Origin of the sequence: Bradyrhizobium sp. 172 (assembly GCF_023101065.1) — a bacterium.
Classification (GTDB): Bacteria; Pseudomonadota; Alphaproteobacteria; order Rhizobiales; family Xanthobacteraceae; genus Bradyrhizobium; species Bradyrhizobium canariense_D.
Window position 1 is genome coordinate 2,097,626 of record NZ_CP064701.1, and the last position, 113,662, is coordinate 2,211,287.

Annotated in this window: 107 protein-coding genes, 1 other RNA gene and 1 pseudogene (1 of these 109 only partly in view); 66 read left to right on the top strand and 43 right to left on the bottom strand. The window is 64.2% G+C overall.

Translation table 11 applies throughout. The annotated features are described in order from the left end of the window. Positions 1 to 221 precede the first annotated feature (221 nt). The 4 genes from IVB07_RS09935 to IVB07_RS09950 all read right to left on the bottom strand — a co-directional run bounded on the left by IVB07_RS09935 (position 222) and on the right by IVB07_RS09950 (position 2,651). Entirely contained in the window at positions 222 to 461 is a 240-nt protein-coding gene (locus tag IVB07_RS09935) for a hypothetical protein (RefSeq protein ID WP_018454273.1), read from the bottom strand. Positions 462 to 487: 26 nt separating this feature from the next. Beyond that, a complete protein-coding gene (locus tag IVB07_RS09940; protein ID WP_018454274.1) occupies positions 488 to 805 on the bottom strand; it encodes a hypothetical protein in 318 nt (105 codons plus the stop codon). Between the two features lie 117 nt (positions 806 to 922). Continuing rightward, positions 923 to 1,378: an Hsp20 family protein gene (locus IVB07_RS09945; RefSeq protein ID WP_247295145.1), complete on the bottom strand. Its 456-nt coding sequence runs from the start codon at positions 1,376 to 1,378 to the stop codon at positions 923 to 925. A 199-nt stretch (positions 1,379 to 1,577) separates the two neighbouring features. Beyond that, complete coding sequence (locus IVB07_RS09950) at positions 1,578 to 2,651, bottom strand: tartrate dehydrogenase (protein ID WP_247294829.1); 1,074 nt, start codon at positions 2,649 to 2,651, stop codon at positions 1,578 to 1,580. Positions 2,652 to 2,784: 133 nt separating this feature from the next. Here IVB07_RS09950 and IVB07_RS09955 point away from each other — a divergent pair, with 133 nt between their 5' ends. Beyond that, positions 2,785 to 3,702 (top strand): LysR family transcriptional regulator, encoded by a 918-nt coding sequence (locus tag IVB07_RS09955; protein ID WP_018454277.1) that lies wholly within the window; start codon positions 2,785 to 2,787, stop codon positions 3,700 to 3,702. Between the two features lie 37 nt (positions 3,703 to 3,739). Next, positions 3,740 to 4,564: an aspartate dehydrogenase gene (locus IVB07_RS09960; RefSeq protein WP_247294827.1), complete on the top strand. Its 825-nt coding sequence runs from the start codon at positions 3,740 to 3,742 to the stop codon at positions 4,562 to 4,564. 3 nt (positions 4,565 to 4,567) lie between these two features. Here the strand turns inward: IVB07_RS09960 and IVB07_RS09965 are convergent, their stop codons facing one another. From IVB07_RS09965 to IVB07_RS10005, 9 genes are all read right to left on the bottom strand, one after another. Beyond that, entirely contained in the window at positions 4,568 to 5,872 is a 1,305-nt protein-coding gene (locus tag IVB07_RS09965; protein ID WP_018454279.1) for a sorbosone dehydrogenase family protein, read from the bottom strand. A gap of 142 nt (positions 5,873 to 6,014) precedes the next feature. Further along, positions 6,015 to 6,224: a hypothetical protein gene (locus tag IVB07_RS09970; RefSeq protein WP_018454280.1), complete on the bottom strand. Its 210-nt coding sequence runs from the start codon at positions 6,222 to 6,224 to the stop codon at positions 6,015 to 6,017. A 124-nt stretch (positions 6,225 to 6,348) separates the two neighbouring features. Next, positions 6,349 to 6,975 (bottom strand): isoprenylcysteine carboxylmethyltransferase family protein, encoded by a 627-nt coding sequence (locus tag IVB07_RS09975; RefSeq protein WP_007600907.1) that lies wholly within the window; start codon positions 6,973 to 6,975, stop codon positions 6,349 to 6,351. Positions 6,976 to 7,005: 30 nt separating this feature from the next. Further along, positions 7,006 to 8,037, bottom strand: coding sequence for an NAD-dependent epimerase/dehydratase family protein (locus tag IVB07_RS09980; protein ID WP_018454281.1), 1,032 nt, complete (start codon positions 8,035 to 8,037; stop codon positions 7,006 to 7,008). 29 nt (positions 8,038 to 8,066) lie between these two features. Further along, positions 8,067 to 8,603, bottom strand: coding sequence for an Mpo1-like protein (locus IVB07_RS09985; RefSeq protein WP_018454282.1), 537 nt, complete (start codon positions 8,601 to 8,603; stop codon positions 8,067 to 8,069). A 154-nt stretch (positions 8,604 to 8,757) separates the two neighbouring features. Continuing rightward, a complete protein-coding gene (locus tag IVB07_RS09990) occupies positions 8,758 to 9,429 on the bottom strand; it encodes an OmpA family protein (protein ID WP_018454283.1) in 672 nt (223 codons plus the stop codon). Then, complete coding sequence (locus IVB07_RS09995; RefSeq protein ID WP_018454284.1) at positions 9,429 to 9,845, bottom strand: hypothetical protein; 417 nt, start codon at positions 9,843 to 9,845, stop codon at positions 9,429 to 9,431. Before IVB07_RS09995 ends, IVB07_RS09990 begins: the two co-directional genes overlap by 1 nt. An 88-nt stretch (positions 9,846 to 9,933) precedes the next feature. Further along, positions 9,934 to 10,224 (bottom strand): type II toxin-antitoxin system HicB family antitoxin, encoded by a 291-nt coding sequence (locus IVB07_RS10000; RefSeq protein ID WP_018454285.1) that lies wholly within the window; start codon positions 10,222 to 10,224, stop codon positions 9,934 to 9,936. A 7-nt stretch (positions 10,225 to 10,231) separates the two neighbouring features. Next, positions 10,232 to 12,871 (bottom strand): UvrD-helicase domain-containing protein, encoded by a 2,640-nt coding sequence (locus IVB07_RS10005; RefSeq protein ID WP_085385100.1) that lies wholly within the window; start codon positions 12,869 to 12,871, stop codon positions 10,232 to 10,234. Positions 12,872 to 13,112: 241 nt separating this feature from the next. Here IVB07_RS10005 and IVB07_RS10010 point away from each other — a divergent pair, with 241 nt between their 5' ends. Next, complete coding sequence (locus IVB07_RS10010; RefSeq protein WP_007600914.1) at positions 13,113 to 13,286, top strand: DUF1328 domain-containing protein; 174 nt, start codon at positions 13,113 to 13,115, stop codon at positions 13,284 to 13,286. 5 nt (positions 13,287 to 13,291) lie between these two features. On the opposite strand, the gene IVB07_RS10015 is transcribed toward IVB07_RS10010, so the two are convergent. Continuing rightward, a complete protein-coding gene (locus IVB07_RS10015; protein ID WP_085385101.1) occupies positions 13,292 to 13,798 on the bottom strand; it encodes a thioesterase family protein in 507 nt (168 codons plus the stop codon). Positions 13,799 to 13,885: 87 nt separating this feature from the next. Here IVB07_RS10015 and IVB07_RS10020 point away from each other — a divergent pair, with 87 nt between their 5' ends. Continuing rightward, positions 13,886 to 15,310: an FAD-linked oxidase C-terminal domain-containing protein gene (locus IVB07_RS10020; RefSeq protein ID WP_085350292.1), complete on the top strand. Its 1,425-nt coding sequence runs from the start codon at positions 13,886 to 13,888 to the stop codon at positions 15,308 to 15,310. Positions 15,311 to 15,360: 50 nt separating this feature from the next. Then, complete coding sequence (locus IVB07_RS10025; RefSeq protein WP_026232706.1) at positions 15,361 to 15,723, top strand: hypothetical protein; 363 nt, start codon at positions 15,361 to 15,363, stop codon at positions 15,721 to 15,723. Between the two features lie 6 nt (positions 15,724 to 15,729). Here the strand turns inward: IVB07_RS10025 and IVB07_RS10030 are convergent, their stop codons facing one another. From IVB07_RS10030 to IVB07_RS10045, 4 genes are all read right to left on the bottom strand, one after another. Further along, on the bottom strand, positions 15,730 to 17,397 hold the full coding sequence (locus IVB07_RS10030; protein WP_018454290.1) for a SulP family inorganic anion transporter: 1,668 nt from the start codon (positions 17,395 to 17,397) through the stop codon (positions 15,730 to 15,732). Between the two features lie 162 nt (positions 17,398 to 17,559). Beyond that, positions 17,560 to 17,826: a hypothetical protein gene (locus tag IVB07_RS10035; RefSeq protein ID WP_018454291.1), complete on the bottom strand. Its 267-nt coding sequence runs from the start codon at positions 17,824 to 17,826 to the stop codon at positions 17,560 to 17,562. Further along, entirely contained in the window at positions 17,820 to 18,101 is a 282-nt protein-coding gene (locus IVB07_RS10040) for a hypothetical protein (RefSeq protein WP_143273231.1), read from the bottom strand. The genes IVB07_RS10035 and IVB07_RS10040 overlap by 7 nt, the downstream gene beginning before the upstream one ends. A 90-nt stretch (positions 18,102 to 18,191) precedes the next feature. Beyond that, complete coding sequence (locus IVB07_RS10045) at positions 18,192 to 18,521, bottom strand: hypothetical protein (RefSeq protein WP_018454292.1); 330 nt, start codon at positions 18,519 to 18,521, stop codon at positions 18,192 to 18,194. A gap of 171 nt (positions 18,522 to 18,692) precedes the next feature. On the opposite strand from IVB07_RS10045, the gene IVB07_RS10050 reads away from it, so the two are divergent. Together IVB07_RS10050 and IVB07_RS10055 are read left to right on the top strand one after the other, a co-directional pair. Then, positions 18,693 to 19,403, top strand: a complete 711-nt coding sequence (locus IVB07_RS10050) for a response regulator (protein WP_018454293.1) — start codon at positions 18,693 to 18,695, stop codon at positions 19,401 to 19,403. A gap of 18 nt (positions 19,404 to 19,421) precedes the next feature. Continuing rightward, positions 19,422 to 20,768 carry an ATP-binding protein gene (locus IVB07_RS10055; protein ID WP_018454294.1) on the top strand — a complete coding sequence of 449 codons (1,347 nt, stop codon included), beginning with the start codon at positions 19,422 to 19,424 and terminating at the stop codon, positions 20,766 to 20,768. Here IVB07_RS10055 and IVB07_RS10060 read toward each other — a convergent pair. Together IVB07_RS10060 and IVB07_RS10065 are read right to left on the bottom strand one after the other, a co-directional pair. After that, positions 20,762 to 22,258 (bottom strand): caspase family protein, encoded by a 1,497-nt coding sequence (locus tag IVB07_RS10060; RefSeq protein ID WP_018454295.1) that lies wholly within the window; start codon positions 22,256 to 22,258, stop codon positions 20,762 to 20,764. The two genes, IVB07_RS10055 and IVB07_RS10060, sit on opposite strands and share 7 nt — an antisense overlap. 43 nt (positions 22,259 to 22,301) lie before the next feature. Continuing rightward, entirely contained in the window at positions 22,302 to 22,616 is a 315-nt protein-coding gene (locus IVB07_RS10065; RefSeq protein ID WP_026232707.1) for a hypothetical protein, read from the bottom strand. A 68-nt stretch (positions 22,617 to 22,684) separates the two neighbouring features. On the opposite strand from IVB07_RS10065, the gene IVB07_RS10070 reads away from it, so the two are divergent. From IVB07_RS10070 to IVB07_RS10080, 3 genes are read left to right on the top strand one after another with little or no spacing between them, the layout of a single operon-like run. Then, positions 22,685 to 23,716 (top strand): TRAP transporter substrate-binding protein, encoded by a 1,032-nt coding sequence (locus IVB07_RS10070; RefSeq protein WP_085350285.1) that lies wholly within the window; start codon positions 22,685 to 22,687, stop codon positions 23,714 to 23,716. A 7-nt stretch (positions 23,717 to 23,723) separates the two neighbouring features. Then, positions 23,724 to 25,601, top strand: a complete 1,878-nt coding sequence (locus IVB07_RS10075; RefSeq protein ID WP_018454298.1) for a TRAP transporter large permease subunit — start codon at positions 23,724 to 23,726, stop codon at positions 25,599 to 25,601. Between the two features lie 12 nt (positions 25,602 to 25,613). After that, positions 25,614 to 26,591: a hydroxyacid dehydrogenase gene (locus tag IVB07_RS10080; protein WP_018454299.1), complete on the top strand. Its 978-nt coding sequence runs from the start codon at positions 25,614 to 25,616 to the stop codon at positions 26,589 to 26,591. A gap of 6 nt (positions 26,592 to 26,597) precedes the next feature. On the opposite strand, the gene IVB07_RS10085 is transcribed toward IVB07_RS10080, so the two are convergent. Next, positions 26,598 to 27,731 (bottom strand): ABC transporter substrate-binding protein, encoded by a 1,134-nt coding sequence (locus IVB07_RS10085; RefSeq protein WP_018454300.1) that lies wholly within the window; start codon positions 27,729 to 27,731, stop codon positions 26,598 to 26,600. Positions 27,732 to 28,080: 349 nt separating this feature from the next. Here IVB07_RS10085 and IVB07_RS10090 point away from each other — a divergent pair, with 349 nt between their 5' ends. From IVB07_RS10090 to IVB07_RS10100, 3 genes and pseudogenes are all read left to right on the top strand, one after another. Next, a complete protein-coding gene (locus tag IVB07_RS10090; protein ID WP_247376513.1) occupies positions 28,081 to 30,471 on the top strand; it encodes an EAL domain-containing protein in 2,391 nt (796 codons plus the stop codon). 100 nt (positions 30,472 to 30,571) lie between these two features. After that, positions 30,572 to 31,864, top strand: coding sequence for an MFS transporter (locus tag IVB07_RS10095; protein WP_018454302.1), 1,293 nt, complete (start codon positions 30,572 to 30,574; stop codon positions 31,862 to 31,864). A gap of 151 nt (positions 31,865 to 32,015) precedes the next feature. Next, positions 32,016 to 34,600 (top strand): annotated as a pseudogene (locus tag IVB07_RS10100) (EAL domain-containing protein). Between the two features lie 65 nt (positions 34,601 to 34,665). Here the strand turns inward: IVB07_RS10100 and IVB07_RS10105 are convergent. Then, complete coding sequence (locus IVB07_RS10105; RefSeq protein WP_143273233.1) at positions 34,666 to 34,950, bottom strand: hypothetical protein; 285 nt, start codon at positions 34,948 to 34,950, stop codon at positions 34,666 to 34,668. 417 nt (positions 34,951 to 35,367) lie between these two features. On the opposite strand from IVB07_RS10105, the gene IVB07_RS10110 reads away from it, so the two are divergent. The 4 genes from IVB07_RS10110 to IVB07_RS10125 are packed head-to-tail and all read left to right on the top strand — an operon-like array spanning position 35,368 to position 40,162. Beyond that, positions 35,368 to 35,559 (top strand): hypothetical protein, encoded by a 192-nt coding sequence (locus IVB07_RS10110; protein WP_018454304.1) that lies wholly within the window; start codon positions 35,368 to 35,370, stop codon positions 35,557 to 35,559. A gap of 24 nt (positions 35,560 to 35,583) precedes the next feature. Further along, positions 35,584 to 36,549 carry a class I mannose-6-phosphate isomerase gene (locus IVB07_RS10115; protein ID WP_018454305.1) on the top strand — a complete coding sequence of 322 codons (966 nt, stop codon included), beginning with the start codon at positions 35,584 to 35,586 and terminating at the stop codon, positions 36,547 to 36,549. Continuing rightward, positions 36,537 to 38,813: a glycosyltransferase family 4 protein gene (locus IVB07_RS10120; protein WP_247767799.1), complete on the top strand. Its 2,277-nt coding sequence runs from the start codon at positions 36,537 to 36,539 to the stop codon at positions 38,811 to 38,813. The genes IVB07_RS10115 and IVB07_RS10120 overlap by 13 nt, the downstream gene beginning before the upstream one ends. A 44-nt stretch (positions 38,814 to 38,857) precedes the next feature. After that, positions 38,858 to 40,162, top strand: coding sequence for a glycoside hydrolase family 130 protein (locus tag IVB07_RS10125; protein ID WP_026232711.1), 1,305 nt, complete (start codon positions 38,858 to 38,860; stop codon positions 40,160 to 40,162). A 95-nt stretch (positions 40,163 to 40,257) separates the two neighbouring features. Here IVB07_RS10125 and IVB07_RS10130 read toward each other — a convergent pair whose 3' ends face one another. Further along, positions 40,258 to 41,061 carry an isocitrate lyase/phosphoenolpyruvate mutase family protein gene (locus tag IVB07_RS10130; RefSeq protein ID WP_018454308.1) on the bottom strand — a complete coding sequence of 268 codons (804 nt, stop codon included), beginning with the start codon at positions 41,059 to 41,061 and terminating at the stop codon, positions 40,258 to 40,260. 56 nt (positions 41,062 to 41,117) lie between these two features. After that, entirely contained in the window at positions 41,118 to 42,026 is a 909-nt protein-coding gene (locus IVB07_RS10135; RefSeq protein WP_026232712.1) for an alpha/beta hydrolase, read from the bottom strand. Between the two features lie 120 nt (positions 42,027 to 42,146). On the opposite strand from IVB07_RS10135, the gene IVB07_RS10140 reads away from it, so the two are divergent. After that, the gene (locus tag IVB07_RS10140; protein ID WP_231190451.1) at positions 42,147 to 42,635 is read left to right on the top strand and encodes a MarR family winged helix-turn-helix transcriptional regulator; all 489 of its coding nucleotides are present in this window, start codon (positions 42,147 to 42,149) and stop codon (positions 42,633 to 42,635) included. Positions 42,636 to 42,749: 114 nt separating this feature from the next. Further along, positions 42,750 to 43,205 (top strand): hypothetical protein, encoded by a 456-nt coding sequence (locus tag IVB07_RS10145; protein WP_026232713.1) that lies wholly within the window; start codon positions 42,750 to 42,752, stop codon positions 43,203 to 43,205. A gap of 76 nt (positions 43,206 to 43,281) precedes the next feature. Here IVB07_RS10145 and IVB07_RS10150 read toward each other — a convergent pair whose 3' ends face one another. From IVB07_RS10150 to IVB07_RS10165, 4 genes are all read right to left on the bottom strand, one after another. After that, positions 43,282 to 43,704, bottom strand: coding sequence for a hypothetical protein (locus tag IVB07_RS10150; protein WP_018454312.1), 423 nt, complete (start codon positions 43,702 to 43,704; stop codon positions 43,282 to 43,284). A gap of 22 nt (positions 43,705 to 43,726) precedes the next feature. Beyond that, a complete protein-coding gene (locus IVB07_RS10155) occupies positions 43,727 to 44,080 on the bottom strand; it encodes a hypothetical protein (protein WP_026232714.1) in 354 nt (117 codons plus the stop codon). 59 nt (positions 44,081 to 44,139) lie between these two features. After that, positions 44,140 to 44,676: a hypothetical protein gene (locus IVB07_RS10160; RefSeq protein ID WP_018454314.1), complete on the bottom strand. Its 537-nt coding sequence runs from the start codon at positions 44,674 to 44,676 to the stop codon at positions 44,140 to 44,142. 187 nt (positions 44,677 to 44,863) lie between these two features. Then, a complete protein-coding gene (locus IVB07_RS10165) occupies positions 44,864 to 45,475 on the bottom strand; it encodes a TetR/AcrR family transcriptional regulator (RefSeq protein ID WP_018454315.1) in 612 nt (203 codons plus the stop codon). 127 nt (positions 45,476 to 45,602) lie between these two features. Between IVB07_RS10165 and IVB07_RS10170 the strand changes: the two genes are divergently transcribed. From IVB07_RS10170 to IVB07_RS10190, 5 genes are all read left to right on the top strand, one after another. After that, the gene (locus IVB07_RS10170) at positions 45,603 to 46,832 is read left to right on the top strand and encodes a cytochrome P450 (protein ID WP_018454316.1); all 1,230 of its coding nucleotides are present in this window, start codon (positions 45,603 to 45,605) and stop codon (positions 46,830 to 46,832) included. Positions 46,833 to 46,971: 139 nt separating this feature from the next. Next, on the top strand, positions 46,972 to 50,595 hold the full coding sequence (locus IVB07_RS10175) for an AsmA-like C-terminal region-containing protein (RefSeq protein WP_018454317.1): 3,624 nt from the start codon (positions 46,972 to 46,974) through the stop codon (positions 50,593 to 50,595). A gap of 326 nt (positions 50,596 to 50,921) precedes the next feature. Continuing rightward, positions 50,922 to 52,040, top strand: a complete 1,119-nt coding sequence (locus IVB07_RS10180; RefSeq protein WP_018454318.1) for a DUF2336 domain-containing protein — start codon at positions 50,922 to 50,924, stop codon at positions 52,038 to 52,040. Positions 52,041 to 52,098: 58 nt separating this feature from the next. Further along, positions 52,099 to 52,341 carry a hypothetical protein gene (locus tag IVB07_RS10185; protein WP_018454319.1) on the top strand — a complete coding sequence of 81 codons (243 nt, stop codon included), beginning with the start codon at positions 52,099 to 52,101 and terminating at the stop codon, positions 52,339 to 52,341. A 269-nt stretch (positions 52,342 to 52,610) separates the two neighbouring features. After that, the gene (locus IVB07_RS10190) at positions 52,611 to 53,096 is read left to right on the top strand and encodes a DUF417 family protein (RefSeq protein ID WP_085360657.1); all 486 of its coding nucleotides are present in this window, start codon (positions 52,611 to 52,613) and stop codon (positions 53,094 to 53,096) included. Positions 53,097 to 53,111: 15 nt separating this feature from the next. Here IVB07_RS10190 and IVB07_RS10195 read toward each other — a convergent pair whose 3' ends face one another. Further along, positions 53,112 to 53,609, bottom strand: coding sequence for a GNAT family N-acetyltransferase (locus tag IVB07_RS10195; protein ID WP_018454321.1), 498 nt, complete (start codon positions 53,607 to 53,609; stop codon positions 53,112 to 53,114). Positions 53,610 to 53,752: 143 nt separating this feature from the next. Between IVB07_RS10195 and IVB07_RS10200 the strand changes: the two genes are divergently transcribed. Both IVB07_RS10200 and IVB07_RS10205 read left to right on the top strand, forming a co-directional pair. Continuing rightward, entirely contained in the window at positions 53,753 to 54,928 is a 1,176-nt protein-coding gene (locus IVB07_RS10200; protein WP_247376521.1) for a GAF domain-containing sensor histidine kinase, read from the top strand. Positions 54,929 to 55,247: 319 nt separating this feature from the next. After that, complete coding sequence (locus IVB07_RS10205) at positions 55,248 to 56,909, top strand: hypothetical protein (protein ID WP_018454323.1); 1,662 nt, start codon at positions 55,248 to 55,250, stop codon at positions 56,907 to 56,909. Between the two features lie 169 nt (positions 56,910 to 57,078). Here IVB07_RS10205 and IVB07_RS10210 read toward each other — a convergent pair whose 3' ends face one another. The 7 genes from IVB07_RS10210 to ssrA all read right to left on the bottom strand — a co-directional run bounded on the left by IVB07_RS10210 (position 57,079) and on the right by ssrA (position 62,644). Beyond that, entirely contained in the window at positions 57,079 to 58,950 is a 1,872-nt protein-coding gene (locus tag IVB07_RS10210) for a ferrous iron transporter B (RefSeq protein WP_018454324.1), read from the bottom strand. A gap of 20 nt (positions 58,951 to 58,970) precedes the next feature. Further along, a complete protein-coding gene (locus IVB07_RS10215; RefSeq protein ID WP_018454325.1) occupies positions 58,971 to 59,246 on the bottom strand; it encodes a FeoA family protein in 276 nt (91 codons plus the stop codon). Between the two features lie 140 nt (positions 59,247 to 59,386). Further along, positions 59,387 to 59,641, bottom strand: coding sequence for a ribbon-helix-helix domain-containing protein (locus IVB07_RS10220; protein ID WP_018454326.1), 255 nt, complete (start codon positions 59,639 to 59,641; stop codon positions 59,387 to 59,389). Then, positions 59,638 to 59,826 (bottom strand): DUF4169 family protein, encoded by a 189-nt coding sequence (locus IVB07_RS10225; RefSeq protein ID WP_018454327.1) that lies wholly within the window; start codon positions 59,824 to 59,826, stop codon positions 59,638 to 59,640. Before IVB07_RS10225 ends, IVB07_RS10220 begins: the two co-directional genes overlap by 4 nt. A 276-nt stretch (positions 59,827 to 60,102) precedes the next feature. Continuing rightward, the gene (fumC, locus tag IVB07_RS10230) at positions 60,103 to 61,548 is read right to left on the bottom strand and encodes a class II fumarate hydratase (protein ID WP_244561280.1); all 1,446 of its coding nucleotides are present in this window, start codon (positions 61,546 to 61,548) and stop codon (positions 60,103 to 60,105) included. A gap of 99 nt (positions 61,549 to 61,647) precedes the next feature. Then, positions 61,648 to 62,163 (bottom strand): ClpXP protease specificity-enhancing factor SspB, encoded by a 516-nt coding sequence (locus tag IVB07_RS10235; RefSeq protein ID WP_018454329.1) that lies wholly within the window; start codon positions 62,161 to 62,163, stop codon positions 61,648 to 61,650. A 114-nt stretch (positions 62,164 to 62,277) separates the two neighbouring features. Next, positions 62,278 to 62,644, bottom strand: a transfer-messenger RNA (tmRNA) gene (gene ssrA, locus IVB07_RS10240). An 84-nt stretch (positions 62,645 to 62,728) separates the two neighbouring features. On the opposite strand from ssrA, the gene IVB07_RS10245 reads away from it, so the two are divergent. The 11 genes from IVB07_RS10245 to IVB07_RS10295 all read left to right on the top strand — a co-directional run bounded on the left by IVB07_RS10245 (position 62,729) and on the right by IVB07_RS10295 (position 72,427). Then, on the top strand, positions 62,729 to 63,346 hold the full coding sequence (locus IVB07_RS10245; RefSeq protein WP_018454330.1) for a chromate transporter: 618 nt from the start codon (positions 62,729 to 62,731) through the stop codon (positions 63,344 to 63,346). Beyond that, a complete protein-coding gene (locus tag IVB07_RS10250) occupies positions 63,343 to 63,873 on the top strand; it encodes a chromate transporter (protein WP_018454331.1) in 531 nt (176 codons plus the stop codon). The genes IVB07_RS10245 and IVB07_RS10250 overlap by 4 nt, the downstream gene beginning before the upstream one ends. A 95-nt stretch (positions 63,874 to 63,968) precedes the next feature. Beyond that, positions 63,969 to 64,730: a tripartite tricarboxylate transporter TctB family protein gene (locus tag IVB07_RS10255; protein WP_018454332.1), complete on the top strand. Its 762-nt coding sequence runs from the start codon at positions 63,969 to 63,971 to the stop codon at positions 64,728 to 64,730. Positions 64,731 to 64,737: 7 nt separating this feature from the next. Next, positions 64,738 to 66,303: a tripartite tricarboxylate transporter permease gene (locus IVB07_RS10260; RefSeq protein WP_018454333.1), complete on the top strand. Its 1,566-nt coding sequence runs from the start codon at positions 64,738 to 64,740 to the stop codon at positions 66,301 to 66,303. Positions 66,304 to 66,524: 221 nt separating this feature from the next. After that, positions 66,525 to 67,319 carry a thymidylate synthase gene (locus IVB07_RS10265; protein WP_007613362.1) on the top strand — a complete coding sequence of 265 codons (795 nt, stop codon included), beginning with the start codon at positions 66,525 to 66,527 and terminating at the stop codon, positions 67,317 to 67,319. Positions 67,320 to 67,324: 5 nt separating this feature from the next. After that, on the top strand, positions 67,325 to 67,810 hold the full coding sequence (locus IVB07_RS10270) for a GNAT family N-acetyltransferase (RefSeq protein WP_018454334.1): 486 nt from the start codon (positions 67,325 to 67,327) through the stop codon (positions 67,808 to 67,810). Continuing rightward, positions 67,810 to 68,319, top strand: a complete 510-nt coding sequence (locus IVB07_RS10275; RefSeq protein ID WP_018454335.1) for a dihydrofolate reductase — start codon at positions 67,810 to 67,812, stop codon at positions 68,317 to 68,319. Before IVB07_RS10270 ends, IVB07_RS10275 begins: the two co-directional genes overlap by 1 nt. A gap of 153 nt (positions 68,320 to 68,472) precedes the next feature. Next, positions 68,473 to 69,609, top strand: a complete 1,137-nt coding sequence (hflK, locus tag IVB07_RS10280) for an FtsH protease activity modulator HflK (RefSeq protein WP_007600977.1) — start codon at positions 68,473 to 68,475, stop codon at positions 69,607 to 69,609. Then, on the top strand, positions 69,606 to 70,502 hold the full coding sequence (locus IVB07_RS10285) for a protease modulator HflC (protein WP_018454336.1): 897 nt from the start codon (positions 69,606 to 69,608) through the stop codon (positions 70,500 to 70,502). The genes hflK and IVB07_RS10285 overlap by 4 nt, the downstream gene beginning before the upstream one ends. Positions 70,503 to 70,573: 71 nt before the next feature. Further along, positions 70,574 to 70,780 carry a DUF2065 domain-containing protein gene (locus IVB07_RS10290; RefSeq protein ID WP_018454337.1) on the top strand — a complete coding sequence of 69 codons (207 nt, stop codon included), beginning with the start codon at positions 70,574 to 70,576 and terminating at the stop codon, positions 70,778 to 70,780. A 144-nt stretch (positions 70,781 to 70,924) separates the two neighbouring features. After that, positions 70,925 to 72,427 (top strand): Do family serine endopeptidase, encoded by a 1,503-nt coding sequence (locus IVB07_RS10295; RefSeq protein ID WP_018454338.1) that lies wholly within the window; start codon positions 70,925 to 70,927, stop codon positions 72,425 to 72,427. Positions 72,428 to 72,549: 122 nt separating this feature from the next. On the opposite strand, the gene serB is transcribed toward IVB07_RS10295, so the two are convergent. Then, positions 72,550 to 73,455 (bottom strand): phosphoserine phosphatase SerB, encoded by a 906-nt coding sequence (serB, locus tag IVB07_RS10300; protein ID WP_018454339.1) that lies wholly within the window; start codon positions 73,453 to 73,455, stop codon positions 72,550 to 72,552. Between the two features lie 11 nt (positions 73,456 to 73,466). Between serB and miaA the strand changes: the two genes are divergently transcribed. The 11 genes from miaA to IVB07_RS10355 all read left to right on the top strand — a co-directional run bounded on the left by miaA (position 73,467) and on the right by IVB07_RS10355 (position 85,121). Then, the gene (gene miaA, locus IVB07_RS10305) at positions 73,467 to 74,423 is read left to right on the top strand and encodes a tRNA (adenosine(37)-N6)-dimethylallyltransferase MiaA (RefSeq protein WP_018454340.1); all 957 of its coding nucleotides are present in this window, start codon (positions 73,467 to 73,469) and stop codon (positions 74,421 to 74,423) included. A gap of 330 nt (positions 74,424 to 74,753) precedes the next feature. Next, a complete protein-coding gene (locus IVB07_RS10310; protein WP_018454341.1) occupies positions 74,754 to 76,529 on the top strand; it encodes an acetolactate synthase 3 large subunit in 1,776 nt (591 codons plus the stop codon). 5 nt (positions 76,530 to 76,534) lie between these two features. Continuing rightward, positions 76,535 to 77,518, top strand: a complete 984-nt coding sequence (locus IVB07_RS10315) for a threonine dehydratase (protein WP_026232715.1) — start codon at positions 76,535 to 76,537, stop codon at positions 77,516 to 77,518. A gap of 23 nt (positions 77,519 to 77,541) precedes the next feature. Beyond that, on the top strand, positions 77,542 to 78,084 hold the full coding sequence (ilvN, locus tag IVB07_RS10320) for an acetolactate synthase small subunit (protein ID WP_007613340.1): 543 nt from the start codon (positions 77,542 to 77,544) through the stop codon (positions 78,082 to 78,084). 3 nt (positions 78,085 to 78,087) lie between these two features. Further along, a complete protein-coding gene (locus IVB07_RS10325) occupies positions 78,088 to 78,777 on the top strand; it encodes a class I SAM-dependent methyltransferase (protein WP_007613338.1) in 690 nt (229 codons plus the stop codon). 69 nt (positions 78,778 to 78,846) lie between these two features. Beyond that, positions 78,847 to 79,722 carry an EamA family transporter gene (locus tag IVB07_RS10330; RefSeq protein WP_018454343.1) on the top strand — a complete coding sequence of 292 codons (876 nt, stop codon included), beginning with the start codon at positions 78,847 to 78,849 and terminating at the stop codon, positions 79,720 to 79,722. A 7-nt stretch (positions 79,723 to 79,729) separates the two neighbouring features. Continuing rightward, complete coding sequence (locus IVB07_RS10335) at positions 79,730 to 80,332, top strand: LysE family translocator (RefSeq protein WP_018454344.1); 603 nt, start codon at positions 79,730 to 79,732, stop codon at positions 80,330 to 80,332. A 147-nt stretch (positions 80,333 to 80,479) separates the two neighbouring features. Then, positions 80,480 to 81,499 (top strand): ketol-acid reductoisomerase, encoded by a 1,020-nt coding sequence (gene ilvC / locus IVB07_RS10340; RefSeq protein ID WP_007600992.1) that lies wholly within the window; start codon positions 80,480 to 80,482, stop codon positions 81,497 to 81,499. 472 nt (positions 81,500 to 81,971) lie between these two features. After that, positions 81,972 to 82,823, top strand: coding sequence for an SDR family oxidoreductase (locus IVB07_RS10345; RefSeq protein ID WP_018454345.1), 852 nt, complete (start codon positions 81,972 to 81,974; stop codon positions 82,821 to 82,823). Between the two features lie 62 nt (positions 82,824 to 82,885). Then, on the top strand, positions 82,886 to 83,176 hold the full coding sequence (locus IVB07_RS10350; RefSeq protein WP_018454346.1) for a DUF1330 domain-containing protein: 291 nt from the start codon (positions 82,886 to 82,888) through the stop codon (positions 83,174 to 83,176). Positions 83,177 to 83,408: 232 nt separating this feature from the next. Then, entirely contained in the window at positions 83,409 to 85,121 is a 1,713-nt protein-coding gene (locus tag IVB07_RS10355; protein ID WP_018454347.1) for a sulfatase-like hydrolase/transferase, read from the top strand. 56 nt (positions 85,122 to 85,177) lie between these two features. Here IVB07_RS10355 and IVB07_RS10360 read toward each other — a convergent pair whose 3' ends face one another. Further along, positions 85,178 to 86,737, bottom strand: a complete 1,560-nt coding sequence (locus IVB07_RS10360; RefSeq protein WP_018454348.1) for a glycine betaine ABC transporter substrate-binding protein — start codon at positions 86,735 to 86,737, stop codon at positions 85,178 to 85,180. Continuing rightward, positions 86,734 to 87,516 carry an ABC transporter ATP-binding protein gene (locus IVB07_RS10365; protein ID WP_018454349.1) on the bottom strand — a complete coding sequence of 261 codons (783 nt, stop codon included), beginning with the start codon at positions 87,514 to 87,516 and terminating at the stop codon, positions 86,734 to 86,736. The genes IVB07_RS10360 and IVB07_RS10365 overlap by 4 nt, the downstream gene beginning before the upstream one ends. 146 nt (positions 87,517 to 87,662) lie before the next feature. Here IVB07_RS10365 and IVB07_RS10370 point away from each other — a divergent pair, with 146 nt between their 5' ends. Both IVB07_RS10370 and IVB07_RS10375 read left to right on the top strand, forming a co-directional pair. Continuing rightward, the gene (locus IVB07_RS10370; RefSeq protein ID WP_026232716.1) at positions 87,663 to 88,481 is read left to right on the top strand and encodes an ABC transporter ATP-binding protein; all 819 of its coding nucleotides are present in this window, start codon (positions 87,663 to 87,665) and stop codon (positions 88,479 to 88,481) included. Then, on the top strand, positions 88,481 to 89,266 hold the full coding sequence (locus tag IVB07_RS10375; RefSeq protein WP_018454351.1) for an ABC transporter permease: 786 nt from the start codon (positions 88,481 to 88,483) through the stop codon (positions 89,264 to 89,266). The genes IVB07_RS10370 and IVB07_RS10375 overlap by 1 nt, the downstream gene beginning before the upstream one ends. A 45-nt stretch (positions 89,267 to 89,311) precedes the next feature. On the opposite strand, the gene IVB07_RS10380 is transcribed toward IVB07_RS10375, so the two are convergent. Further along, the gene (locus IVB07_RS10380; protein WP_018454352.1) at positions 89,312 to 89,761 is read right to left on the bottom strand and encodes a cupin domain-containing protein; all 450 of its coding nucleotides are present in this window, start codon (positions 89,759 to 89,761) and stop codon (positions 89,312 to 89,314) included. 138 nt (positions 89,762 to 89,899) lie between these two features. On the opposite strand from IVB07_RS10380, the gene IVB07_RS10385 reads away from it, so the two are divergent. From IVB07_RS10385 to IVB07_RS10425, 9 genes are all read left to right on the top strand, one after another. Continuing rightward, entirely contained in the window at positions 89,900 to 90,925 is a 1,026-nt protein-coding gene (locus tag IVB07_RS10385; protein WP_018454353.1) for an ABC transporter substrate-binding protein, read from the top strand. Between the two features lie 29 nt (positions 90,926 to 90,954). After that, complete coding sequence (locus IVB07_RS10390) at positions 90,955 to 91,659, top strand: hypothetical protein (protein WP_018454354.1); 705 nt, start codon at positions 90,955 to 90,957, stop codon at positions 91,657 to 91,659. Between the two features lie 95 nt (positions 91,660 to 91,754). Next, a complete protein-coding gene (locus IVB07_RS10395) occupies positions 91,755 to 93,077 on the top strand; it encodes an ABC transporter substrate-binding protein (RefSeq protein ID WP_247294813.1) in 1,323 nt (440 codons plus the stop codon). Positions 93,078 to 93,108: 31 nt separating this feature from the next. After that, the gene (locus IVB07_RS10400) at positions 93,109 to 93,879 is read left to right on the top strand and encodes an ABC transporter ATP-binding protein (RefSeq protein ID WP_018454356.1); all 771 of its coding nucleotides are present in this window, start codon (positions 93,109 to 93,111) and stop codon (positions 93,877 to 93,879) included. Then, positions 93,879 to 94,583 (top strand): ABC transporter ATP-binding protein, encoded by a 705-nt coding sequence (locus IVB07_RS10405; RefSeq protein WP_018454357.1) that lies wholly within the window; start codon positions 93,879 to 93,881, stop codon positions 94,581 to 94,583. The genes IVB07_RS10400 and IVB07_RS10405 overlap by 1 nt, the downstream gene beginning before the upstream one ends. Positions 94,584 to 94,596: 13 nt before the next feature. Then, complete coding sequence (locus tag IVB07_RS10410) at positions 94,597 to 95,478, top strand: branched-chain amino acid ABC transporter permease (protein WP_018454358.1); 882 nt, start codon at positions 94,597 to 94,599, stop codon at positions 95,476 to 95,478. Next, positions 95,475 to 96,494: a branched-chain amino acid ABC transporter permease gene (locus IVB07_RS10415; RefSeq protein ID WP_026232717.1), complete on the top strand. Its 1,020-nt coding sequence runs from the start codon at positions 95,475 to 95,477 to the stop codon at positions 96,492 to 96,494. The genes IVB07_RS10410 and IVB07_RS10415 overlap by 4 nt, the downstream gene beginning before the upstream one ends. Further along, the gene (locus tag IVB07_RS10420) at positions 96,454 to 97,413 is read left to right on the top strand and encodes a polyphosphate kinase 2 family protein (RefSeq protein ID WP_018454360.1); all 960 of its coding nucleotides are present in this window, start codon (positions 96,454 to 96,456) and stop codon (positions 97,411 to 97,413) included. Before IVB07_RS10415 ends, IVB07_RS10420 begins: the two co-directional genes overlap by 41 nt. Positions 97,414 to 98,453: 1,040 nt before the next feature. Continuing rightward, the gene (locus tag IVB07_RS10425; protein ID WP_018454361.1) at positions 98,454 to 100,775 is read left to right on the top strand and encodes a mechanosensitive ion channel domain-containing protein; all 2,322 of its coding nucleotides are present in this window, start codon (positions 98,454 to 98,456) and stop codon (positions 100,773 to 100,775) included. A gap of 334 nt (positions 100,776 to 101,109) precedes the next feature. Here IVB07_RS10425 and IVB07_RS10430 read toward each other — a convergent pair whose 3' ends face one another. Further along, a complete protein-coding gene (locus IVB07_RS10430; protein WP_018454362.1) occupies positions 101,110 to 101,829 on the bottom strand; it encodes a hypothetical protein in 720 nt (239 codons plus the stop codon). A gap of 106 nt (positions 101,830 to 101,935) precedes the next feature. Continuing rightward, positions 101,936 to 102,910: a zinc-dependent alcohol dehydrogenase family protein gene (locus IVB07_RS10435; RefSeq protein ID WP_247361229.1), complete on the bottom strand. Its 975-nt coding sequence runs from the start codon at positions 102,908 to 102,910 to the stop codon at positions 101,936 to 101,938. 126 nt (positions 102,911 to 103,036) lie between these two features. On the opposite strand from IVB07_RS10435, the gene IVB07_RS10440 reads away from it, so the two are divergent. After that, a complete protein-coding gene (locus IVB07_RS10440) occupies positions 103,037 to 103,510 on the top strand; it encodes a helix-turn-helix domain-containing protein (RefSeq protein ID WP_018454364.1) in 474 nt (157 codons plus the stop codon). A gap of 316 nt (positions 103,511 to 103,826) precedes the next feature. Here IVB07_RS10440 and IVB07_RS10445 read toward each other — a convergent pair whose 3' ends face one another. After that, entirely contained in the window at positions 103,827 to 105,176 is a 1,350-nt protein-coding gene (locus tag IVB07_RS10445; RefSeq protein WP_247284244.1) for an IS701 family transposase, read from the bottom strand. A gap of 170 nt (positions 105,177 to 105,346) precedes the next feature. Here IVB07_RS10445 and IVB07_RS10450 point away from each other — a divergent pair, with 170 nt between their 5' ends. From IVB07_RS10450 to IVB07_RS10475, 6 genes are all read left to right on the top strand, one after another. After that, entirely contained in the window at positions 105,347 to 106,342 is a 996-nt protein-coding gene (locus tag IVB07_RS10450; protein WP_085350245.1) for a tripartite tricarboxylate transporter substrate-binding protein, read from the top strand. 313 nt (positions 106,343 to 106,655) lie between these two features. Beyond that, positions 106,656 to 108,308, top strand: a complete 1,653-nt coding sequence (locus IVB07_RS10455) for an NAD-dependent malic enzyme (RefSeq protein ID WP_083926483.1) — start codon at positions 106,656 to 106,658, stop codon at positions 108,306 to 108,308. A gap of 261 nt (positions 108,309 to 108,569) precedes the next feature. Then, the gene (locus tag IVB07_RS10460; RefSeq protein ID WP_018457458.1) at positions 108,570 to 108,962 is read left to right on the top strand and encodes a BlaI/MecI/CopY family transcriptional regulator; all 393 of its coding nucleotides are present in this window, start codon (positions 108,570 to 108,572) and stop codon (positions 108,960 to 108,962) included. Continuing rightward, positions 108,959 to 111,475 (top strand): M56 family metallopeptidase, encoded by a 2,517-nt coding sequence (locus IVB07_RS10465; protein ID WP_018457459.1) that lies wholly within the window; start codon positions 108,959 to 108,961, stop codon positions 111,473 to 111,475. Before IVB07_RS10460 ends, IVB07_RS10465 begins: the two co-directional genes overlap by 4 nt. Positions 111,476 to 111,646: 171 nt before the next feature. Beyond that, positions 111,647 to 113,098: a DUF1800 family protein gene (locus IVB07_RS10470; protein WP_018457460.1), complete on the top strand. Its 1,452-nt coding sequence runs from the start codon at positions 111,647 to 111,649 to the stop codon at positions 113,096 to 113,098. A gap of 2 nt (positions 113,099 to 113,100) precedes the next feature. Next, positions 113,101 to 113,662: the 5' end (the start) of a DUF1501 domain-containing protein gene (locus IVB07_RS10475; protein WP_247767629.1), read on the top strand. Its footprint extends 689 nt past the window's final position; 562 of the gene's 1,251 nt are visible here — the first part of the coding sequence; it begins with the start codon at positions 113,101 to 113,103; the stop codon falls past the right edge of the window.

The window sequence follows — 113,662 nt, forward strand, 5'->3', positions numbered from 1 at the left end:
GGAGCGAGCCGTGGCGGAAGCCCGGCCCGCCGGGCGATAGGGCGCGGCGAGAAGCATCATAAACAAGGCCCTGTCAGCCGCATATTTGGCAGCGGGTCGGCCATTTTCGAAGCCGTGCATGACCAGGCGTCCTTCCGTCGTGCAGACACGCCATCGCCATGTCCTTCGACCGCACTTCTTCAGGAACACTTCGAATGTCGGGAGGTGTTCGGGCATGTCGATCACCCGTGCCGGCTTGCCGTCAGGCGCGTGGTGGCGTTCCCCATCGCCCGGCTCGGAGCCTGAAAGGTGAGCGGAAAGGCGGAGACGGCGAGCTTCTCGATCGCCGAGCGCTCCTCGGACACACGTCTCTCGATGAACCGCCGTTCGAACTCGGTCAGCTCGGTCTTGAGCAACCGCTGATAGCGGCTGATGTTGCTGCGGTGGCCGCGCAACAAGGCCAGCTCTTCATCAAGCATCATCGCAATCCCCGTTGAGCTGTCGTTGCCTAGGCTGCGAGGCCGGTTCGTTCGACGGATCGCGTGCGGACCGGCTTGCCGCCCGGAGGGCCCTTCGGATGGTGGTCGAGGCTCGCGAGCGCTTCCAGAATTTCGTCGATGGTGACGGCTTTGTCCGAGCCGGGCAGCTCCCGCAATGTCGGGCTCGAGGCGACACTGGCTGCGTCCGAAGCCCAGGACGCTAGGATCGCGCGCTTCTCGCCGATCGACAAAGTTGGATCGGCTATGACGTCGCGGGGATGATCATAGACGGAGCCAGGGTGCAATATCGCGTTCAGATCGATGATGTTGTCGGCATGATCGAGCATGAGAGGTCCTCCTCCTTTCTCTAAAACCTCTGACTTGCATTCGGGTACGCGATCGAAGGCCATGGCCCATCCCGCCCGACGATCGGGCGGGATCACCGGGCCTCCGACAGACCGAATTCAGGCGGCTTTGCCCTCGAGTTGATGCACGTTGCCGGACGGCGCGGCATTGATCGCAATCCGCCGCGGCTTCATGGCTTCAGGGATTTCCCGGACCAGTTCGATCTTGAGCAGGCCGTTTTCGAACGAGGCGCTGTGCACCTGAACATATTCGGCCAGGTTAAACTGCCGCTTGAACGGCCGCGCGGAAATGCCCCGGTAGAGATACTCGCGTTCAGTTCTGTCCGGCTTGTTTCCCTCGACGGTCACCGCGTTCTGCTCGGCCGTCACCGCGACCTCGTTGGGTGAGAAGCCCGCAATCGCAAGCGAAATCTGGTAGCGATCCTCGCCGAGACGTTCGATGTTGTAGGGAGGATAGTTGTCCTCGCCGGCACGCTGTGCCGTTTCAACGAGGTCGAAAAGGCGGTCGAAACCAACGGTCGAACGCCACAAGGGAGAGAAGTCGTAAGCGCGCATAGCCAGATCCTCCAAGGAGCAAAATGGATACGAACGACACCGGACACGACCGGTGCCCGTCTCAGCTTCCCGACCCACCAGGCGTCGGGAACGCCACCTCTCGGCGGCAGCGGAAAAATAAAAAAAGCCCGTTTTGGTTTCAAGAGGGGGGCTCAAAATTTTTCGGAAACCCTGGCGCCTCCCGCTGACGTAGCTCGGATTACACGTTCGATCCGTGGATCGCTTCGATCACGGCATCGGTCACGTCCTTCGTCCTCGCCTTGCCGCCGACATCGGGCGTCAGCACGCCGGCCGCGCAGACGCGCTCCACCGCGGCCATCAACCGCACCGCCGCGTCCTTCTCGCCCAGATGCTCCAGCATCTGTGCGCCGGTCCAGAACGTCGCGACCGGATTGGCGATGCCCTTGCCGGTGATGTCGAAGGCCGAGCCGTGGATCGGCTCGAACATCGAGGGGAAGCGGCGCTGCGGGTCGATATTGGCGGTTGGCGCGACGCCGAGGCTGCCCGCCAGCGCCCCGGCGAGGTCGGAGAGGACGTCGGCGTGCAAATTGGTCGCGACAATGGTGTCGAGGCTCTTCGGATGCAGCGTCATGCGCACCGTCATGGCGTCGACCAGCATCTTGTCCCAGGTCACATCGGGGAATTCGGCCGCGACTTCGGCTGCGATCTCGTCCCACATCACCATGCCATGGCGCTGCGCGTTCGACTTGGTCACCACGGTCAGGAACTTGCGCGGGCGCGACCGCGCCAGCTCGAATGCATAGCGCATGATCCGCGTCACGCCGACGCGGGTGAACACCGCGACCTCGGTGCCGACCTCTTCGGGGAGACCCCTGTGGGCGCGGCCGCCCATGCCGGCATATTCGCCCTCGGAATTCTCGCGCACGATCACCCAGTCGAGGTCGCCGACGCCGACATTGCGCAGCGGCGAGGCGACGCCCGGCAAGATCTTGGTCGGCCGCACATTGGCGTATTGGTCAAAGCCCTGGCAGATCGGCAGCCGCAGGCCCCACAGCGTGATGTGATCGGGCACGTCGGGCGCACCGACCGCGCCGAAATAGATCGCATCGAATTTCTTGAGCTCCGCGAGACCGTCGGCCGGCATCATCACGCCGTGCTTCTTGTAATAGTCCGAACCCCAGTCGAAGGTCTTGATGTTGAAGGCGAGGTCACCGCTGCGGTTGGCCAGCGCCTCCAGCACGCGGACGCCGGCGGAGATGACCTCGGGGCCGATGCCGTCCGCGGGGATCGCTGCAATCGAATGGGTGCGCATGAAGGGCTCCGTCCAGATGTCGGTGGGGTTGCGTGACACGAGCGAACCTAGGCGGGGAGGGGCAGGGACTCAATCGGCGCTGGTTTATACAAAAAAATGATATAATCCCGTCACGGGATCAGAGGACAGCGAGATGGAATTGCATCAGTTGCGATGCTTCGTGGCGGCGGCCGAGCAGCTGCATTTCGGCCGCGCAGCGCAGCATCTCCAGATGCTGCCCTCCGCACTCGGCCGCCAGATCAGGCTGCTGGAGCAGGATCTGGGCACGCGGCTGTTCGCGCGGACGACGCGTGCGGTGTCGCTGACGGAAGATGGCGTGACGCTGCTGCGTGATGCCCGTGCCATCCTCGCCCGCGTCGAGGCGGTCGAGACCAACCTGCGCAATCGCGCGCGCGCGGGGGCTGCTCGAAAACTCCGGGTCGGCGCCATCGACAGTGCCGCGGCGGGGCTGTTACCGGCGCTGCTGCGCGATTTTCGCGCAAAGCATCCCGATATCGCAGTGCAGCTCCTGGAAGAGAAGACCGTCCGGCTGCTGCCAAAGATCCTGACCGGCGCGCTCGATCTTGCCTTCGTGCGTCCACCGGCTCAGCGGGACAAGCGGCTCGAATTCCGCGATCTGCTGCAGGAAACAGCCATCGTGGCCTTCCCGCAGCGCCACGCGCTGGCCAAACGCAAGTCGATCACGCCGGCGGAGATCGCCGAGGAGGCGATGCTGGTGCCGGATCGTCGCTCGCGGCCGCACAGCCACGACCTCACGATAAGACTATTCGAGCAGGCAGGCCTCACGCCGCGCGTCGTGCAGGTCGCCGACGAGAAGCAGACCATCATCAATCTCGTCGCAACCAGGCTCGGGGTCGCGATCGTGCCGCGCTGGACCATGCGGATGGCGGTGTCAGGCGTGCGCTTCGTGCCGCTGCGGCCAAAGCAGATCGGGCCCGTCGGCCGGCTGCCGCTCGCTGCCGCATGGCTGCGCGGCTCGCGCGACCCCGCCCGCGACGCAATGCTCTCCGTGCTCGAGACGCGCCTGCGCAGCTATGCGCGCGACGCCTGAGGCGCTATGACATCGACTTGGCGAGAGGGGTGATGCGATGGCTGAACGGACAGCTTCGAACGAATTGCGGGTTGCCGTCGCGGGGCTCGGCTCGATCGGCACCAAGATCGCCGCCGCGCTCGATCAGGGCATCGAGGGATTGACGCTCTCCGCCGTGGCGGTGCGCGATCCTGCAAAGCATCAGAAATTGCTCGGCAGCCTGCGTCGTCCGCCATCCCTACTGCCGCTCGACCAGCTCGGCGACGCCGCCGATATCGTGGTGGAGTGCGCGCCGAGCAGCCAACTCCGCGCGATCGTCGAGCCCGCGGTGAAACGCGGCAGGGCCGCGGTCGTTGTCAGCGTCGGTGGGCTGCTCGACAATTTTGATCTCGTCGATCTCGCCCGGGCCAATGGCGGCCGCATCCTCGTGCCGACCGGCGCGCTGATCGGGCTCGACGCCGTCAACGCCGCCGCGATCGGCACAATTCACTCGGTGAAGATGGTGACGCGCAAGCCGATCGACGGCTTGAAGGGCGCGCCGTTCATCGTCCAGAACAACATCGATATCGACAATCTGCGCGAGCCGCTCAAGCTGTTCGAGGGGACCGCGCGAGAGGCAGCGAAAGGCTTTCCGGCCAATCTCAACGTCGCGGTCGCGCTGTCGCTCGCGGGCGTCGGGCCGGATCGCACCCAGGTGCAAATCTGGGCCGACCCGACCGTGACGCGCAATGTTCATCGCATCGAGGTCGAGTCGGATTCCGCGCGCTTCTCGATGTCAATCGAGAACGTCCCCTCCGAGAATCCCAAGACCGGGTTGATCACGGCACTGTCGGTGATCGCGCTGCTCCGCAAGCAGCGCACCACGCTTAGCGTTGGAACATAACCTTCAAGCGCCCGTCACGCGCCAGATCACGTTGCCGACGTCGTCGGCCATCAGCAGCGATTTCTTGTCGGGACCGATCACGACGCCGACCGGACGGCCGTAGGATTCTTTCTCGTCCGGCGCGAGGAAGCCGGACAGGATGTCGCGTGCTGGACCCGAAGGCTTTCCGTTCTCGAACGGGATGAACACCAGCTTGTAGCCGGACAGCGTGCTGCGATTCCACGAGCCGTGCTGGCCGATCGCCATGCCGTCGGGGAAGCCCGGCAGCGTGCCCGCGGGCATCCAGCACAGGCCGAGCGAGGCGGTGTGGCCGCCGAGCGCGTAGTCAGGCGTGAGTGCCTTGGCGACCATCGCCGGATCCTGCGGCACGCGGTCATCCACCGTCTTGCCCCAGTAGCAATAGGGCCAGCCGTAGAAACCGCCGTCGCGCACCGAGGTCAGATAGTCCGGCGGCGTTTCGTCGCCGAGGCCGTCGCGCTCGTTGACGACGGTCCAGAGCACACCGGTCGTCGGCTCCCAGGCGAGACCAACCGGGTTGCGCAGGCCGGCGGCGAAGATGCGGTGCGTACCGGCGACGAGGTCGAGCTCGTAGACCGCGGCGCGGCCTTCCTCGACCTCCATGCCCATCTCGCCGATGTTGCTGAGCGAGCCGACGCCGGCATAGAGTTTCTTGCCGTCGGGGCTTGCGAGCAGGCTGCGGGTCCAGTGGCCGCTCGGCTTGAAAGTGGTGAGGCGCTTGCCCGGCGCGGTGATGCGATCGGCATTCGCCACGTACGGGAAGGCCATCACGCCGTCGGTGTTGCCGACATAGAAGGTGTCGCCGACCAGCGCCATGCCGAACGGCTGGCTGAGGTTTTCCATGAACGCGCCGCGATACTCCGCGACGCCGTCGCCATCCTTGTCGCGCAGCAGCGTGATGCGGTTGGCGCTGACGCCGAGCGCGGCGGCGCGCCGCATCGTCGCTTGCATTGCGTAGTGAAACACGGACCGCGGCGCCCCCGCGATCTGCGTCGCCTCCGCGATCAGCACGTCGCCATTGGGCAGCACCTCGATCCAGCGCGGATGGTCGAGGCCGGTCGCGAACGCATTGACCTTGAGCCCGGGTGCGACCGTCGGCTTCTGTCCTTCGCTCCAGCCCCGCGCCGTCGGCATCTTCAGTGTCGGAATGGCGCCTTGCGGTTTTGCTTCGGGAATCGCGGGCGACTGGCCCCAGGCCGGCGCAGGCACGGTGCCTGACAGCTTCCGCCATTGCAGCGCGATGCCGCCGAGAAGCGCAACGAACTGCGCAAAGATGCTGGAAAACGTCATGAGAAGCCCCTGTTTGCGGGCGCATCCAACGGGCTGGCGGGGCAGACGTCAACCTGTGCGATGGGCCGCGGGGCTCTATTCCCGTGGAATGGCAGCCGTTCGAATTTGCATGGGACGAATGCCGGCAAGCGGGGCCCGGAGATCAGTGGCCGATCTGCCGCTCTGCCCGGCGCGCCGCGCGAAAATCATCCAGATGATGGATGTTCGGCGCGAGCGCGGCCTCCCTGGACAGGAGATGATAGACACGCGCCACGGTGCGCTGCTTCTGCTTCGGCCGCCCCGGCGGCAGCGCCCGCGCCTTGCGGACGGCGGCGATCGCGTGCTCGCGAAAATAATCGTAGGCGTCGGACATGGCTCGATGCTCTGCGGTCAGTGGCAGGTATCGAGAGGCTAACGGGCTGGAGGGAAGGCAGTTCCTCTCGCTGTCGTCCGGCGAAGGCCGGGACGACAGCGAATGTGGGGCGCGTCCGCCGCTCTCAGCGCGGCGACAGGAACGGGATGATCATCGGCACGCGGCGGCAATAGGCGCCGTAGGCGTCTTCGCCGAGCTCCTTGGACAGGAACACTTCTTCCATCCGGCCCTTCTGCCACATGCCGAGCGAGATCAGGATCGCGCCGAGCATCGCGGTCACCGTGCCGACCGCGATGCCCGTCACCAGCATGCCGAGGATCAGGCCGGTGTAGATCGGATGGCGTACGATGCCGTACGGGCCGGTGTCGATGACGCGGTGGTCTTGCTTGTGGGTGATGGTGTTGGACCAGAATTGTCCGAGATGCAGCCGTCCCCACCAGGTGAAGGAGATCCCGGCCAGCACGATCAGCGCCACCACGTAGACAGCTGTATTGCTGAACACCCAGAGCGGCTTCTCGCCGAGCACTTCCGCGGTCCATGGCGTGAACAGGATGCCGCCGACCAGGATCGGGATGCGATAGCGGCCGGACTCCAGCGTCATTACCTGCTTCTGGGTGCGGCCCTGCCAGAACGAGGCGCCGACCCAGCTTGCGAGCCAGGCGAGCCAGATCAGGGCGAGCAGTTGCGTCGGCCAAGTCGTGGTCCAACCACCCCAGGCGACAGAGAGAAGCTTGCTGAAATCGAAGGACATGCGGAAAGGTTCTTTGGGTTGGGCGGCAGCTCAGCTGGCGCGCGAGGAGAGCGCGTGATGCTCGATGGCGCCGGAGGCAAGCGCGCCGCCGCGGGCGAGAAGATGGGTGATGGTTTCGCGCAGGACCGGCTCGATCGGGCGCGGCGCGTAGCCGAGTTCGGTGCGCGCCTTGCTGATCGAGAGGTCGCTCGCGGCGAGCGCAATGCGCACGCCCTCGGCGGTGCCGTTGGGCGGCCTGCGCGTGATGCGGTCAGAGAGATATTCAAGCATGATGCCGGACAGCTCGGCCATCTTGCCGGGAACGACGACCGGGAATTGCCGGCGGCCGCTCATCGCGGACATCATCCGCAGAATCTGGCCGAGCCTGACGCAGTCGCCGCCGAGGATGTAGCGCTGGCCGTTACGCCCGCGTTCCATGGTCAGCACGAGGCCCATGGCAACGTCGCGAACGTCGACGAGATTGACCGGGAAGTCGAGATGCGGCTGCACTTTCTTCTGCAGGAAGTACCACAGCATCGCAGTCGGCGGCGTCAGATTGTGGTCGGCAGCACCGATCGGCATGGTCGGGGTGCCGATCACCAGCGGAAAACCTTCAGCTGCGGCCTTCGCGGCGCAATGCTCGGCCAGCGATTTCGACCGCGTGTAGGCGCCCGGCATCGCATCGGCCGGCTGCAGCGCCTCTTCGGCGGGAACACCGTTGAGGTCGGAATAGGGGAATAGGATCGATTCCGTCGAGCAGTGCAGAAAGCGCGAGACCCCGCGCTTCATCGCGGCCGCGAGCACGATCTCGGTGCCGCGGCAATTGACGTCGTGAAAGGCCTGCTTGTCGGCGACCCACATGCCGGGCAGGCCCGCGAGGTGATAGACCTGATCGACCCCAGCAATCGCGGCATCGACCGCGGCACCGTCGAGCACCGAGCCTTGGGCATATTCAACGTCGGCATACGGCGCGGCAGGCGCACGGACGTCGAGAACACGCACCCGCTGCCCACGGGCGCGGAGCGCTTCTACAAGATGATGTCCGATGAAGCCGCTGCCACCGGTAACCAGTACGAGAGCCATGCAGTAGGTTTGCTGTTTCGCGTCTAGAACTATCGGGTTGAAAGGGAATTGGTCGGAGCAGGCGCCAGAATCGCGGCAAGGTCGCGACGGAAGCCCAATGCAATGAATAATTTTGCCATGACAAACATCGGTCCAAGCAGAAAATGCGTGGGGTGGTCGACCATCGACGGCTGCCGCTCCTCGAAAACCTTGTGACCGACGATTTGCGACGCGACGCCGAGCCCGATCAGCACCACAAAAATCGACCACATCATGACGATCGAGACCTGATTGCCAATCGCGGTTGCGACCGAAAGCAGCACGATCATCGAGGCGAGGATGCCGAGCCCGATCCCGGCGTCCAGCATCAGCCAGTAGGCCAGCACCGGCAGGGCAAGAACCATGGCCAGGCTGACCTCGATCCCGAACACCGGGAAATGGACCAGCGTCAGCGGCAGCACGGCGCCGGTGAAGAGCAGGAGGATGCCGACCACGTGCATCGCGCAGTTCCAGGGATCGCGATGATATTCGACGTAGTCGGCCAGCTGACGTTGAAAATAACTGGCCATCTCGGTCTCGTGCAGCATGGGGTCGGGCAGGGCGAAAAAAGCCTATAGCACCTGATAGGGCGGTGCACAAACCGGCGTAATTGTCGCGCGAAACCGCGCTGTTGCGCTGTGAGACAGGTCACAAAAGAAACGTGACTTCAAAGGGTTGCGTCAGACGCCGTGGCGCGTCCGCTCAGCGCTTCTTGGCGGGCTTTTTCGCTGCAGGCGCAGGTGTCGCAGCCGGATGCGCAGGCGCTTCCTCCGGTACCTTGGCGTAGGTCAGGATTTGCAACTGGGCGTTGGCGGCTGAGGTCGGCCTGGCCCGGTCGAGAAACTGCTCCTCGCCGAGGCCGATCGGATGCAGCCGCTTGGTCGAGATCTTGAACGTGTTCACCAGCACGTCGCGTATCGCGTCCGCCCGGCGCTGGCTCAGGATCGCGTTGGCCTCGCGCGTCTTCGCGTTGGATTCGACATGGCCGACGATCAGGAACGTGTAGGGCAGCAGCGAGGCATGGACCAGCGCATCGGCGAGGCGGCCGACGGTCTGGTAGGACGCCGGCTGGATGATCGGCGTGTCGGCGTCGAACTGGATCTGCGCAGTGAAGGTCGGCAGATTGACCAGATCAGGCGCGATCAGCGGCCGGTTCACCGGACCGGGATCGTTCTTGATCCTGGCCTTGGCCCGCTCCATCACCTGCAGCTTCAGCGCGGGGAGATCGATCTCGGCGGCTTGTTCGAAATGGTTGAGCTTGCCGACGATGTCGTCGCGGGTTGGCGGCGCCGTCTGCGCTTCCGCTGTGCCCGCGAGCAAAGCGAGGCCGAGCGCGATGCATATTCCGGCGGTGGAAAGCCTCGTCGCTGGCATCACCGATACCCCGCGTCGTCAACGGCCTTCAGGCAATTGTTGCTGATGCCCTTGGGCGTCGAGACCAGGCAGGGGACCGCCTTGCTGGTCTCCTTGGTCGAGCCGCCGCAGACCTTGACGATCTCGCGCTGGCAGACGTTCGCCACGGTGACACGGGCTGCGACGCGCTTCTGGATGGCGTCGAAGGCACCGAGATAATCGCTCTGGCACTGCTGCGAGAGCACGTCGCGGTTGCGCGAGAGGCACTCCTTCAGGCGGGTCGAATCCGGGTTGACGCCGCGGCAATTGGCGACGATTTCCGCGCCGCAACTTTTCGCCAGCAGCCCGATCGCATCGCCAAAGCTCATGGTCTCCGCCGCCGCAAGCGACGGCATACCCAATGCCAGCAAGATCAGTGTGATGGAGCCCCGGACCATGGCCGCATCTGATACGGGGAAGTTCACGGTGGTCAAGGGCTGTTCGGACCTGAACTGTCGAGAGTCCGACCAGTGCGGCGAACAGTCCTCACTCCGTGGCCTCAGTGAGGGGTGGCCATTCGATCAGGGCGACCGTGTGCTTCCCGAGCTCGTCGGCGACATCAGGGTCGGCCTTGAGCTCGTCCAATGTCCGCGGCGGGGGAAGCTGGCGGCCGTCCGCGGTCAGTTCCTGTGCATAGAACGCGAGTGCCTCGGGCGCATTCTCCAGGGCCTCATCGACGTCGTCGCCGCCGGAAATGCAGCCGGGCAGGTCCGGAAACCACACGCCGACGGCTTCGTCCGGGCCGGCGTCCTCGATGATGGCGATGTAGTGCGGCATGCAGGCCTCACGCCCGCTGCACAAAACTGTCCACGACCTTCTTCTCCCCCGCCTTGTCGAAGGCGATGGTGAGCTTGTTGCCGTCGATCTTGGTGACGCGGCCATAGCCGAATTTCTGGTGGAAGACGCGGTCGGAGAGGGAGAATTCCGAGGTCGTGCCGGTGGATTTGGCCACCAGCTCGCCCTCGATCGTCAGCGGCCCGCGGCGGCGCGAGGAGAAGCTGCCGAAATCGGGCGAGGACGACTGGGACGAAAACGACGAGGCCTGTTCCTCGAAACTGCCGCGGCCGCCATTGCCGCCGCCACCGCCGCCGCGATTGCGATTGGCCTGGGCGCGCTGCCAGCCCGGGGTCGAATAGGTGGAGCCGAACGCTTCCATGTCGTCGAAGCGGGAGGCGCCGTAGCCGCCGGTGCCGCCCCAGGCCGAGCCGCCCTTGGATTCCGTGATCTCGACATTGGCCGCGGGCAGTTCGTCGAGAAAGCGCGAGGGGATCGTGGTCGACCAGGTGCCGTGGATCCGGCGGTTGGTGGCAAAATAGATTTTGGCGCGGCGGCGGGCCCGGGTCAGGCCGACATGACCGAGCCGGCGCTCTTCCTCGAGGCCGGCGCGGCCCTGTTCGTCCAACGTGCGCTGGCTCGGAAACAGGCCTTCCTCCCAGCCGGGCAGGAACACGTTGTCGAATTCCAGCCCCTTGGCCGAATGCAGCGTCATCAGCGACACCGCGTCCTCGTCGGCGCCGCTGTCGCGGTCCATCACCAGTGAGATGTGCTCCAAAAACCCTTGCAGGTTCTCGAACTCCTCCATCGAGCGCACCAGCTCCTTGAGGTTTTCGAGCCGACCCGCGGCGTCCGCCGAACGGTCCTTCTGCCACATCTCGGTGTAGCCGCTCTCGTCGAGCACGATCTCGGCGAGCTCGGTGTGCGAGGTGACCTCGCGCTGGGCGCGCCAGCGGTCGAACTGGGCGACGACGTCGCGCAAGGAGCCGCGCGCCTTCGGCTTCAGCTCATCGGTCTCGACCACCGCGCGCGCCGCCTCGAACAGCGGGATGCGGCGCTTGCGGGCGTGATCGTGCAGCATCTGCACGGTGGCATCGCCCAGGCCGCGCTTGGGCGTGTTGACGATGCGCTCGAAGGCGAGATCGTCGGCCGGTGAATTGATGACGCGGAGATAAGCCAGTGCATCGCGGATCTCGGCGCGCTCGTAGAAGCGCGGGCCGCCGATGACGCGATAGGGCAGGCCGAGCGTGACGAAGCGGTCCTCGAACTCGCGCATCTGGTAGGAAGCGCGCACCAGAATCGCGATCTCGTTGAGCTTGTCGCCCTGGCGCTGGATCTGCTCGATCTCCTCGCCGATGCCGCGGGCTTCCTCTTCCGAATCCCAAGAGCCTGTTACCGTGACCTTCTCGCCGTCCTGGTCCTCGGTGCGCAGCGTCTTGCCGAGCCGGCCCTCGTTGTGGGCGATCAGGTGCGAGGCGGCGGCGAGGATGTGGCCCGTCGAGCGGTAGTTGCGCTCGAGGCGGATGACCTTGGCGCCGGGGAAATCATGGTCGAAGCGCAGGATGTTGTCGACCTCCGCGCCGCGCCAGCCATAGATCGACTGGTCGTCGTCGCCGACGCAGCAGATGTTTTTGACGTGGCGCGTCTGCTCCTTCTCCCCGCTTGCGGGGTCGCGACGAGCTTCGCTCACGCTGAGAAGGTCAGGATGAGGGGCTGCCTCCACGAGCTCAGCTTGCTGAGAGTCCCCCTCACCCGGATCGCTCGGGCGCGCAATTGCGCTGCCGGGCGATCCGACCTCTCCCCGCACGCGGGGAGAGGCAAAAGAAGTCGGCGCTTGGGACAGCAGCCGCAGCCACAGATATTGAGCGACGTTGGTGTCTTGATACTCATCGACCAGGATGAATTTGAAGCGCTGCTGGTACTGCCGCAGGATATCCGGGTGCTCGCGGAAGATGCGGATGTCCTCGAGCAGCAGATCGCCGAAATCGGCGGCGTTCAGGATCTTCAGCCGCTCCTGGTAGCTCGCATAGAGCTTGCCGCCCTTGCCGTTGGCGAACACGGCGGCTTCGCCCGACGGCACCTGCGACGGCGTCAGGCCGCGGTTCTTCCAGCCGTCGATCAGCCCGGCCAGCATGCGCGCCGGCCAGCGCTTGTCGTCGATATTGTCGGCTTGCAGAAGCTGCTTGAGCAGTCGGACCTGATCGTCGACGTCGAGCACGGTGAAGTTCGACTTGAGCTGCGCCAGCTCGGCGTGGGTGCGCAGGATGCGCCCGCCGATGGAGTGGAAGGTGCCGAGCCACGGCATGCCTTCGACGGCATGGCCGAGCATCTGACCGAGCCGATGTTTCATTTCGCGCGCGGCCTTGTTGGTGAAGGTCACCGACAGGATTTCGGATGGGCGGGCGCGGCCCTGGCTCAGGATGTGGGCGATGCGCGTGGTCAGCACGCGGGTCTTGCCGGTGCCGGCGCCGGCCAGCACCAGAACCGGCCCGTCCAGCGTCTCCACAGCCTCGCGCTGCTCCGGATTGAGCCCGGACAGGTATTGCGGGCCTACCGAGGCGCGCGCACGCGCGGCGATGCCGCCGGCTGCGGGCTGGTGGTCGGGGACGCTCTGGGACGTGATCTTGCTCGGCTCGGTCATGCGAATCATTTGCCCCACGTTGGCACCGCGGGGTGGTGAAAGGGGAGCCTTCTTAACAGGGATTGGTCCCTATATGGGGCCGCGGACAGGGGTTTTCCACGTGCGCCGAAAGCCAATTTGTTCCTGTCGGTCAGGCGAATTTCCGGCTTCAGCGGCCCGGAACCATTGTTCCGAGTTGGCCATTGGTTCTGCAAGTGAGGCGCGTCAGCCGCGCCGATCGCAGACAGACATCGAAACAGAGGTTCGGATCATGCTTAGCTGGGTAGTTACGTTTCTGGTTATCGCCCTGATCGCCGGTATCCTGGGCTTTGGCGGCCTCGCCGGCGCGTCGATCGAAATCGCCAAGATCATCTTCTTCATCGCAGTCGTGTTGTTCCTGGTCTCGGCCGTTGTCGGACTGGCACGGGGTCGTAACAGGGTTTAGCGCGCTTACCGCTTCGAGGGCATCGCCACGTTCCGGCCGATGCCCTCGGGCCGCGGGACGGCGCTGTGGGCCTTGACCACCGCTGCGATGCGCTCACGGATGTCTGGGGGAAAAGCCGCCACCTTTCGTGAGCCCATGTCGATGTGAAGCGACATGTTTTCCGATGTGGCGGACAGCCATCCTTCGGTCGCGTGCCGCAGCTCCTGGAAGGTGTGCAGCCGCTTGTCGTCGGCTTCCAGCAGCCAGACCGAGACCTGCACGAGATCGTCGAGGTGGATTTCGCGCAAATACCGCACGTGGCATTCGGCGGTGAAGGTCGAGCCGCCGCGCTCCTTCATGTAGCCCGGTCCGATCCCGAGCGTCAGCCACATCTGGTCGATCGCGCGGTCGAACATCACGTTGTAATAGGCCATGTTGAGGTGGCCGTTGTAGTCGATCCATTGCGGCTCGATCTGCATGATTGACGAGCGGAACGGCACGCCCTCGATCGTTGTGGCAGCAGTCTCCGGCATGTGTCCTTCCCCAGCTATGCGTCCGGTCGCTTGACTTGACCGGTGAGATGTCCTTTGCCACGGTTCGTCTCGTCGGGAGGAACGTCCGTGGGTACGACCATCACCAATAATCCGCCGCGGCCGGCGCCGAAAGCCCTCGCGAGCGCGCTGGAGCAACTTGCCGCGCGGTTCGGCAACCGCCTCATCACCTCGCAAGCCGTCCGCGAGCAGCACGGCCATACCACCACATGGATCGTGAACCAGCCGCCGGACGGCGTGGTGATGGCGCAGGAGACTGCCGACATCCAGGACGTGGTGCGGATCTGCGCGAAAAACGGCGTGCCTGTCATCGCCTTCGGCACCGGCACCTCGCTCGAGGGCCAGGTCAACGCACCCGCCGGCGGAATTTGCATCGACCTGCGCGACATGAACAAGGTGCTCGCGGTGCATGCCGAGGACCTCGACTGCGTGATCCAGCCCGGGGTGACCCGCAAGGCGCTCAACGAGCATCTGCGCGACCAGGGCCTGTTCTTCCCGATCGACCCCGGCGCGGACGCTTCCCTCGGTGGCATGGCCTCGACCCGCGCTTCCGGCACCAATGCGGTGCGCTACGGCACCATGCGCGACAGTGTGCTGGCGCTGAAAGTGGTCCGCGGCGACGGCGAGATCATCACGACCGGCACGCGTGCGAAGAAATCATCCGCCGGCTACGACCTGACGCATCTGTTCGTCGGCGCCGAGGGCACGCTCGGCATCATCTCGGAGCTGACCATCCGCCTGCGCGGCATCCCCGATACGATCGCGGCCGGAGCGGTGTCGTTCGAGACCGTGCACGGGGCGTGTCAGGCCGTGATCCTGGCGATCCAGACCGGCATTCCCGTGGCGCGCATCGAGCTGCTCAACGCCGCGCAGGTGCGGGCCTGCAACGCCTATTCGAAGTTGACCCTGCCCGAAACGCCGCTGCTGCTGATGGAATTCCACGGCAGCGAGATCGAGGTCGCCGAACAGTCCAAGGCCTTCGGCGAGATCGCCAGGGATTGCGGCGGCGGCGACTTCTCCTGGACCACCAAGCCGGAGGATCGCACAAAGCTGTGGCAGGCGCGGCACGACGCCTATTGGTCGGTGAAAGCGCTGCGGCCCGGCGACAGCATCGGGGTGGTCGCGACCGACGTCTGCGTGCCGATCTCGCGGCTTGCCGAATGCGTCGGCGAGACCGAGGAAGATCTCAAGCGCCTCAACCTGTTGTCGCCGATCGTCGGCCATGTCGGCGACGGCAATTTCCACTGCTCGCTGGTCTGCGACACCAACGATGCCGACGAGATGGCGCGCGGCGAGGAGTTCATGCATCGGCTGGTCGAGCGCGCGCAGGCGATGGACGGCACCTGCACCGGCGAGCACGGCATCGGTCAGGGCAAGCAGAAATACCTCAAGGCGGAGCTCGGCCCCGAGGCGATCGACGCGATGCGGGCGCTGAAAAAGGCGCTCGATCCGCAGAACATCTTCAATCCCGGGAAGATCGTACCGGAGGCGTAGCGCGCGGCGTGGCCGCCGTTTATGCTCGCTCCCTCACCACGGAGCAGGCAATGCAGTGGTTCGCGCGCAAGACGCGTCAGGACGTCTGGGACGAAGCGATCGAACGGCCGCTCGGCGACATCGAGGCCGCCGAGCGCATCCGTGCGATCTGTGACGCCGCTGCGGCGAGCGCGGCAGGTAGCGCGCGCAGCGACAAGCGCGACAGCGAGCGCTACGAGCGCGCGGCGAAAGTCGCGATGGAAATCGCGATGAAGATCTCGGATGGACTGATGCGCGACGACGCAGTCCGTCGCATCGTCGATCTCTGCATGAAGGCGAACGACCTCAAGACGGCGCAAATCCTGTTTCGCGCGATCCATGCCAGCTGGATCCGCGAAACGATCCAGCGCGATCACCCGCCATTGGCGCAGTGAGCCCAGTTATCGCGCCAACTTCCGCACGGCCTCGTCGACGCTGTGGAAGACACGCTCTCTCGGCAGGGCGTCGAACAATCTAAACCGCTCGAACGCGTCCTGCGCGCGCACTGATTCCAGCCGGGCCAGCGCGACGGTGACGCCCTGTTCGCTGCACGCCCTGAACACGTCCAGCAGGATCTGCGCGGCGGTGAAGTCGATCTCGACCATGCCGCTCGCCTCCAGCACCAGCAGCTGTGGCGGCATCGTGCCGAGCACCTTGATCACGTCGCTGCGAAAGCCGGGCGCGTTGAGGAAGGACAGCGGCGCCTGCAGCCCGAGCACGGCGACGCCGGCGATGCGCTCGCCGGCGATGTGCGGATGTGCCGGCCACCAGATCGTGGTGCCCGGCACGCGCTCGAACTCGACCAGCCGCGCGCGCGTCGTGCTCCAGATGCCGTGCAGCAGCGACAGCACGATGCCGAGGAACGCGCCTTGCTGGATCGGCAGCACGATGATCAGCGCGGCGGTGGCGGCGATCAGCAGGAATTCGCTGGGGGATTGGCGATAGATCGTGACGATCTGCTTCACGCGGATGATGCGCAGCGCGACGAACAGCAGGATGCCGCCGAGGGCTGCGTCTGGAACGTGCTGCAGCAATCCCGTTCCAAACGCGAGCAGCGCCAGCACGATCGCAGCGGCGGCGAGACCCGCGAGCTGCGATTGTCCGCCGGTCTCGGCGACAATGCCCGTCCGCGGCGGGCTGGCGTTGACCGGAAACGCGCCGAACAGGCCCGACAGTACGCAGCCTACGCCCGCGCCGAGAAAATCGCGATCGACATCGGCCGGCTTGTCGGGATCGGACGGGAATGAGCGCGTCGTCGCCGCGGTCTGCACCATCACCACGACCGTGATGACAAAGGCGAGCGGCACGAGGCGGACCCATTGCTCCGGTGCAAGCTCGGGGAAGGTCGGCCGCGGCAGCGTCCCCGGCACGAGGCCTACGACATTGACGCCCTTGCTCTCGAGGCCGAGCGCGATCGTGGCCAGGGTCGCGGCGACGAGCCCGATCAGCGCGCCCGGAATTTTTGCGCTGATCTTCTCGGCGACGAAGACCACGGCCAGCACACCGAAGCCGATGCATAGCGTGAAGGGATTGGTGCGGCCGAGCTCGCTTGCGAGCACACCGATGCGATCGAGCGTCGGCCCGTTCGGCGAGTCCAGGCCCAGCACGCCCGGTAATTGCGACACGATGATGTGGACGGAGATGCCGGCGAGGAAACCGACCATGACGGGCACGGACAAGAGATTGGCGATGCCGCCGAGGCGGAAGGCGCCGCCGGCCAGCATCATTGCGCCGACCATCAGTGCCAGCGCGATCGCGAGGCCCTGATACTCAGGCGAGCCGGCGGCGGCCAGCGCCGCCAGCCCGCCGGCGAAGATCGGCGTGATCGTGGAATCGGCGCCGCAGGACAGGAAGCGGTTTCCGCCGAGCATCGCAAAGCCGAGCGATCCCGCCATGAAGGCGAAGAAGCCGATCTGCGGCGCGAAGCCGCCGAGCCGCGCCGTGGCCATCTGCTCTGGGATCGCGATTGCCGCGAGCGTCAGGCCGGCCATCAAATCGCCCGGCAGCGAATAGGACGCGAGTGAGCGAAACAGCGGCCATGATGTTGCGGTGTGAGCGTCCTGCGCCATCAGCAGCGAATCCCCGAAGTGTTCCGTTGGTCGACCAGACCACAGCTGCCGGTCGTCGGCAAACATGGGGTTGCCGGCCTCGCCTGTATATCGTGCGACACCGCAGGGCTCGCGGCACTTATCGCGTCTGCGAGCCCCACGCGCACTCCCGCGAGGCACGCCCTATGGCTTCGACGCCTGCGCCTGCTTCAGCGCGCTCTTGCAGCCATCCGACAGCTGGTTGAAATGCTCGATCATGCACTGCTTGACGCGGCCGCCTCCCGGCATGATGCCGGAGCACAGCGCGCGCATGTCCGCGGTGCACGCTTGGCGTATCTCCTGTCGCGGTTGCTGGGCGGACGCGGCGCCCGCGGACGATATCGCGACCAACGCGGCGATGATGGCCGCGATCGCGCGTCGCAGCTCCCGTAGCTGTACAGGTCTCACCATGCGCAGACCCTCCGCACGCCGAATGGCGTGCTGGTCCACCAACAGGCCCCAGGATAGGGAGGCGCCGCATAGGCATAGGGTGGATGGGCGTAGGGCACGATGGTCCGCCGGCACAGGCCGTTGGCCGTCAGGTGCCAGCCGGGTCCGCAGCCGCCGCTGACTTCGGTGAGGCCGTCGGACATGCCGGGGTGAGGGCTGGGGGTGAAGGCTAGCGCGGTCGAACCTGCGGCCAGTGCGGCTGCCGCGGCCGACGCCAAGATCGTCAATCGTCGCATTCGAGATATCCATGCTTGCAAGTTGGAGGAAGGCAGTCCGCGGCCAGTGTTCTGACCCCGGCCGGAATTCACGGTCGTGCGGCGCGAGGGTCAGTACCGGTATCCGTAATAGGGATGAGTCCCGACCGTGCCGCTGCGCGTCACGCTGTTGCCGTTCGGACCCGTCGTGGTGCGCGTGTAGTCGAATGCATGCGGAGCGACGCGCGTGATGCTGCCGCTGCGTGCGATCGTGCCGCCATAAGGTCCCGTCACCGAAGCCGAACGCGAGCAGGTTCCGCCGGCGCATCCGCCGCTGGCGCTGCCGTAGTAGGTACCTCGCCAAGTCGTGACGCCGCCGCTGCGAACCCAGGCGTTTGCACCGGAGGCTCCCGTGAGGGCCAGCACCGTTGCGAGTGATAGCGAAGCCAGAATGGGTTTCATCGGATACTCCTGTTTGTGAGGACGCGCCGGAACGAGACCGGTCGCCGCATGGGGCCAATCTCGCCTCGATCTTTTGCCGTGATATTGCCGGCGAGGCCGGAAGTGTAACGTTTTGTAACGAGTGACGGGGTCGCCACATTCCTGCCAGCGGGCTGCTCGATAGAGGCCGCGATGGACACTCGGACGATCATGATCGTGGAGGACGACCGCGAGATCCGCGCGCTCTTGGCGGACCTGCTGACGCGGGAGGGCTATGCGCCGGTTTGCGTCGAGAACGGCGCGGCGATGGACCGGGCGCTGATGCAGGCATGCCCGGATCTCATCGTGCTTGACATCATGCTGCCGGGCGAGGACGGACTGTCGATCTGCCAGCGCCTGCGCAGCAAGAGCCGCACGCCGATCCTGATGCTGACGGCCAAGGCCGACGATGTCGACCGCATCATCGGCCTGGAGCTCGGCGCCGACGATTATCTGCCGAAGCCTTTCAATCCTCGGGAATTGCTGGCGCGCATCAAGGCCGTCTTGCGGCGTGTGGACGGCCCGCTGCAGATGCCGCCGCCGCGGCGAATTGCTTTCGGCAGGCTGGTGGCCGATCTCGACGGGCGCAGCCTGACCAACGACCAGAACCGTGTCGTCGAGTTGACGGCAGCGGAGTTTGATCTGCTGGCATGTTTCCTCGAACGGCCCAAGCGGGTGCTGTCCCGCGACCAGTTGCTCGACTGGACACGCGGCCGGACCGCGGATCCGTTCGACCGCGTCATTGACGTGTCGGTTAGCCGGCTGCGCCGCAAGCTCGTCGCCGCGGATCCCAAGGCTGCGTTCTCGATCAGGACCGTGCGCAATGGCGGCTATCTCTTCAGTGCTGACGTTCGCCCGCTCTGAGCACGGAGCCTGTGCGGAATGAGCAGGCTTCACATCGCCGCCCGCCTCGGCCTTATCGTCGTCGGCGCCATCATTCTCGTGCAGTTGCTGTCGGTCGCCATCTATTTGGTGGAGCAGCGCGGCCGCGGCGAGCCGTCCGGATTTGCCGCTTTGCTCGCGCAGGTCGCCGCCTTGGCGGAGGCGATCGACAGGGTCCCGCGCGACGATCGCGACCTGGTGCTGCGCGCGGCCACGACGGCGCGATTTAAGCCCGTCGTGCGTCAGGACGTGCCGCCCAACCCGTTGCATGGCCGTTTCCTGGGCAGCGCGGAGCAACGGTTGCGCGCGCTGAGCGGTGTGCCAGCGGAGCGGCTGGTCGCACTGTCCTTCGTCAACGTCAGGGACGGCCAACAGGTGGCCCGCTTGCGTGATCTCGTCACCTCGCGCCTGCAAGCTGTCATTGAACTTGCTGGCGGCGGCTATCTGGTGATCGAGACCGCAGGTGAGCTCAGCCTTCGCCTGCTCGGCATTCCTGTCGGCCTGCTGGCCGGAATTCTCGGCTTCGTCGTCGCTTTGGCGGCCTTGCTCGCGGTCCGCCACGAGACCAGGCCGCTGTCCGAGTTGACCGTCGCCATCGAGCGCTTCGGCGCTGCCATGGAGACCATGCCGGTCAGCGAGCGGGGTGCTCCCGACGTCCGGGCGCTGATCCGCGCCGTCAACGCCATGCAGGCGAACATCGCCGAACTGCTGCGCAGCCGCACCCTCGTGCTCGGCGCGATCAGCCATGATCTGCGCACTTATGTCACGCGGCTGCGGCTACGTCTCGAGCTGCTGCCCGAAAGCGTGCAGCGGGACAAGGCAACCGTCGATCTCGACGACATGCAATCGCTGATGGATGATGCGCTCGCCTTTGTCCGCGCCTCGTTCGCAGGCCCGTCGGCGGAAACCGTCGATCTTGCCCGCGTCGCGCGGACCGAGTACGAAGCGCGCAAGGGCGCCTGCGCAGCGCTGACGCTCACCTGCGAAGATCCGGCTCTCCTCATCCGCGGCTCGGCTGCGGGCATGGCTCGGGTCGTTGCCAATCTCGTCAACAACGCGATCCTCTATGGTGGCGCCGCGGACATCTCGTTGTACGCCGAGACCGATGTGATCGAACTCCTGGTCGAGGACCGCGGGCCGGGAATCCCGGTTGACGAACGCACCCGCGTATTCGATCCATTCTACCGGCTGGAGACCTCGCGCAGCCGCGAGAGCGGCGGCGCAGGATTGGGACTCACAATCGTGAGGCAAGTTGTCGAAAGCAACGGCGGCACGGTCGCCATTGAGGATCGTCCCGGTGGCGGCACCCGTGTCCGCGTCCGGCTGCCGCGCGAGCGGTCTCAGTAACGGCTGCGGTAGCCATCGCCGTGTCCCGGGCCGCCGTAGTTGCCGCCTCGACCGCCCATGCCCATGCCAATTCCGATGCCTATTCCGACACCTAAGGCTTCTGGCGGCGGGCCGCGATCCGGTGGCGGCGCGCGCTCGTAGATCACCTCATCAGGCGGCGGCCGGCGCGGCCTGGGCGGCGTGTCGACCACCTTGCGCTTCGGCGGTGTGTCGTCGACGCGCTTCTTGATCACAGGCGCGATCGTCGGGTTGATCGGCGAAGCCGGTGGTGTGGGCGTCGAGCACGGGCAGGTCGGGGCCATCGCGACGGCGACCGGGGCAGGAGCGGCCGCGACCGCGGCAGGCAAGACGTAGTTGCGGTTCTGCACGCGGAGCAGCAGCCGGCGTGCGGTCGCGGCCAGATCGCTGTTGTCCCAGTTCGCCAGATACGCCTCGAACGAGGCGCGGGTGTTGATCGCGGTGGCGCGCTCCCACGCCAGCATCTGGCGCCGGCGCTCCACAATCGTGCGCAGCCGCGGCGTACGGGTATCCTGAGCGTACAACTCGATATAGGCCTGATACGCCGGCACGGTGTCGTCGGTGATCACTATCTCATAGGCGACCATGGCCGGCTTGCCCTGCAAATCCTTGCGCCAGTCCTCGAGGCTGCGCGTGCCGCTCGCAAGTGCCATGGAGGATGCGCCAGGAAGCGCAGTCTGACTGCCGCTGCTGTCGCCGCCGAAGAACTTGAAGTCAGTCGTCAGCGACGAGCTTTCCCAGGGGATCTGGCGTCCGTCGGTCGATTGCGCCACGGCGACGCGAATGCGCTTGAACACTTCCTCGATCGGCAGATTGGGCTGCTTGGCGACGGTCAGCGCCGCGGTGGTATAGGGGCTGTCGATGCCGGAGCCATCCTCGGCTTCGGAGCCCGGCGAGGTCGAATAGGAAATGAAGGAGCCCGGCGCGCCGGCCTTGGTGTCGACGATCGCAAGCCCGTGTCCGGCGCCGCTGAGCGCAGGGAAGGGATTGTTGCGGCAGGCATCGAGCATGAAGATGCGCGCCCGCGTCGGCAGTGCGCCGAGCGTGTTGAGCAAATCGTTCAGTCGCACACCCTGCAGCGGAATGTCGGCTTCGCGCTTGGGGTCGAGATCGACGGGAACGAGATAGTTCTCGCCGTCGATCTGGAGGCCGTGGCCGGCATAGAACACCAGCGCGACGGTGTCGGCGCCGCTGGCGCTGACCTTGCCGGCGAAATCCGAGATCGCCTGACGCATATCGTTTTGCGCCAGATTGGATGCCGTGGTGACGGTGAAGCCGGCATTGCCGAGCAGCTCCGTCATGCCCTTGGCGTCGTTGGCTGCGTTGGGGAGTTCCGGCACGGTGCGATAGGCCGATTGGCCGATCACCAGTGCGAGCCGCGCTTCGGCCGCGGCCCCCGTCGGCATCGTCAATTGCGTGAGCGCGAGAAGAGCGGATGCAAGAAACAAATTGCGAAAGACTGGACGGCGCATGGTGTCACCTCCATCGGCAATGCGCGCGATGATGTCACCTTTTCTAGGTGGCCGCCATGCGTCTGTCTGTGCACTGGATCACGTTGAGCTGCGGCAAAATGGGGCAGAAGGTCTGCCAGAGCTGGTGCGGCATCGTTCTGGCGCCATCCATGTGAATTGCGCATTGATCCATGCGCCAATTGGATCGATGCCCAACGCTGCGCGAAAGCATCTTCTCGCGCATCGGCCCCATGCCGATCTGATCGAGAATCCCGCAAAAACATGGCTGTTTTGCCGCGCGCTGATGCCGTTGATCCTCGCGACACGCCGCTTTGCAACGGCCGGCCGCAAGCCTTGCCTGCGCCGTCGCTTTGGCCATACAGTCCGCGCAACGGGCTGCGGCAACGACCGTTGCTCGAAAAACAATAATTGGGGAGAAACCGCATTATGTCCATCGTGCCCGTGAACCGTCGCGCGTTCATCAAGTCGTCGACGGGACTTGCTGCCGGCCTCGTGCTTTCCCCCGCACTCATCGGCCGCGCCGAAGCCGCGACGCTGAAGCTGAAATGCTCCTCGTCGCTGCCGAACGATCCCAAATTCGCCAACGGCCGGGTCTACTACGACAATCTGGTGAAGAACCTGAAGGCGAACGGCCTCGGTGAGCAGGTCGAGGTCGCGTTCTTTCCCGACAACCAATTGGGTCAGGAAATCGACGTCATCAACTCAGTGAAGCTCGGCGTCATCGACCTCATGGTGTCGGGCTCCTCGATCTCGGCGAATCTGGTGCCGCTGGTCGGCACCTACGACCTCGGCTTTCTGTTCTCGAGCTTTCCGCAGCAGACCAAGGCGTTCGACGCTGGCGCGGCCAAGCCGATCGAGGACGCGCTGCTCAAGGGCAGCAACATCCGCATCATCGCCTGGGCCTATAATTTCGGTTCACGCAGCGTACTTGCGAGGAAGCCGGTGAAGACGCCGGAAGATCTCGCCGGTCTCAAGATCCGCACGCTGCCAAATCCCGTCATCACGGAATGCCTGCGCCTGATGGGAGCCGCCGCGACGCCGCTGGCGTTCGGCGAAATCTACACGGCATTGCAGGCCGGCGTGCTGGACGGGCTAGAGCACGACCCGCCGACCATCCTGGCCAGCAAGTTCTTCGAAACGGCGAAATTCTATGCATTGACGCAGCACAATTTCTCGCCGCTCGCGATCTATTTCAGCGACACGACCTACAATCGCATGGATCCGAAGCTGCGCGAGGGATTTCTCGATGCCGCGAAGAAGGCTGCGGCCGACACGCGGACCCACGGGCTCGCCGTCGAGAAGGAAGCGCTGTCGGCCTTGACCGAAAAGGGCGTGACGGTGGCCGAATGCGACCGCGAGGCGTTCAAAAAGCGCGTCGCGCCGCAGATCGAGAACTTCATGAAGGCGCGGCCGGAATCCAAGGCCGTGATCGACATCATCCGCGCCACGCAGGCCTGACGTGGCAATGACAGCTGCCGTACCTCTCTCGGGCGGCCGCCACGGGAGCATCGCCCTGCTGCTTCGCTTCAGCGACGCGATCGCGGCCATCCTGCTGGCCACGGATCTCGTCGTCGTCTGCGGTTCCGTGCTGCTGCGCTTCTGCTTCAACGCGCCGGTGGAGTGGTCCGACGACGTCGCGCGCGGACTGATGGTCGGATCGGCCTTCTTCGGCGCGGCGAGCGCGCTCGCGCGCGGCGAGAATGTCGGCGTCTCTTTCTTCCGCGATCTGGCTCCGGTACGGCTGCGCGCGCTGGTCGACGCCGCGAGCGCGCTGCTGGTGGTGCTGATTTCGGGCTACGTCGCCTACAACGCCATCAAGCTCGGCTCGCTGACGGCGGGCCAGACCACCGGATCCGGCCTGCCGCTGGAGCTGACCTTCTACCCGATGGGCGCCGGCGCGCTGTTCATGACGGTGTTTGCGATCGACCAGCTCTGCGCCAGGCCGCTCCCTGACATCGTCAGAGGCCTCGTCGCGATTGCCGTCGTGACCGGCCTTTATCTCGCCTGGGATTATCTGTCGCCCGCCACGGTGCCGTCGGCGGGCACGCTGATGCTGATCGGTTTCTTTGCGACGTTGGTCGGTGGCTTGCCGATCGGCTTTGCACTGGCGCTGGCCGCGCTGATCTTCATCTGGGTCGAGGGCGCGCTGCCCGGCGTGATCTTCGCCCAGCAGATGGCGCGCGGCATCGACAATTTCGTGCTGCTCGCGATTCCGTTCTTCATTCTCGTCGGCTACCTCATGGAAGCCAACGGCATGTCGGTGCGGCTGATCGAGCTGTTGCAGCGCGGGGTCGGCCGCATGCGCGGCGGTTTGAACGTCGTGATGGTGGCCTCGATGGTGCTGTTCTCCGGCATTTCCGGCTCGAAGATGGCCGACGTCGCCGCGGTCGGCTCCGTGCTGATTCCGGCCGCGCGCCGCTCCAAGCAGAATCCGGGCGGCGCCGTGGCGCTGCTCGCAGCCTCCGCGGTGATGGCGGAGACTATTCCGCCCTGCATCAACCTGATCATCCTGGGCTTCGTCGCGAACCTGTCGATCGGTGGTCTGTTCGTCGCAGGGCTGTTGCCCGCGGCGCTGATGGCGCTGGCCTTGATCGCCGTCTCCATCATCTTCGGCAAGACTCCAATTGAGACTCCAACTGAGTCTCCAGCTGATGCCGAGGTCATCGCGCCGCAGATGCCGGTGTCGGGCCTGTGGAGCGGCGCGATCGCCTCGTTCGGCCTGATCTTCATGATCTTCTTCGGCTTCAAGAGCGGCTTTGCCACCGCCACGGAAATCTCGGCCTTCGCCGTGGCTTATGCACTCGTCGTCGGCAGCGTGGTGTTCCGCGAACTCAGCTTCACATCGGCTGCGCACAGCTTCGTCCAGGGAGCGACGCGCGCGGGGCTCGTGCTGTTCATCGTTGCCGCAGCGCAATCGCTGGCGTTCACGCTGACCCTGCAGCAGGTGCCGCATGCGGTCGGCGATTTCATGCTGGGATTGTCCAAGACCAGCGGCACCTGGCTGTTCATCCTGCTCGCGATCGGCGTGCTGATCGTGATGGGCTCGGTGCTGGAGGGGGCGGCCGCGCTGATCATCTTCGGGCCGCTGCTGCTGCCGGTGGCCGTGCAGCTCGGCATCGATCCCCTGCATTTCGGGGTGGTGCTTGTGATCGCGATGGGCATCGGCCTGTTCGCGCCGCCGCTCGGGCTCGGGCTTTACGGCGCCTGCCTGATCGGCAATGTGCCGATCGAGCAGACGGTGAAGCCGATCATGGGCTATCTCGGCCTGTTGTTCCTTTGCCTGCTCGTGATCGCGTTCGTGCCATGGCTCAGCACGGCATTGCCGCGCGCGTTCGGCTATTGAGGGAGTATCGCCGTGAAAGTCCTGCTGGCCCACACGCCGGAGATGCGCCGCAATTACTACGGCGATCGCAGCCTGAACGGCTTGCGCGCGACCGCCGAGGTGATCCTGCACGAGAGCGATGAGACGCTGGTCTCAGCCAGCCTCGTGCGCGCTGCGCAAGATGTCGACATCATCGTGGCCGATCGCATGACCGAGGGACGCGGCGAGATCTTTGCGCAACTGCCGCGCCTGCGCGCCTTCGTCCGCTGCGCCGTCGACATCCGCAACGTCGATGTCGAGGCGGCCTCGAACGCCGGCGTGCTCGTGACCCGCGCCGGGCCTGGCTTCGTGCAAGCCGTTGCCGAGCTCGCGGTTGGCTTCATGGTCGATCTCTCCCGCGGCGTATCGCGAGCGACGGCCGATTATCACGCCGGCCGCAAGCCGGAAGCGCGGATGGGCCGTCAACTCGCCGGCAGCAAGATCGGCATCATTGGCTATGGCAGCATCGGGCGCTATCTCGGGGAAATCGCCAAGGTGATGCGCATGGAAGTGCTGGTCGCAGATCCCTTTGCGACCGTGACCGACGGTGCCATCCGGCAGGTCAGCCTCGACGAGCTCCTCGCCGCGTCCGACTATGTCGTCTGCCTTGCCATCGCCAACGAGCAGACCGAAAATCTGATCGGCGAGGCGGCGCTGGCGCGGATGCAGAAGCATGCGGTCTTCATCAATCTCTCCCGCGGCAACCTGGTCGACGAAGCGGCGCTGGCGAAGGCGTTGCTTGAAAATCGAATCGCGGGTGCCGCGATGGATGTGGGCCGCGCGCCCGACCAGATGCCAAGCCCGGAGCTTGCGAAGCTTCCCAACGTCATCGCCACGCCCCATGTCGGCGGCCTGACGCCGCAGGCGATCGAATATCAGTCGCTGGAAACCGTGCGGCAGGTCGAAGCGATCGTCAAAGGCGAGATCCCGCAAGGCGCCGTCAACGCCGACCGCTGGACGCGGCGGCCGTGATCTGCTCTATAGCCGGTCCACAGCTTTGAACGTCCCGTCCTTCTGGATCACCGTCAAAAACACCTTCGGCGGCGCGTCGAGCATGCGCATGCCGACGGTGATGGTGCTGCCGCTGATGTCGAAGCGGCCGACATCGTTGATGGTGCGCAGCAGGCTCGCGCGCGTCGGTTGCGGTCCGGCTTGTTCCAGCGCCGCGGCCGCGAGACGGCCGGCGATATAGCCTTCGAGCGCCACGAAATTCGGTGTCAGCGCCGGGTCGAACGCCGTCTGCGCCGCCTGGTAGTCGGCGACCAGCTTAAGCGAGCGGTCCCAGGGAAACGGCACGACCTGCGTGACGACGACGCCTTCGCCCTCGGGGCCGAGCTCCTTGGCGAGCGCAACGGCGCCGACAAAGGAGATGTTGACGAAGGTCGGATTGGCGCCGCTGCGGTGCGCGAGCTTGATGAACTCGGCGCAGGGACCGTAGGTCCCGACCATGACGATCGCCTCGGGTTCGACGCGCTTGATCGTGCGCCAGGCCGACGCGACGGCGCGGGTGTTGCGCTCGAAGGTGCCTTCGGCGGCGAGCTCGAGGCCGCGCCTGGCAAGCGCGCGCTTCACGCCGGAAAGACCGTCGCGCCCGAACGAGTCGTCCTGGTAGAAAATGGCGATGCGGGTGAAATGGCGATCCTCGGTGAGATGCTTGACCCACGCCTCGGCCTCGGCGCCATAGCTTGCACGGATGTTGACCACGTTCGCAAGCTCGAAGTCGCGCAAGAATTCAGCGCCGCTGAAGGGACCGATGAAGGGCACGTTCCTGGCGCTGGTGATCGGTATCGTCGCCACCGCGGTCGGCGTGCCCACCGCGCCGATCAGCGCGAACACCTTCTCGTCCTCGATCAGCCGCAGCGTCTGCGCCAGCGAGCGGTCGGGGTCGTAGCCGTCGTCACGGCTGATGAGCTGGAGCTTGCGGCCGTGGACGCCGCCTTTGGCGTTGATCTCGGTGAAGGCTGCGACAATGCCCTGCCGCATGCGCTGTCCGAGTGTGGAGGAGGGACCCTCGAGCGCTGCGGCTTGGCCGAACAGGATCGCATCCTCGCTGACGCCGATCTCGTCGGCTTTCGCCGGCAGCATGATTGCTGCCAGGACGGCGACGGTCATGACGATGCATGTCGCAGATCGAGATCGATACATCAGAAAAGTCTTGCTGGGTGCGGTGAGTAGCTTCGTGAAAGCTATCGCCACGGGATGAATCGGCGATGTATCGACGGCTCCGTACTACTCCGGGGAAAACCGGCAACTTGCTTCGACAGAGCCCGCATCATCCTGCACTTCATTAACTAAACCGGGTAATGCGGAAAAGCCGGGTTCCGAAATTGTGCAGTTCTTAACCGCGGTCCTGTTCCGATAGTGGCTCCGGCGGCTCAACCAGAGGTTCGGTTGAGCGGGACAGGGGACGGCGGTTTTTGGAATGGGCGGTCGGGATCAGAACGATCAGGATCGGGGGCGTATGACCGGATGGTGGCGTGCCGCGCCGCTGCTCGGGCTCTATCGCCCTGCGCTCGTCGCAGTCGGCGTCGGTCTTCTGTTCTCGGTCGTGGCTGCAGCCGCCGTGGCGCGATGGGAAGGCCGCGTCAACAAGATCGAGTTCGAGAACGCGGCCGAGACCGAAGTGATCGTCATGCAGAACGGCATGAGCGAGTACATCTCCAGGCTCGTCGCGCTGCGCACGCTGTTCGAATCGACCAATCAGGAGATCACCCGCAGCGAATTCGAGACCTTCAGCGCCCGCCTGTTCGAGCGCCATCCCGGCATGCTGCGCATCTCCTGGGTGCCGCGGGTGAACCGCAAGGAGCGCGCCGAATACGAGGCCGCGGCGATCACGGACGGCGTGTCCGGCTATCGCATCAAGTCGCTCCAGGGCGATGCGTTCGCGACCGCGCCGCAGAGCGACGAATATTTTCCGGTGTTCTACTCGACCCAGCCGAAGACGTCTCCAGTCTACGGAATGGACTACGCGACCGTTCCGGAGCGCCGCGCGGTCCTCGAGCGCGCGCGCGACACCGACCGGATAGGGGCCATTCGCACCCGCCTCTACGAGCCGAAGGAGGGCGGCCGGTTGCCCGACGTCCTCGTCGCCATTCCCGTCTACGCCAAGGGAACGTCGCGCGACGCGGTCGTGGACCGGCGCCGCAATCTCGCCGGCTTCGTCGTCGGCGTCTTCGACCTGCCGCTGCTGATCCAGTCCATTCGCGTGACCACCGGGGCAAGCCCCGCGGTCAGCGTCAACGTCTATCCGCCGTTCGCGGGTCAGATCGTCGGCCTGGAGCAAATGCTGCCGGATTACTCGTCGGCCGCGACGGCGCCGCAGACGATGCGGGACGTCGCGCTAGCCCTGCACTGGTCGGGCAATCTCAAGATCGGCGACACCGATTGGCAGGTGCGGGCGGTTCCGGCTGCCGGCGGTCCGCTGGAGACGACTTACGATCGCGCGGGTGCGGTGCTGATCGTCGGCATGCTGCTGACGCTGTCGCTTTCGACCTATCTCATGCTCGCAACCCGCAATTCGCAGCGGCTGTCACTGGCGAACCGGCGGGTGCTCGAACTCGCCCAGACCGACATCCTGACCGGATTGCCGAACCGCGCTTTCTTCCTGGCCCGGCTCGACGAGCTCAAGGGCCGTTTGAAGGACGCCGGTCCGACCTTCTCGATCCTGATGCTCGACCTCGACCGCTTCAAGAACGTCAACGACTCGCTCGGTCACGGTGCCGGCGATGCGCTGCTGCGTCAGGTCGCACAGCGGCTGAAATCCGCTTTGCGCACCAGCGACGTGCTGGCCCGGCTCGGCGGCGACGAATTCGCCATCATCCAGGAAGCTTGCGAGGATCAGCGCGTCTGCTCGACCGAACTGGCGGGGCGGATCGCCAAGCTCGTGGCCGAGCCGTTCCTTCTTCCCGGACACCGCGTCGAGATCGGTACCAGCATCGGCATTGCGATCGCGCCCGATCATGGCAGCGATCAGGAGCAGCTGCTGAAGAAGGCGGACCTGGCGCTCTACCGCTCGAAATCGTCGGGCCGCAACTGCTTCACCATCTACGACAAGGCGATGTCGGCCGAGCTCGAGGCGCGCAGCACGCTGGAAGGCGATCTGCGCGACGCCATCGCGCGGTGCCAGCTCGAGGTGCACTACCAGCCGTTCGTCGACGCCCTCAGCGGCACGCGGCGCGGCTTCGAGGCGTTGGTGCGCTGGCGGCATCCGACGCGCGGCTTGATTGCGCCGGACCAGTTCATCCCGCTTGCGGAGGAGACCGGGCTGATCGTGCCGCTCGGCGAGTTTGTGCTGCGGCGCGCCTGCGCGGACGCGGCCGGCTGGCCGTCCGATCTTGCGGTCGCCGTCAACCTGTCGCCGATCCAGTTCAAGGAGGCCGAGCTGTTCGAGATGATCAGCGCGGCGCTCGCCGATTCCGGATTGCCGCCGCCGCGGCTGGAGATCGAGATCACGGAATCCGTGCTGCTGGAGCGTGGCGTCGAGAACCACGCCTTCATGGAGCGGCTGAAGAGCATCGGCATCGCGCTCGCACTCGACGATTTCGGCACCGGCTATTCGTCGCTCAGCTATCTGACCGCTTTCCCGTTCGACAAGATCAAGATCGACAAATCGTTCATCCGGAACCTCACGCATCAGCCGCGCAGCTCCGCCATCATCTCCTCGATCGTGACGTTGGCGCGCGGGCTGGACATGTCGGTCACCGCCGAGGGCGTCGAGACCCGCGAGGAGTACGAGCGGCTGAAGGCGCTCGGCGTCAATTTCGCGCAAGGCTATCTGTTCGGCCGCCCGCAGCCGATCGAACGGATCCTGTTCGACGCGCCCGCCAAATCGTCGCAACGCGACGCGGCCTGAGGGCGGCCGCCCAAGGATCGCTCAATGAGGCATGCGCGAAAAGCGCTTGACCCGGGCAGTCCTGGATGGTCGGAAGGACCGTCCAGGGATGAAACACACAATGCGGCTTCCGTTCTTCTACGGCTGGGTCGTGGTCGCGGTGACCTTCGTCACCATGGCCATCGGCGTCAACGCGCGCACCGCCTTCTCGCTGTTCTTCCCTCCCATCATCTCCGAATTCGGCTGGGAGCGCGGCGTCACCGCGGGCGCCTTCTCCTTCGGCTTCGTGGTGTCGGGCATGGTCAGCCCGCTGATCGGCCGGCTGATGGACCGCGCCGGCCCGCGCGCGGTGATGGAGCTCGGCGTCGTTCTGATGGGCGGCGGATTGCTGCTCGCGCCGCTCACGAGCCAGCCATGGCATCTCTATGTCACCATCGGCGTCATGGTCGGCGCCGGTTCGGTGTGTCTCGGCTATTCCGGGCAGTCGTTGTTCCTGCCGAACTGGTTTATCCGCACGCGCGGCCTCGCCATCGGCATCGCCTTCGCCGGGGTCGGCATCGGCTCGGTCACGCTGCTGCCATGGGTGCAACACATGATCGAAGGGACCGGCTGGCGCACCGCCTGCACGGCGATGGGCCTGATGATCCTGATCGTGCTGGCGCCGATCAATCTGTTCCTGCATCGACGTCCCGAGGATATCGGCCTTCGGCCTGACGGCGATGCGGCCCCGGCCGCAGGCGCCGCAAAACCCGCCTCCAACGTCGTCGATCCCGTCTGGGCCGGGACCGAATGGACACTCCGGAAAGCGGTCGCCACGACACGGTTCTGGTGGATCGCGCTCGGCTATTTCTGCGGCCTCTACATCTGGTACGCGGTGCAGGTGCACCAGACCAAATTCCTGCTCGACATCGGCTTCAGCCCGGGTGTCGCGGTGTGGGCACTCGGCATCGTCAGCCTGCTCGGCATTCCCGGCCAGATCCTGCTCGGCCATGTCTCCGACCGGATCGGGCGGGAATGGGTGTGGGCGATCAGCTGCGCGGGTTTTGCGATCTCTTTCGCGGCGCTGATGGCCCTGAAATTCCAGCCGTCATTGTGGCTGGTCTACCTCATGGTGTTCACGCAAGGCGCGCTCGGTTACGGCCTGACCTCGATCATGGGCGCAGTGGTGTTCGAGATTTTTCAGGGCAAGCACCAGGGCAGCATTTTCGGCACGATCATGCTGGCGGCATTGGCCGGCGGCGCTGCCGGTCCCTGGGTCACCGGCTTGCTTTACGATCGGGTCGGCGACTACACGCTGGCCTTTGGCGTCGCCATCATCGTGAGCGGATTGTCGGCGCTCTCGATCTGGCAAGCTGCGCCCCGCAAGGTGCGCGCCGTTGCCGGCAAGCTTCAGGTGGAAACCGGCGCCGAATAGGTTCCGTGCGCGCCCAATTACCTTCGTTTCTTTCGCGGAATGTTAATCATGTCGCGTCTTGGCGCGGTGCGAGGGGACTGCAAAAAGGACTTGGACACCATGGTGGCGCTAGCGTCGGTTGCATATTTTCCCGATGCCTCCGGGTCTAGCGATGTCCGCCTCCGATTGTGCCATGACAGAAACTCCGGAAGTGCTGTTGGCCGCGCTCGAACGCGCCGACGAGGGCATCGTCATCGTCGACAGCGCGCATCGCATCACGCATTTCAATGCCGGTGCGGAGCGGATTTGGAAACTCGCACGCGCTGATGTGCTCGGTCACGACGCCGAAATTCTCACCCTCAAATGCCTTCAGGCCGATCCGGTTGCAGAATTCCGTGACGAGATCAGCCTCGTGCGAAACGACGGCAGCCGCATCCGGGCGGCCATCTCGCTTTCATCCATTGCAAGTGAAGGCATCACCTATCGCATCGTGTTCGCGCGCGACGTCACCGCGAATGCCGAACGCCGCGCCAGGATCGGGCTTCTCCACGCCGTCTCCGACCAGACCAACCGCGCGGTGCTCATCACCGACACCGACCAGAGCATCGTCTACGTCAATGCCGCCTTCACGACGCTGTTCGGCTACACCAGCGAGGAAGCCGAGGGCCGCCGTGCCAGGGGCCTGCTCGCCGGCCGCCACACCGATCGCAAGGCCGTTGCGAAGCTCGTCAAGCGCCTGATGGAGGGTGGCCACCGCGGCGAGGTCGAGATGCTCGCCTATGACAAGGACGGCGAGGAGATCTGGGTCTGCGCCCGCATCGATGCCTTCCGCGACAGGAGGGCCAGGTCAAGCACATCTTCGCGCTGCTCGAGGATATCACCGAGACCAAGCAGCTGCGCTCGCTGCAGCAGCTCATCATGGGCGCGCTCGCCGACGAGGTTCCGATCGGCGAGATTGCCGACCGGCTGTGCCGCCGTGTCGAGCAGATCGCGCCCGACGTCGTCTGTTCGCTGCTTCATATCGATGCCGCGGGCCTGATCCATCCGCTCGGCGGCCCAAGTCTGCCCGAGGACTATTCCCGCGCACTGGACGGCGTTGCCATCGGCCCCAATGTCGGCTCGTGCGGAACCGCGGCCTTCTACGGCGAGCCGGTGCTGGCGACGGATCTGGAGACCGATCCGCGCTGGCGGCCGTACAAGGCGATGCCGCTCGCGATTGGCCTGCGCGCATGCTGGTCGACGCCGGTCAAGGCCAAGGACGGACGGGTCATCGCCACGTTCGCCTTCTACTACCGGGAGCCGCGCGCGCCGAGCAATTGGCATCGGCGCATCGTCGAGGCCTGCGTCAATCTCGGCGCTTTCGCGATCGAGCGCAAGGAAGCGCGCGCCGAGATCGCGCGGCTCGCCTATCACGATATCCTCACGGGCCTGCCGAACCGCGCGCAATTGCGGCGCCTGATCACCACCGCCATCGATGCCTGCCCGACCGGCAGCCACGTCGCGCTGGCCTTCCTCGACGTCGATCATTTCAAGGACGTCAACGACACACTCGGTCATGCCGCCGGCGACGAGCTCCTGATCCAGCTCGCGCAGCGCCTGCGCGAGCAGATCGGGCCCGAGGACATGCTGGGGCGACTCGGCGGCGACGAGTTCGTGATCCTGCTGCCGCAGCGCAACGCCGAGGGTGCCGAGCGCGTCGCGGCCGGAATCACCGAAGCGCTGGCCGCGCCGCTGCGGCTCGGCTCCAGGCAACTGCAGATGTCGGCGAGCATCGGCGTCAGCCTCTATCCCGATCACGCCACCGACATCGACACCCTGATGCAGCAGGCGGACGCGGCCATGTACATGGCCAAGCAGGCCGGCCGCTCGACCCATCGCCTGTTCAGCGCCGAGATGAACGGGCTCACCGAGCAGCGGCTGGCCTTGATTGCGGCGCTGCGCCGCGCCATCGCCGAGGGCACGCTGACCCTCCGCTATCAGCCGCAGATCCGCAGCTGCGACGGCGCGATCCATGGCGTCGAGGCGCTGGCGCGCTGGCACGATGCCGAGCTTGGCGACGTCTCGCCGGCAAAATTCATCCCACTCGCCGAAGAGTGCGGCCTGATCGAGCAGATCGGCCTGTGGTCCGTGCGCGAGGCCTGCCGGCAGATGGCGAGCTGGCGCCGCGCTGGGCTGAACATTCCATCCGTGTCGGTGAACCTGTCGCCGATCAATTTCCGCAACGTCACGCTGGCCGCGCGGCTCAAGGATATCCTCGCCGAATACGATCTGGCGGCGGATGCGCTGATGCTCGAGATCACCGAGGGCGCGTTCATGCAGGACAGCGTCGCCGCGCTCGAGACGATGAACGCGATCCGGGAGCTCGGCGTCGGGCTTTCCGTGGACGATTTCGGCACCGGCTATTCCAGCCTCAGCCGGCTCGCCCATCTGCCGATCCGCGAGCTCAAGATCGACCGCAGCTTCATGCGCGACATCGAGCGTGACGCTGGCGCGCTCGCGATCGCCACCGCTGTGGTGCGCGTCGGGCAGGGCCTCGGCATGACTGTCGTCGGGGAAGGAGTTGAGACCGAGGCGCAGCGCAAGGTGCTGGCCGAGCTCGGCTGCGACGTCGTGCAAGGCTTCCTCTACGCGCCCGCGCTCGCGCCCCTAGCGTTCGAGCGCTGGCTGATCGAGCACTGCGCCGAGCAGGCGCGGGCGATGCTCGCTCGTCTCGACATTGCACCGGCCGGCGCGACCGCGGTGAAGCGGTCGGCGTAGGGCGTCTACTCTCGGAGCCGCCACGGCAGCAACGACCGGCTAGTCATCGAAATCAACGAAACGCGTTACTTCGATCGTGTCTGGTTTGATTTTGCTCGGCATTGACGCGGCAATGCATAGTGAACGGTCAGCAGGCTTTCGTTCCTGTCATCGAAAATCAAATGATCGGTCAAGGCCATTTCCGCGCGCATCGCGTTGCAGCAGAAGATCATCCATCGATTGAACGTGGGCAGCTGGCTCATGGAGCGGTAAAGCTCGCCACACTCGATGGTCAGGTTCGGCCGGCCTTGCGCGTTCGCCAATTCGAGCCGGGATCGAATCTCTTGCCGGAAACGATCCGTTGAAACCATGCGACATCCGATTGCCGAAAACCCTTCTGAGAGGGGGATCAGCCGGCCAATAATGAAATCGAGCGAGGAACCCCGTCAACTCAGACGCCAGGCCGCGTGACCATAGAGCAATGCCAACACAAAGATACAGCTAATAAAGCCGATCGGATTGATGCGCTCGTCTCGCTATTGGGTGACGGCGTTCCTATATGCTCGAGATCACCGCCCGCCCTTGGCAGTTATCGGTGACTGAGAGCATTTCGCTCCCGCCTCAACCACGCAGGCGGTCGCATGTCCGATATCCCAAAATACAAATCTCCTGGACCGATTGGTATCTCGGGTGCCGGTGCGGGTCGCTGCGTCGGCCTGCATGCAGCGGAATCCATTTTCAATTGATCTGCGGCAGCGATCTCGCACGCAGATCGTCAGGAGGTTTACGTGGCAAACACAGCAACGATCCGAAATTCGAACGGACTTCCGGCCACATTCACGGGATCGAAGACCGGGCAGGACGACGCTCCGTTTGTCTTCGTCAAGGTCGGCGATGAAGAGCGCCGCATGCGAAGGGCCGAATGGGATGCGCTTCCGCCCTGGACCGGTCCGCGCCCGGCACGAACAGCCAACGACTGATCGCACAGCCTTGGGGAGGCCCGCTTGACGGTCGAACATGCCATCGTGCGAACCAAGCCGAAGCCCTGGGGCAGTCTCGATCTGCGGCCCTGGAGTGAGACGTCGACGAGCGACGGGCCGATCGGGGAATTGTGGTTCGAGCGCCCGGGTCTTGCTGCGCCCAAGACGACGTTGCTGCTCAAAATGCTCTTCACCACCGAGCCGCTGTCGATTCAAGTTCATCCGGATGATGCGTTCGCGCGTTCGATCGGGCTTGCCAATGGCAAGACCGAAGCCTGGTATATCGTCTCCGCGATCCCCGGCGCCCGGGTCGCGGTGGGATTGAACCATTTGCGCTCCGCCGCGGAGTTGCGAACCGCGATCACTGATGGCTCGATCGCCGATATCGTGGATTGGCAGCCGGTTCATCCAGGCGACGTCATTCTCATTCCTGCTGGAACGATCCACGCGATCGGCGCCGGCATCGTGCTCGTGGAAATCCAGCAGCACAGCGACGCCACGTTCCGGCTGTTCGACTATGGACGAGCGCGCGAACTGCACATCGACCATGCCGTCGCGGTGGCGACGGCAGGCCCACGCCAGATTCAATCGCCGTCCGAACGCCTGAGCGGCGCGCGAACGGTCCTCACGGTCAATTCCTATTTTGCGCTGGAGCAGACGGACCTTGCTCCTGGCTCCGTTTGGATGCTCGACGCACCGAAAGAGACCTGGCTGCTGGCGATAGAAGGCCAGGCCCAACTCGGCTCGACGAGGCTGGCGCCGGGGGACGCGATCTTCCTGGAAGCCGACCATGCGGAAATCGAGGTCGGTGCGAGCGGCTTGAAAGCGCTGCTGGCCTATCCCGGCCCGAAGATAAACCCTGCTGCGCTAACAGAGCGCAGTGCCGCGAGCGCCAGTCTCGCACCGCACGCCTTTCCCGGCACCCTGGTCCCGTCTCCCTTCGAGACCGCCACGCTCAAACAATCGGAGACGCCAAATTGGCTGCCGTAAATCGTATCGCATTCATCGGCAATTCGCTTCCCCGCCGCTGCGGCATCGCGACCTTCACTACTGACTTGCAGAGCGCCGTTGCGGCGTCCCGGAGTGATCTGGAGACGGTCATCGTCGCGATGACCGATCACGGCCAGGTCTACGATTATCCTACCGCCGTGGGCCTGGAGATCGACGACGACAGGCAAGATGATTATGTCCGTGCGGCTGCCTATCTGAACAGCGGCGGCTTCGAGGCCGTTTCGCTGCAACACGAATTCGGAATTTTCGGCGGCGAAGCCGGAGGCCAGATCATGGCGCTTCTGTCGCGCCTGACCATACCGATCGTGACAACCCTGCATACGGTCTTGTCCGAGCCGACAGAGGCTCAGCGCGACGTCATCACGCGCATCGTCGAGTGCTCGTCCAAGATCGTCGTGATGGCTGAAAAAGGTCGGGAATTGTTGCGCTCCGTCTATCACATGGCTGACGAGAAGATCGAGATCATCCCGCATGGCATCCCGGAATTTGCGTTCGTCGAACCCGACGCGGCCAAGGCTGCGCTCGGATTCAGCAACAAGTCGGTCATCCTGACCTTCGGATTGCTGTCGCCGAACAAGGGTATCGAAGTCATGATCGATGCGATGCCTTCGATTCTGAAGACCCGACCCGACGCCGTTTACGTCGTCCTCGGTGCGACGCATCCCAACCTCGTGCGCGACCGTGGCGAAGCTTATCGTGAGTCCCTGATGGCGCACGCGCGCCAGGCTGGCGTCGAGGATCACGTCGTGTTCCTCGATCAGTTCGTCGACAAGAAAACGCTGCTCGATTTCATCTCGATGTCTGACGTCTACGTGACGCCGTACCTCAGTGAGGCCCAGATGACCTCGGGCACGCTGGCCTACAGTTTTGGCCTCGGTAAAGCCGTGGTGTCCACCCCGTATTGGCATGCCCGTGAACTATTGGCCGAGGGCCGCGGCATCCTGGTTCCGTTTGGCGACGCGGCAGCGCTCGGCATTGAAATCGCCAAGTTGCTCACCAACGACGTGCTTCGGCAGGCGATGCGCAAGCGCGCCTATTCGAGCAGCCGCGCGATGACATGGGAAAGAACCGCCGAGCGCTATATGTCGGTCTTCGAGAACGCCGGCCGCCGGCATCGGCTCAAGACCATCGCGCGTATGGATACTGGCACGCTGCTGCGCGACAGCCGCGCCCCGCCGGAAATGCAGCTCGGCCATTTCCTGTCGATGTGCGACGACACGGGACTGTTTCAGCATGCCGTTCATAGCGTGCCGGATCGTGCCCACGGCTATTGCGTCGACGACAACGCCCGGGCGCTGCTCGTGGCCTGTGCGCTCAACAATCCGGGTGAAGAGCGGCTGCCGGATGCGCTGACGGCACGATTTGCCGCTTTCGTCCAGCACGCCTGGAATCCGGATACACGACGATTTCGCAATTTCATGGGCTTCAACCGCTGCTGGTTGGAGGACAAGGGGTCGGAGGACAGTCACGGACGTACGCTCTGGGCCTTGGGGGTGTGCGCGTTGACCGACGCCAGCTCGTCGCGGCGCTCATGGGCCGGGGCCTTGTTTTCCGAAGCAATGGCGACAGTGGAAGATTTTCGTTCGCCCCGTGCGTGGGCGTTCGTATTGCTGGGCCTCGATGCTTACTGCTCGGCTGTCCCGGGCGATGTCCAGGCGACCCGCCTGCGTGCCGTGCTTGCCGATCGCTTGATCTTGATCTTCGACACCGTGGCAACCGGCGATTGGGTCTGGTTCGAGGACGGGTTGGCCTATGATAACGCGCGCTTGCCCCAGGCGCTGATCATAACCGGTCTTGCCAGCAAGACATCGCGCTATGTCAATATCGGGCTGGAGTCGTTGCGCTGGCTTGTGAAGCGGCAAACCTCAGCGAAAGGCCAATTCCGCCCGATCGGCACGGCGGGGTTTGGCGATCGACGCCAGCCGTCGCAAGCCTTCGACCAGCAGCCGCTGGAGGCCGCGGCGACCATCGCGGCATGCCTCGCCGCGTGGCGGGCCGATCACGATGTCGAGTGGAAAGCCGAAGCCGCGCGGGTCTTCGCGTGGTTTCTGGGCAGCAACGACCTGTCGGCCTCGCTGGTCGATCTGGAGACCGGAAGCTGCCGGGATGGCCTGCATCCCGATCGTCCCAATGAGAACCGGGGAGGGGAATCCGTGGTGTCTTATTTGCTTGGGCTTTCCGAGATTCGGCAAATTGCCCGCCTGAGCGAAAGCCGGGCCAAGCCTGCTCCTCTCGTCGCTTGACGGAGCAGGATTACGATTTCCTCCTTCAACCCATCGAGGCCGTCTTGTCGCAATCTCCCTTCCTCAAACGTCAAGCCCTTCAGCTGCGGCCTGATCCGACCCGTGTCATCGTTCGGCCTTTCAAGCCGGCAACAGAGCCGCGCGACCTCAATCCGACGGACAAGACCCGCGCCAACCATATCGTCGAACGGGTCCTCGCGCTCGATGCCGAGACGGCTGACCGGCAATTGGCCGACGTTCTGGAGAATTTCCTCGGCCGTCACCGCAACCTGTTGCAGATATTCGAGACACGCGCCGCGGAAATGGAAGAGGCGCTGGCCGACCATGCTGTATTCACGCAGGTGCAGCGCCAACTCGCGGGCGCCTATTTTCTCAACGAATATTCGTTCGAGGCCTCGGCATTGTTCAATCCGAGTATCGTGCCGCATCCCGATCAATCCGGAACGCCGGAAGGCAGCCTTCGCTTCATCCTAAGTCTTCGTGCCGTCGGCGAGGGTCACGTGTCGTCCCTGACATTTCGCTCGGGGCTTATTGCGGCAGACGGGACCGTGACCATCGACCCGACGGCGCGCCTTGCATCCAGCCCCGATCTCGTCAAGCTGACATCGGGCGCCGGCGGCGACGAGATTGATGTTACATTTGCGGCCGGCCAGGATCTGAGCGAGCGGGTGATTTTCCCGGTCACTGAAGCGCAGTCGAACGGGATCGAGGACGCCCGCTTTGTGCATTTCAGCAACGCCGGCGAGACGATCTACTACGCGACCTACACCGCTTATAGCGGACGGGCGATCCGGTCGGAGCTGATCGAGACGTCCGACTTTGTATCGTTCCGGCTATCGACCCTGAAGGGCAGTGCCGCGCGCAACAAGGGCATGGCGTTATTCCCGCGCAAGATCGGGGGCAGATATGCAATGATCGCGCGCCAGGATAACGAGAACCTCTATCTGATCTTTTCCGACGATCTCCAGACGTGGGATGGCGGCCAGCCGATTCTGAAGCCGCGATACCCCTGGGAATTCGTGCAGATCGGCAATTGCGGATCACCCATCGAGCTCGACGTCGGGTGGCTGCTGCTGACGCACGGCGTCGGACCTTTGCGAAAATATTCGATCGGGGCCGCGCTGCTGGACAAGAACGACCCTTCGAAGGTGCTCGGCCGCCTGCGCGAGCCACTATTGCGCCCGGACCCTTCCGAACGCGAAGGATATGTTCCAAACGTCGTCTACACTTGCGGCGCGATGCGCCACCACGACAAGATCATCTTCCCCTACGCGGTCTCCGACAGCTACTGCAATGTCGCGACAATCGAGATCGGATCCTTGATCGCGGCCATGGACAGGAGCGCATAGGAACTGCGCTGACCGTTCTCGACATCCATCCGGTGGATTGGAAAAGCGTGAAGCGGTCGGCGCAGAACACTGCGTCGAGCTGGTGATATCCGGGCTCAGGCATCCGGTTGCAGGAACGTGCCGTACTGCTTGGTCGCGGCGACCGCGGCCGCGGCCTGTCCGATCATCCGCATCGCGGCCATCATCGGCCACGGCCCGAGGCTGACCCGCCGAACGCCGACGCGAGCCAGATCCGGAAGTGCGGGAACGCCTTGTGTCACCATGATGTTGACCGGCAGAGGCGTGAGCTGAACCAACTTTTCAATGAGAGCGAGATCGGTGAGGCCGGGGACGAAAATTCCGTCGGCGCCGGCCTCGGCATAGACCTTCGCCCGCCTTGCCGCTTCGTTCATGCACTCGTCCGGCGATCCGAATTTCAGCAGGAACGGATCTGTTCTCGCATTGATGAACAGCTGAACTCCAAGATCTTTCGCGGCGTCGCGCACGGCCTTGATCTTGGCGGCATGGAGTTCGGGATTGACCAGTTGCCGCTTTCCCCCCGATAGCCCGTCCTCGATATTGATGCCGACGGCGCCGGCTTTCAAAATCTCGGTCGCCGATCTGGCGGCGGCCTCCGGGGTGTCGCCATATCCTGCCTCCAGATCGATTGAGACTGGAACTGACACGGCCGCAGTCATCCGCGATACGAGGCCGGTCACCATGTCGAACGGGACATTTTCTCCGTCGGCGTATCCAAGTGCGGAGGCGACCGCGCCGCTGCTGGTCGCGATGGCCGGAGCGGTCTTCGCGATGGCTTTGGCGGTGGCGGCGTCCCAGGCGTTGAACAGGACGAGCGGATCGCCCTTCCTGTGAAGGGCATGAAAGGTCTCGGCATATTGATGTTGTGTCTTGGCGTCCATTGCGCGCACTCCAGATTAGAAAATCGAAGGATGTTGTGGGCCACCGCCCTCTGCGTTCAGTCAGGCGCGTGCGTCTTGAACCAGTCCATGATCAGGCCGGTGACTTCTTCCTCACGCTCGAGGTGCGGGAAGTGCCCGACATCGGGCAGGACAATCCGCTTGTGCGGCCCCTTGAACAGCGGCTCCTCCTTGACCGAGTACCTCGCTGTCGGATCGTTGCTGCCATAGATCGTCAGCGTCGGCGTGTGCATGTCATTGATCGGCAGCCGGCCCGTGAGCCCCGCATCGGTCAGGCCTCCGTAATATTTCAGCGCCGCGGCCATCGTGCCGGGCGAGCTGAGTGTCTCCTTGATCGAACGGATGTGCTCGGCATTGTTGAATGTCGGTGACCACAGCTTCCAGAGATAGTCGACAAAGGGGAGGCCCTCGGTATTGACCGCGGATTCGGCGCCGGGCAGCTGGAAAAAATAGACGTGGAAGACGGCTCGAACGAGCTCCGGATCCCGTCTGATGCTCGAAATTGTAATCGGGTGCGCGGTGTTCATGACCACGGCGGCCTTGATTGCCGATGGCGCCGTGGCCAGCGCCTGAAAGGTCGAGGTGCCGCCCCAATCCATGCCGACGACGCGTGCCTGTCCGTCGTCGCTCAGCGCCGCGATGAGGGCTTCGAGATCCTTGCCCAGTGCGATCGGATCGAAAATGCCGTCCGCCGGAATCTCGGTCGGCGCATAGCCACGCAGGAACGGCGCGACGGCACGATACCCGGCATCCGCGAAGACCTGCAGCTGCTTTCGATACGACCAGGCATTGTCGGGAAAGCCGTGCAGGAACATGACCAGGGGGCCATCGCCCTGTTCGAGATAGGCGAAGCGCACGCCGTTGGCCTGCACGTATTTCAAGGCGGGTTCGGTGCCCCTGGTATCCGCTTGGGCATTCGCTTGTCGTGCCGCGCTCCGAGTATTCATCGTCATTCTCCATGTGATCGAGCCCCGCGATCCAAATTATGTGCGGAGCGCACATATCGTCAAGTTGTTTTTTGTGCGCTCCGCACATATTGTCGGTGTATGGAAATTGGAATCGCAAATTTGCTGGGGGCGCTTTCGCTCGCCGTCATGGATCGGATCGAGCAGGGCGCGCGCGAGGTCATCGGCCGCGGTGGCGAGACCCCTGCGGCACTGGTCGTCATCGGCTATGGCCAGGGCATGACCAACGACAAGCTGCGGCGGATCCTTGGCCTGTCGCATTCAGGAACGGTCCGGCTGGTGGACCGTCTGGTGTCGGATCGGCTGGTCGAACGTCGGCCCGGACAGGACGGCCGCGAGGTTGCCTTGCACCTGACGGCGAAGGGCGCCGCAACCCGCAACGATTTGATGACTTCGCGGATTTCGGCCGTCGCGTCGCTTCTGGATGTACTGTCGCCGGCTGAAACGAAGCGCCTTGAAACGCTGCTCCATGAGTTGTTGGCTCGGCAGGATACCTCCGAGATGGATCGCTTCACGATCTGCCGCATGTGCGACGACAGCGCTTGTACGAATTGCCCCTTGCCCACGGACAAGGGCAAACGCGCTCGCTAGCGGGCGCGCTCGAGACTATCATCCGGCTTGGGCGCAACGCGCGTTCACATCGCGGAAAGGAACGTCCGGCGTTTCCCCACGTTGTCGGCCCACCAGCACAAGCCGGTCCATACGATGAAGAAGATCGCCACCATCCTTGTCATGCTCTGTGCCTTTCCGGCGGCCGCCCGCGCGGACAGCTGGAGTGGCTATCGCATTCCCGAGACCGGGACCAGCGTCGATATCCCTTCGTCCATCTTCACCGAGCAAGCCGGCCGGCCCGACGGCTATGGCATGCAGTACCGGACCAGCGACGGCCGTGCGGATTTGACGGTGCAGGCCGTTCCCAATGACGGCAGCTCACCGGCCGCTTTCCTGGCGCGGAAGAATCCGCCGCCCGGCATCACCTACAAGCGCATCACGCCGCGCTTCTTCGTGGTCTCCAGCACCCGGGGCGGCAAGATCTGGTACGACCGCTGCAACTTTGGCCGCCGCTACGTGCATTGCGTGCTGATCAACTATCCGGCCGCCGAGAAGCGGCAGTGGGATGCACTCGTGACCCGCGTCAGCCGCACGCTGAGCGGCGGTTGATCCGTTCACCAACGAAAAACCTGCTCACAAAGAAAAACTGCCCGCAGGTTGCGGGCAGCAGTCTCGTGAGGATGGTTCAGCGCACGTTGGTCGATGTCGTCGACATGGTCGGCTTGGAGCCCGGCACGTGCGACATGGTCTTGGTGGTCGACCCGACCTCCTCGCCCGCCTTGACTTTCGTGCGGGTGTGGGAGCGGCTGAACGTACCACCCTCATGCGCCTGCGCGCGCGCATTGGAATTGAGCACCGGACCGTTGCCCTTGTTCATGCTGGTGCCGGACTGCGCCTTGCCGTTGGCAGACGCGGCGCTGCCGCCCGCTGCAATCGACGAGCCGGTCTGTCCGGAGCCCGACGTCGACGTGCCGCCGGTGCCGAGCGTGCTGGCCGAGGTGCCGCCGGCCGCGGCCGAGCCCCCGGTGCCGCCGGTCATGCTGGTTTGCGCCGACAACGGCGAGGCGGCGGCGAGCAGAAGTGCGACCGACGAGGTCGCGATCAACATTCTCATCTGTGAAATCCTTTTGCTAGGGCGACGATGTCGAGATGGTGCAGCCGTTGACCGTGACGGTGCTCGCGCTGGTCGAACCCGGGCCGCCGGCCGTCGAGGACGAACTCGACACGTTGCCGCCACCGGCCTGGACGTGCACCGACGATCCGCCGGCCGAGCTAGAGCTCGACAGCGAGCCGCTCGATGAGGTCGAGCCGGTGGTGCCCGAACCCGATGACCCCAGCGCGGTAATGCTGCCGTCGGGATGTTTTTCCACCGTGACCCGGCAGGTCTCGCCGGACGCGGTCTTGCCGGTTTTCTGCATGGTTTCCCCCGCAGCGGCGCTGCTCATCAAAGTCAAAACTGCGATCGCAACGATTGGTCTGTTCATGCCAGTCCTCCTCAGGAAGGACGAAGGAGCGGCATTGCTGCCGCTCCGCCGGCCGGATGTCAGTCCTTGTCCTTCTTCATCTCGTCCTTGTGGTGGCCTTTGCCCTTTTCCATGCCCATGTCGCTGGCATGTCCCGCGGAGGAGCCGGCCGCTCCCACGGTCGAGCCGCTCTTGCCGCCGCCGGCCGACGAGCCGCCCGTGCCGACTGTCGATGCCGAGTTGGAGCCGGAGCCTGCCGCAGAGCCGCCGGTGCCGACGCTGGACGAACTCTTGCCGCCACCCGCCGACGAACCACCGGTGCCGAGCGTCGAGGCCGAGCCTGAGCCGCTGCCGGAGCCTGCGGCGGAGCCGCCGGTGCCGATCGACGAACTGCTGGTGCCGCCGCCCGCCGACGAGCCGCCGGTGCCAAGCGTCGAGGCCGAGCCCGATCCGCTGCCCGAACCCGCCGATGAACCGCCCGTGCCTACGGTCGAGTTGCTGGTGCCACCGCCGGCTGACGACCCGCCAGTGCCGACCGTCGAACTCGACTGCGCCACGGCGAGCGCGGTACCGGCCAGCAGCGCAGCTGCGGCCGCAGACAATTTCAGAATCCTCATCGCTGTCTCCTCGAATGATCAAATTGCCAAAACAGGCACGGGATAAAGTGGCAAGCTGCAGAAACGTTCCTTGGATCGGTATGAGGATGTGGAAAATGCGCGCGAGAATTGCGACGAGGTTCCAGCGGCGCGGCGCGCCGATGCCGAGCGGGAACAGCGAAGCGCGACGATCTGAAGAAAACAAACGCTACTTCAACGACAATCCCGTCCTGCGCCGCAGATCCGTGATCGCGCGCAGAAAACTGTCGGCCGGCGTCGTCTCCGGATCGATCAGGCGGTGCAGGCGAAAGCCGTCTTCCAATGCCAGCACGACGGAGGCCATCCAGGGGGGATTGAGCGTGTCGCCCTTCGCGTTGCTCTTCAGCGTTGCCTCGATGATGTCGGCGACCAGCTTGCGCCGCGCGCGCAGGCGCTTTGCAAGCTCCGGTCGGCGCTTCTCGGCGCGGGCGACAAACAGGATCATCTCCATGTGGAGCAGCGGCGAGCGGCCGAGCGGATCCTGCCTTGTGCGATCCATCGCCTTCAGCGCCGCGATGAAGTCGTCGAGATTGTCGTGCTGCGCGAGGATGTCCATGTTGCGCCGGATCGACTGCGCGACATGCTCCTCGAGCATGGCGATAATCAGCTCGTCCTTGCTCTTGAAGTTGGAATAGAACGCGCCGCGGCTAAATCCGGCCGCCGCCGCGATCGCCTCGATGCTGGCGCCGCCGATGCCGTCCTGCTCGAACACGCGCGCCGCCGCCTCGAACAGCCTGTCGCGCGTGTCGTCCCTGGTCGGCCTGGTTCTCACCCTTGACATCGGGGCAGTTTAGGGCAAAATGCAACTCGATACAACAATGTATCCAGTTGATAATTCCGGGATGGTTACGCTGCGCAAGAGGGGCTGCGGCGTATGCGATTCATGCGGCAACCGATATGAGGTCACCATGAACGAGCACGTGCAGGGCACCGGCGGTCCGCTGTTCAACCCGCTGTCGCCGGACTTCATCCGCGATCCCTATCCGCATTATGACCGGCTCCGCGCGATCTACCCGATTCACGTGACGCCGTTCGGCCAGTTCGTCGCCAGCCGCCATGCCGATGTCAGCCTCGTGATGCGCGACAAGCGTTTTGGCAAGGATTTCGTCGAGCGCTCCAAGCGCCGCTATAGCGAGAAGATCATGGAGGAGCCGGTCTTCCGCAGCATGAGCCACTGGATGCTGCAGGCCGATCCGCCTGACCACACCCGCCTGCGCGGCCTCGTCGTGAAGGCCTTCACCGCCCGCCGCGTCGAGGACATGCGGCCACGCATCCAGGAGATCGTCGACCAGACCATCGATGCCGTGATCGACCGCGGCCACATGGACCTGATCGAAGACTTCGCCTTCCGCCTGCCTGTCACCATCATCTGCGACATGCTCGGCATCCCCGAGGACCATCGCGAGACTTTCTATAACAGCTCGCGCGATGGCGGACGGCTGCTCGATCCCGTGCCGCTGTCGCCGGAGGAGATCGCCAAGGGCAACGCCGGCAACATGATGGCGCAGATGTATTTCCAGCAGCTGTTCGAGCTTCGTCGCAAAAATCCCGGCGACGATCTCATTACCCAGCTGGTGCAGGCCGAGGAAGACGGCAACAAGCTCACCAACGAGGAACTGACCGCCAACATCATCCTGTTGTTCGGCGCCGGCCACGAGACCACGGTCAATCTGATCGGCAACGGCCTGCTGGCGCTGCATCGCAATCCGGACCAGCTCGCGCTTTTGAAGGCGCGGCCGGACCTGATGGTGGGCGCGATCGAGGAGTTTCTGCGCTACGATTCCTCGGTGCAGATGACCGGGCGGGTCGCGCTGGAGGATATCGACGATCTCGGCGGCGCCAAGATCCCCAAGGGCGAGACCGTGCTCTGCCTGCTGGGCTCGGCCAACCGCGACCCGGCGGTCTATCCTGACCGCCCCGACCGGCTCGACGTCACCCGCCAGAATGTGAGGCCGCTGTCGTTCGGCGGTGGCATCCATTTCTGCCTGGGGGCCCAATTGGCCCGCCTCGAGGCCGAGATCGCCATCGCCACGCTGTTGCGTCGGCTGCCCGACCTGCGCATCGACGACGTCGAAAACCCCGAATGGCGGCCGACCTTCGTGCTGCGCGGCCTGAAGCGGCTGCCTGCGAGCTGGTGATGGCTGCCGGCGTTAACCTCCGCGCGCAACAGTCGCTGTGACTTCGCCACACTTCCCCCTATATAAGGGGCTGTTCCGGTACGTCTGAGGCCCTGCGGCTCAGGCAAGGCCCGCATCCGGTTTGGCCGAGGGGAGACCCGTGCAGACGACGCTGCTCGGATTGGCGATTGCCTTTATCTTAGCGCTGCTGGCCGCTCTGATCGGACCGTACTTCGTCGACTGGAACCAGTTCAGGCCCCAGTTCGAAGCAGAGGCCGGCAGGATCATCGGCGTGCCGGTGCGGGTGGCGGGCGAGCTCGACGCGCGGCTGTTGCCGGCGCCGACGCTGCGGCTGCGCGCGGTCACCTTCGGCGGCAACAACGATCTCGGCCGCCTGCGCGCCGACAAGCTCGATGTCGAATTCAGCCTGAGCTCGCTGATGCGCGGCGAATGGCGCGCCACCGAGCTTTCGGTCAATGGCATGGCGGTCGATCTCGGCCTCGACGCGCGCGGGCGGGTCGATCTGCCGTCCACCGCGAGCGGGAGCTTCAATCTGGCATCGCTGGCGATCGAGCGGCTGAATCTCACCGGTCGCATCGCCCTGCATGATGCCGCCAGCCATTCGACACTGGAGCTCAACGACATCGCTTTCTCCGGCGATGTGCGCTCGCTGGCCGGCTCGGTCCGGGGCGACGGCAGTTTTGCCCTCAGCGGCGTGCGCTATCCGTTCCGCGTCTCCTCCGGCCCGAGCGCCGACGGCAATGCCACCCGCCTCCACCTCAACATCGATCCCGGCGAGCGCGCGATCCTCGCCGATCTCGAAGGCGTGCTCGCCTTCGACAACCGCCTGCCGAAATTCGAGGGCGCGCTGACGTTCGCCGTGCCGGCGCCGAAGAAGCCGGGCGAGGCGGGGCCGATGCCCTGGAAGCTCACGACGAAACTCAAGGCTGATCCGGCCGGCGCCAAGTTCGAGCAGGTCGACGCCAGCTTCGGGTCCGAAGACTCCGCGCTGAAGCTCGGCGGCGTCGGCGATATCAGGTTCGGGGCTTCGCCGCTGCTGCGTGCGGTGCTGTCGGCGCGCCAGGTCGATGCCGACAAGCTGACCGGCAAGGACGAGCCGCAGCGCATCCTTCCGGCGCTCCGCGCAGGCCTCGCCGCAATCCCGCAGGCGCCGATCCCGGCACAGATCGAGTTCAACTCCGACCAGATCATGCTCGGCGCACGGCCGCTCCAGAACATCACGGCCGAGCTTGCGACCGACGGACGATCCTGGACCTTCCAGCGGCTCGAGCTGCGCGCGCCGGGACAGACGCAGCTCTCGCTCAACGGCGCGACGCCCGGCGCCGACAGCTTCAGCGGCCGTCTCAGCGTCGATTCCTCCGATCCCGATACGCTAGTGGCCTGGCTCCAGGGCCGCAGCGAGGTCAACCGCCGCAGCACGCGGCCGCTGCGCCTTGCCGGTGACGTGACCATCGCCGCCAACCATTTCGCCATCGACAGGCTGAAGGCCGAGATCGACGGCGGCGCGGTCGAAGGCCGCATCGCTTTCGTCCAGACCGGCGCGAGCAAGGGCTCGCGGATCGACGCGGAGCTCAAGGCCGACCGCCTTGACCTCGATGCGGCCGCAAGTTTTGTGCGCGCGCTTTCGGGACCGCAGGGCGAATGGCCGGAGGAAGCGAAGCTGTCGCTCGATATCGGCCGCGCGATCTCGGCCGGGCAGGAGCTGCGGCCGTTCACCGCGAAACTCGGCTACGGCCCCGCATCGCTCTCGCTGGAGCAGTTGCGGTTCGGCCAGGCCAGTGGCGTGACCACGGAAGCAAGTGGCAGCTTCGACCGCGCCAAGGCCACGGGCAAGCTCGCGCTGAAATCCTCCGCCAATTCGCTGCGCGATCTCACTGCACTGCTCGAGCCGTTTGCGCCATCGGTGCGCGCGCGCTTCGACGCCATCCCGTCGCTGCCGGCTGCGACCCGCCTGAAGCTCGACCTCAGCCTCGACAAGAACGCCGAGCACGCCGATCGCAACGACGCGCGCGCTGTCCTCGAACTCGACGCGCCGCAGCTCAAGGCCACCGCGACGCTGGCTGCGCAGACGCCGGTGGCCGCCGTCAACGGCATCGACGTCGACCGCTTGCGCAACAGCGACTTCACGCTGGACTCGAAAGTCGCGACACCGCAAGCCAGTGCACTGCTGGCGTTGCTCGGGCTCGATCGCGTGGTGGCCGCAGGCGAGGGCGCTTCGCAGTTCGAAGGCCGCTTGAGCGGCGCGTGGCGCCATCAGCTGCAATTGAATGCCAAGCTTAGCGGCGGCGGGCTGGATGCGGACGCACAAGGCAACGTCGAATTGTCGGAGCCGAAAGGCAGCGTAAATTTGCGCGTGCGCAACGCCAATCTGGGGCCGCTGTTCGGGACCAGCCCGGCCGATAAATCGGTGCAGAGCGTCAATCTGTCCTCGCGCGTCGGCCTCTCCGGCAACCGCCTGACCTTCAACGATCTCGAGAGCACCCTGGCCGGCTCGCATTTGCGCGGTCATCTGGCGGTGACGCTCGATCAGGAGAAGACCGTCGACGGCGAAGTCGGCCTCGATACGCTCGACCTCGTGCCCGCGCTCGCGATGGCCATCGGCGCGGCCGGACACGATGCCAATGCGCCGCTGAGTGCCGGGCTTCTCGGCGGCTGGCGCGGCCGCGTCGCCTTCCAGGCGTTGCACGGCACGTTGCCCGGCGGCATCGAGCTGCGCCCCTTCGGCGGTACGGTCCGGAGCGACGGTCAGTCGCTCGCGCTCGACGCAATGAAGGGCGGCGTCGGCGGCGGCGAGATGTCGGCGAGCCTTGATGCGCGCAATGGCGCCAATGGTCTGACGCTCAACGCGCGCATCGAGCTCGGCAATGTCGACGCGGCGGCGCTGCGCTACCGCGACCTCGCGCTGCCGAAGGGACGAGCCTCGGCGCAGATGGCGCTGACCAGCCAGGGCCGTAGCGTCGCGGCGCTCACCGGTGCGCTCGCCGGCAACGGTACGGTGACGCTCGAATCCGCTGAAATCTCCGGCCTCAATCCACGCGCCTTCGAAATCGCCATCCGCGCCAGCGACGGCGGCCAAATTGCCGACGACAATCGGCTGCGGCAGCTGGTCGAGCCCGCGCTGTCGGCGGGTCCGATTGCAGTGGCCTCGGCGCAGATCCCGTTCACGATCCGGGACGGGCGCCTGCGCGTCGGCGCAACGTCGCTAGAGGCGAAGAACGCGCGTGCCATCGTCTCCGGCGGTTACGACATCCCCGCCGACCAGGCCGACATCCGTGCCAGCCTGACGCCGATCATGACCGGGCTCTCCGGCGCGCCGCCCGAAATCCAGCTGTTCGCGGCCGGTCCCCCCGACAGGCTCAATCGCACCGTCGATCTTGGGCCGCTGTCGTCGTGGCTCGCGGTACGCACGATCGATCGCGAGACGCGCCGGCTGGACGCCATCGAGCGCGGCGAGCCGCCGCCGGCCACCGCCGCGTTGCCGACGCTGGTGTCGCCCGAACCGGCGCCGGAGCCGTCGCTCACGGATGTGCCGATGCCCGGCCGCGATCCGCGCCGTGCGCCGCCGCCGAAGCCCAAGTCCGATATCAGGGTTGCGCCGACGCCAAAGGCGCCGCAGGCCGCTCCCGCGGCACCAAGCCCGCCGCTTGCAAGCACGCAGATCGCGCCGCTGCCTCCGCCGATCGACGTCAGGCCGGCCCCGGGCCCGCCGCCCGCAAAGCCCAAGCCAAAGCCGCCGCTGGTGCTGACGCCGTCAAATCCGTAGGCGATAGTCCGTCATGCCCGGGCTTGTCCCGGGCATCCACGTTCTCCGTCCCAGGCGGTGAGACGTGGATGGCCGGGACAAGCCCGGCCATGACGCCGGAGAGACACCCTCACCCCAACCCTCTCCCGCAAGCGGGAGAGGGGGCGCAGCTTCCTCGTGACGTACCGGTAAACTCATTCTCTCGCTTTTTATCGAATTTTCCGCGGCAAAACTGATCTGCCGACTTTACCGGATTCTCGCGTTTGTTCCCTAGCCTCTGTTCCCAGAGGAACTCGGCGTCCTGCCGGCACAAGCAGGATGGCCAGCCAAGAACTGGGGTCATCGGGATGAACGGCGCGACAACACTTCTGCAGGATCTGGACGACGCAATCGCACGCGGCACCGACGAAAGCCGGACCAAGGCGTTGTGGCATGCGACCGACATTCTGATCACCGGTCGCTACAGCGACGACGAGATCAGCACGTTCGGCGAAGTCATCGGCCGGCTCGCCGACGAGATCGAGGTCGCCGCACGGGTGCAGCTCTCCGAGGTGATGGCAGCCTGCGATCACGCTCCGCTCAATGTCATTGCGCAACTCGCGATCGCCGACGAAATCGAGGTCGCCGGTCCCGTGCTGCGCGATTCCAATCGTATCGACGAGAAGCTGCTGGTCGAGAGCGCCATGACCAAGAGCCAGTCGCATCTGCTCGCGATCGCCCAGCGCAAGTCGATCGGCGAGGCCGTCACCGACGTGCTGGTCAAGCGCGGCGACCAGGAGGTCGTGACGTCGGTCGCCAAAAACGAGGGCGCGCGCTTTTCAGGTTCGGGTCTGCTCCACATGGTCCGCCGCGCCGAGGGTGACTCGATTCTCGCCGAGCAGCTTGGCCTGCGCAAGGACGTGCCGCGTCACATCTTCCAGCAACTGATCTCGAAGGCGTCGGAGGACGTCCGTCGCCGGCTCGAGCACGAGCGCCCGGAAATGATGGCGCAGATCCAGAGCTCGGTAAGCGACGTCACCGGCGATCTGCAGTCCAAGTTCGGCCCGTCCTCGCGCAGCTATTTCGTTGCCAAGCGCGTGGTGACGACGCAGTACCGGCAGGGCAACCTCAACCAGGACTCGATCTCGAACTATGCTCGCCAGCACCGGTCCGACGAGGTGCAGATCGGCCTGTCGCTGTTGTCGTCGCTGCCGGTCGACGTGATCGAGCGCGCGATGATGGACCGCAATCGCGAGATGATCCTGGTGCTGTGCAAGGCGCTCGACTTCTCCTGGGACACCACCATGTCGCTGCTGTTCCTCGGCGCCAAGGATCATCTGATCACGGCGCGCGAGCTCCACGACAACGAGCGCGATTTCGGCAAGCTCAAGATCGAGACCTCGCGCAGCGTCTTGAAGTTCTACCAATCGCGCAAGACCGGCACCGATCCCGTCACGGGTCGTCAGCCCGAGCTGCAGGTGCACTGAGCGGTACACCGAACAGGTACACCGAGCATCATCCGGGAATTGGCAGGGAGTATTTTCAATGTTGCCTCAATTCGGCACCGCAGTTCGCAAGAAGAACCTCAACAACGCCGCAGCCGGCGAGATCGGCGGCGGAGCAGCGGACCAGGCCTCGGTCGATGCGGCATGGCTCGTGCTGGAAGCCGCCAACGACCTCGGCGACCATGCCGCGATCGAGGCTTGCCGCCGCGTCATCGACGCCGAGCTGAACGGCACGGCGGCCGGCAGCGCGGATGTCGATCTCGTGCTCGGGTATTTCAGGTAGACTCCGCGGGCGTCCGCTCCATCCGCGCGATAGCGGCTGTTTCCACACCGTCATTGCGAGCGCAGGGCACCGCCGTCGCTCCTTCAACGGCACATTAACGCGCCGACAGCCCCAGACCGGGCGGCCATCCCGCGAACACGCGCATCGCACGCAGCTGTGATCTCCGGAACCGGCCGACGCGGGTAACGACCGAAGCTCCCCTTCGTACAGCCTTCAGCGAGCGTAGTCTCGCAGAGCTGATGGATGTGAAACCGGGGAGACATGGTCGGATGAAAGAGTTCAACGTCGCTGAGGTCGGGGGCGGTTCCTATCGTCCTCTTGCCATTCTGCGCTGGGTCATGGTGATCATCTTCGTATCGTTTGGCATGCAGAAATTCACGCCGCAATCTGCGCAGGGCATCGCGCAGTTCATCAGCAACAGCCCGTTCATCTCCTGGCTGTCGGTGTTCGGCCTGAGGGGAGAGGCCTATGTCCTCGGTGTCGCTGAATTCGTGATTGCGGCGCTGCTCGCGGCAGGCAGCTTCAGCCCGGTTTCGTCCGCCCTCGGTTCATTCATGGGCATGGTGACCTTTGCGATCACCTGGTCGTTCTTCTTCACGACGCCCGGTGTGGTCAAATGGAGCCTTTCATCCGATCCGATGGCGTGGAATCTGACCGGCGAATTTCTGTTCAAGGACATCGTCCTGCTGTGCGTTTGCGCGGTGTTGTTTCTGGCCTCCCTGCCGCAATCGGTTGTCCGGCTGCGCACCGGGTGATCGTCAGGCCGTCTCTCACCGCCGGATCCGGTAGAGGACGCCGTTCTCGCCGTGACGGAACGTGGTTCGCTCGAGGAGATAGTTGGACTTCTCCAGAACTCGGCGCGATGCGCCATTGCCGACATAGACCAGGCCAATGAGGGACGGCAGCTCATGGTGTAACAGTCCAATATCGGTGAGTGCGGTCGCGGTCTCGCTTGCAAGGCCACGGCCCCAGAATTCGCGCTTGAACGCGTAGGCAATCTCGATCTCGTCGACATCGTCCACGAGGATATGCCTGATGCCCGCTCGCCCGGCGAATGCCCCGTCTTTCGTTCGCAGCACCCACAGACCGAAGCCATGCTGATCCCAATGCGCCATATTGGCGTCGAGATAGGTCTTCGTCTTCTCCGCCGAACGGACGCCGCCGAGATAGCGCGAAACCTCGGCATCGAGATGCAACGCGACGAGGTCGGCGAGATGATTTTCACGAAGCCTTTCGGCGCTGAGCCTCGCCGTTCTGAAATGTTCCATTGGGAACAGATAGCCGCTTCCGAGGTGGGGCGTCGAGTAACATTGACGCGGAATGACTTGGCTGGCAGTGCTTTTCACCGTTGCAAGGACGCGCTTTCAGTTGGGCGGCCGGCCCGGGGCGAATGTTCCCAAGCGGAGTGGCAATGGATTTCGAGCGCGACATAGCCAAGATCAGCGGGATCGCTGCGGTCTCGACCATCCTCGACGTGGTCAGCCGGACCACCGGCATGGGGTTTACGGCCGTTGCCCGCGTCACCGAGGACAGGTGGATCACATGTGCCTCGCGTGACGAACTTGCGTTCGGGCTGAAACCCGGTGACGAGCTCAAGGTCGAGACCATGATCTGCCATGAGATCCGGCAGAGCCGCGAGGCGGTCGTCATCGAGAATGTCAGCAAAGACGCCGGCTACTGCAAGCATCACACGCCTGCACAATATGGCTTCCAAAGCTACATCTCCGTGCCGATCATTCTGCCCGACGGTTCATTCTTCGGAACTCTTTGTGCGATCGATCCGAAGCCGCGCAAGCTTCGGACTCCCGAAGTCATCGGCATGTTCAAGCTTTTTGCCGAGCTGATCGCGTCTCATCTCGACGCGGCCGAGCGCGTCGAACTGATCGAGAACAGGCTCGCGCTGGAACAACGCAATGCGGAACTGCGCGAGCAGTTCATCGCCGTGCTCGGTCACGACCTCCGAAACCCTCTTGCCTCGATCCAGGGCGGCCTGCGGCTTCTGAACAAGAAGGTCGATGACGAGGGGAAGAACTGGATCAACCTCCTGCAGGGAAGCGTGGGCCGGATGGCGGGCCTGATCGACAATGTCATGGACTTCGCCCGCGCGCGGCTCGGCGCCGGGATGCAGCTCAAGTTGAAAGAACAGCCACTCGAGCCTGTCATCAGGCAAATCGTCGCGGAGTTCGAGAACGTGCACCCGGATCGCGTCATCGAAACGGTCGTCAACGTTCCGGGACCTGTGAGAATCGACGCCGACCGCATAGGTCAGATGCTGTCCAATCTTCTCGGCAACGCGATTTCCTATGGCGCCGCCGACAAGCCGATCAGGGTGCTGGCGCAGACGACCGGCGCTGGCTTTGATCTCAGCGTTGCCAACAAAGGCGCGCCAATTCCGGCTGATGCGATCCCGCGCCTTTTCACTGCGTTCGATCGCGGCGACGTTCTGCCGAACCAGAAAGGGCTTGGGCTCGGACTGTACATTGCCCAAGAGATCGCGCGCGCCCATGGCGGGTTGATCGTCGCGTCGTCGATGCGAGATGAAACGGTGTTCACCGCGACGTTTCCGGCGAGCCCGGCCCGCGGCTGAGAAGGCGTGCTACGCCGGCCTAGCTTGCCGTCACGAAGCGTCGCGCCAATTCTCCGACAATACCATCATGCGCCTGTTTTGCGCGACGGTGCAACCGGCGAACAGCTGATAGCGCTGATTGTGCGAGGCTCTTTCCGGATGCGGTCCGGCGATTTTCTTGCGGGCAAGGCATTGTGCCTCTTCAGAGAGAGAGCTGCACGAAAACGTCCAGAGGATGTGAATTGGTTCACACACACGTGGTCGCTCCGGATTTACGGTACGCCTAATTCCGCGTAGAGCGGCCCGTTCGAACTATCTCGCTCAAGAGGGAGTTCAGGCTATGGCTAGCATCGTGTTGGGAATTGTCATTTCCATTTTACTATCGACACAAGCCTCCGCAGATCAGGTCCGTGACGCCGCGTCCGACCTGGTTCCTTCGCTGGTGCGCTGGTCCATCACGTTGTTGGGCCTGGTGGTGGCAGGCCGGTTGGCCTGGCAGGCTTTTGGCCGCGCGGTCAACATTGCCGAAGTCCCGACTTTCCCGCGATACATGACGACCCGGCAGCAGTATCGATTGGGCGGGTTCATCTTTGTCGTATTCTCATGCGGCTTCTTCCTTCTTCTCATCCATGAGAACCGCGACGTCATTGCCCTGGCGCCGCTGGTTCCTGCATTTCCAGTAGCCTTCATAGAGGCTGCGAAAAGTCAGTCTGCTCCGTACCTGACCGTCGTCGCCGCAATGGGGATCGTGTATCTGTTCCTCCTGACGAAGGAGGCTCAATGGAACGTCCTGCTGATGGTGCGCGATGTGATCCAGAGCTGGATCAGCGTGCCTCAGCTCGCGAAGCAGATCATGGCGCAAATCCGCTTTTCGCTGCGTGTGCCGCAGGAGGTGCTCTCGAAAGTCATCGCGAATTCTCCAGATGTCGTCGATCAGGACTTCCGCAAGGATCCGAACACCCCGGATCGGATGTGGGCGGAAATCTGTTACATGAAATGGTGGCTGACGCAGGGACGCGACACCGGAGATGACGCCACCTTCTTCACCGAGGACAGCTTTGGTTTCGACAAGCTGATGGCAGACTTCCAGCAGGGGGCGCCGACGATGAGCCAGTGGAAGGCTGGGACGTTGACGGGCCTTGCTGCGCCCCAGGCCACGCAACTGATCAAGGACCTCTACAACCGATTTGCCCGGCTTGTCGCGTGTTACCTGATCTATCGCAACGGCTCCCGCATCGACCTGCGCAATGAGGCCAGCAAATTCGGCATCGAAATCGATGCGCCCATTCACGACAATCCGCTACGGTACTGGATCGTCTATATCATTGCCTTGATCTGCTCCGTTTATCTGGGCGTGACCATTTCGGCCGTGATTTATGACGTGCTGCAAGGCAGAGGCGTCGTCTGGGCGCAGGACCCCAATCGCTCGATTGCATGGGTCATGTATTCGCTTTGCAATTATGGATTGGCAATCGTCGTCGTTCTCTTGCTTCGATTTGCGATGTCATCTCTGGGAAGCGATTCAGATCAGTCCCACCTCACCACTTATTGCTGGAGCTTCCTGGTCGCGCTCGCCGTAGGGCCCGCTGGTCTGACGTTGGCCGTGCATAACTTTGGCGAGGGCAATTTGCGGGAAATGTCCCTTGCCAGCCTTTACTTTGCGATGTTGCGGTGGGGCCTCGGGCCGGCGCTCGTGACAGTCTATATTTCGTACTATCTCGACAGGCAGAGCTGCTCCGATCTGCCGGACATCGACAATTCGATGCGAACGGTCGCGTGGCGGCTGTTCAATTGCTTCGGCTTTGCGGCAACCAATGTGTTCTTGCTTCTGCCCCAACTGCTGTCGCTGATGGCACAGGAGGGGGCAATCTGGGAAACCAATAAGCTGCGCTTCATTGCGGCTGGGACGACGTTCTGCCTGGCATTCGGCCTCGCATTGGCCGCGCAGTTCGCGCTCAAGAAGGAGCGGATTGGAACGGTGCTGGCGCATAAACCGGCTTGACGCCAGATATGGTCGGTCGTGGCGATGATGGCATCATGCTCCTGTTTTGCCCGACGGAGCAACTGGCGCAGCCCTGCGGCCGGACGATTTTCGCACAAGTGTAAGTCATTGATTTCACAACACCCGTCTACTGTGCATGGGGTTGTTTTCGCAGTTTTTTGTTTGGGGCCTACCCCGCCCCGAACGCGACCGCGACATTGTAGGTCAGAAGGCTCGCGGCATAGGCCAGCACCAGCATGTAGAAGAAGGTGACGGCCATCCAGGTCCAGCTTCCGGTCTCGCGCCGGATCACGGCCAGCGTCGATGCGCATTGCGGGGCAAAGATGTACCAGGCAAGCATCGACAGCGCGGTCGCGAGCGACCATTTCGTCGCCAGCACCTGGCCGATCTGCTCGGCCGCTTCCTTGCCGCCTTCGATCGCATAGACGGTGCCGAGCGCCGCGACCGCGACCTCGCGCGCCGCCATGCCGGGGATCAGCGCGACCGCGATCTGCCAATTGAAGCCGACCGGCGCCAGCAGCGGCTCGAGTGCCTTGCCGATGATCGCAGCGAGGCTGAAATCGATCGCCGGTTCGGTGGCGCCTGCGGGCGGCTGCGGGAACGAGGCCAGGAACCAGATCAGCACCATCATCGAGAAGATCGTGGTGCCGGCGCGGTGCAGGAACATCTTGGCCCGCGTGTAGACGCCGATCGCGATCGATTTCAGCCGCGGCATCTTGTAGTCCGGCAGCTCCAGCATGAACGGCGCCGGCGCATAGTCGCGCAGCATGAAGAATTTGATGAGAAACGAGACCAGCAGCGCGCTGATGATGCCGGCAGCGTAGAGGCCGAACATCACGAGGCCCTGGAGGTTGATGAAGCCCCAGACGTCTTTGGCCGGAATGAAGGCGGAGATGATCAGCGTGTAGACGGGAATGCGCGCCGAGCAGGTCATCAGCGGCGCGATCAGGATCGTGGTCAGCCGGTCGCGCTTGTTGTCGATCACGCGCGTCGCCATGATGCCGGGGATGGCGCAGGCGAAGCTCGACAGCAGCGGAATGAAGGCGCGGCCGTGCAGGCCGGCGCCGCCCATGATGCGGTCCATCAGGAACGCGGCGCGCGCCATGTAGCCGAAATCTTCCAGCAGCAGGATAAACAGGAAGATGATGATAATCTGCGGAAGGAACACGATGACGCTGCCGACGCCTGAGATCACGCCGTTCTGAAGGAAGCTCTGCAGCAGGCCGGCGGGTAAGGTCGCGTGCACGAACTCGCCGAGGGAGTCGAAGCCGGAATTGAGCAACTCCATCAGCGGCTGCGCCCAGGCGAACACCGCCTGGAACATCACGAACAGGATCGCCGCGAGCACGATCAGCCCCCCGACGGGATGCAGCACGACCGCGTCGATCCGCGCCGTCCAGGTGTCGGGCCGGCTGGGCAGGCTGACGCAGTCGGCGATGATGCGGTCGGCTTCGCGCTGGGTGGCGCGCAAGTCGGCCACGCTGAGCGCCCGCCAATTGTTCTCTCCCGGCTCGGCGGCGAGCTTTGCCGAAATCTCGTCGGTCAGCGACAGCAGGTCGGCCGTGCCGCCCTTGCGCACCGCGATCGAGGTGACCACGGGCACGCCGAGCTCCTTGGCGAGCCGCTCGACGTCGACAGTGATGCCGCGGCGGGTCGCGATGTCGAACATGTTGAGCACGAGGATCATCGGCCGGCCGGTGCGCTTGAGCTCCAGCAGCAGGCGGATGGTCAGGCGCAGATTGGTCGAGTCCGCCACGCACAGCACGAGGTCGGGCACGATCTCGCCGGTGGCCTTGCCGAGCACGAAGTCCCGGGTGATCTCCTCGTCCGGGCTCCGTCCGCGCAGCGAATAGGTGCCCGGCAGGTCGACCACGGAGACCTGGCGTCCCAAGGGCGTGACGAAGAAGCCTTCCTTGCGCTCGACGGTGACGCCGGGATAGTTCGCGACCTTCTGCCGGCTGCCGGTCAGCGCATTGAACAGCGAGGTCTTGCCGCTGTTTGGCGTGCCGACCAGGGCGAGATGCAGCAGGGGTGCTTCCATGGAATTGGGGTCCGGTCGCTTCAGGCGACGATAATGGCCATGGCTTCGCGACGGCGGACCGCGATGGTGATGCTGTCGACCCGCACGGCGATCGGGTCGCGGCCGACCAACCCCTCGTGCAGGATCTCGACCCGCGCGCCCTCGACGAAGCCGAGCTCGATCAGCCGACTCTCGAGTTCGATGTCCGAGAGTGCCGAGCCTGCGTCCTTGGGGGAAAGGTGCTGGATGACGCCGGTATAGCCGCGCTGGGCCAGGCCCAGCGGCATCTGCGGACGCGTATCATGGATGTCGGTCATGCCCTGTATTTTCAACGCAGGGCATCGAGGTCAAGCGCGCTCGGTCGCTGAAACTGCACCTTAGAGTGATTTTAAAGTACCAGCTTCGTGACAGAAGCGATCGGCGCCAGGATCGGCATCAAGGATCGGCGCAAAGACGGCTACTGGGCCGGGACCTTTTCCGCCTGGATGGCGGCCATGGCGCGGCTCTTGAAGTAGTCGAGCACGAACAGGCGGATCGCCGAGGACAGATTGCCCTGCTGGCGGTTGCTGTCGATCTCGCCGACCAGCTCGGACAGCGTCATGTTGCGCAGGCCCGAGATCTCCTTCATGCCGTTCCAGAACGCCTCTTCCAGGCTGACACTGGTCTTGTGGCCGGCGACGACGATCGACCGTTTCACGACGGGCGACTTCATGGCTGCTCCTCGCAATCGATCCGGTGCTGGTCCAGGTGCGTCTTCGCCTGATCCGCGCGCGTCTCCTCCGCCGACCGCTCCGCCTTCGTGCGGCCGAACTTCGTTCGGTTGGCGTCCGCCTGCTTCGCCGTGGCTTCCCGCTCGGCGCGCTTCCGGAAACGATTCAGGTTGATGACGTTCGCCATGTCGCGTCTCCATCATCCGATCCTCCGTGGGCAGGATGAAACATTCAGAAACTGTGCGCCGAATTGCGCCCGATGAGACTTGATCGCCATTCGCTTGTCCTCGTCAATCGACCCTTGGGCCATCAAACGATGAATTCCGCCCCGTGGGGGCGGAGGGGCTACGTAACACGCAATCCCGCCGCGACATTGACGGTAATCAAATCCCGTCCTTTAAGCCCTACATTTAATGGAGCTAGGGGCTCCGTATCATTACGGATGGCTATCGGAATTCGGAATTTATCCCGGGCTGGTCATCTTCTCGGGGCGCACCAGGCGGTCGAATTCCTCGCTTGAGACGAAGCCAAGCCGCAGCGCCTCTTCCTTCAGGGTGGTGCCGTTGGCATGCGCCGTCTTGGCCACCTTGGCCGCGTTGTCGTAGCCGATCTTGGGGGCGAGCGCCGTCACCAGCATCAGCGAGCGCTGCATCAGTTCCTTGATGCGCTTCTCGTCGGCGCGGATGCCGCTGACGCAATGCTCGGTGAAGGAGCGCGCGGCGTCCGCCATCAGCCGGATCGAGTGCAGCATGTTGTAGGCCAGTACGGGCTTATAGACGTTGAGCTCGAAATGGCCCTGGCTGCCGGCGACCGTGATCGCGGTGTGATTGCCGAACACCTGGCAGCACACCATCGTCATCGCCTCGCACTGCGTCGGATTGACCTTGCCCGGCATGATCGAGGAGCCCGGCTCGTTCTCCGGCAGCATGAGTTCGCCGAGGCCCGAACGCGGACCCGATCCGAGCAGGCGGATGTCGTTGGCGATCTTGAACAGGCCTGTCGCGACCGAATTGATGGCGCCGTGCGCCGATACATAGGCGTCGTTCGAAGCCAGCGCCTCAAATTTGTTGGCCGCGCTGGTGAACGGCAGCTTGGTAATCCCGGCAACGTGCTTTGCGAACAGTTTTGCAAAGCGCGGCTTCGAATTGAGGCCGGTGCCGACGGCGGTGCCGCCCTGCGCCAGCGGATAGAGCTCCTTCACCGCGACCTTGAGCCGGGCGATGCCGCTTTCGACCTGTGCGGCATAGCCGGAAAATTCCTGGCCGAGCGTCAACGGCGTCGCGTCCTGGGTGTGGGTGCGGCCGATCTTGACGATCTTTGCGAACTCCTTCTCCTTCTTGCGCAGTGCACGCAGCAATTCGCCAAGGGCAGGGACCAGATCGGCGGTAATGCGGCTTGCCGCCGCGATATGCATCGCGGTCGGGAACGAGTCGTTCGACGACTGGCTCATGTTGACGTGATCGTTGGGATGCACCGGCTTCTTGGCGCCAAGCTCGCCGCCCAGGATCTCATTGGCGCGGTTGGCGATGACCTCGTTGAGATTCATGTTGCTCTGGGTGCCCGAGCCGGTCTGCCACACCACCAGCGGAAAATGATCGTCCAGCTTGCCCTCGATCACCTCGCGCGCAGCGCGGATGATGGCGTTGGCGCGGCGCTGGTCGAGCAAACCGAGCTCCTGGTTGGACTGCGCTGCGGCGAGCTTGACGATGCCGAGCGCATGCACGAGCGAGATCGGCATGCGATCGATGCCGATGCGAAAATTCTGGCGCGAGCGTTCGGTCTGCGCGCCCCAATAACGATCGGCGAGGACCTCGATCGGGCCGAAGCTGTCGGTCTCGGTGCGGGTCGCCGGGCGCGAGGAGCCGTCGGTCTTCGAGGGGGAAGTCTTCGAGAGGGAAGTTTTGGCCATGAGCACATCCATTCCGCCGCGCGAAATGCCGCGCGGCCTCATCATGTGCCTCTATATAGGGAGTTTGGCCGCCTGCGACGGGCGCCGACCCGATCTAGATCATTTCTTGCGGAAACGATCCAATCGCACGACTTCGGCGCCGCCCTGGTTCGGAGCCGCCGGCTCCTCAGTGCCTTCCGCAGGGTCAGTGGCAGGGGCCACCGCGACCGCGGACGGGGCGGGAGCGGCCGGCAAGGTCTCGGCCGAGACGTCGGCGACATCGGAGGTGTCGAACTGGAGGCCGAATTTCACGGACGGATCAAGGAAGCTCTTGATGGCGCTGAACGGCACGATCAGCCGCTCCGGAATGCCGCCGAAAGACAGGCCGACCTCGAAGCGGTCCTCGAGCACGGTCAAATCCCAGAACTGGTGCTGCAGGATGATCGTCATCTCTTCTGGATATTGGGCCAGCAGCCGCGACGACAGCTTCACGCCCTCCGCCTTCGACACGAAGGTGATGAAGAAATGATGCTCGCCGGGTAGTCCCTGGGACGCGGCGTCGGTCAGCACCTTGCGCAACACGCCGCGCAGCGCGTCGCGGGCCAGCACATCGTATCGGATATGATCGGTCGCCATGGTGGTCCTGTTGCATTCCAGGAGCTGGGCCCTGCCGGCCCGACTCGCCAAGTCGCAATAGTACCGCGCCTGACGGGTCAGCAGGAGTCCCCGCGGGGTAGGAAATAAGAGGTAAGTGGAGGCTTCTGTTGCCAGGTGCCTCCGAACCCCGCCTAACGGAGCTTAACCCGTTAGGACTTCAGAATGGTCTTTCAAACTGCGTTACGCAGCCTGAGCAACCGGAGCAAAGTTGTCGTTGGCAACTATTGCATAGCCCGATAACGGCGGAACAATACCGGGAAAAAGAACGCCCTTTACGCCCTCGTCGATCCTATTTCGCCCCCGCCAAAGCCCGCTTTCAGGGCCAGCCCGCTGGTGGGCTTTGGTGGAGGCGCCGGGTACCGCCCCCGGGTCCGAATGGTTTATTGCGACGACCGTTTATTTCCATAGCCGGCGAACCGGCACTCCCAATATAGGGGGCAAACGTTTCAAATAACAGGTGTTTCGAGGGATCATTCCGAGGTTCCCTCTGGATAGGTTCCCGGCAGGCTTGGCCGCCTGCCGGCCGGCGTTCTAAGCTCCTGACATGTCCGAGGATTCCGCACCGGTCGCGCAACAACCAGTTCAAGAGCCGGACGGTCCAGCCACCAGCGCCGTTCCGCCGGGCTTGCTCGCGCTGTTCCTCGCCTTCGCCAGGATGTCGCTGGCGGGCTTCGGAGGGGTTTTGGTATTCGCCCGGCAGGCCATCGTCGAGCAGCACCGCTGGATGACGGCGGACGAGTTCAACGAGACTTTTGCGCTCTGCCATTTCCTGCCCGGGCCCAACATCGTCAATCTCTCGATGGTGTTCGGCGCGCGGCTGCGCGGGATCGCCGGCGGCATTGCCGCCTTTGCAGGGCTGTTGCTGCCGCCCACGCTGATCATGACGGTGCTCGCGATCATCTACGCCCGGTTCGGCGATGTGGACGTGCTGCGCCGCATCCTCGCGGGCATTTCCTGTGCGGCCGTCGGCCTCTTGATCGCGGTGGTCTTCCGGATGATGACGCCGCTGCTCAAGCGGCTGGACGCCTTGGCGCTCATCCTGATGCTGGGCGTGTTCCTCGCCATCGGCGTCCTTCGCCTGCCGCTCCAGGCCGTGCTTTTGGTCGCGATCCCCGTCAGCGTCGGCGCCACTTTCCTGATGCGGCGGAAGGTAGCAGCATGAACGCGGAGAACCCGATCTGGGGGCTGATCTCGACCTTCGGTCTGATGTCGCTGTTCGCGGTCGGCGGTGCCGCGGCGGCGGTGCCCGAGATGCACCGCATCGCGGTCGATGTGCATCACTGGATGACCGACAAGCAGTTCGCCGATGCCTATGCGATCGCGCAGCTCTCACCAGGTCCGAATGTGCTTATCGTCACGTTGATCGGCTATGCTGTCGCCGGCATCCCCGGCGCCCTGGCGGCGACTTTGGCCATGTGCCTGCCCACCGCGTTGCTTGCCTATTATGTCAGCCGGCTCCTCAACCGGCCGAACCAATCGCGCTGGCCCGGGCTGATCCAGGCTGCACTGGTTCCGCTCTCGATCGGCCTGATGGCGGCGAGCGCCCTGATCCTCGCCGAGTCGACCGATCGTACGCTTGCTGCGCTGCTTCTGACCGCGACGGTTGCAGTGGTCGCATCCGTCTCGCGCATCAATCCACTATGGATTTTGCTCGTCGGGGGCTTGTTGGGTTTTGCTGGCATTGTGTAATGAAAATGGCTAGGCAGGGATCCGGGCGGGGGCATCGATTTCCAGCCGATTAGAACAACAGTGCTCGTGGCTTACGGGTCGCGGAGGAGACATGCATGGCCGATACGATGGGCCACTCGGCGACAGCCAACCGAAACACCTCGGTGGTGATCAGCTTTTGTCTGCTGGCCATAGCGCCGCAGATTTTCGAATTCATCTGGTCGTTCGGGACGATCTTTGGCTGGGGCGCTGGACGCGGGCCGGCCGCCGTCGTCATCAGCCACGCGACTGCGCTGCTCGCGGGGGCGCCCGGCGCGTTGCTCGGGGCGGTCGGCGGTGACACCAAGAAGGCGTCATCCGATGTGCTGCTGGCGCTGATCTATTCCTATCCGATCTTTGCGGTGGCGATTCTCACGTTCTTCATGACGATCAGGTCCGCGCAGGACTATGTCGGCGGAATCGTGCTGATGGCGCTCGCCTTGTTCGCACTGTGGGCCTCTAGCGATTTGCAGGGGATGCGGGGCTTCTCCTTTGGCGCCGGCACGGCGCCGCGGATGTTTGGCGGGCTCCTCGTCGCACTTGGCGCCGGCATCGCGTTGACGGGGCTGCTGACCGACGGGCCCAGCATGGCGCACTATGCCTGGCGTGGGCCGCTCTTCGTGATGTTCTCGATCGTCTTCTTCGCGCTGGCGATTCGTCCGCTTGGGGTGGTGGTAACGGCGTTCGCAAGCTTCATGATCGCGGCGATGGGTACGCATGAGACACGCTGGGTCGAAGCGCTCATTGTCGGCGCCTGCCTGACGCTCGGCTGCGCGCTGCTCTTCCCCTACGTGCTAGGCCTGCCGATGCCGATGTTCCCGCGCTTCCTGGTTCAGTGAGGGTGTGATGTTCGATCTCTTCCACAATCTGGGCCTTGGTTTCGGTGTGGTGTTTCAGATCTCCTGGTGGTCACCCTGGTGGCTCTACGGTCTGTCGCTCCCGATCTCGATCAATATTCTCATGTGCCTGATTGGCGCATTGGTTGGCACACTGGTCGGCGTGCTGCCCGGTATCGGCACCGTCGCAACCGTGGCGATGCTCCTGCCGATCACGTTCGGATTGCCGCCGGTCGGCGCGCTGATCATGCTCGCCGGCATCTATTATGGTGCCCAGTACGGCGGCTCCACCACCTCGATCCTGGTCAATATTCCCGGTGAGGCGACGTCGGTCGTTACCGCCATCGACGGTCACCAGATGGCGAAGCAAGGCCGTGCCGGCCCGGCGCTGGCGATCGCGGCGATCGGCTCGTTCTTCGCCGGATGCGTTGCGACCGTGCTCATCGCCGTGCTCGGTGCGCCGCTGACCAAGCTCGCTCTGGCGTTCGGCCCGGCGGAATATTTCTCGCTGATGGTGCTCGGCCTGATCTTTGCGGTGGTGCTGGCCAAGGGCTCGGTCCTGAAAGCGATCGCGATGATCGTGTTCGGCCTGATGCTGTCGATGGTCGGCTCCGACATCGAGACCGGCGCCTCGCGCATGGCGTTCAACATTCCGGAGCTTGCCGACGGTCTCGGCTTTGCGACGGTGGCGATGGGCGTGTTCGGCTTCGCCGAGATCATCCGCAACCTCGACGCCGGCGCCGAGATGAACCGCGACCTCGTGCAGCAGAAGATCACCGGCCTGATGCCGACCAGGAAAGACCTGATCGACTCGGCGCCTGCGATCCTGCGCGGCACCGTGCTCGGATCGATCCTCGGTATCCTGCCGGGCGGCGGCGCGGTCATCGCGTCCTTTGCGTCCTACACGCTCGAGAAGAAGATCGCCAAGAACCCGTCGCGGTTCGGCCGCGGTGCGATCGAAGGCGTGGCGGCGCCGGAAAGCGCCAACAATGCCGCGGCGCAGACCTCCTTCATCCCGCTGCTGACACTCGGCATCCCGCCCAATGCCGTGATGGCGCTGATGGTGGGCGCGATGACCATCCACGGCATCGTGCCCGGTCCGCAGGTGATGCAGAAGCAGCCGGAGCTGGTTTGGGGCATGATCGCCTCGATGTGGATTGGCAATCTGATGCTGATCATCATCAACCTGCCGCTGGTCGGAATCTGGGTGCGGCTGTTGCGCGTCCCTTACCGGCTGATGTTCCCCTCGATCGTGATCTTCTGCGCGATCGGCATCTACTCGGTGAACAACGCGCCGGTCGACGTCATCCTGGCAGGCGTGTTCGGTCTGGTCGGCTACTGGCTGATCAAGCACGATTTCGAGCCGGCGCCGCTGCTGCTCGGCATGGTGCTCGGACCGCTGATGGAAGAGAACCTGCGCCGCGCGCTGCTGATCTCGCGCGGCGACTGGAGCGTGTTCCTGACGCGTCCGCTGTCGGCCGTGCTGCTCGGCATCGCCGCTTTCCTCCTGGTGCTCACGGTGCTGCCGGCGTTGCGTGCCAAGCGCGACGAGGTGTTCACCGAATCCGAAAACTAGGGGCGCCGCCAGCGTCGGCGCGCCGTGACCCGAACCCAAGCCGGCAAGTTGGCCAGCAGGATCAATCTGATAGACAAGGGGCGGGACGCTGAGTTCCGCCCCTTGTCGTTTGCACCGGGAGCGCTCACTTTTCCGGGTATAATGCGCATGGATGGCGAATCGCCGCTGTCGCAGCGCGGGGGCGGCCGCTAAGTTCGCCGCCTCCCCAAAGGCTCACGCACATGCACCAGTATCAGGACCTGCTCGAGCGGATTCTTTCAGACGGCGCCGAAAAGACCGACCGGACCGGCACCGGCACGCTGTCGGTGTTCGGCCATCAGATGCGCTTCAACCTGTCCGCCGGTTTTCCGATGCTGACGACAAAGCGCCTGCCGCTGAAGGCGATCGTGCACGAACTGTTGTGGTTCCTGAAAGGCGATACCAACATCAAATATCTGCGCGACAACGGCGTCACCATCTGGGACGAGTGGGCCGACGCCAACGGCGATCTTGGCCCCGTCTACGGCCACCAGTGGCGCTCCTGGCCCGCGCCGGACGGACGCAGCATCGATCAGATCGCGAATGTGATCGACATGATCAAGCGCAACCCGGACTCGCGCCGCCTGATCGTCTCGGCCTGGAATCCGGCCGAGGTCGACAAGATGGCGTTGCCGCCGTGCCACTGCCTGTTCCAGTTCTATGTCGCCAACGGCAAGCTGTCGTGCCAGCTCTATCAGCGTTCGGCCGACGTGTTCCTCGGCGTCCCCTTCAACATCGCCTCCTACGCACTGCTCACCATGATGGTGGCGCAGGTCACGGGCTTGAAGCCCGGCGACTTCGTGCATTCGTTCGGTGACACCCATCTCTATTCCAACCATCTGGAGCAGGCGAAGCTCCAGCTCACGCGCGCACCGCGCGCGCTGCCGGTGATGCGGATCAACCCCGACGTGAAGGACATCTTCTCCTTCCGTTACGAGGACTTCGAGCTCGTCGGCTACGATCCGCATCCGCACATCAAGGCCGCGGTCGCGGTCTGAAGTCGATGCAGCTCAACATCCGCCGTGTGCGTCCCGGTGAGGCCGGGCTGGTTCTCGCTTTCATCCGCGAGCTCGCCGAGTACGAAAAACTTTCGCACGAGGTCGAGGCGACCGAGGCTGACATCGCCGACGCACTGTTCGGCGAACGACCGCAACTCCATTGCGCTCTCGCCGAGTGGAACGGCGAGCCGGTCGGCTTCGCGGTGTGGTTTGCGAATTTTTCGACGTTCAGCGGCCGCCACGGCATCTATCTCGAAGATTTGTATGTGCGGCCATCGCATCGGGGCAGGGGCCTCGGCAAGGCTCTGCTCGTGCACCTCGCCAGGGAATGCGTCGAGAACGGCTGGTCCCGGCTGCAATGGGCGGTGCTTGACTGGAACGCGCCGTCGATCGCGTTCTACAAATCGCTCGGTGCCATCATGCTGGAGGACTGGACGCTGTGCCGCGTCACCGGTCCGGCGCTGACGCGGCTTGCCGGGAGCGCGACCTGATGGAGATCGTCTTCGTCGTCGCGATCGCGGAGAACGGCGTCATCGGGGCCGGCAACGCAATGCCGTGGCGAATGAAATCCGACATGGCGCGCTTCAAGGCGCTCACGATCGGCAAGCCCGTGATCATGGGCCGCAGGACCTTCGAATCCCTGCCCCGGCCGCTTCCCGGCCGCACCAACATCGTCGTCACGCGCGATGCGGATTATCGCGCCGCCGGCGCCATCGTGACGACATCGACTGCCGCCGCAGACGCCATCGCGCGCGGCGATGCCCTGCGGCGTTCGGTCGCCGAGATCGCCGTGATTGGCGGCGCCGAAATCTTTCGGCAATGGCTCGATCGCGCCGATCGCCTCGAGATCACCGAAGTGCATGCCCGGCCCGAAGGCGACACGCATTTCGACATCGACAGGGCAGAGTGGGATGAGGTTGAACGCATCCGTCATCCTGCCGGACCCCACGACAGCGCCGACTACTCCTATGTGACATATCGTCGGCGGGCAGGCCATTAACCGCATTTGCCAATGTTAACATTGACTTTTCTGCCCCCAAGCTTAGCTCGGAGGGCGGCGAGGGCTGCGTTGTAAGGGACCTGCCTGTCCCCTATAAAGCCGGACCGGACAAAGCGGGCGGGGGCAATTTCACCCTGCCGAGGAGAGCGTCGAATGCCGTGGAAGAATCAGGGCGGTGGCCCATGGGGCTCGGGTCCGAAGGGACCATGGGGCAACGGCCCGCAACCGGTCGGGCCAAGGCCGCCGGATCTGGAAGATCTTCTGCGGCGCGGCCAGGATCGCCTCCAGCAGATCATGCCGGGTGGCTATTTCTCCGGCATCGGCATCACGCTGATCGTGCTGCTCATCGTCGCGTTCTGGCTGCTGTCGGGCTTCTTCCGGGTGCAGTCCGAAGAGCTCGGCGTCGTGCTGCGCTTCGGCAAGCATGTCCGCACCGTGGAGCCCGGCCTGAACTACCATCTGCCCTATCCAATCGAGACCGTGCTGCTGCCAAAGGCCTTGCGCGTTTCCACCATCTCCATCGGCATGACGCTGATCGACGACCCGGCGCGGCGCGGCCGCTCCATTCGTGACGTGCCGGAAGAGAGCCTGATGCTGACCGGCGACGAGAACATCGTCGACGTCGACTTCACCGTGCTCTGGCGCATCAAGCCCAACGGCGTCGGCGATTTCCTCTTCAACATCCAGAATCCCGAAGGCACCGTGAAGGCGGTCGCCGAGAGCGCGATGCGCGAGGTGATCGGCCGCTCGCAGATCCAGCCGATCCTGACCGGCGCGCGCAACGTTACCGAACAAGGCGTGCAGGAACTAATCCAGAAGACCCTGGACAGCTACGGCGCCGGCATTCAGATCAGCCAGGTGCAGATGCAGAAGGTCGACCCGCCGGCGCAGGTGATCGACGCCTTCCGCGACGTCCAGGCGGCGCGCGCCAATCTCGAGCAGCTGCAGAACGAGGCGCAGACGTATGCCAACCAGGTCGTGCCGCAGGCACGCGGGCGTGCGGCGCAGATCATGCAGGCCGCCGAAGGCTACAGGGAGCAGACCGTCGCCGAGGCCAAGGGCCAGAGCTCGCGCTTCCTGAAGGTTTACGAGGAATACAAGAAGGCGCCCGACGTGACGCGTGAACGGATTTATCTGGAGACGATGGAGCGCGTGCTCGGCGGTTCGGAAAAGCTCATTTATGACGGCGGCCAGTCGGGCCAGGGCGTCGTGCCTTATCTGCCGCTCAGCGAGTTGACGGCCAAGCGGCCGCCTGCAACCGGCCAGCAGACGACCGGAGGCAACCGATGAGATCTCCGGTCACAGGTATCGTCACGCTGCTCGGCCTCCTGCTCGTCGTGATCGTGGGCTACATGTCCCTGTTCACGGTGGCGCAGACCGAGCAGACCATCGTGCTGCAGTTCGGCAAGCCCGTCGATGTCGTTACCGCTCCCGGCCTGCACTTCAAGGCGCCGTGGAATTCGGTGATCAACATCGACAAGCGCATCCTCGATCTGGAGAACCCGTCGCAGGAAGCGATCGCGTCCGACCAGAAGCGGCTCGTGGTCGACGCCTTCGCGCGTTACCGCATCAAGGACGCGCTCCGCTTCTATCAGAGCATCGGCTCGATCCAGGCCGCCAACATCCAGCTCACCACGCTCTTGAACGCTGCGCTGCGCCGCGTGCTCGGCGAGGTCACCTTCATCAACGTGGTCCGCGACGACCGCGAGAAGCTGATGCAGCGCATCCGCGATCAGCTCGACCACGAGGCCGACGGCTACGGCATCCAGGTCGTCGACGTCCGGATCCGCCGCGCCGATCTGCCGGAGCAGAACAGCCAGGCGGTCTATCAGCGCATGAAGACGGAACGCGAGCGCGAAGCCGCCGAGTTCCGCGCGCAGGGCGGCCAGAAGGCCCAGGAGATCCGCTCCAAGGCCGACCGCGAGGCGACTGTGATCGAGGCGGATGCAAGGTCGCTGGCCGAGCAGACGCGCGGCGTCGGCGATGCCGAGCGCAACCGTCTGTTCGCCGAAGCCTACGGCCAGGACGCGGATTTCTTCGCCTTCTACCGTTCGATGGCGGCCTATGAGACCGGGCTGCGCGCGAACGACACCCGCTTCCTGCTGCGCCCGGACTCGGATTTCTTCCGGTTCTTTGGTAACCCGTCCGGCAAGACGGCGACCACGACGCCAGCGAAGCCGTAAGTGAGACAAGGGCGGCAAGTCTGGCCGCCGTTCGTCCAGACAAGAACAGCACAACGGGAGGTTCCAATCCGATGAGGTCCATTGCGTTCGCCGACTTCCTCATCGGTTTGGGCATCCTGTTCGTGCTGGAAGGCTTGATGTTCGCGGCAAGTCCGGCCTGGATGCGCAAGGCCATGAAAAGCGCGATGGCCACGCCGGATAACGTCCTGCGGGCGGTCGGCATTGGTTCGGCCGTGGCCGGCCTGGTCCTGATCTGGGTTATGCGACGTCCAATTTAGCCGTCGCACCAACGCCAAAGTGAAGGCGAGGGACCGGTTTTCGCCTTATTATCCGGGTCTTGAGGCCCGTTAAGGTCCGCGCTTGCGCCGTCCCCCCGTTCGAGCGCAGTCTTGACGTCGAATCCTTGTTTCCTGGAGATCACAATGACCGCTGCCACCATTGCCCCGACCCGTTTGCGCTTAGGGCTGGCCGCGCTCGCCGTTGGCGCTTTCAGCGCACTCGGCACACCGGCCTATGCGCGCGGACCGGATGGCATCGCCGACGTCGCCGAGAAGGTGATTGACGCGGTCGTCAACATCTCGACCTCGCAGACCGTCGAAGCCAAGGGCGGGGGCGGCGGCAGCAATGCCATGCCGCAACTGCCGCCCGGTTCGCCCTTCGAGGAGTTCTTCGACGACTTCTTCAAGAACCGCAAGGGTCCCGGCGGCGGCAGCAAGGGCGGCGAGAACAGCCCGGCGCCGCGCAAGACCAACTCGCTCGGAAGTGGCTTCATCATCGACACGTCAGGCGTCGTCGTCACCAACAACCATGTCATCGCGGACGCCGATGAGATTAACGTCATTCTCAACGACGGGACCAAGATCAAGGCCGAACTGGTCGGAGTCGACAAGAAGACCGACCTTGCCGTGCTCAAGTTCAAGCCGTCGAAGCCGCTGGTGTCGGTGAAGTTCGGTGATTCCGACAAGCTGCGCCTCGGCGACTGGGTCGTCGCGATCGGCAATCCTTTCAGCCTCGGCGGCACCGTGACGGCCGGTATCGTTTCGGCGAAGAACCGTGACATCTCCTCAGGTCCCTACGACAGCTACATTCAGACCGACGCCTCCATCAACCGCGGAAATTCCGGCGGTCCGCTGTTCAACCTCGATGGCGACGTCATCGGCGTCAACACGCTGATCATCTCGCCGTCCGGCGGCTCGATCGGCATCGGCTTCGCCGTACCGTCGAAGACGGTGGCGGGTGTCGTCGACCAGCTCCGCCAGTTCGGCGAATTGCGCCGCGGCTGGCTTGGCGTGCGCATCCAGAGCGTCACCGACGAGATCGCCGAGAGCCTCAACATCAAGCCGCCGCGCGGCGCGCTGGTTGCCGGTGTCGACGACAAGGGCCCGGCCAAACCGGCCGGCATCGAGCCCGGCGACGTCGTCGTCAAGTTCGACGGCAAGGACGTCAAGGACCCGAAGGATCTGTCTCGCGTGGTCGCCGACACGGCGGTCGGCAAGGAGGTCGACGTCGTCATCATCCGCAAGAGCCAGGAGGAAACCAAGAAGGTCACGCTCGGCCGGTTGCAGGATGCCGACAAGGTGCAGGCCGCGGTGAAGACCGACGAGCCTCCGCCTGAAAAGACCGTGACACAGAAGGCGCTCGGCCTCGATCTCGCCGCGCTGAGCAAGGACCTGCGTGCGCGCTACAAGATCAAGGACAGCGTCAAGGGCGTGGTCGTCACCAATGTCGACGCCAATTCGGATGCCGCCGAGAAGCGCCTCTCGGCCGGCGACGTCATTGTCGAGGTGGCGCAGGAGGCCGTCTCCAGCGGCGCCGACATCCAGAAACGGGTCGACCAGCTCAAGAAGGACGGCAAGAAATCGGTGCTGCTGCTGGTGTCGAACGCCGACGGCGAGCTGCGTTTTGTCGCGCTGAGCGTGCAGTAAGAGCGCTCGCTTTCACCTCTCGTCATGGCCGGGCTTGACCCGGCCGTCCACGCCTTGCCATGCGGACGAGCGTAACGTGGATGCCCGGGACAAGCCCGGGCATGACGGCGGAGAGGAGGAGGCTACGCCTCCACGAACTCCTCGCGCCGATACCCCTGCGCGTACAGCAGCGCGGTGAGATCGCCATGATCGATCCGCGCCGCCGCAGCGGCGGCCACCGCGGGCTTGGCGTGATACGCCACGCCCAGCCCCGCCGCCTGGATCATCGCGAGATCATTGGCGCCGTCGCCGACCGCCAGCGAGTCGATGTCGTCGAGATCGAACGATTCCATCAGATCCACCAGCGTCGCGAGCTTTGCCGCGCGCCCCAAAATCGGCTCCTTCACCTCGCCAGTGAACTTGCCGTCGCGGACGACGAGCTCGTTGGCGCGGTTCTCCTGGAAACCGATCCTGGTGGCGACCGCGCTGGTGAAAAGCGTGAAGCCGCCGGAGACGAGGCAGGCATAGGCGCCATGGGCGCGCATGGTCGCGACCAGTTCGCGGCCACCCGGCGTCAGCGTAATGCGCTTGGCCAGCACCTCGTCGACGGCACTGGCGGGAAGGTCCTTGAGCAGCGCGACGCGCTCGCGCAGCGCCGGCTCGAACTCGATCTCGCCGCGCATCGCGCGCTCGGTGATGGCGGCCACATGGGCCTTCACCCCGACGAAATCGGCGAGCTCGTCGATGCATTCCTGACCGATCATGGTGGAATCCATGTCGGCGAGAAAAAGCTTCTTGCGCCGGAAGCCGACTGGCTGCACCACGATGTCGATGGGCAGGTCGCCGCGAAGCTCGCGGAGCCGCTGCTCGATGGCGTGACGGTCGCCTTCGAGGTTACTGTCGGCGCCGAACGGGATGTCGACTGCAACCCCGTCGAACAGCCAGTGCGCGGGAGCTGCCTGAGGCAGCACGGCGCGGGCGCCGTCGACGATGGTCGAGTCGAGCGCGGGATTATTCGGGTTGCAGATCAGCGTGGCAACGAGGGACATTTGAGGTTTTCGTGAGCGAGGGGCAAGTCGGCAGAAGGCATGTTGGCAAGGCGGTGCTTATCGCAGGCCCGACCGCCAGCGGCAAGTCGGCGCTGGCGCTCGAGCTTGCGCTCGCTGCGGGCGGGGTCGTGATCAATGCCGATTCCATGCAGGTCTACCGTGACCTCCGCATCATCACCGCGCGCCCCACCCTTGGCGACGAGGCGCAGGTGCCTCATCGCCTGTACGGCCATGTCGATGCGGCCGTGAATTTTTCAGCCGGTGCCTGGGTGGGCGACGCGGCCAAGGCGCTCGAAGCGGCGAAAGCCGAAGGGCGCCTGCCGATCTTCATCGGCGGCACCGGGCTCTATTTCAAGGCGCTCACGGCGGGCCTTTCCGTGGTGCCACCGATCCCTCTCGAGGTGCGCGAGGACGTCCGGGCGCGGCTGGAGCGGAACGGCGTCGAAGCGCTGCACGACGAACTCGCAGCCTCCGATCCGCGGGCGGCCGAGCGCTTGAACCGTCGCGATCGCACGCGCATTGCGCGCGCGCTCGAAGTGGTCGAAGCCACCGGCCGTTCGCTGCTGGACTGGCATCATGAGGGCCAGCCGCCGCTCTTGCCCAAGGACAGTTTTCGGGCGGTGTTCCTCGCGCCCGAGCGCGACGAGCTCTATGCGCGCATCGACGCCCGCTTCGACGCCATGTTGGGTGCCGGCGCGCTAGAGGAGGCGGTGCGTCTCGCCGCCCGAAACCTCGATCCGCTGCTGCCGGCGATGAAGGCTCATGGCGTGCCGGCGCTAATCCGGCATCTGCGCGGTGAGCTCAGCCTGGAGCAGGCGGCGACCATCGGCCGCGCCGACACCCGCCACTACGCCAAGCGGCAGTTCACCTGGTTCCGGCACCAATTGCCCGAATTCGAGTGGGTGAAGCCGGGGGAGATTCGGGGCTGGCTGGCGGCGATCGTGAACGCGGCGCGGGACCAAGGCTGACACGCTTTTGTGCCTCGGCTCCCGAATTTACCTCTCGCCCAACCCCGGGAACACCGCTACACTGCCAAAATCGCGCGGGAACGGCCGCATTGCCTTGACATCGGGGCGCTGGCCGCTATGTTTCGCGCAACCTTTGGGAAGCCGGGCACCTGCCATGCGTAACATTATTACCAAACTCCTTATCGCCGTCGTACCCAGGCACACCGCCGGGGGTGGCTAGCTGCCATCCACATGACAGGCGGTGTGCATGGGCCCTCTTCGGGGCCTTTTTTATTTCCGAAAACCCGACACGAACGAAGCCGCTGACAACAGCGCATCCGGAGCAAGCCAATGAGCGACAAGAGCCACGATCCGAACCAGATGACCGGCGCCGCGATGATCGTCCGCGCGCTCATCGATCATGGCGTGACCGACATTTTCGGCTACCCCGGCGGCGCGGTGCTCCCGATCTACGACGAGATCTTCCAGCAAAGCGAGGTCCAGCACATCCTGGTTCGGCATGAGCAGGGCGCGGGCCACGCCGCCGAGGGCTATGCGCGTTCGACCGGCAGGCCGGGCGTTGCACTGGTGACCTCCGGCCCCGGCGCCACCAACATGGTGACGCCGCTCACCGACGCGCTGATGGACTCGATCCCGCTGGTCTGCATCTCCGGCCAGGTGCCGACGCACCTGATCGGCAACGACGCGTTCCAGGAATGCGACACCGTCGGCATCACGCGCCCCTGCACCAAGCACAACTGGCTGGTGCGCGACGTCAACGATCTCGCAAAGGTGCTGCACGAGGCGTTTTACGTTGCGACCACGGGTCGGCCGGGCCCGGTGCTCGTCGACGTGCCCAAGGACGTGCAGTTCGCGACCGGCACCTATCATCCGCCGCGCAAATCCGACGTGCATCGCTCCTACGCGCCGCGCGTGAAGGGCGATGCGACGCAAATCCGCAAGGCCGTCGCGCTGCTCGCAGGCGCCAAGCGCCCCGTGATCTATAGCGGCGGCGGCGTGATCAATTCCGGTCCCGAGGCGACTAGGCTGCTGCGCGAGCTGGTCGAGGTCACCGGCTTTCCGATCACCTCCACCCTGATGGGCCTCGGCGCATATCCCGCCTCGGGCAAGAGCTGGCTCGGCATGCTCGGCATGCACGGCACCTATGAAGCCAACATGACCATGCATGATTGCGACGTCATGCTGTGCGTCGGCGCGCGCTTCGACGACCGCATCACCGGCCGCGTCGATGCGTTCTCGCCGGGGTCGAAGAAGATCCACATCGACATCGACCCGTCTTCGATCAACAAGAACATCCGCGTCGACGTGCCGATCATCGGCGACTGCGGCAACATCCTCGGCGACATTCTCCAGGTGTTCAAGGCGGAGGCGAAGAAGCCCGACATCAAGGCCTGGTGGCAGCAGATCGCGCAGTGGCGCGCCCGCAACTCGCTCTATTTCAGGAAGAGCAACGACGTCATCCTGCCGCAGCATGCGATCCAGAGCCTGTTCGAGGCGACGCGCGGCAAGGACACCTACATCACCACCGAGGTCGGTCAGCATCAGATGTGGGCCGCGCAGTTCTACGGCTTCGAGGAGCCGCATCGTTGGATGACCTCGGGCGGTCTCGGCACCATGGGCTACGGCCTGCCGGCCGCGGTTGGCGTGCAGGTTGCCCATCCCGACAGCCTCGTCATCGACATCGCGGGTGATGCCTCGGTGCAGATGACGATGCAGGAGATGTCGACGGCTGTGCAGTACGAGCTGCCGATCAAGATCTTCATCCTGAACAACCAGTACATGGGCATGGTGCGGCAGTGGCAGCAGCTGCTCCATGGCAACCGCCTGTCGCATTCCTATTCGGAGGCGATGCCGGACTTCGTCAAGCTCGCGGAAGCCTACGGCGGCGTCGGCCTCCAGGTGCACAAGCCCGGTGATCTCGACGGCGCCATCCAGGAGATGATCTCGGTCAAGCGCCCGGTGCTGTTCGACTGCCGCGTCGCGTCGCTGGAAAACTGTTTCCCGATGATCCCCTCCGGCAAGGCGCACAACGAGATGCTGTTGCCGGAGCAGGCCAACGACGAAGCCACCGCGAAGGCGTTCGCCGGCGGTAAGGCGCTGGTGTGAGCGTGATGTTCGACCTGAACGAGCTCGAACGCGCACATGCGATCGTGGGGCAGGCGGTGCCGGCAACGCCGGCGCACGCCTGGCCGCTGCTCGCCGAGCGGCTCGGCACGCAGGTCGTGGTCAAGCACGAGAATCACACGCCGACGGGCGCCTTCAAGGTGCGCGGCGGGTTGGTCTATCTCGATCGGCTGAAGCGCGAACGGCCGAACATTCCGGGCATCATCTCGGCGACGCGCGGCAATCATGGCCAGAGCCTCGCCTTTGCGGCGAGCCGCCATGGCGTAACTGCCGTGATCTATGTGCCGCGCGGCAATTCGGTCGAGAAGAACCGCGCGATGAAGGCGTTCGGCGCCGAACTCGTTGAGCACGGCGAGGACTTTCAGGCCGCACGCGAGGAAGCCGGACGCCACGCGCAGTTCGCCGGGCTGCACATGGTGCCGTCGTTCCATACGGACCTGGTGCTGGGCGTGGCGACCTATGCGCTCGAATTGTTCCGGGCCGCGCCCGATCTCGACATCCTCTATGTGCCGATCGGGCAAGGCTCGGGGATCTGCGGCTGTATCATGGCGCGCGATCTGCTCGGCCTGAAGACCGAGATCGTGGGCGTGCAGTCGACCGAGGCGCCGTCCTACGCGCTGTCGTTCGCGGCGGGTCAGGTGGTGACCACCGAGACCAGCAACACGCTCGCGGACGGCATGGCGACGCGGATTCCCGATCCGGAAGCGCTCGCGGTCATCCTCAAGGGCGCCTCGCGTATCGTCCAGGTGACGGACGATGAAATCGCGCTCGCGATCCATGCGCTCTGGACCGACACGCACAATCTCGCCGAAGGCGCCGGCGCCGCCGCGCTCGCCGCGGCGCTTCAGGACAAGACAGGATTGTCGGGCAAGCGCGTCGGTCTCGTGCTGTCCGGCGGCAATATCGATTTCGATCTGTTCCGCGGTTGGGTCGGGACGGATGCGCCGGTCGCTCATCAGGCGACGGCGTAACGACGAGAATGAAGGGGACGACAATGAACCAGCCCGCATCTGCCTATTTCATCGAGGAGCGCCACGACCCGAACGAGACGCATACGCTTTCGGTGCTCGTGCAGAACGAGCCCGGCGTGCTCGCGCGCGTCATCGGCCTGTTCTCGGGGCGCGGCTACAACATCGAGAGCCTCACGGTCTCGGAGACCGAGAGCCAGAAGCATCTCTCGCGCATCACTATCGTCACCACGGGTACGCCCATGGTGATCGAGCAGATAAAGCATCAGCTCGACCGCATGATCCCGGTCTATCGCGTCGTCGACATGACGCTGACCAAGCGCTCGATCGAGCGCGAGCTGGCGATGGTCAAGGTACGCGGGCAGGGCGAGCATCGCGTCGAGGCGCTGCGGCTGGCGGACGCGTTCCGCGCCCGCGTGATCGATGCCACCACCGAGAGCTTCGTGTTCGAGATCACAGGCAATACAGACAAGATCAATCAGTTTATCGACCTGATGCGTCCGCTTGGCCTTGTCGAAGTGTCGCGCACCGGTGTTGCCGCGATTGGTCGCGGGCCTGAGGGAATGTGAGCCATGCTGGCGCGCGACTGGTATTACAACGAGCGGAACCGGATGGGGATCGGGCCTGCAGTGGCCTCGATCTACGACAGTCATGACGATGCCGATCTACGGGCGCGCGCCGCGCTGAAAATGCTCGGCGTCCAGCGCGGCTGGCGCATTGCCGATATCGGTTGCGGCAACGGCGTGCTCGCGACCGAGGCGGCGCTGATGGGCGCCGAGGTCGATGCCATCGACATCTCGCCCGCGATGCTGGCGCTCGCCGAGATCTACGCGCGCGACCGCAAGGCGCCCGTGCGCACGCAGTCCGCCGGCCTGCTCAGCTTCGCCTACCGGCCGGAATCCTATGACCTGATCGTCAGCGAGTTCACGCTGCACCATCTGCCGGATTTCTGGAAGGCGGTAGCCATGTCGCGGATCTATCGCGCGCTCAAGCCCGGTGCCACTTTCTATTTGCGCGACATCGTCTACGCCTCGATGCCCGATGCCGTCGAGCGCGACGTTGACCAATGGGCCGACTTTGAGATCAAGAACCACGATGTCCCGCGTGAAAGCGTCGTCACCCACATGCGCGACGAGTATTCCACTTTCGGCTGGGTCATGGAGCGGATGCTGACCGACGTCGGCTTCACGCTGGTCTCGGCCGATTACCACGCCCCGATGCACGGCACCTATCTGCTGCGGAAACCCAATTCCTCCACGTAACGGCCGGCGAGCAAGGCTCGACCAGAACAACAAACAGGGCTGCACGACAGGGCAGAACCGGGAACGACAATGAAGCCGGCCGACATCCTCATCGCCATCCTGGTGGCGGTCATCTGGGGGCTTGCCTTCGTGGCGAGCCGGATCGCGCTCGACGAATTTTCGCCGGAGCTGATGACGGCGATGCGCTTCACCATTGCCGCGGTGCCGTGCCTATTCATCCGCAAGCCCAAAGTCGCCTGGTCGCTCCTGATCGCGATCAGCTTCACGCTCTTTCTCGGCCAATTTCTGAGCCAGGCCTATGGCATCGCCCATGGCGTGCCGGTGGGGCTGACCAGCGTCGTCGTGCAGAGCCAGGCGCTGTTCACGATCGGCTTTGCCGCGATCGCATTCGGTGAGCGGCCGACGCCGGTGCAGACGCTGGGCATCGTCATCGCAGCCATCGGCCTTTTGATGATCTGCGGCACGGTCGGCTATGATTTCAGCGTCGGTGCCTTCGCCGTGCTGATGATCGCGCCGGTCAGCTTTGCGGTCGGCAATGTCCTGCTGCGCGGCGCCCGCGGCGTGCCGATGTTCGATCTGTTCGCCTGGTTGTGCCTCGCCACCGCGGTGCCGCTGTTCGCGCTCACGCTGGTCGTCAACGGACCAACGCCGACCTGGCAGTCGCTGATCCACATGTCGCTCACCGGCCTCATTTGCCTGCTGTTGATCGGCGGCATCTCCACCAGCATCGCCTATTGGCTGTGGGGCCGGCTGCTACGTGACTATCCCCCTGCGCAAGTGGTGCCGTTCGCGCTGCTGGTGCCGTTCGTCGGCTCGGCTGCGTCCAGCATCGTGTTCGGCGAGCGGTTCGGCCCGCTGCGTCTCGCCGGCATGCTCACCGTGATCGGCGGTATCGCGGTGATGGTGCTCGCGAAGCGTCCGCAAGTCCTGCCGAAGACCGCGTGAGGTGACTATGGCCTATTCGCTCTTCTATGCCTTCCTCGCCTTTATGGTCGTGATGTATTTCACGCCCGGGCCGAACAACATCATGCTGCTGGCCTCGGGCCTGACCTACGGCTTTCGGCGCACCATCCCCCACATCGCCGGTATCGTCATCGGCTTTGCTTTCATGATCGCCGCCGTGGGTCTCGGGCTCGGCACAGTGTTTCTGGCCTATCCGATCCTTCAGACCATCCTGAAATACGCCGGCGCGGTCTATCTGATTTACCTTGCCGCCGTGATTGCTTTGTCCGGCCCGACCACGCCGGACGGCGAGACCGGCCGCGGCCCGATGACCTTCTGGGGCGCGGCGATGTTCCAGTGGATCAACGCCAAGGGCTGGGTGATCGTGATCGGCACAATCACCGCCTACGCGGCGATTGCCCGATTCCCCATCAATATCGCGATCCAGACCCTGGTCAGCCTACTCGTCGGCGCGGTCTCGACCGTGGTCTGGGTCCTGTTCGGCACTGCACTACGGCCGGTGCTGACCTCCGAGCGGCTGGTCCGCGCCTTCAACATCCTGATGGCGATCCTGCTGCTGGCGTCTCTCTACCCCGTCGTTATGGATGCATGATGCCTCAGCTTTCCATGCAGAAACGGGTTTCCCAGGGGGCCGAAAATGCTCTAGACAGCCCCCGAAATCCGCAAATTTCACCGTCCGAGACCTGACCGACAAGACCTGACCAACGGCCGATTCCGGCCCCTGAACGAGGAAACGACCATGCGTGTTTATTACGATCGCGACGCCGACCTGAACCTGATCAAGGGCAAGAAGGTCGTCATCGTCGGCTATGGCAGCCAGGGCCACGCCCATGCGCTGAACCTGAAGGATTCCGGCGTCAAGGACGTGGCGATTGCGCTCCGCAAGGGTTCGGCCTCGGCCAAGAAGGCGGAAGCTGCCGGCTTCAAGGTGATGGAAGTCGCCGAGGCCGCCAAATGGGCCGACCTGGTCATGATGCTGACCCCGGACGAGCTCCAGGGCGACATTTACCGCGAGCACCTGCACGACAACATGAAGAAGGGCGCCGCCCTCGTCTTCGCGCACGGTCTCAACGTCCACTTCAACCTGCTCGACCCGCGCGCCGATCTCGACGTTCTGATGATCGCGCCGAAGGGCCCCGGCCACACGGTGCGTTCGGAATACCAGCGTGGCGGCGGCGTGCCCTGCCTGATCGCGATCGCCAAGGACGTCTCGGGTAACGCCCACGACCTCGGCCTGTCCTACGCCTCCGCCGTCGGCGGCGGCCGTGCTGGCATCATCGAGACCACTTTCAAGGAAGAATGCGAGACCGACCTGTTCGGCGAGCAGGTCGTGCTCTGCGGCGGCCTGGTCGAGCTGATCAAGGGCGGCTACGAGACGCTGGTCGAAGCCGGCTACGCCCCGGAGATGGCCTATTTCGAGTGCCTGCACGAAGTGAAGCTGATCGTCGACCTGATCTATGAAGGCGGCATCGCCAACATGAACTACTCGATCTCCAACACCGCGGAGTACGGTGAGTACGTCACCGGCCCGCGCATCGTCACCGACGAGACCAAGAAGGAGATGAAGCGGGTTCTGAACGACATCCAGTCCGGCAAGTTCGCCCGCGACTGGATGCTCGAGAACAAGGTCAACCAGACCTCGTTCAAGGCGACCCGCGCCAAGCTCGCCGAGCACCCGATCGAGGAAGTCGGCGCCAAGCTGCGCGACATGATGCCCTGGATCAAGAAGGGCGCGCTGGTCGACAAGTCGAAGAACTAAGCGGCCGTTCGGATGCGGCGTATCGGTTGCGCCGCATCCGGACACGCGAGCGAAAACACAAGCTTCGCTCGCCAAACCAATTCTTAAATCTTCGCGATTATATTCGAGCGAGATCGCAACCAGCGGTCTCGCTCTTTTCGTCTCGCGCGAAGCATTGCTGCTTCATTCAAATTCTTCGCGAGCTGAAGTGCTCCCTGAGCATGAAGAACTGACGCTTAAACCACATTCTTGGTCTCGCGTTGTTTTCGGAATTTCTCAGAAGCTCCCGATCCTCAAAAGCCCAGCGTCTTCAGGGTCAAGGATTCGGCTCTTCATCCATACCTTCAGGATGCAATCAATCGCACGTCGCGAGGTTCGCACCTCGCCTTCAACTTAAGAACTGACACCCGCGGCGTCTCCTTGAGCGGTGGACGGCATTGCGCCCCGGCACCTTTCGCCTGCATGATCGCGGGAGCTCTTGGGGAGGAAGATCATGCGATCCGTCGTCGTCACCGGCGCGTCCACCGGCATCGGCTGGGCCATTGCGAAGTTTCTGATCGGGCGCGGCTATCGTGTTTTCGGTAGTGTCCGCAAGCAGGCCGATGCGGATCGGCTCATGGGTGAATTCGGTACGAACTTCACGGCGCTGCTGTTCGACGTCACCGACGAGGCGGCGGTCCTCGCGGCTGCGCGAAAAGTCCGCGAGGCGCTGGGCGGCGAGACGCTGGCCGGTCTCGTCAACAACGCCGGCGTCGCGGTCGCCGGTCCCGTGCTCGAATTGTCGGTCGACGACTTTCGCCGGCAGATGGAGATCAACGTCATCGGCCCGGTCATCGCGACGCAGGCCTTTGGGCCGCTGCTGGGCGCCGACCCGTCGCTGGAGGGACCGAAGGGCCGGATCGTGATGATCAGCTCGGTCGCGGGCAAGAACGGCAATCCGTTGTCGGCGCCTTACTGCACCTCCAAGCATGCCATCGAAGGTCTGTCGGAGAGCTTGCGCCGCGAATTGATGCTGTTTGGCATCGACGTCATTATCGTCGCACCCGGCGCCGTCAAGACGCCGATCTGGAGCAAGGCCGAGCAGATCGATCTTTCGGTCTACCAGAACTCGCCTTATCTGCCGGCGCTGAACAAGGTCATGGCGTTCATGATGAAGCTCGGCGAGACCGGGCTGCCGGCCGAGCGGATTGCCGAGGTCGTTTTCGAGGCGCTCACCGCCGAGAGGCCCAAGGTTCGCTACCAGATCACGCCGGACCGGATGCGGCATTTGATGACGGCCACGCTGCCCAAGCGTGTGGTCGACCGCATCATCGCCAAGCGGCTCGGGCTGCTGCCGCAGGGCTGAGCCTCCGAGGTGAGACCATTGCCGGACAGGTGATCAATTTCCGATCGTGGGAGCGTCTTGAGATGCCGGCTTATGTGATTTTCGACGTCGAGATCAGGGATTTGCAGCAGTACCAAAGCTTCATGTTGGGCGTGAAGCCCGCCCTGGAGGCCGCTGGAGCTCGATATCTGGCGCGAGGGGGCGCCCACAAGGTCTACGAGGGAGACTGGCAGCCCCGCAGGATCGTTCTGCTGGAATTCCCATCCGTCGCAGCCTGGGAGGCATTTTACACAGGCGCGACCTACCAGGGTCTCAAAGCGGTCCGGGACGCTTGCAGTTCTGCCCGCCTGGTCAGCGTCGAAGGCCTCGACTAGACGGCAAGTCGGTTCTGCACTGCGGGATTTGCCCTAGGGACGAATTGGGCCCGGAGACCGATCGGCTTCCGCTAACATTAAGCGAAGGTCGGACCGCGACACGCGTTGCTTGTCCGTGACCGTTCAATTACAGTTTTATGACACGGTGCAGGCCTTCCGGCTGCGCCGAACGCCGCAGGCCCGGTCAGCCGGCTCGGCATCACCGTGCCGGACCAGCAGTTGCGTGTCGTCGATGGCGTCCGCGCCCAATCCAGGTCCTTCTGCCACGACCGCCGTGCTGGCAAGCGTCGCTGCGCTCGGCATCTGGCGGCTGCTCGCGGTTGCAGCGCCGCATCTCGCGGCGCTCGTCCTGATGTACGAGACCGAGACGGATTTCGGCGCACGGCTCTCCTTCGTGCTGGCCTGGGGCATCCTCAACTTCTTCTGGATCGCGCTGCTGCGGCGGCCGGCGCTCTCGGGTGCGCTGTCGCTGACTATGGTCGTGGTGCTGGTGCTGCTGTCACGGCTGAAGCACGACGTCGTGCAGATGACGGCCAACTTCATCGACCTGATGATGATCGACCGCGACACGGTGGCGTTCCTGTTCACGATCTTCCCGAATTTGCGCTGGTCGGTGATCGGGGCCGGCCTGGTCACGCTGCCGCTGATGTATGCGCTGTGGTGGCTCGACCCATTCCGCATCCGTAGGCTACCGGCGCTCGCCTCGATGCTCGCCTGCCTCGCCGCGCTGGTCGGCTATTCGCTCCACCATCCGGACGAGGCTTGGCGCGGCTATTACGACGACGGCTATCTCTCGAAGTTCTTCCGCTCCGGCGTCAGCGCGGTCTCCGACTTCGCGCAATACGGCTTCATGGAGTCGGCCGCTTCGACCAACGAACGGCTCAACATGCCGCTGGTCGATGCCTGCCATCCTGCCGGCCGGCGGCCGAACATCATCATGGTCCATGATGAATCGAGCTTCGACATCCGCGCCGCGCAGGGCATCAAGGTGCCGGCCGGCTACGGCAGCCATTTCAAATCCTGGGACGGCAAGGAGCGCGCGTTCCTGGCCGAGAGCAATGGCGGGCCGAGCTGGTTCACCGAATACAACGTGCTCGCGGGGTTGTCGTCGCGCTCGTTCGGCCGCTTCGCCTATTTCGTGACGCGCATTGCAACAGGCCGTGTCGAGCGCGGCCTGCCGCTGGCGCTGCGCCGCTGCGGCTACGACACGATGTCGCTGTACCCCGCCTATGGCGGCTTCATGGCCGCGCGCAGCTTTCAGGTGACGACCGGCATCGAACGCTTTCTCGACTCCAAGGATCTCGGCGCCAAGGATGTCGAGCCGGATAGCTTCTTCTACGACAAGGCGCTCCGGCTGATGGGCGAGCGGACGCCGAACAAGCCGCTGTTCACCTTCATCTATCTCGGCGCCAATCATTTCCCCTGGGAGACGCGCTTCCGCCCGGATCTGCTGCCGAACTGGCGCGCACCGGGCAATGTGCCGTCCATCGACGAGTACCTGCGGCGGCAGGCGATGAGCGCCGAGCAGTACAACGCTTTCCTCGCGGGCTTGAAGAAGAAATTTCCCGGCGAACCCTTCCTGATCGTGCGCTACGGCGATCATCAGCCGGAATTCGCGCCCGGTATCCTCGAGCCCGGGCTCGACGAGGGCGCTCTCGGCAAGAAGCTCGACGCCTACGACGCACGTCTCTACGCGACTTACTACGCGATCGACGCCGTCAATTTCGAGCCGGTGAAAAGCGAGGCCGTGATGGACACGGTCGACGGCCCGTATCTGCCGCTGGTTATCCAGGAAGCCGCCGGCATCCCGCTCGATCCGTCCTTCGCCGAGCAGAAGGAGATCATGCTCCGCTGCAAGGGCATATTCTACGGATGCAAGGACGGGGCCGAAGCGCGCCGGCTTAACCGGCTGCTGATCGATGCGGGGATGATCAGGGGGCTGTAGCGTCTCTCCAACGTCGTCCTGGCGAAGGCCAGGACGACATCGAACGAATGGCGCGGCTACCGCCCACCCACCTTCTCCCACAGCCATTTCGCCACTGCATCCGGCGACGAATTCGCGTCATTGCCGGCGGCGCGCAAATTAGCTTCGCGCATGGTCGCGATGTCGATCTTGCCGAGCAGCGGCTTCACCGCGGCCCGCAGCCGTTCGTCGCCGGCGCGCTTTGGGGCCAGCAGCAGGATCGCATCGTAGGGCGGGATCGCGTGCCTGGGATCGTCGAGCGCAACGAGATCGTATTTTGCGATCAACCCGTCGCTGGTGTAGCCGGCGATGACATCGACCTCGCCGCTGGCGACGGCCGCATACATGAAGTCCGGCTGCATCTGGCGCTGGGCGCGGAACGAGAGGCCATAGGCCTTTTGCAGCGCCGCCCATTCGGGTCGCGAGAAAAACTCATAGTCGCCGGCGATCGACAGGGTCGAAGCATGCGCGGCGAGATCGGCGATGGTGCGGATGCCAAGCGCCTCGGCGCGCTTCTTCGGGATCACCAGCGCATAGGCGTTCTCGAAACCGAGCTCGCCGAGCAGGGTGATGTTCTCCTTCGCAAGCGTTGTCTGCAGCTCCGCCAACAGCTCCGCGCGCGGCTTGATGTCCGTGCGGTGAAGCTGATTGGCCCAGAGCGTGCCGGAATAATCGACGTAGAGATCGATATCGCCGGCTTTCAACGCCTCGAAGATCACGCTTGAGCCGAGACCGGAGCGTGCGACGGCGGCGAGACCGGCGGCCTGAAGCCGGTCCCGCATCAGCGCCGACAGCACATACTGCTCGGCGAACGTCTTGGCGCCGACGACATAGTTCTGTGACGAGCGCCCCATCGTCGGCACCAATGTTGCGGCGACCAGTGCCGCGATCCCGGCCGCGCCAAGCGCCGCACGCACGCGGCTGCGCCAGCGCAGGCCGCTCTCGACCAGGCCGAGCAGTTGATCGACGGCGAGCGCCAGCAGGGCCGAGGCAAAGCAGCCGAACAGCACGAACACCCAGTTCTGGGTCTGGAGCCCGGCAAAGATGTAATTGCCGAGGCTGGTCTGCCCGATCGGGGTCGACAGCGTCGCGGTGCCGATCACCCACACCGCGGCGGTGCGGATCCCCGCCATCATGACCGGCAGCGCCAGCGGCAGTTCGACCATCACCAGCGACTGCCGCGCGGTCATTCCGACGCCTTTGGCAGCCTCTATCAGCGCGGGATCGATGCCGTTGAGGCCGGTGATGCCATTGCGCAGCACCGGCAGCATCGAATAGAGCGCCAGCGCCAGCATCGCCGGCAGGAAGCCGAAAGCGGAGAAGGAGACGCCGAACCAGGCCAGCGCCACGGAGGCCGCGAGCAGCAGGAGCGGATAGAACAGCGCGAGCAGCGCAAGCCCGGGCACCGTCTGCACGATGCTGGCGAGCGCGAGCAGCACAGCGCGCGGCGTGGGACGGTTGCGCGTCAGAATCGCCAGCGGCAGGCTGACGATCAGGCCGAGCGCAAGCGCGGCGAGACTCACCCGCACGTGGTTGCCGAGATAGTCGGGCAAATGCGCCAGCGCTTCGCCCCAACGCGGATCCGTGAAAAGGCTCATGCCGCCCCGCCCTTTAGCAGCAGCGCGTTCAATCGCTCGACCTGGCGTCGCGGCGTCCGCAGCAGCTCCAGCACGTAGGCGTCGCTGCTTTTCGAGAGCTCCACTGGCGTGCCCTGCGCCAGCAGCTTCCCGCTGCGCATCACCGCGATGCGGTCGGCGAGCAGGATCGCTTCCGTCATGTCGTGGGTGATCATCACGGTGGTCAGGCCGAGCTTGCGGTGCAGCTCGCGAAAATCGTCGCCGAGCGCATCGCGGGTAAGGGGATCGAGCGCGCCGAATGGCTCATCCATCAGCACGATGCGGGGCCTTGCCGCAAGCGCCCGCGCCACGCCGACACGCTGGCGCTGGCCGCCCGAGAGCGCATCCGGCAACCGCCCGCGATGGGCGGCCCGGTCGAGCTGCACGAGCTCGAGCAACTCATCGACCCGTGTTGCGATATCCGCTGCCGAGACGCCGAGCAGCTTCGGCGTGATCCCGATATTGTCGGCGACGCTCAGATGCGGGAACAGTCCGCCGCTCTGGAAAACGTAGCCGATGCGGCGCCGCAGCGCGACCGGATCGACGGATTGCACGTCGTCGCCCTCGACCGTGATCGTGCCCCCATCCGCCTCGATCAGGCGGTTGGCGAGCCGCAGCAGCGTCGTCTTGCCCGAACCCGAGCCGCCGACGACGGCTACAAATTCGCCTTCGGCGATGTCGAGTGACACATCGTCCACGGCCTTGAGCGCGCCGAAGCTCTTGGTGACGTGGGCATAGCCAATCATCGGCCTGGACGGCATCGGGCGGGGCTCACTGCGCTGACCCGCCCCAGGGAAGGGAGGGGGAAGGGAGGGGATGACAAGGCCCATGCGTAGCACGCTTGGCGGCTTGATTGAACTTGGTCGCGCGAGCGGCTAAGGCATCGGGCCAAGTTCGGAGGAAGCATATGATAACGCCTACGGCAGTGGCGCTGGAAGATGCCAAGGTCGCGTTCCAGTTGGGGGACGGGCGGGTCTATACGGCGGTGGAGAAGGCGCATCTGACGGTGGCGCAGGGCGAGTTCGTCGCCATCGTCGGCCCGACCGGCTGCGGGAAATCAACACTGCTCAACGTCGCGGCCGGGCTGCTGAAGCCGGCTGCGGGGAGCGTCAGGATATTCGACCAGCCACTTGCCGGGCTGAACCGGGACGCCGGCTACCTGTTCCAGGCCGATGCGCTGTTCCCCTGGAAGACCGCGCTCGACAACGTCGCGATCGGGCTCGAAGTCAGCGGCACGCCGCGCAGCGAGGCACTGCCGCGGGCGCAGAAATGGCTGACCTCGGTCGGCTTGGGTGCCTTCGCCAACCGCTATCCGCACATGCTCTCGGGCGGCCAGCGCAAGCGCGTGGCGCTGGCGCAGGTGCTGATCCGCGATCCAAAGATCCTGCTGATGGATGAGCCGTTCGGACCGCTGGATGCACAGACCCGGCAGGTGATGGGCAACCTGTTGCTCGACCTCTGGAACGCTGACCGCAAGGCCGTGCTGTTCGTCACCCATGATCTGGAAGAGGCGATCGCGCTCGCCGACCGCGTCGTGATCATGTCGGCGGGGCCGTCCTCCCGCATCATCGGCGACTGGCGCGTGAGCCTGCCGCGCCCGCGCGACATTTTCGAAGTGCGGCTGGACAAGGAATTCCATGCGCTTCATCGCGAGATCTGGAGCGTGCTCAAGGACGAGGTCATGAAGGGCTATGCGCAGTCCACGCAAGCGGCGGAGGCGGTCTGATGTCGCGCGTCACGCTGCTTACGCTGCAAGTGCTGGTCGCGGTGGTCTGCCTCGCGCTGTGGCAATTGCTGTCGACCGTGCCCGTGTTCGGCAAGATCCTGCTGCCGCCGTTCTTCTTCTCCAATCCGGTCGATGTCTTCGCCCAGATCGTCAAATGGTTCTCGTCCGGTGTGATCTGGAAGCATCTCGGCATCACGCTGACGGAATCGATCCTGGCCTTCGTGATCGGATCGGCCGGCGGTGTGCTGATCGGCTTCTGGTTCGCGCGCCAGCCGCTGGTCGCCGCGGTGTTCGATCCCTACGTCAAGATGGTCAACGCTCTGCCGCGTGTGGTGCTGGCGCCGATCTTCGCGCTGTGGCTTGGGCTGGGCATCTGGTCCAAGGTCGCGCTCGGCGTGACGCTGGTGTTCTTCATCGTGTTCTTCAACGTCTATCAGGGCGTCAAGGAGGTCAGCCGCACCGTGCTGGACAACGGCCGCATGCTCGGCATGAGCGAGCGGCAGCTGATGCAGCACGTCTATTGGCCTTCGGCGCTGTCGTGGATGTTCTCCTCGCTGCACACGTCGGTCGGTTTTGCCGTGGTCGGTGCCGTCGTCGGCGAGTATCTGGGATCGGCGGCGGGGCTCGGCTACCTCATTCAGCAGGCCGAGGGCATATTCGACGTCGCCGGCGTCTTCGCCGGCATGTTCGTGCTGTCGGCCTTCGTCATCCTGATCGATTTTGGCGTGACATTGGTGGAGCGGAGACTGCTGGTCTGGCGCCCGACCGTGGACGGGCGTGGCTAAGCCGCGAGGGGCCCGCGCACCGCGCGAGCCCCGGATCGCGAAAGCTCAATCCAGCAGCTTGGTGTCATCGGGGGCCTGCGGCGGCGTCTTGATCGCGATCGCCTTGACCTGTCCGCTGATCGGCTTGGTGCCGCCATGCGGCGTCCCCTTCGGGATGATGACGAGGTCGCCCGGCTTCACCGTGACCTCCTTGTCGCCGAACCAGATCGTGCCGGTGCCCTCTAAGATGTACTGGATCTCGTTGGTGTTGGGATGCATGTGCTTGGGCACATTGCCGACCTGGATCGAGATGGTGGCGCCATCGGCGCTTGCGAACGTCTTGGAGCGGTAGCCGACGGCGTTGGCATTCCCGAGCGCGTCGCCCTCCATCTCGCCGGTGTGGATGATCTGCGGAGGGATGTTCTCCGCGGCCAGCGCCGGCCGCAGCAGGTGGGTTGCGCCGCATCCGGCGGCAAAAGCGGTGGCGATCGACAGTCCGATTGCAAGGCGATTCATGGATGATCCTCCCCATCAAGAATTGTTCTTGTGGGCTTCATGCTATTGCGCCGAAAGGCCGATGGCCAGCGCCTTCGGTCCTGCTTCTCAAGCCAGCCCGGCTGCTTTATGGTGCCGCCAGCCGAACGGAGGAAACCAATGAAGAACACGATAGCCAGGCTCGCGGGCGCGCTGCTCGCGCTGACGCTCACCACCGGTCTTGCCGCGGCGCAAAGCAAGGTCACGATCGCGATCGGCGGCGGCTCCTGTTTGTGCTATTTGCCGACGGTGCTGGCAAAGCAGCTCGGCGAATACGACAAGGCGGGTCTCGACGTTGAGCTCGTGGACCTCAAGGGCGGCTCGGACGCGCTCAAGGCCGTGCTCGGCGGCAGCGCCGACGTGGTCTCCGGCTATTTCGACCATTGCGTCAACCTCGCGGCCAAGAAGCAGGAGCTTCAGGCCTTCGTGGTCTATGACCGTTATCCCGGCCTCGTGCTGGTGGTTTCGCCGTCGCACACCAACGAGATCAAGTCGATCAAGGACCTCGCCGGCAAGAAGGTCGGCGTCAGCGCGCCCGGCTCCTCCACTGACTTCTTCCTGAAGTATATGCTGAAGAAGAATGGCGTCGATCCCGCCAGCACCGCCGTGATCGGCGTTGGCCTCGGCGCCACTGCGGTCGCCGCCATGGAGCAGGGCCAGATCGATGCGGCCGTGATGCTCGATCCCTCCGTGACCGTGCTCCAGGGCAGCCACAAGGATCTGCGCATCCTCTCGGACACCCGCACGCAAAAGGATACACTTGAGACGTTCGGCGGCGAATATCCGGGCGGCGCGCTGTACTCGACCGCGGCCTGGGTCGCCGGCCACGAGAAGGAGACGCAGGCGCTGACCAACGCGATCCTGGGCACGCTCGCCTGGATCCACTCGCACTCGCCCGAGGAGATCATGGCGAAGATGCCGGAGGAGACGGTTGGCAAGAACAAGGACCTCTATCTCGCGGCACTGAAGAACACGATCCCAATGTTCTCCGAGACCGGCAAGATGGACCCGAAGGGCGCCGACGCCGTGCTCGCGGTGTTCAGCGTTGGATCGCCCGAGGTCGCCAACGCCAAGATCGACGTCAGCAAGACCTTCACCAACAAGTATGTCGAGCAGGCCAAGAAGACCACGGGAAGCGTCAAATAACTGACGCGAAGGTGTGGTCATCAGGCGTCATGACGTCACCAATCATTCATCGGGTCACGACGCTTGAACTTGCCGTGCGGCCGATCGTCTGGGCGTTCGCGGAGGAGCGGCGCGCCGAGATCGCCACGCATTTCGCCGAGAAGCAGCGCGAGCGGCCAAAGATCTGGAACGGTCGCGTCCTGCTCGGGCGTGATGCAACGTTCGCCGACGGGCATCTTTCTGCGACCTATTTCGAGACCGATTTCGCGAGCTTCCTCGCCTGGCGCGATTGGGGTTTTCCCGACAAGGCCGTGTTCAACGGTTTTGGCATGGGCGCGTTGCGCGCCTCCGACGGCGCCTTCGTCATGGGTGAGATGGCGCAGCACACCGCCAATGCGGGCCGGATTTATTTCCCGTCCGGTACGCCCGATCTCGAAGACGTCAGGGGCCACACGCTGGACATTCCCGGCAGCGTGATCCGCGAACTCGAGGAAGAGACCGGCCTGACCGCCGCCGACTATCGGGTCGAGCCGGACTGGCACTGCGTCGTCACCGGCCCGACGATTGCGATGTTGCAAATCGTCAACCTGGACATGCCGGGTGATGTGGCGCGTGCGCGGATCGAAGCCAATCTGGCGGACGAGGCCGAGCCAGAGCTCTCGGCCATTCATCTCGTGCGCGGGGTGAGCGATCTCACGCCGTCCATGCCGCGATTTGTCACGGCCTTCGTCGAGCAGCAGTTCGCGTTGCGCTGATGCGCGAGGCTTGACATCGCTGCGCTCAGCCCATGTGATGGGCGAAAATATAAAACCAAAAAGAATGCAATGCACAATCGTCCAGGGAGGTTTTGATGCGCGTGCGCATGGCTGCCCGTTTGGTACGTGGGCTGTTGGTCGCGGTATCGGCGACAGGCTTGGCGCTGTCCGCCCAGGCCCAGGATCAAGGCAAAGAGAAGAAGATCAAGATCGGCGTCGTTTTCGATCTGACCGGGCCTCTCGCCGGCGGTGGCTCTGAACTCGGCTATATCGGCGCAAAGATCATTCTCGACCATTTCGCCAAGACCGGCGTCGAGGGTTACAAGATCGAAGCGGTCTATGCCGATGCGCAAAGCAAGCCCGACATCGCGATCAACGAATCCGTCCGCCTGCTCGAGCAGGAAAAGGTCGACATGGTGCTCGGCTTCTTCTCCTCGGCGCAATGTGTGCCGGTCGCGGCCCGCGTCGAGCAGCTCAAGAAGTTCATGTGGATGACGACTTGCATCTCGTCGGCCGTGTTCAACGAGAAGGGTTACAAATACGTCTTCCGCCCGCAGGCGAGCGGCGACCAGTTCGGCATGATGACCATGGATTTCATCGCGCAGAATGCCAAGGCGAAGTTCGACAAGGAGCCGAAGGATCTGCGCGTCGCCATCATTCACGAAGACGGCGCCTATGGCGTCGACGTGTCCAGGGGCAACGAGGCCGGCGCGAAGAAGGCGGGATTCAACGTCGTGATGAAGGAGGGTTATTCAGCCACCGCGCCTGACCTCTCCGCGCTGGTGACCAAGCTGAAGCGCGCCAAGCCTGATGTCATTTTCCACACTGGCTACAACCCTGATATCACGCTGTTGCTGCGTCAGGCGCGCGAGCAGGGGCTGAAGTTCGGCGCGCTGATGGGGCACGGCGCGGGTTACGGCGTCTATGAAAAACTGAAGGAAGGCATGGGAGCCGATGCCACCTACATCTTCAACACAGACCCGATCTCGATCTGGCTTGCCAACCAGAAGACCATGGATCCCAAGCTCCCGCCTGTGATCAAGATGGTTGGCGAGGAATTCGACAAGATCCGGCCCGGCGTCGCGATCCGCTCGGCGCATGTCGGCATCGGTGCGTCCAACACCTATGTGTTCATGAATGACGTGCTGCCGCGCGCGATCAAGAAGTATGGCGGGGTCGATCCGGATGCGCTGCGCAAGGCTGCCCTCGATACTGATATTCCCGAAGGGGGCACCATGCTCGGCTTCGGCGTGAAGTTTTACGGCGAGGGCACGCCGATGGCCGGGCAGAACGAGCGCTCGTTCCCGGTCGTGATCCAGTACATCGACGACAAGTCCTCCGTGGTGTGGCCCAAGAGTCAGGCGCAGCGCGAGGCTGTGCTGCCGCTGCCGAAGGGCACCACCTACAGCAATCAGTAGCGCAAATGCGCGCAGAGAGGAGAGCGGGACGGTGCTGGAAGTCAGCGGGCTGGTGAAGCGGTTTGGTGGCTTCACCGCCGTCAACAATGTGTCGTTCAAAGTCGATCAGGGCGAGATCCTCGGCCTGATCGGCCCCAACGGCTCGGGCAAGAGCACGATCTTCAATATGCTCTCGGGTACACTGGCGCCGACGTCCGGTTCGATCCTGTTCGACGGCTCCGAGATCGCGGGCCTTCCGCCGCACCGGATCATCAACAGCGGCATCGGCCGCACCTTCCAGATCCCGCGACCATTCCGCCGCCTGACGATCTTCGAGAACGTCGCGCTCGCCGGATTCTATGGCCAGGGCCGCCACAGCCGTGCCAGGGCCGAGGAGGCGGCCGAGCGCTCGCTGGCGATGGTCGGCTTGCCGACCGATCGCCATGCCAGCGTCGACGGCCTCGGCGCAGCCGGCCTGAAAAAGCTCGAACTGGCGAAAGCACTCGCCACCGCGCCCAAACTTCTGCTGGCCGATGAGAGCCTCGGCGGCCTCGACGAGGCCGAGATGGGGCAGGCGGCTAACATGCTCCGCAACATCCGCGACGAGCTCGGCATTACCATCATCTGGGTCGAGCACATCATGGGCGTGCTGATGCGCGTCGTCGATCGCGTCATGGTGCTCGATCACGGCGAGAAGATCTCGGAAGGTTTGCCGAGTGCCGTTGCCGGCGATCCCCGTGTCATCGAGGTCTATCTCGGCACCGATGCCGAGACCACGCAGGCTGCTGCCGCCGCAGCGCGCCGCCGCGCGGGGGTGCAGTGATGTTGGAGCTCCGCGGCGTCAATGCCGGCTATGGTACCTTCCAGGCACTGTTCGACGTCGATCTCGACGTGAGGGCGGGTGAGGCCGTCGGCGTCATCGGTCCCAACGGGGCCGGCAAGACCACCCTGATGCGCGTCATCTCCGGCCTGATCCGCCCCTCGCGTGGGGCGATCAGAATGGAAGCCGTCGACGTCGTGGCCACGCCGCCGCACAAGATCGTCAGCCTCGGGATCGCGCATGTGCCGGAGAACCGGCGGCTGTTTCCGCAGCTCTCGGTCGACGACAATCTCAAGATGGGCGCCTTCATGCAGGAGGCGCGCGGCCACTATGCCGAGCGGCTGGACGTGGTGTTCGAGCTGTTTCCGCGCCTGAAGGAGCGCCGCCACCAGATGGCGGGCACCATGTCCGGCGGCGAGCAGCAGATGTGCGCGATCGGCCGCGCGCTGATGTCGAATCCAAAGCTGCTGCTGCTCGACGAGCCGTCGGCGGGGCTCGCGCCGGTCGTGGTGCAGCAGGTGTTCGAGCTGGTGAAGCGGATCCGCGCCAGCGGGCTGACCGTGCTGATCGTCGAGCAGAATGTGCAGCAGGTGCTGAAAGTGGTCGATCGCGCCTATCTGATCGAGGCGGGTACGATCAGGTCCTCAGGCACCTCGGCCGAGATGCTGGCGAGCGACACGGTCAAGGAAGCGTATCTCGGGGTGTGAGGTTCATGCAGGCATGCAAGCATTTCTGGACATTTTCGACATCTACCTGCTGGAGGCCGTGATCAACGGCATCCTGCTCGGCGGCGTGCTGGCGTTGCTCGCGCTCGGGCTCAATTTGATCTTCGGCGTCATCGACGTGACCTGGATCTGCTACGCAGAGCTGGTGATGATCGGCATGTACGCCATGTACTTCCTGGTGCAGTATTACGGCATCAGCTATTTCGTCGCCGCGCCGCTCACCATCCTGCTGGTCGCGGTGCTCGGCGCGGCGCTGCATTACCTCGTGATCGCGCCGCTGCTCACGGCGCCGCCAATCAACCAGTTGCTGGCGACCGGCGGGGTGCTGTTCGTGCTGCAGAGCTTTGCCACGGTCGCCTTCGGCATCGACTTCCGTAACCTCGGCATCCGCCTGCCGGTGCTCGCCTTCGGCGACATGAATTTCAGCTACGCGCGACTGCTGTCCTTCCTGGCCGCGCTGGTCGGCATGGTCGCGGTCTATCTGTTCATGACGCGGACCTTCACAGGGACCGCGATCCGGGCGATCTCGCAGGACCGGCAGATCATGGCGCTGATGGGCGTCGACACGAAGCGGATCTATCTCATTACCTCTGCGATCGGCGGGGGGCTGGCCGGGCTCGCAGCATGCCTGCTGGTTCTGCAATATGACGTGCATCCCTTCGTCGGCCTGTCGTTCGGCCCGATCACCTTCCTGATCTGCGTGCTCGGGGGCCTCGGCAATTTCATCGGCGGCTTCATCGCCGCCTTCGTGTTCGCCGAGATCATCTCGCTCGGCGGCCTGTTCTCCGATCTCGAATGGGGCTATGTGCTTGCCTTCGCGTTCTTCATCGTCATGATGTTCATCCGGCCCGCGGGCCTGCTCGCGAGGCGCCGATGATGGGGCGGGGACGGCTTGCAGCCTGGGGGATCGGATTGGCGGCGCTGGTCGCGCTGCCTTTCGTCTATCGCGATCCCTATCATCTGCACATCCTGGTGCTGATCCTGATCTGGTCGTTCGCCTATACGTCCTGGTCGATGATGGGGCGGTTCGGCCTCGTCTCGCTCGGCCACGGCGGTTTCATGGGAATCGGCGCGTATGTCACCGCGCTACTCTGGAATCACCTGGGCTGGTCGCCCTGGATCGGCATCCCCATCGGCATGGTCGCGGCCGGCGCGCTGGCGCTGATCGTCGGCTATCCCTGTTTCCGCTTCCGCATCACCGGGCACTATTTCGTGCTGGTGACGCTCGCGCTCTCCGGCATCGTGCTCCAGGTCATTACGGCGACGCGCGACTACACCGGCGGCTCGCTCGGCTACACGCCGAACCGGGCCGCGGGCAACAAGCTCTGGTCGCTGCAATTCGACGACAAGATCACCTGGTACCTGATCGCGCTCGGGGTCTGGCTTTTCGGCATCGTGGTCTGGCACTGGGTCGACCGCAGCATGGCCCGCTATGCGCTGGAGGCGATCTCGGAGGACGAGGACGCCGCGGCCGCCGCCGGCGTCGACGTCACCGCGGAGAAGCTGAAGATCACGCTGCTCAGCGCGCTGATGACGGCATTGGCCGGCGCGCTCTACTGCCAGTACCAGATGTTCATCACGCCTGATACCGTCAGCGGCATCGCGGTGTCGCTCCAGATGGTGTTCGCGGCCATCGTCGGCGGCCTGTTCGTCTCGCTCGGCCCGACCTTCGGCGCTATCATCACGATTATGCTGGCCGAGACCCTGCGCATCGGCTTCGGCACCAAGGCGGTCGGCTGGGACAATCTCGTCTACGGCGTGTTGCTCGTCCTTTTCATCATATTCCTTCCCAAGGGTATCCTTGGTAGCTTGCTCGACCGATTGAAGCCGCAACGCAAGGTGTCCCGCGCTCATGAGCAAGAAGTCGTCCAAATCGCTCGCCCAGGAACTTGACCGCTACATCACGCCGTTCCGCTACGATGGTTCGGGCAAGTTTCATCTCAAGGATCACAAGACCAACGAGAAGGGCGACCTCGACAAGGAGAAGGCCCAGGAGATTCTCGATGCCAACATGAAGCGGCTGATCGCGTTTCAGGAGAAGCTCTACGCCCAGGACCGCTGGTCGGTACTGATCGTGTTCCAGGCGATGGACGCCGGCGGCAAGGATTCCGCGATCAAGGCGATCTTCGAGGGGATCAATCCGCAGGGCTGCGAGGTCAGTGCCTTCAAGGCGCCGAGCAGCAAGGAGCTCGATCACGATTTCCTCTGGCGCCACGTGGTCGCGCTGCCGGAGCGCGGGCATATCGGCATCTTCAACCGCTCCCATTACGAGGAATGCCTGGTGACGCGCGTGCATCCGGAGGTCCTCGCCAAGGAGAAGCTGCCGTCAATGCTCGTCACCAAGAACATCTGGAAGGAGCGGTTCGAGGACATCTGTGCGTGGGAGCGCTATCTCGCGCGCAACGGCACCGTGGTGCTGAAGTTCTTCCTCAACCTGTCCAAAGACGAGCAGCGCGAGCGCTTCCTCGACCGGCTGGAGGATCCGTCCAAGCAGTGGAAGTTCTCCATGGACGACATTAAGGAGCGCGCGCTGTGGCCGCGCTACCAGGCGGTCTATCAGGACATCGTCCGGCACACGGCAACGCCTCATGCGCCGTGGTATGTCGTGCCGGCCGACCACAAATGGTTCGCGCGCGTCGTGATCGGGTCGGCCATCGTCGCGGCGCTCGAAAAGCTCGATCTGCGCTTCCCTCGCGCCGACAAGGCCTCGGCGGGTGAATTCGACGAGGTGCGCAAGGCGCTGGAGAAGGAGGAGAAGGCGGGCAAGAAACAAAAACGCGAAAACAACCCCATGCACAGTAGCCGGGGATAACGAAATCAATGACTTGAAGGTCAGCGCGAGCGCTTGCGGATTTAACGAAATCGTTTGACTCGTCGGGCAAAACAGGGGCATGATGTGATCATCCCCAAATTCCTCAGTACTCGCGTCCACCGGTAGCAGAAGCGTTCTACATTGGCGGGAAGGGCGGCCTCGCAATTCGCCCACTTCTCGCATTTCGCTGCAAGCGAATCCGTCGCAGTCAGATGGAACGCGCCCTCAAATGTGATTTGCGCGCCGTTGATCTTGCTTGACAGTTCTTCGTCACGGGAGGACCATCTCAATGGTCGCAAACAAGCGACGCGCAACGTCCACATCAAGAGCAAGGGGAGGTCTATGACACCACCTCCGCAGATCCAGCCGCGTTAAGTGCGATGGAGCTCGTTCGGACTATCGCATAGCGGCAGAAAACCGCGAACGGCACGCCGGGCCAAGGTTTAGAGGGCTGCATCAGTGTGGCATAGCCCCTACCTGCCCGGCGCTGTATTGTGCATCACATCGATTGCACACCGATCCACGTCGGAGGGCCGTGACGCGGCCGCCGTGCTTTTGACATCGTGCTTCTCTCTTCCTCCTCCTCACGGCCGTCATTCCGGGCCGACTCCCGGAATGACGGAGGGCTGTCGCATATCAGGGCTGTCGCATATGACGTCTCAGCGGCGCCTGAGCGAGCGCCTCGTCCTTCGAGACGCCGCGTTCTGCGGCTCCTCAGGATGAGGCTCAGCTGCATCCATCTGCGTTGAAATGTTGCCGCATATTCATCCCTCATCCTGAGGGCTCGCCGCAGGCGGGCGTCTCGAAGAATGGCCGCGGTTGAGCTTCCAGCCGCGTGCCTGCATTCCGATCGCTGCACGTCCTGCCTTGAGACCGCGGTTCCCGTTTACTGCACCGCGGCAAATGCCAAGAGAATGTCGCCTCATTGGCCAACTTCCGACACAGCGCCCGGGCGAATAGCGTCGATCCGACATGATGCATGTGCTTCGGCGGTGACGGGCCCGACGTCGCCGTCGCATTCATTTTCCCAGGGATCCCTCGTGTCGCATAAGCTTGCCTCCGCGCTTCTCGCCGCGCTCTTGATCGCGATCTCATCTCTCTCCTGCGCCCGCGCCGCGCCGCCGACGAGTAGCGCTGCCGCGTTGTCGCCCGATGAGGCCAAGCGCGCGCTGGAAACGCTGCAGGACGACAAGAAGCGCGCGCAGATGATCGACACGCTGCGCGCGATCGCCAATGCGTCCGGTGCACAGCAGCCCGCGCCCGAGCCAAAATCGCCGATCCCGCTCGCGGCCGACGGCCTCGGTGCGCAGCTCATGCTCACCGTGTCCGAGGAAATCGGCGAGATTTCGCGAGACGTCGCCGATATGGCCAGGACGCTCACGCACTTCCCGGCGTTCTATTACTGGATCGTGCGGACCGCGAACGATCCCGCGGCCTACAATCTCCTGATCGAGATCGCCTGGAAGCTTGCGCTGGTGTTCGGCTGCGCCTTCTGCGCCGAATGGGTGATCTTCCGTCTGATCCGCCGCCCCGTCGTGTTCCTGGAAGGGCGCATGCCGCAAACGGCGCGTCTGCCGGTGCAGGTGTTGCCCATTGCCGATCCGCCGTCATCCGTGGCCGATGTCACCCCGGCGCCCGAACTGCACATGCGCCGCCACAGCCTGGCGCGGGCCTGGCAAATCATGCTGCGGCTGCCGCTCGTGCTGGGACGCTTCCTGCTCGAGCTGCTACCCGTGTTGGTCTTTGTCGGCGTCGCCACGGCGCTGCTCGGCACCGAGATCGGCGGGCCCACCACCGTCCGTCTCGTGATCCTCGCCGTCGTCAACGCCTATGCGTTCTCGCGCGGGCTCTTCTGTGTGGTCCGTGTGCTGGCGGGACCGTTCGGCTTGTTTCCGGTCAAGGCCGAAACCGCCGCCTATATCGAGATCTGGGCGCGCCGTATCGTCGGTGTCGGCGTCTCCGGCATCGCCTTTGCGAATGTCGCGCTGCTGCTCGGCCTGCATCGCGGCGGCTACGCCGCGCTCCTGCGCATGGTGATGCTGGTCGTGCATCTCTTCATCGTCGTCATCATCCTGCAATGCCGCCGCCAGGTCGCCGAAGCGATCCGCGCGCCGGCCGACCGGCAGGGGATCGCGGCGCGACTGCGCAACCGCATCGCGGGCGGCTGGCACTATCTCGCCATCGCGCTCGACCTTGCGCTGTGGGCCGTGTGGGCGCTGAACATTCGCAACGGCTATTCGTTGCTGCTGCAATATTTCGTCGGCACCATCGCGGTGGCGCTGATCACGCGTGTCGCCATCATGCTGACGCTGGGCCTGATCGACCGCGGCTTCCGCATCAAGCCCGAGATCCTCCAGCGCTTTCCGGGCCTCGAGATCCGCGCCAACCGCTACCTGCCGCTGCTGCGCAAGATCGTATCCGGCGTGATCGCCTTCATCGGCCTGGTGGCCGTGCTCGAAGTCTGGGGCGTCGACGCCATCGTATGGTTTTATGGGGGCCAGATCGGCAGCCGGCTGATCTCGGCGGTGGTGACGATCGGACTTGCCGTGTTCATCGCAGCTGCGATCTGGGAAGCCAGCAACGCGCTGCTGGACCGCCAGATCAATACGCTGTCGCGCGATGGGCACTATGCCCGGGCCGCGCGGCTGCGGACCTTTCAGCCGATGCTGCGCACGGCCTTGCTGTGCGTGATCGCCACTGTCGTCGGGCTCACGGCGCTCAGCGAGATCGGCGTCAACGTCGCGCCGCTGCTGGCGGGCGCCGGCATCGTCGGCATCGCCATCGGCTTCGGCTCGCAGAAGCTGGTGCAGGATCTCATCACCGGCCTGTTCCTGCTGCTGGAGAACACCGTCCAGGTCGGCGACAGCGTCAGCGTGTCCGGGCTATCGGGCGTGGTCGAGAACGTCTCGATCCGCACGATCAGGCTTCGTGCCGGCGACGGTGCCGTGCACATCGTGCCGTTCAGCGCGGTCACGACTATCACCAATGCCAGCCGCGGCGCCGGCAATGCGTCCGTCAGCGTCAACGTCGCCTACAAGGAGGATACCGACCGCGCCGGCCAGATCCTCAAGGACATCGTCGACGAGATGCGCCGCGAGGTGGAATTCCGCAGTCTGATCCGCGGCGATCTCGAGCTCTGGGGCATCGACAAGGTCGACGGCGCCATGGTGTCGATCGTCGGCCAGATCCGCTGCACCGAGGCCGGCCGCTGGCCGGTGCAGCGCGAATTCAACCGCCGCATGAAGCAGCGTTTCCAGCACAACGGCATCGAGGTCGCATCCGCCACCCAGACCATCCTGATGCACATCGCGCCGCCGGCTGATGGCGCCGCTCATCTGACGCCAAGGCGAGCGGTCGGCTAGAGAGTCTGTCCATAAACGTCGGCTTGCCAATCGAAAGCGGAAGTGTCCGACCTTACGTGTGATCGGCGGCTCGTGATCCAAACCGGAAGTCGGCATGCCAACGATAACTCAGAACAGAGGAGGTGGCGCCTTTTGGCCCCGCCTTGCCCTTAAGTTCGTTTGTGTCCACGCCATGAACGTACTCGCGCGTGTCCTTCAAACGTTTTTCTTGGATGTACGCGCTCCTCAAGTCGATTGTGTCTACCCCAATCGCCGATGACACCCACGGCGCGCGCCATGGGGCAGTCGGGGGGTACCCATTTGCTTGCGTGCTTCCTGCCGTCTGAATGCTTTTTTAAGTCAAAGCAATTGCAGAGATATCGATACCGACGAGGACAGATTCGGTATTTATACTTCCGTCCGGGTTTCTCCTGAACGCGCGCCGTTTGGTTGGCATCATAATCCCTTGAATGTTCTTGTACTCGGACATGTAGTGCGCGGCTGGAGCACCACCTGCCACGAGTGTGGTATAATCCAAACGAGCGATGAGCCCGTTTTCATCGACGTGGAATATCTGGTCCGGACAGTGAGTTCCAACCTTCTCGGGAAAAGTGATCTTGAGCCGCCGGCGTACCGTGCCTTGGTCGGTCGCCGGGTCTATCTCTTCCGCTTTGGCACTCTCAGTGACAAACATAAATGGAGTATTCAGATAATTCCAAAGTGCATACCCGGTAAAGTAAGCCAGATGCAGCCTATCCCACGTCGTCTGAAGAGTATGTCCTTCAAACGCATTTCTTGGATGTACGCGCTCCTCGATAAGCTTCCCGTCGATTGTCTCTAGCCGAACACGATCCGGTTCGTAGATGCTTTGCACGCCTTCTTCGGTAAAGTGCGTAAAGCAAGTTCGCTGTTCTTTCGTTTGCGCCTTCAATTGAACATTTTCGAAGACACCATCCCATCCCTTTCTAGTCCAGTGCGAACCATGCATCGAGAGGTTCACGTCGATCGCGTTGAATTTTCGCCATCGTTCAAGAGTTCCGTGAGACTCAAGCACCAGATCTAAAAGAGCAGTCATGTGTCCTCCGGTTCGCCCTATTGGAATTAGGGCCATCGCTTTCGATATCGCACTAGCTGCGGTTTCAGGCGCTTAGAATTCAGGGCGCCTGACCGTTGATCATCCATTAGTTGGGTTTCAGAAGGACTTTCCCGCCTTTTTGCGCATGCGCCATGGCCTGAGTTGCCTGCTCGAGCGAATAAACGCCGGCGACCGGAACGTGCAGTTTGCCTTCGGCGATCAGTCGCTCGGCTGTCCGCGTATGAGCCGCAAGCTTTTCGTGTGCATCTCGAAAGCGCGGAAATCCCAGCCAAAACCCTTCCAGGGTCATCTGCTTGAAAATGATGTTCAGAGGACTCATGGCCGCGGGCTTTCCGCTGACGCCGCCATAGACGACCATCTTGGTGTTCGACGCGAGGCAAGACGCTACCGAGTGCGAGGACTCGCCACCCACGCCGTCGATGCCCAGCTTGATTTTAGCCTTGCCGGTCGCCGCTGCGACCTGCTTCACAACGTCGGGTCCATCGACAAGGACGACGTCAGCTCCGGCTGACTTCAGCTCATCCACCAGCTCGGGTCTGCGCACGAGGCTTACCGAGCGCAGTCCGAACTCCTTTGCAAACGCAATGACGCTGCGTCCCACACCGGAATTGCCGGCGTTCTGGATGACCCAGTCGTCCTTGCCGAGTTCGACATACTCGGTTAGGAGCAATGCCGCTGTGAGCGGATTGATCCGAAGCATTGACATCTGTTGGGGATCGGCTTGCTCAGACAAGACGATGAGATCGGTGGCCGGCACCGTGATGGCCTGTCTCCACACGGGAAGCCCGATCGGAATGGCCACACGATCGCCAGTCCTTACATTTTTAACCGAGGCTCCTAAGGCGACAACGCGGCCAATAGCTTCGTTCCCGAGCGGCGCGGGCGGCTGCGGCCTGATCGCATACATGCCACGGATCATCAGAAGTTCAGCAAGTCCGATCGCTGAGTATTCGACCGCGACCGTGGCTTCATTTGCTGCCGGCGGTGGGGGTGGATCGCTTTCGACAACTTCAACCACCTCGGTGGGTTTGCCAAACTTAGACATTTGCAGAAACTTCATTGTCCCCTCCGCGAGAGCTGTATGGCTCATTCCGCCAAGTAATCTTACGGTTCCCTGACCGCTCGACGCCAAACCATGCTAAGTTCATATAACGAACTGTCATTAACGTCAACCTGTGTATGAAAAATGAACTCAGAAAAAGCGCATTCGCCCGAGCTGGATCTTCGCTTGATGTTGGAGCTAAAAAACAACTGCTCCATCAAGCGAACGCTCGAGATTGTTGGTGAAACCTGGACCTTGTTGATCTTGCGCGAGGCCTCATGGGGGGTTCGCCGCTTCCAGGACTTTCAAACGTTTTTGGGCATACCAAGAGCGGTGCTGTCTGAGCGCCTGGAAAAACTTGTTGAGTACGGAATCTTTGAAAAAACTCCTTACAAGGAGCCGGGGGCGCGAAAGCGCTATCAATACGAACCCACCAAAGCCGGCATCAAGCTATTGCCTGTGCTGATGGCATTGAGCCAATGGGGAGATGAGCATCTCGGCAAAGGATCTGCCCGCATGATCGACAAAGCGACTCGGGAAGAAGTGTTTCTGAAGGTCGTCAGCAAAAACGGCGACCATGTCCCAGTGGAGCGGGTGCGACCAGTAGTGCGGAGGTAATCACACGTTTGTGGTCAATAATGTTGATCGGCTTGCTGAAAGTAAGAAAGAAGTTCTTGAGCGATTGAGCAGGCGGGGTCCCATCGTGCGATTTGCCGAGCCTGCGGATCATCGGTCGGACACGCGCCAATGAAGCACTAACGCCAGCTGAGCGGGCCCCACGCGATTTCCACACATGGCCCAACTCGGACCTAGGGTGAGGTGCGCCAACGCGGCCGGTATCGGAGGCAGAGTGGACCTCAGACGAAGTGCAGCGCGAGTTTATGAGTACATGTCCTAACACTACTTTGGCAGAATGTGTTTTCGCCGCTGTTTTTCAAGGATTTGCTTTCGGCAATATGGGCACTGCTGGGGCGGCGGCCGAAGGATGAGATCGACGATGGCGTGACGTACGGCGGGCATAGTCGGTTGAGGCGGAGGCCCGTTGATTCTTTTTTTTTCGCCCCGCGTTTGCGAGGCGACGATGTTGCAGGAAGGCGTAGGCAATCATTGTCATAAGGGCGTGGCGATGAAGACCTTGCCATGATCGCCCTTCGAAGTGATCAAGTCCAAGTTCCTCCTTCAACTGTTGATGCGCCTGCTCACAAATCCACCGTGCCTTGATGGTGGCGGCCAGCGTGCGCAGATCCGTCGTCGCCGGAAGATTGGCGAGATAGTATTTCTTCTCCCCGGAGGCACGTTGCTCGCCAATGAGCCAGGCTTCGTCGCCTGGGAGATGCTGCTGACCTTTATCCCATATCCGCTGCGGAGGGCCGTCGGCGGTGCGGACACGGAGAGCAGCAAATCGGGCTTTGAGCCGACCTTTCGTCCCGCTGCGCCAACTCACGGTTTTCCATTTGGCGCTGGCCAGCATTTGTTCTGCCGCAATCGATAAGATATCGGGCACGTGGTGCTTTCGTGGTTTGCCACGGGCTTTGGTGATCGGCCAAATGAGCTTCACATCGACCGGATACACTTTCTGGTGCCGAGGGATACCGACCGCCCAGGCCAGCCCGCGCTCTGTTAGCCCTTGTCGAAACGGCGCGCTGAGGCCGTATCCTGCATCCGCCAGCACACATCCAAAGCGTATGTTGGCTGCCATCGCGCGGTCAATCTCGGCCAAAGCGATCTCCGGCTTGGACCGCGGCGTTCGGTGTTCGACTGGCACGCGAGCGCGCTTCAAGCGAGGCATGTCGCTTGTCCAGCTGTCAGGCAGAAAGAGACGTAACGCGACCATCACGGGCACTTCCCCGCGCGCAAGCGTTAAAGACACCAGCGTTTGGCAATTTGCAGTTTTACCGAGAGCCGACGCGTATTGAGCCGCAACACCGACCGATCGCTCACCCTTTTTCGGCAGTGAGGTGTCATCAATAACCAGCACCGCATCCCTGCCGCCGACAAGTCGGTCCGCCTGGTTGAGCAGCTCTGTCTCTAGCGGCGTCGCGTTCCAGACGCCGTCCGCAATGAAATGGTGCAACTGGTCGTAGTTGCTCGTGGCAAGGCGTTCCGCCATCGGCTGAACGCTCTTGCGATCGCCAGGACCGATCAATCCCGCAACATATAGAGGACACATCCGCTGTCGGGTCTTATGACCCAGCCGGTCCAAGAACGGCATCAGCCAGCGTTCGAGTTCGTCTTCCCATCCCGGCATGGTCAGCCCTCCAAGAGCCGACCACCCATGAATCATTGAACAATTGATTCGGGAATCCTATAAATCGCGGCAAAATCAACAATCTGCCAAAGTAGTGCTAAGCTGTCCGACATCATTTTCAGCTTGCCTCGGCCCGCGCCGCAGCGTTCACTCCGGCTCCAGCCTGCTGACAACATGCGGGCGACAAAAAGCGTGGGGGGAGACTGATGCGGGGGCTGTGGGCCGGATTGCATAATCATGCGATCGTCATTGCTGGGCTGATCGCCTATGGGTTGATCGCGCCGCTAAGCGCCCAGCCGTTTCCGTCGCGGCCGATCACCCTCGTGGTGCCGTTCGCGGCGGGCGGTCCGACCGATACGCTGGCGCGCATCCTGTCCGAACGCATCGCCGCTGAATTGCACACGTCGATCGTGGTGGAGAACATCGCCGGCGCCTCCGGCAGCATCGCCGGCGCCCGCGTCGCGCGCGCAACGCCTGATGGCACCACGATCACGATCGGCCATTGGGGCACGCATGTGCTCAACGGCGCGATCTTCAAGCTGCCATACGACGTGATCGCCGATTTCGAGCCGGTCGCGACGATCGCGATGGGCACGCAGCTCATCGTCGGCCGGAAGACGCTCGAAGCCAACACTCTGAAAGAGATGATCGCGTGGCTGAAGGCCAACCCCGGCAAGGTGACTGCCGGCACGGCCGGCGCCGGCACGGGGGCCCACGTCGCCGGTGTCTTCTTCAAGGAGAGGACCGGCACCGACTTCCAGTTCGTGCCGTATCGCGGCGCGGGGCCCGCCATGATCGACCTCGTGGCCGGGCAGATCGACATCATGTTCGATCAGGCCTCGAACTCGCTGCCGCACTACAAGAACGGTGCGATCAAGGCGTTCGCGGTGACGTCGCCGACGCGGCTCGCCTCCGCGCCCGATATCCCGACGGTCGACGAGGCGGGGTTGCCCGGTCTCTACATCTCCTACTGGCACGGCATCTGGGCACCGAAGAACACGCCGAAGGAGATCGTCACAAAGCTCAACGCGGCCATTGTCACCGTGCTTGCCGATCCCACCGTCAAGCAGCGGTTTGGCGAATTGGGGCAGGAGATTCCTCCGCCCGATCAGCAGACGCCCGCAGCGCTCGGAGCCTTCCAGAAGGCCGAGACCGAGAAATGGTGGCCGATCGTGAAGGCCGCCGACATCAAGGCGGAATAATACCACTGCCTCATCCTGAGGAGCCCGCGGAGCGGGTGTCTCGAAGGATGCGCCGCAAGCGAGAGCAGGGCCTGCGTGGTTCGCCCGGCGATGCAAAGCATCGTCCGGAGACGCGCGTTCCGCGCTCCTCACCATGAGGAGAACGACAGCCTCGCGGCGTTAACCTTTTCGTGCGCACGACGACCGGTCTGTCACCAAAACCTCGCTGCGGTGCGGGATCACAATGCTTGCCGCAGTTTTCTGCGTCCTTGATCTCAGGTGAGTGCTGGCCGACAATGCTCGCCCTTCAATAAGAAACTCCCTGGGGGAATTCGTGAATAGACCTGCTCGGGTCAGCGCCCATTCGACATCGTCCGATTCCGTGCACGGCATGGCGCTGCTGCGCGATCCCCTGCTCAACAAGGGCACCGCCTTCTCCGCGCAGGAGCGCGACGATCTCGGCCTGCGCGGCCTGCTGCCGCCTTGCGTGCTGACGATGGAGACCCAGGTCGAGCGCGTGCTGGTCAATCTGCGCACGCTGCCGACCGATCTCGAGAAATATGTCGCGCTGAATGCCTTGCACGACCGCAACGAGGCGCTGTTCTTCCGCGTCGTCGTCGACAATATCGACGAGATTCAACCGATCATCTACACGCCGACGGTCGGGCTCGCCTGCCAGAAATACGGCCTGATTTTCCAGCGGCCACGCGGCATGTTCATCTCCTCGCGCGATCGCGGCCAGATCGCCGAGATCCTGAAGAACTGGCCCTATCCGGCCAAGCTGATCGTCGTCACCGATGGCGAGCGCATCCTCGGCCTCGGCGATCTCGGCGCCAACGGAATGGGCATTCCGGTCGGAAAGCTCTCGCTCTATTCGGCCTGCGCCGGCGTGCATCCCGAAACGTGCCTGCCGATCGTGCTCGACGTCGGCACCAACAACGAAGAGCTCCTGAAGGACCCGTATTATCTCGGCCTGCGCGAGCGGCGGCTCACGGGCGAGGCCTATGACAGCTTCGTCGACGAGTTCATGGTCGCCGCGCGAAAGACCTTTCCGGGTGTGCTGATCCAGTTCGAGGATTTCGCCAACCACTCGGCGTTCAAGCTGCTGCACAAATACCGCGATGAGGCCTGCGTCTTCAACGACGACATCCAGGGCACGGCTGCGGTGGCGCTCGCCGGCCTGTTTTCGGCGCTGCGCGTCAACGGCGGCAAGCTGAAGGACCAGCGCATCCTGTTCCTCGGCGCCGGCGAGGCCGCGACCGGCATCGCCGATCTCGTGACGTCCGCGATGATGGCGGAAGGTGCCTCTGAAGCCGAGGCGCTTCGGCGCAACTGGCTGGTGGATTCCCGCGGCCTCGTCGTTGGCGCCCGCCAAGGCCTGTCCGGTCACAAGCTCCGTTATGCCCATGCCGGTCAGGCGCCGATCGCCGATTTCCTCACCGCGATCAGGACGCTGAAGCCGACCGCCATCATCGGTGTTGCCGCGGTCGGTGGCGCCTTCACGCCCGACGTGCTCAAGGCGATGGCCGAGCTCAACGAGCAGCCGATCGTGTTCGCGCTCTCCAATCCGACTTCGAAGGCCGAATGTTCGGCGGAGGACGCCTACCGCTACACCGGAGGCCGCGCGCTGTTTGCCTGCGGCAGTCCGTATGACCCCGTCAAGCTCAACGGCCGAACCTTCGTGCCGCGCCAGGGCAACAACTCCTACATCTTCCCGGGCGTCGGCCTCGGCGTCATCGCCAGCCGCTCGCGGCTGGTCACGGACGAGATGTTCATGGCGGCCGCCCATACGCTCGCCGATTGCGTCGGCAAGGACGATCTCGCGCAAGGCAGCCTCTACCCGGCGCTGCCACGCATCCGCGAAGTCTCGGTGCGTATCGCCGCCGCCGTCGCCGATGTCGCCTTTCAGCGCGGGCTCGCGGACGGACCCGCGCCGAACGACGTGAAGGGACTGGTTCAGTCCCAGATGTACGAGCCGCAGTACTGAGGCCTCCGCCTCGTCATGGCCGGGCATAGCCGTCCGAAGGACGGCGTCGCTTCCGCTCGCCTATGTCCCGGCGATCCACGCCTCGCCGGATGGTACGAAGAACGTGGATGCCCCGGACAAGCCCGGGCCCGACGACCGCTTGAAGCAAGCCACGTTAGGTCAGCACAGCGATACCATTTCAGGTAGAAACCCGGTTGCGCGGCGCGGCCGTATATGCGACGCTCTGTAGCGTTACAAGAAATTCAATCAAGGTAAGCCGCCATGGACGATCGTTTGCCCGAACTGGGCGACCTCGAGCACGAGGTCATGCAACTGGTTTGGGCCCATGGTCCTGTGACGGCCGAAATTGTGCGCGAGAAGCTGTCGCGTCGGCTGAAGGAATCGACAGTCCGCACGGTGCTGCGCCGGCTGGAAGAAAAGGGCTATGCTCGGCACACGGTGGACGGACGCACCTATGTCTACCACGCAGCCGAAGAGCGCGCGCGGGTTGCGGCCAAGGCGGTGCAGCGCATCGTCGACTGGTTCTGCAACGGCTCGATGGAGGAGGTCCTCGTCGGCATGGTCGACAATGCGATGCTCGATCAGCAGCAGTTGCGCACACTGGCCGACCAGGTGGCCAAGGCGAAGAAGGCGAGGGGAGTGAAGAAAGAATGATCGCAACTCTGGCGGAGGCGGCGCTGCGCTCCCTTGTGCTGGGAGGCGTCGTCTGGTTCGGCCTCAACCTGTTTCGCGTGCGCAATCCGCACGTCCACATGACGGCGTGGGTCGTCGTGCTGCTGGCGTCGCTGGCGATGCCGTTCGTGATGCATTGGCCGACGGTCACGATCACCCGGCTGCCATCGCCGGTATCGGTGCCGGCTGATGTCATGCCAGTTGATATCTCGACGTTCGAGATGCCGCAGCCCATGCAGCCGATGACGCCCGGCGCGGCGATTCCGCCGTCGAAGAACGGCGTCTCAATCAATTGGTGGCTGATCGCTACCGTCATCCATGCCGGCGTCGCCAGCCTGTTGCTGCTGCGGCTGGCCATCGGCCTCTGTCTGACCTGGCGCCTCGCGCGCGCGGCAAGGCCGATCAACGGTCCGCGCATGGTCGACGCCGATGTGCGCGTCAGCCGCGACGTCGGCGGTCCCGTCACGTTTGGCTCGACCATTCTGGTGCCGCCGCAATTTTCCGGCTGGGACGCCAAGAAGCGCCTCGCGGTGCTCGCGCATGAGGGCGCGCATGTCGCCAACCGCGATTTCTATATACTCCTGCTCGCCTCCCTCAATCGCGCGGTGTTCTGGTTCAGCCCGTTCTCGTGGTGGCAGCTCGCGCGTCTGGCCGAACTTGCCGAGATCATCAGCGACGCCGAGGCCATCGAGGTGATCGACGACCGGCTGTCCTATGCGGAAATCCTGCTTGATTTTGCAAGCACGGTAAACCCGCGGCCGGTCGAGCTCGCGATGGCGCGGGCCTCGACCGTGCGCGCCCGCGTCGAGCGCATCATCGCGGCCGCCGCGATGCCCGTCGCGGTCGGCTGGCGCAAGCGGGCGTGGATCGCGGCTGCGATCGTCCCGGCCGTGATCGTGTCCGCCGGCATGATCGCCTATCGCACGCCGGAGCCTGCGCCGCTCGCCGCGGATAGTGGAGAGGTGCCGGCCCAGCATTACCGCCCCTTCGTCAATTTCTACGCCATGGGTCCGACCTCGGTGTTCGCGATCTTCCGCGACGGCGACGAGGTCTACGGCCAGCTCACCGGGCAGCGCAAATTGCGCCTGACGGTCGGCACTGACGGCATCGCATCCTACCCCGCCTCGTCCGGTGAGATCACGTTCCCGCTCGATGCGGAGCGCCGCTCCGCCGAGCTGATGCTGCGCATGAATGGACGCGACATCCGCGCACTTCTCGTTGCCGAGATGCCGACGGCGGCCACCGATTCCGGATCACTCGATCAATATGTGGGCTGGTACAGGATCGCACCGAACCGCGTGCTCACGGTGGACCGCGACGGGGATCGGCTCCAGGTGCAGGAAACCGTACAGGGCCGGGCTGCGCTCCTCGCTGAGGGGGCCGACGCCTTCTCGATCCGTGGCGACAATCTGCTGGTTTTCCTGCGCGACGAGCAGGCCAGGGTCTCGCGCGTGCTGGTCCAGAACGCGGTGTTCGGCGCCCGCCTCGCACCGCGGATCGATGCGGCCGCGGCGCAGGCGATCGAGGCCGACTTCGCGCGTCGCGTTGCGGAAGTCCCCGATCGTTTCCGCGAGCAGGTCCCGGTCGCCGGCGGCAAGGAGATGATCCTGCGCGGGATCGAGGATCTGCGCAGCGGCACGCCGAACTACGACCGGATGAGCGCACCGCTCGCCGCCAAGGTCCACCGCCAGGTCGACGAGTTGCACGCGACCTTCGTCGCCCTCGGTCCGGTGGAGTCGCTGTTCTTCCGCGGCGTCGGACCGGGCGGCTACGACATCTATGGTGCGAAATTCGAGAACGGCACGGCGGAATTCCGCCTGCTGCTCGAGCCAGACGGCAAGGCCGGCGACGTCATCTTCCGGGCCGACGGCAATGATGAGCTCGGCGGCATCGTCACGTGCGCCGAGGAGGCGAATGTGCGCGGCCGCGCCGGCACTTCGCCGATCCGGATCATGGTCTACAACGAGATGGGCGAGGACATCCGCGTCTTCAATCTCGATGCCGACGGCAATCGCAAGGCCCAGAGCGTGGTCCGGCCCAACATGAGCTGGGCGGCCACGACCACGGTGAACAATCCCTGGGTGATCGCCGACAAGTCCGGACGGTGCCTCGAGGTGCTGATGCCGGGTCGGCAGACGCGCTTCCACAATGTCGAGGCTTCCAACATGGGCGCGAAGCCGGGGCGCGCCGCCCGCCGCGCCGTTCCGATCGCCAATGGCGAGGATATGCTGCGCCGCTATATCGCTGATGTCGGCAAGGGCCAGCCGGACTACGAGCACATGACGTCGGAAGTCGCCGACATCACGCGGCAGCAGCTTCCGTTCGACCAGGCGATCCTGGCGAAGCTCGGCGCGCTGCGTGCGGTCTCGTTCCGCGGCGTCACCGCGCTCGACAGCGACATCTACATCGCCCAGTTCGCCAACGGCTCGGCGGAATGGCGGATCGGCGTCAGGAACGGCACGATCACCAAGATCGCGCTCGGGCCGAATTTCTAGGAGCGTTGCGGCCGTCCATCAGTCACGCCGGATGGGCGGCTCGCGATATCGGACGGGACAGCGCAATCTCTGCTTGCGGGCCAGCACCGCAAATGCTACGATATGTAGCATTACGGTTCGTAGCCTTGCGCGGCGTGCCGCTGGCAGGCTCGAGAAAATCAGGCGTTCGCGATGACCAATTCCGCAAAGGCCGAAGCTGTGCTGGCGCTTCATCGCTTCGGGATGGGGCCGCGACCGGGATCGATCGCCGCCGTCGGCACCGACCCGCGCGGCGCACTGATCGCCGATCTCGACCGGCCGCTCACGCTGACCGCCGCCGCCGTCCTTCCCACCAGCGCAAAGGCCTATCGCACCGTTGCCGACGCCAATGCGCGGCGCGCGGCTAGGGCCAAGCAGGCGCAGCAGCAGGCCAAGAGGCAGCAGACGGCGTCCGCGCCGACAATGTCGGAAGACCAGACGCAAGGGCAGGGTGCGGACAAGGACGCCGCCGAGATGGCGGCCAAGCAGGCGGCCGAGGCCGTGCCCGATCCCGGGCGTCCGATCTATTTGCAGGAAGCCAAGCTGCGCACGGAAGCCGCGCTTGCCGCCGAGATCGGCTTCGCCGAGCGGCTGGTGTGGTTCTGGTCCAACCATTTCTGCATCTCGGCCAACAAGATCCAGAGCATGTCCGGCGCCTATGAGCGCGAAGCCGTTCGCGCCAATATGCTCGGCCGCTTCGTCGATCTCCTGTTGGCCGTCGAGGGCCATCCGGCGATGCTGTTCTATCTCGACAATCTCGGCTCGATGGGTGCGAACTCGATCGCCGGCATCAACCGCAGCCGCGGCCTCAACGAGAACATCGCGCGCGAGATCATGGAGCTGCATACGCTCGGCGTGCGCGCCGGCTACACCCAGGACGACGTCATCAGCTTCGCCAATGTGTTGACGGGATGGACGCTGGTGCCGCCCGGCGACAATCCCGAGCACGGTGGCGAGTTCACCTTCAATCCGCGGCTGCACGAGCCCGGCGGGCAAACCGTGCTCGGCAAGCGCTACGAGCAGGAGGATGCCGAGCAGGGCCGCGCGGTGCTGCGCGATCTCGCCGCGCATCCGGCGACCGCAACCCATATCGCGACCAAGCTCGCGCGCCATTTCGTCGCCGACGAGCCGCCGCCTGTGCTGATCGAGCAGATGGCGAAGACTTTTCGCGACACCGAGGGCGATCTTAAGCAGGTCGCGATCGCGATGGTGTCCTCGGACGAGGCCTGGCGCGGGCCGCCGTCGAAGCTCAAGCGTCCCAGCGAGTGGGGCGTTGGCATGGTGCGCGCGACCGGCGCCACGACGGTCGATCCAGTCCGCTTCACCGGCGGGCTGGAGCTGCTCGGCGAGGCGCTGTGGCGTCCATCCGCGCCCAAGGGCTATCCGGACGACGAGGCGAGCTGGATCGACGGCGTCGGCCGGCGGCTCGACATCGCCAACAATTTTGCCGAGCGCCTCGCCGGTACGGCTGATCCGCAGGCGATCATCGAGGACGTCTTCGCATCGGAGATATCACCCGAGGTGAAGCAGGCCGTCGGCCGCGCCGAGAGCCGGCAGCAGGCGCTCGCGCTGTTGTTCATGTCGGCGGATTTCCAGAGGAGGTGACCATGGGCTTTGACCATCATCTGCCCACGCGGCGCGAGCTTCTGGTCGGCTCCGGCGCGCTGTTCACGTGGAGCCAGATGCCGCGGATCGCGCGTGCCGAAGGGCGCGATCCGCGCCTGCTGGTCATTGTGCTGCGCGGTGCGCTCGACGGCCTTGGCGCGGTTGCGCCGGTCGGCGATCCCGACTGGATCTCCTTGCGCGGCGATCGTGCGCTGGTGCTGGACGGCAAGCCGCCCGCGCTGCCGCTCGATGCCTTCTTCGCGCTCAATCCGGCGATGCCGAATCTGCATCGGCTCTACAAGAGCGGCAAGGTTGCGATCGTCCATGCCGCCGCGACGCCCTATCGCGAGCGTTCGCATTTCGACGGCCAGGACGTGCTGGAAAGCGGGCTCGTCAAGCCGGGCATGACCAGCTCGGGATGGCTCAACCGCGCGCTGCTCGCGCTGGAATCCAGCGGGCGTGTCGACCCGCGCGGCAGCCGCGCGCTCGGCATCGGCTCCGTGACGCCGCTGGTGGTGCGCGGTTCGGCGCCCGTCATGACATGGGTGCCGCAGAGATTGTTGC

Coding starts and splice junctions, on each gene's coding strand:
- IVB07_RS10155 (WP_026232714.1), bottom strand. CDS start 44,080: ATGAACAGACCAATCGTTGCGATCGCAGTTTTGACTTTGATGAGCAGC.
- IVB07_RS10050 (WP_018454293.1), top strand. CDS start 18,693: ATGGACACTCGGACGATCATGATCGTGGAGGACGACCGCGAGATCCGC.
- IVB07_RS09945 (WP_247295145.1), bottom strand. CDS start 1,378: ATGCGCGCTTACGACTTCTCTCCCTTGTGGCGTTCGACCGTTGGTTTC.
- IVB07_RS10250 (WP_018454331.1), top strand. CDS start 63,343: ATGAACGCGGAGAACCCGATCTGGGGGCTGATCTCGACCTTCGGTCTG.
- IVB07_RS09995 (WP_018454284.1), bottom strand. CDS start 9,845: ATGGTCCGGGGCTCCATCACACTGATCTTGCTGGCATTGGGTATGCCG.
- IVB07_RS10190 (WP_085360657.1), top strand. CDS start 52,611: ATGAAAGAGTTCAACGTCGCTGAGGTCGGGGGCGGTTCCTATCGTCCT.
- IVB07_RS10390 (WP_018454354.1), top strand. CDS start 90,955: ATGACGTCACCAATCATTCATCGGGTCACGACGCTTGAACTTGCCGTG.
- IVB07_RS09960 (WP_247294827.1), top strand. CDS start 3,740: ATGGCTGAACGGACAGCTTCGAACGAATTGCGGGTTGCCGTCGCGGGG.
- IVB07_RS10420 (WP_018454360.1), top strand. CDS start 96,454: ATGAGCAAGAAGTCGTCCAAATCGCTCGCCCAGGAACTTGACCGCTAC.
- IVB07_RS10445 (WP_247284244.1), bottom strand. CDS start 105,176: ATGATTCATGGGTGGTCGGCTCTTGGAGGGCTGACCATGCCGGGATGG.
- IVB07_RS10215 (WP_018454325.1), bottom strand. CDS start 59,246: ATGACCGACATCCATGATACGCGTCCGCAGATGCCGCTGGGCCTGGCC.
- IVB07_RS10165 (WP_018454315.1), bottom strand. CDS start 45,475: ATGTCAAGGGTGAGAACCAGGCCGACCAGGGACGACACGCGCGACAGG.
- IVB07_RS10260 (WP_018454333.1), top strand. CDS start 64,738: ATGTTCGATCTCTTCCACAATCTGGGCCTTGGTTTCGGTGTGGTGTTT.
- IVB07_RS10415 (WP_026232717.1), top strand. CDS start 95,475: ATGATGGGGCGGGGACGGCTTGCAGCCTGGGGGATCGGATTGGCGGCG.
- IVB07_RS10325 (WP_007613338.1), top strand. CDS start 78,088: ATGCTGGCGCGCGACTGGTATTACAACGAGCGGAACCGGATGGGGATC.
- IVB07_RS10270 (WP_018454334.1), top strand. CDS start 67,325: ATGCAGCTCAACATCCGCCGTGTGCGTCCCGGTGAGGCCGGGCTGGTT.
- IVB07_RS10035 (WP_018454291.1), bottom strand. CDS start 17,826: ATGGTGAGACCTGTACAGCTACGGGAGCTGCGACGCGCGATCGCGGCC.
- IVB07_RS10180 (WP_018454318.1), top strand. CDS start 50,922: ATGAACGGCGCGACAACACTTCTGCAGGATCTGGACGACGCAATCGCA.
- IVB07_RS10075 (WP_018454298.1), top strand. CDS start 23,724: ATGACAGCTGCCGTACCTCTCTCGGGCGGCCGCCACGGGAGCATCGCC.
- IVB07_RS10130 (WP_018454308.1), bottom strand. CDS start 41,061: ATGGACGCCAAGACACAACATCAATATGCCGAGACCTTTCATGCCCTT.
- IVB07_RS10245 (WP_018454330.1), top strand. CDS start 62,729: ATGTCCGAGGATTCCGCACCGGTCGCGCAACAACCAGTTCAAGAGCCG.
- IVB07_RS10370 (WP_026232716.1), top strand. CDS start 87,663: ATGATAACGCCTACGGCAGTGGCGCTGGAAGATGCCAAGGTCGCGTTC.
- IVB07_RS09940 (WP_018454274.1), bottom strand. CDS start 805: ATGCTCGATCATGCCGACAACATCATCGATCTGAACGCGATATTGCAC.
- ilvN (WP_007613340.1), top strand. CDS start 77,542: ATGAACCAGCCCGCATCTGCCTATTTCATCGAGGAGCGCCACGACCCG.
- IVB07_RS10430 (WP_018454362.1), bottom strand. CDS start 101,829: ATGACTGCTCTTTTAGATCTGGTGCTTGAGTCTCACGGAACTCTTGAA.
- IVB07_RS10030 (WP_018454290.1), bottom strand. CDS start 17,397: ATGGCGCAGGACGCTCACACCGCAACATCATGGCCGCTGTTTCGCTCA.
- IVB07_RS10015 (WP_085385101.1), bottom strand. CDS start 13,798: ATGCCGGAGACTGCTGCCACAACGATCGAGGGCGTGCCGTTCCGCTCG.
- IVB07_RS10440 (WP_018454364.1), top strand. CDS start 103,037: ATGAACTCAGAAAAAGCGCATTCGCCCGAGCTGGATCTTCGCTTGATG.
- IVB07_RS10225 (WP_018454327.1), bottom strand. CDS start 59,826: ATGGCGAACGTCATCAACCTGAATCGTTTCCGGAAGCGCGCCGAGCGG.
- IVB07_RS10375 (WP_018454351.1), top strand. CDS start 88,481: ATGTCGCGCGTCACGCTGCTTACGCTGCAAGTGCTGGTCGCGGTGGTC.
- IVB07_RS09970 (WP_018454280.1), bottom strand. CDS start 6,224: ATGTCCGACGCCTACGATTATTTTCGCGAGCACGCGATCGCCGCCGTC.
- IVB07_RS10010 (WP_007600914.1), top strand. CDS start 13,113: ATGCTTAGCTGGGTAGTTACGTTTCTGGTTATCGCCCTGATCGCCGGT.
- ilvC (WP_007600992.1), top strand. CDS start 80,480: ATGCGTGTTTATTACGATCGCGACGCCGACCTGAACCTGATCAAGGGC.
- IVB07_RS10040 (WP_143273231.1), bottom strand. CDS start 18,101: ATGCGACGATTGACGATCTTGGCGTCGGCCGCGGCAGCCGCACTGGCC.
- IVB07_RS10295 (WP_018454338.1), top strand. CDS start 70,925: ATGACCGCTGCCACCATTGCCCCGACCCGTTTGCGCTTAGGGCTGGCC.
- IVB07_RS09990 (WP_018454283.1), bottom strand. CDS start 9,429: ATGCCAGCGACGAGGCTTTCCACCGCCGGAATATGCATCGCGCTCGGC.
- serB (WP_018454339.1), bottom strand. CDS start 73,455: ATGTCCCTCGTTGCCACGCTGATCTGCAACCCGAATAATCCCGCGCTC.
- IVB07_RS10185 (WP_018454319.1), top strand. CDS start 52,099: ATGTTGCCTCAATTCGGCACCGCAGTTCGCAAGAAGAACCTCAACAAC.
- IVB07_RS10255 (WP_018454332.1), top strand. CDS start 63,969: ATGGCCGATACGATGGGCCACTCGGCGACAGCCAACCGAAACACCTCG.
- IVB07_RS10350 (WP_018454346.1), top strand. CDS start 82,886: ATGCCGGCTTATGTGATTTTCGACGTCGAGATCAGGGATTTGCAGCAG.
- IVB07_RS10170 (WP_018454316.1), top strand. CDS start 45,603: ATGAACGAGCACGTGCAGGGCACCGGCGGTCCGCTGTTCAACCCGCTG.
- IVB07_RS10310 (WP_018454341.1), top strand. CDS start 74,754: ATGAGCGACAAGAGCCACGATCCGAACCAGATGACCGGCGCCGCGATG.
- IVB07_RS10070 (WP_085350285.1), top strand. CDS start 22,685: ATGTCCATCGTGCCCGTGAACCGTCGCGCGTTCATCAAGTCGTCGACG.
- IVB07_RS10055 (WP_018454294.1), top strand. CDS start 19,422: ATGAGCAGGCTTCACATCGCCGCCCGCCTCGGCCTTATCGTCGTCGGC.
- IVB07_RS10090 (WP_247376513.1), top strand. CDS start 28,081: ATGACCGGATGGTGGCGTGCCGCGCCGCTGCTCGGGCTCTATCGCCCT.
- IVB07_RS10335 (WP_018454344.1), top strand. CDS start 79,730: ATGGCCTATTCGCTCTTCTATGCCTTCCTCGCCTTTATGGTCGTGATG.
- IVB07_RS09950 (WP_247294829.1), bottom strand. CDS start 2,651: ATGCGCACCCATTCGATTGCAGCGATCCCCGCGGACGGCATCGGCCCC.
- IVB07_RS10410 (WP_018454358.1), top strand. CDS start 94,597: ATGCAAGCATTTCTGGACATTTTCGACATCTACCTGCTGGAGGCCGTG.
- IVB07_RS10045 (WP_018454292.1), bottom strand. CDS start 18,521: ATGAAACCCATTCTGGCTTCGCTATCACTCGCAACGGTGCTGGCCCTC.
- IVB07_RS10365 (WP_018454349.1), bottom strand. CDS start 87,516: ATGCCGTCCAGGCCGATGATTGGCTATGCCCACGTCACCAAGAGCTTC.
- IVB07_RS10095 (WP_018454302.1), top strand. CDS start 30,572: ATGCGGCTTCCGTTCTTCTACGGCTGGGTCGTGGTCGCGGTGACCTTC.
- IVB07_RS10060 (WP_018454295.1), bottom strand. CDS start 22,258: ATGCGCCGTCCAGTCTTTCGCAATTTGTTTCTTGCATCCGCTCTTCTC.
- IVB07_RS10065 (WP_026232707.1), bottom strand. CDS start 22,616: ATGGCCAAAGCGACGGCGCAGGCAAGGCTTGCGGCCGGCCGTTGCAAA.
- IVB07_RS10285 (WP_018454336.1), top strand. CDS start 69,606: ATGAGATCTCCGGTCACAGGTATCGTCACGCTGCTCGGCCTCCTGCTC.
- IVB07_RS10450 (WP_085350245.1), top strand. CDS start 105,347: ATGCGGGGGCTGTGGGCCGGATTGCATAATCATGCGATCGTCATTGCT.
- IVB07_RS10265 (WP_007613362.1), top strand. CDS start 66,525: ATGCACCAGTATCAGGACCTGCTCGAGCGGATTCTTTCAGACGGCGCC.
- IVB07_RS10005 (WP_085385100.1), bottom strand. CDS start 12,871: ATGATTCGCATGACCGAGCCGAGCAAGATCACGTCCCAGAGCGTCCCC.
- IVB07_RS10385 (WP_018454353.1), top strand. CDS start 89,900: ATGAAGAACACGATAGCCAGGCTCGCGGGCGCGCTGCTCGCGCTGACG.
- IVB07_RS10150 (WP_018454312.1), bottom strand. CDS start 43,704: ATGTTGATCGCGACCTCGTCGGTCGCACTTCTGCTCGCCGCCGCCTCG.
- IVB07_RS10290 (WP_018454337.1), top strand. CDS start 70,574: ATGAGGTCCATTGCGTTCGCCGACTTCCTCATCGGTTTGGGCATCCTG.
- IVB07_RS09965 (WP_018454279.1), bottom strand. CDS start 5,872: ATGACGTTTTCCAGCATCTTTGCGCAGTTCGTTGCGCTTCTCGGCGGC.
- IVB07_RS10235 (WP_018454329.1), bottom strand. CDS start 62,163: ATGGCGACCGATCATATCCGATACGATGTGCTGGCCCGCGACGCGCTG.
- IVB07_RS09955 (WP_018454277.1), top strand. CDS start 2,785: ATGGAATTGCATCAGTTGCGATGCTTCGTGGCGGCGGCCGAGCAGCTG.
- IVB07_RS09985 (WP_018454282.1), bottom strand. CDS start 8,603: ATGCTGCACGAGACCGAGATGGCCAGTTATTTTCAACGTCAGCTGGCC.
- IVB07_RS09975 (WP_007600907.1), bottom strand. CDS start 6,975: ATGTCCTTCGATTTCAGCAAGCTTCTCTCTGTCGCCTGGGGTGGTTGG.
- IVB07_RS10360 (WP_018454348.1), bottom strand. CDS start 86,737: ATGAGCCTTTTCACGGATCCGCGTTGGGGCGAAGCGCTGGCGCATTTG.
- IVB07_RS10405 (WP_018454357.1), top strand. CDS start 93,879: ATGTTGGAGCTCCGCGGCGTCAATGCCGGCTATGGTACCTTCCAGGCA.
- hflK (WP_007600977.1), top strand. CDS start 68,473: ATGCCGTGGAAGAATCAGGGCGGTGGCCCATGGGGCTCGGGTCCGAAG.
- IVB07_RS10025 (WP_026232706.1), top strand. CDS start 15,361: ATGCAGTGGTTCGCGCGCAAGACGCGTCAGGACGTCTGGGACGAAGCG.
- IVB07_RS10210 (WP_018454324.1), bottom strand. CDS start 58,950: ATGGAAGCACCCCTGCTGCATCTCGCCCTGGTCGGCACGCCAAACAGC.
- IVB07_RS10345 (WP_018454345.1), top strand. CDS start 81,972: ATGCGATCCGTCGTCGTCACCGGCGCGTCCACCGGCATCGGCTGGGCC.
- IVB07_RS10465 (WP_018457459.1), top strand. CDS start 108,959: ATGATCGCAACTCTGGCGGAGGCGGCGCTGCGCTCCCTTGTGCTGGGA.
- IVB07_RS10435 (WP_247361229.1), bottom strand. CDS start 102,910: ATGAAGTTTCTGCAAATGTCTAAGTTTGGCAAACCCACCGAGGTGGTT.
- IVB07_RS10085 (WP_018454300.1), bottom strand. CDS start 27,731: ATGACCGTCGCCGTCCTGGCAGCAATCATGCTGCCGGCGAAAGCCGAC.
- IVB07_RS10195 (WP_018454321.1), bottom strand. CDS start 53,609: ATGGAACATTTCAGAACGGCGAGGCTCAGCGCCGAAAGGCTTCGTGAA.
- IVB07_RS10275 (WP_018454335.1), top strand. CDS start 67,810: ATGGAGATCGTCTTCGTCGTCGCGATCGCGGAGAACGGCGTCATCGGG.
- IVB07_RS09980 (WP_018454281.1), bottom strand. CDS start 8,037: ATGGCTCTCGTACTGGTTACCGGTGGCAGCGGCTTCATCGGACATCAT.
- IVB07_RS10395 (WP_247294813.1), top strand. CDS start 91,755: ATGCGCGTGCGCATGGCTGCCCGTTTGGTACGTGGGCTGTTGGTCGCG.
- IVB07_RS10470 (WP_018457460.1), top strand. CDS start 111,647: ATGACCAATTCCGCAAAGGCCGAAGCTGTGCTGGCGCTTCATCGCTTC.
- IVB07_RS10105 (WP_143273233.1), bottom strand. CDS start 34,950: ATGGTTTCAACGGATCGTTTCCGGCAAGAGATTCGATCCCGGCTCGAA.
- fumC (WP_244561280.1), bottom strand. CDS start 61,548: ATGGCCAAAACTTCCCTCTCGAAGACTTCCCCCTCGAAGACCGACGGC.
- IVB07_RS09935 (WP_018454273.1), bottom strand. CDS start 461: ATGATGCTTGATGAAGAGCTGGCCTTGTTGCGCGGCCACCGCAGCAAC.
- IVB07_RS10330 (WP_018454343.1), top strand. CDS start 78,847: ATGAAGCCGGCCGACATCCTCATCGCCATCCTGGTGGCGGTCATCTGG.
- IVB07_RS10200 (WP_247376521.1), top strand. CDS start 53,753: ATGGATTTCGAGCGCGACATAGCCAAGATCAGCGGGATCGCTGCGGTC.
- IVB07_RS10220 (WP_018454326.1), bottom strand. CDS start 59,641: ATGAAGTCGCCCGTCGTGAAACGGTCGATCGTCGTCGCCGGCCACAAG.
- IVB07_RS10000 (WP_018454285.1), bottom strand. CDS start 10,224: ATGCCGCACTACATCGCCATCATCGAGGACGCCGGCCCGGACGAAGCC.
- IVB07_RS10315 (WP_026232715.1), top strand. CDS start 76,535: ATGTTCGACCTGAACGAGCTCGAACGCGCACATGCGATCGTGGGGCAG.
- IVB07_RS10355 (WP_018454347.1), top strand. CDS start 83,409: ATGGCGTCCGCGCCCAATCCAGGTCCTTCTGCCACGACCGCCGTGCTG.
- IVB07_RS10205 (WP_018454323.1), top strand. CDS start 55,248: ATGGCTAGCATCGTGTTGGGAATTGTCATTTCCATTTTACTATCGACA.
- IVB07_RS10460 (WP_018457458.1), top strand. CDS start 108,570: ATGGACGATCGTTTGCCCGAACTGGGCGACCTCGAGCACGAGGTCATG.
- IVB07_RS10380 (WP_018454352.1), bottom strand. CDS start 89,761: ATGAATCGCCTTGCAATCGGACTGTCGATCGCCACCGCTTTTGCCGCC.
- IVB07_RS10135 (WP_026232712.1), bottom strand. CDS start 42,026: ATGAATACTCGGAGCGCGGCACGACAAGCGAATGCCCAAGCGGATACC.
- IVB07_RS10145 (WP_026232713.1), top strand. CDS start 42,750: ATGAAGAAGATCGCCACCATCCTTGTCATGCTCTGTGCCTTTCCGGCG.
- IVB07_RS10160 (WP_018454314.1), bottom strand. CDS start 44,676: ATGAGGATTCTGAAATTGTCTGCGGCCGCAGCTGCGCTGCTGGCCGGT.